General features: G+C 61.3%; 92 protein-coding genes, 1 pseudogene and 2 riboswitches (2 of these 95 cut by a window edge). Of the genes and pseudogenes, 47 read left to right on the top strand and 46 right to left on the bottom strand.

The window, feature by feature from the left end; genetic code table 11:
- From PspCFBP13528_RS16905 to PspCFBP13528_RS16885, 5 genes are all read right to left on the bottom strand, one after another.
- A protein-coding gene (locus tag PspCFBP13528_RS16905; RefSeq protein WP_101221194.1) for a DUF4381 domain-containing protein crosses the window boundary here: on the bottom strand, positions 1 to 373 show its 5' portion. Its footprint begins 122 nt before the window's first position; only the first 373 of its 495 coding nucleotides appear in the window; its start codon is at positions 371 to 373; its stop codon lies off the left edge, out of view.
- Entirely contained in the window at positions 370 to 1,302 is a 933-nt protein-coding gene (locus PspCFBP13528_RS16900) for a DUF58 domain-containing protein (protein WP_065952369.1), read from the bottom strand. The genes PspCFBP13528_RS16905 and PspCFBP13528_RS16900 overlap by 4 nt, the downstream gene beginning before the upstream one ends.
- 5 nt (positions 1,303 to 1,307) lie before the next feature.
- The gene (locus PspCFBP13528_RS16895; RefSeq protein ID WP_046068397.1) at positions 1,308 to 2,267 is read right to left on the bottom strand and encodes a MoxR family ATPase; all 960 of its coding nucleotides are present in this window, start codon (positions 2,265 to 2,267) and stop codon (positions 1,308 to 1,310) included.
- A 131-nt stretch (positions 2,268 to 2,398) separates the two neighbouring features.
- The gene (locus PspCFBP13528_RS16890) at positions 2,399 to 4,252 is read right to left on the bottom strand and encodes a S8 family serine peptidase (protein WP_161594766.1); all 1,854 of its coding nucleotides are present in this window, start codon (positions 4,250 to 4,252) and stop codon (positions 2,399 to 2,401) included.
- 128 nt (positions 4,253 to 4,380) lie between these two features.
- The gene (locus PspCFBP13528_RS16885; RefSeq protein WP_065952371.1) at positions 4,381 to 4,734 is read right to left on the bottom strand and encodes a hypothetical protein; all 354 of its coding nucleotides are present in this window, start codon (positions 4,732 to 4,734) and stop codon (positions 4,381 to 4,383) included.
- 495 nt (positions 4,735 to 5,229) lie between these two features.
- Between PspCFBP13528_RS16885 and PspCFBP13528_RS16880 the strand changes: the two genes are divergently transcribed.
- The gene (locus PspCFBP13528_RS16880; protein WP_065952372.1) at positions 5,230 to 10,098 is read left to right on the top strand and encodes an NAD-glutamate dehydrogenase; all 4,869 of its coding nucleotides are present in this window, start codon (positions 5,230 to 5,232) and stop codon (positions 10,096 to 10,098) included.
- A 70-nt stretch (positions 10,099 to 10,168) separates the two neighbouring features.
- On the opposite strand, the gene PspCFBP13528_RS16875 is transcribed toward PspCFBP13528_RS16880, so the two are convergent.
- The 4 genes from PspCFBP13528_RS16875 to PspCFBP13528_RS16860 form a co-directional block, all read right to left on the bottom strand.
- Positions 10,169 to 11,158 carry a sel1 repeat family protein gene (locus tag PspCFBP13528_RS16875; RefSeq protein ID WP_137200792.1) on the bottom strand — a complete coding sequence of 330 codons (990 nt, stop codon included), beginning with the start codon at positions 11,156 to 11,158 and terminating at the stop codon, positions 10,169 to 10,171.
- A 120-nt stretch (positions 11,159 to 11,278) separates the two neighbouring features.
- The gene (locus tag PspCFBP13528_RS16870) at positions 11,279 to 11,962 is read right to left on the bottom strand and encodes a GntR family transcriptional regulator (RefSeq protein ID WP_137200790.1); all 684 of its coding nucleotides are present in this window, start codon (positions 11,960 to 11,962) and stop codon (positions 11,279 to 11,281) included.
- Between the two features lie 17 nt (positions 11,963 to 11,979).
- Positions 11,980 to 12,681: a FadR/GntR family transcriptional regulator gene (locus tag PspCFBP13528_RS16865; protein WP_065952375.1), complete on the bottom strand. Its 702-nt coding sequence runs from the start codon at positions 12,679 to 12,681 to the stop codon at positions 11,980 to 11,982.
- A 100-nt stretch (positions 12,682 to 12,781) separates the two neighbouring features.
- Positions 12,782 to 14,092, bottom strand: a complete 1,311-nt coding sequence (locus tag PspCFBP13528_RS16860; RefSeq protein ID WP_065952376.1) for a C4-dicarboxylate transporter DctA — start codon at positions 14,090 to 14,092, stop codon at positions 12,782 to 12,784.
- A gap of 230 nt (positions 14,093 to 14,322) precedes the next feature.
- Here PspCFBP13528_RS16860 and PspCFBP13528_RS16855 point away from each other — a divergent pair, with 230 nt between their 5' ends.
- A complete protein-coding gene (locus tag PspCFBP13528_RS16855; protein ID WP_137200788.1) occupies positions 14,323 to 14,952 on the top strand; it encodes a DNA-3-methyladenine glycosylase I in 630 nt (209 codons plus the stop codon).
- A 16-nt stretch (positions 14,953 to 14,968) separates the two neighbouring features.
- On the opposite strand, the gene PspCFBP13528_RS16850 is transcribed toward PspCFBP13528_RS16855, so the two are convergent.
- Positions 14,969 to 16,123 carry a DUF1624 domain-containing protein gene (locus tag PspCFBP13528_RS16850; RefSeq protein ID WP_137200786.1) on the bottom strand — a complete coding sequence of 385 codons (1,155 nt, stop codon included), beginning with the start codon at positions 16,121 to 16,123 and terminating at the stop codon, positions 14,969 to 14,971.
- A 96-nt stretch (positions 16,124 to 16,219) separates the two neighbouring features.
- Between PspCFBP13528_RS16850 and PspCFBP13528_RS16845 the strand changes: the two genes are divergently transcribed.
- Positions 16,220 to 16,771 (top strand): DUF924 family protein, encoded by a 552-nt coding sequence (locus PspCFBP13528_RS16845; RefSeq protein ID WP_065952379.1) that lies wholly within the window; start codon positions 16,220 to 16,222, stop codon positions 16,769 to 16,771.
- Between the two features lie 115 nt (positions 16,772 to 16,886).
- Positions 16,887 to 17,519, top strand: coding sequence for a glutathione transferase (gene yfcF, locus PspCFBP13528_RS16840; RefSeq protein WP_137200784.1), 633 nt, complete (start codon positions 16,887 to 16,889; stop codon positions 17,517 to 17,519).
- Here yfcF and PspCFBP13528_RS16835 read toward each other — a convergent pair.
- A complete protein-coding gene (locus tag PspCFBP13528_RS16835) occupies positions 17,494 to 17,766 on the bottom strand; it encodes a hypothetical protein (RefSeq protein ID WP_065952381.1) in 273 nt (90 codons plus the stop codon). The genes yfcF and PspCFBP13528_RS16835 overlap by 26 nt on opposite strands.
- Positions 17,767 to 17,908: 142 nt before the next feature.
- On the opposite strand from PspCFBP13528_RS16835, the gene PspCFBP13528_RS16830 reads away from it, so the two are divergent.
- Both PspCFBP13528_RS16830 and PspCFBP13528_RS16825 read left to right on the top strand, forming a co-directional pair.
- Positions 17,909 to 18,553, top strand: coding sequence for an ATPase (locus tag PspCFBP13528_RS16830; RefSeq protein ID WP_101221202.1), 645 nt, complete (start codon positions 17,909 to 17,911; stop codon positions 18,551 to 18,553).
- Positions 18,554 to 18,599: 46 nt separating this feature from the next.
- Positions 18,600 to 18,941, top strand: a complete 342-nt coding sequence (locus PspCFBP13528_RS16825; protein ID WP_065952383.1) for a hypothetical protein — start codon at positions 18,600 to 18,602, stop codon at positions 18,939 to 18,941.
- A 114-nt stretch (positions 18,942 to 19,055) separates the two neighbouring features.
- Here PspCFBP13528_RS16825 and PspCFBP13528_RS16820 read toward each other — a convergent pair whose 3' ends face one another.
- Positions 19,056 to 19,802, bottom strand: a complete 747-nt coding sequence (locus PspCFBP13528_RS16820) for a creatininase family protein (protein ID WP_137200782.1) — start codon at positions 19,800 to 19,802, stop codon at positions 19,056 to 19,058.
- Between the two features lie 29 nt (positions 19,803 to 19,831).
- On the bottom strand, positions 19,832 to 20,560 hold the full coding sequence (locus tag PspCFBP13528_RS16815) for a murein L,D-transpeptidase catalytic domain family protein (RefSeq protein WP_101221204.1): 729 nt from the start codon (positions 20,558 to 20,560) through the stop codon (positions 19,832 to 19,834).
- Between the two features lie 39 nt (positions 20,561 to 20,599).
- On the opposite strand from PspCFBP13528_RS16815, the gene PspCFBP13528_RS16810 reads away from it, so the two are divergent.
- Positions 20,600 to 22,201, top strand: coding sequence for a L,D-transpeptidase family protein (locus PspCFBP13528_RS16810; RefSeq protein ID WP_137200780.1), 1,602 nt, complete (start codon positions 20,600 to 20,602; stop codon positions 22,199 to 22,201).
- 123 nt (positions 22,202 to 22,324) lie between these two features.
- Here the strand turns inward: PspCFBP13528_RS16810 and PspCFBP13528_RS16805 are convergent, their stop codons facing one another.
- Both PspCFBP13528_RS16805 and PspCFBP13528_RS16800 read right to left on the bottom strand, forming a co-directional pair.
- A complete protein-coding gene (locus tag PspCFBP13528_RS16805; protein ID WP_101221206.1) occupies positions 22,325 to 23,716 on the bottom strand; it encodes a HAMP domain-containing sensor histidine kinase in 1,392 nt (463 codons plus the stop codon).
- Positions 23,694 to 24,377: a response regulator transcription factor gene (locus PspCFBP13528_RS16800; protein ID WP_010564812.1), complete on the bottom strand. Its 684-nt coding sequence runs from the start codon at positions 24,375 to 24,377 to the stop codon at positions 23,694 to 23,696. Before PspCFBP13528_RS16800 ends, PspCFBP13528_RS16805 begins: the two co-directional genes overlap by 23 nt.
- 379 nt (positions 24,378 to 24,756) lie before the next feature.
- Between PspCFBP13528_RS16800 and PspCFBP13528_RS16795 the strand changes: the two genes are divergently transcribed.
- Positions 24,757 to 25,662, top strand: a complete 906-nt coding sequence (locus PspCFBP13528_RS16795; protein WP_065952388.1) for a hypothetical protein — start codon at positions 24,757 to 24,759, stop codon at positions 25,660 to 25,662.
- A 219-nt stretch (positions 25,663 to 25,881) separates the two neighbouring features.
- On the opposite strand, the gene PspCFBP13528_RS16790 is transcribed toward PspCFBP13528_RS16795, so the two are convergent.
- Both PspCFBP13528_RS16790 and PspCFBP13528_RS16785 read right to left on the bottom strand, forming a co-directional pair.
- Positions 25,882 to 26,790, bottom strand: coding sequence for a MurR/RpiR family transcriptional regulator (locus PspCFBP13528_RS16790; protein WP_065952389.1), 909 nt, complete (start codon positions 26,788 to 26,790; stop codon positions 25,882 to 25,884).
- An 82-nt stretch (positions 26,791 to 26,872) separates the two neighbouring features.
- Positions 26,873 to 27,076: a hypothetical protein gene (locus PspCFBP13528_RS16785; protein WP_137200778.1), complete on the bottom strand. Its 204-nt coding sequence runs from the start codon at positions 27,074 to 27,076 to the stop codon at positions 26,873 to 26,875.
- Here PspCFBP13528_RS16785 and iolC point away from each other — a divergent pair.
- From iolC to PspCFBP13528_RS16725, 13 genes and pseudogenes are all read left to right on the top strand, one after another.
- On the top strand, positions 27,075 to 29,012 hold the full coding sequence (iolC, locus tag PspCFBP13528_RS16780; protein ID WP_065952390.1) for a 5-dehydro-2-deoxygluconokinase: 1,938 nt from the start codon (positions 27,075 to 27,077) through the stop codon (positions 29,010 to 29,012). The two genes, PspCFBP13528_RS16785 and iolC, sit on opposite strands and share 2 nt — an antisense overlap.
- 153 nt (positions 29,013 to 29,165) lie before the next feature.
- Positions 29,166 to 30,053: a myo-inosose-2 dehydratase gene (gene iolE / locus PspCFBP13528_RS16775; RefSeq protein WP_137200776.1), complete on the top strand. Its 888-nt coding sequence runs from the start codon at positions 29,166 to 29,168 to the stop codon at positions 30,051 to 30,053.
- A gap of 2 nt (positions 30,054 to 30,055) precedes the next feature.
- Positions 30,056 to 30,844 (top strand): 5-deoxy-glucuronate isomerase, encoded by a 789-nt coding sequence (gene iolB, locus PspCFBP13528_RS16770; protein WP_137200774.1) that lies wholly within the window; start codon positions 30,056 to 30,058, stop codon positions 30,842 to 30,844.
- 26 nt (positions 30,845 to 30,870) lie between these two features.
- Positions 30,871 to 31,686, top strand: a complete 816-nt coding sequence (locus PspCFBP13528_RS16765) for a TIM barrel protein (protein ID WP_137200772.1) — start codon at positions 30,871 to 30,873, stop codon at positions 31,684 to 31,686.
- Positions 31,687 to 31,696: 10 nt separating this feature from the next.
- Positions 31,697 to 33,628, top strand: coding sequence for a 3D-(3,5/4)-trihydroxycyclohexane-1,2-dione acylhydrolase (decyclizing) (gene iolD / locus PspCFBP13528_RS16760; RefSeq protein WP_137200770.1), 1,932 nt, complete (start codon positions 31,697 to 31,699; stop codon positions 33,626 to 33,628).
- Positions 33,629 to 33,647: 19 nt separating this feature from the next.
- Complete coding sequence (locus PspCFBP13528_RS16755) at positions 33,648 to 34,658, top strand: Gfo/Idh/MocA family oxidoreductase (protein WP_137200768.1); 1,011 nt, start codon at positions 33,648 to 33,650, stop codon at positions 34,656 to 34,658.
- Between the two features lie 152 nt (positions 34,659 to 34,810).
- Positions 34,811 to 35,838: pseudogene (locus tag PspCFBP13528_RS16750) on the top strand (Gfo/Idh/MocA family oxidoreductase).
- Positions 35,839 to 35,966: 128 nt separating this feature from the next.
- Positions 35,967 to 36,143, top strand: coding sequence for a hypothetical protein (locus tag PspCFBP13528_RS27610; RefSeq protein WP_163001556.1), 177 nt, complete (start codon positions 35,967 to 35,969; stop codon positions 36,141 to 36,143).
- Between the two features lie 48 nt (positions 36,144 to 36,191).
- The gene (locus tag PspCFBP13528_RS16745; protein ID WP_137200766.1) at positions 36,192 to 37,127 is read left to right on the top strand and encodes a sugar ABC transporter substrate-binding protein; all 936 of its coding nucleotides are present in this window, start codon (positions 36,192 to 36,194) and stop codon (positions 37,125 to 37,127) included.
- A gap of 65 nt (positions 37,128 to 37,192) precedes the next feature.
- Positions 37,193 to 38,746 (top strand): sugar ABC transporter ATP-binding protein, encoded by a 1,554-nt coding sequence (locus tag PspCFBP13528_RS16740; protein WP_101221213.1) that lies wholly within the window; start codon positions 37,193 to 37,195, stop codon positions 38,744 to 38,746.
- A 25-nt stretch (positions 38,747 to 38,771) separates the two neighbouring features.
- Positions 38,772 to 39,794 (top strand): ABC transporter permease, encoded by a 1,023-nt coding sequence (locus tag PspCFBP13528_RS16735; protein ID WP_073525176.1) that lies wholly within the window; start codon positions 38,772 to 38,774, stop codon positions 39,792 to 39,794.
- Positions 39,795 to 40,217: 423 nt separating this feature from the next.
- Positions 40,218 to 40,622, top strand: a complete 405-nt coding sequence (locus PspCFBP13528_RS16730; RefSeq protein ID WP_003191666.1) for a TraR/DksA C4-type zinc finger protein — start codon at positions 40,218 to 40,220, stop codon at positions 40,620 to 40,622.
- Between the two features lie 181 nt (positions 40,623 to 40,803).
- Complete coding sequence (locus PspCFBP13528_RS16725; protein WP_137200764.1) at positions 40,804 to 42,396, top strand: methyl-accepting chemotaxis protein; 1,593 nt, start codon at positions 40,804 to 40,806, stop codon at positions 42,394 to 42,396.
- Between the two features lie 51 nt (positions 42,397 to 42,447).
- On the opposite strand, the gene PspCFBP13528_RS16720 is transcribed toward PspCFBP13528_RS16725, so the two are convergent.
- The 3 genes from PspCFBP13528_RS16720 to PspCFBP13528_RS16710 all read right to left on the bottom strand — a co-directional run bounded on the left by PspCFBP13528_RS16720 (position 42,448) and on the right by PspCFBP13528_RS16710 (position 43,389).
- On the bottom strand, positions 42,448 to 42,690 hold the full coding sequence (locus PspCFBP13528_RS16720; protein WP_065952400.1) for a DUF2789 domain-containing protein: 243 nt from the start codon (positions 42,688 to 42,690) through the stop codon (positions 42,448 to 42,450).
- Between the two features lie 71 nt (positions 42,691 to 42,761).
- On the bottom strand, positions 42,762 to 42,992 hold the full coding sequence (locus PspCFBP13528_RS16715) for a hypothetical protein (protein ID WP_101221214.1): 231 nt from the start codon (positions 42,990 to 42,992) through the stop codon (positions 42,762 to 42,764).
- Positions 42,993 to 43,113: 121 nt separating this feature from the next.
- Complete coding sequence (locus PspCFBP13528_RS16710) at positions 43,114 to 43,389, bottom strand: hypothetical protein (RefSeq protein ID WP_101221215.1); 276 nt, start codon at positions 43,387 to 43,389, stop codon at positions 43,114 to 43,116.
- A 398-nt stretch (positions 43,390 to 43,787) separates the two neighbouring features.
- On the opposite strand from PspCFBP13528_RS16710, the gene PspCFBP13528_RS16705 reads away from it, so the two are divergent.
- The gene (locus PspCFBP13528_RS16705) at positions 43,788 to 44,237 is read left to right on the top strand and encodes a hypothetical protein (protein ID WP_175413303.1); all 450 of its coding nucleotides are present in this window, start codon (positions 43,788 to 43,790) and stop codon (positions 44,235 to 44,237) included.
- Between the two features lie 132 nt (positions 44,238 to 44,369).
- Positions 44,370 to 45,386 carry an ABC transporter substrate-binding protein gene (locus tag PspCFBP13528_RS16700; RefSeq protein ID WP_101221216.1) on the top strand — a complete coding sequence of 339 codons (1,017 nt, stop codon included), beginning with the start codon at positions 44,370 to 44,372 and terminating at the stop codon, positions 45,384 to 45,386.
- 610 nt (positions 45,387 to 45,996) lie between these two features.
- Here PspCFBP13528_RS16700 and PspCFBP13528_RS16685 read toward each other — a convergent pair.
- Together PspCFBP13528_RS16685 and PspCFBP13528_RS16680 are read right to left on the bottom strand one after the other, a co-directional pair.
- Complete coding sequence (locus PspCFBP13528_RS16685) at positions 45,997 to 48,123, bottom strand: TonB-dependent receptor (RefSeq protein WP_137200759.1); 2,127 nt, start codon at positions 48,121 to 48,123, stop codon at positions 45,997 to 45,999.
- Between the two features lie 93 nt (positions 48,124 to 48,216).
- Positions 48,217 to 48,606, bottom strand: coding sequence for a DUF2946 domain-containing protein (locus tag PspCFBP13528_RS16680; protein ID WP_065952405.1), 390 nt, complete (start codon positions 48,604 to 48,606; stop codon positions 48,217 to 48,219).
- A gap of 93 nt (positions 48,607 to 48,699) precedes the next feature.
- On the opposite strand from PspCFBP13528_RS16680, the gene PspCFBP13528_RS16675 reads away from it, so the two are divergent.
- The 4 genes from PspCFBP13528_RS16675 to PspCFBP13528_RS16660 all read left to right on the top strand — a co-directional run bounded on the left by PspCFBP13528_RS16675 (position 48,700) and on the right by PspCFBP13528_RS16660 (position 50,357).
- A complete protein-coding gene (locus PspCFBP13528_RS16675) occupies positions 48,700 to 49,137 on the top strand; it encodes a DUF3995 domain-containing protein (RefSeq protein ID WP_065952406.1) in 438 nt (145 codons plus the stop codon).
- A gap of 82 nt (positions 49,138 to 49,219) precedes the next feature.
- Entirely contained in the window at positions 49,220 to 49,549 is a 330-nt protein-coding gene (locus tag PspCFBP13528_RS16670; protein WP_065952407.1) for a hypothetical protein, read from the top strand.
- A gap of 96 nt (positions 49,550 to 49,645) precedes the next feature.
- Positions 49,646 to 50,092 carry a GNAT family N-acetyltransferase gene (locus tag PspCFBP13528_RS16665; RefSeq protein WP_065952408.1) on the top strand — a complete coding sequence of 149 codons (447 nt, stop codon included), beginning with the start codon at positions 49,646 to 49,648 and terminating at the stop codon, positions 50,090 to 50,092.
- Positions 50,093 to 50,096: 4 nt separating this feature from the next.
- Positions 50,097 to 50,357: a hypothetical protein gene (locus PspCFBP13528_RS16660; protein WP_065952409.1), complete on the top strand. Its 261-nt coding sequence runs from the start codon at positions 50,097 to 50,099 to the stop codon at positions 50,355 to 50,357.
- Between the two features lie 312 nt (positions 50,358 to 50,669).
- On the opposite strand, the gene PspCFBP13528_RS16655 is transcribed toward PspCFBP13528_RS16660, so the two are convergent.
- Positions 50,670 to 51,032, bottom strand: a complete 363-nt coding sequence (locus PspCFBP13528_RS16655) for an NUDIX domain-containing protein (protein ID WP_065952410.1) — start codon at positions 51,030 to 51,032, stop codon at positions 50,670 to 50,672.
- A 125-nt stretch (positions 51,033 to 51,157) separates the two neighbouring features.
- On the opposite strand from PspCFBP13528_RS16655, the gene PspCFBP13528_RS16650 reads away from it, so the two are divergent.
- Together PspCFBP13528_RS16650 and PspCFBP13528_RS16645 are read left to right on the top strand one after the other, a co-directional pair.
- A complete protein-coding gene (locus PspCFBP13528_RS16650) occupies positions 51,158 to 52,135 on the top strand; it encodes a Gfo/Idh/MocA family oxidoreductase (protein WP_065952411.1) in 978 nt (325 codons plus the stop codon).
- Between the two features lie 57 nt (positions 52,136 to 52,192).
- Positions 52,193 to 52,810, top strand: a complete 618-nt coding sequence (locus tag PspCFBP13528_RS16645) for a ribonuclease T2 (RefSeq protein WP_137200758.1) — start codon at positions 52,193 to 52,195, stop codon at positions 52,808 to 52,810.
- Between the two features lie 36 nt (positions 52,811 to 52,846).
- Here PspCFBP13528_RS16645 and PspCFBP13528_RS16640 read toward each other — a convergent pair whose 3' ends face one another.
- Positions 52,847 to 53,284 (bottom strand): Rrf2 family transcriptional regulator, encoded by a 438-nt coding sequence (locus PspCFBP13528_RS16640; protein WP_101220746.1) that lies wholly within the window; start codon positions 53,282 to 53,284, stop codon positions 52,847 to 52,849.
- 144 nt (positions 53,285 to 53,428) lie between these two features.
- Between PspCFBP13528_RS16640 and PspCFBP13528_RS16635 the strand changes: the two genes are divergently transcribed.
- Positions 53,429 to 54,316 (top strand): NAD(P)/FAD-dependent oxidoreductase, encoded by an 888-nt coding sequence (locus PspCFBP13528_RS16635; RefSeq protein ID WP_101220745.1) that lies wholly within the window; start codon positions 53,429 to 53,431, stop codon positions 54,314 to 54,316.
- 104 nt (positions 54,317 to 54,420) lie between these two features.
- Positions 54,421 to 55,008 (top strand): LysE family translocator, encoded by a 588-nt coding sequence (locus tag PspCFBP13528_RS16630; protein ID WP_137200756.1) that lies wholly within the window; start codon positions 54,421 to 54,423, stop codon positions 55,006 to 55,008.
- Here the strand turns inward: PspCFBP13528_RS16630 and PspCFBP13528_RS16625 are convergent.
- The 8 genes from PspCFBP13528_RS16625 to gloB form a co-directional block, all read right to left on the bottom strand.
- Positions 54,950 to 55,843 carry an AraC family transcriptional regulator gene (locus PspCFBP13528_RS16625; protein ID WP_101220743.1) on the bottom strand — a complete coding sequence of 298 codons (894 nt, stop codon included), beginning with the start codon at positions 55,841 to 55,843 and terminating at the stop codon, positions 54,950 to 54,952. The genes PspCFBP13528_RS16630 and PspCFBP13528_RS16625 overlap by 59 nt on opposite strands.
- Positions 55,844 to 55,861: 18 nt before the next feature.
- Positions 55,862 to 57,463 (bottom strand): ABC transporter ATP-binding protein, encoded by a 1,602-nt coding sequence (locus tag PspCFBP13528_RS16620; RefSeq protein WP_101220742.1) that lies wholly within the window; start codon positions 57,461 to 57,463, stop codon positions 55,862 to 55,864.
- A 1-nt stretch (position 57,464) separates the two neighbouring features.
- Positions 57,465 to 58,484, bottom strand: a complete 1,020-nt coding sequence (locus tag PspCFBP13528_RS16615) for an ABC transporter permease (RefSeq protein ID WP_017738565.1) — start codon at positions 58,482 to 58,484, stop codon at positions 57,465 to 57,467.
- Between the two features lies 1 nt (position 58,485).
- Positions 58,486 to 59,562, bottom strand: a complete 1,077-nt coding sequence (locus tag PspCFBP13528_RS16610) for a microcin C ABC transporter permease YejB (protein ID WP_065952418.1) — start codon at positions 59,560 to 59,562, stop codon at positions 58,486 to 58,488.
- On the bottom strand, positions 59,563 to 61,401 hold the full coding sequence (locus PspCFBP13528_RS16605) for an extracellular solute-binding protein (RefSeq protein WP_137200754.1): 1,839 nt from the start codon (positions 61,399 to 61,401) through the stop codon (positions 59,563 to 59,565). It lies immediately after the preceding gene.
- Positions 61,398 to 63,227, bottom strand: coding sequence for an extracellular solute-binding protein (locus tag PspCFBP13528_RS16600; RefSeq protein WP_137200752.1), 1,830 nt, complete (start codon positions 63,225 to 63,227; stop codon positions 61,398 to 61,400). The genes PspCFBP13528_RS16605 and PspCFBP13528_RS16600 overlap by 4 nt, the downstream gene beginning before the upstream one ends.
- A 211-nt stretch (positions 63,228 to 63,438) precedes the next feature.
- Positions 63,439 to 64,839, bottom strand: coding sequence for a transglycosylase SLT domain-containing protein (locus PspCFBP13528_RS16595; RefSeq protein ID WP_065952421.1), 1,401 nt, complete (start codon positions 64,837 to 64,839; stop codon positions 63,439 to 63,441).
- 98 nt (positions 64,840 to 64,937) lie between these two features.
- The gene (gene gloB, locus PspCFBP13528_RS16590) at positions 64,938 to 65,705 is read right to left on the bottom strand and encodes a hydroxyacylglutathione hydrolase (RefSeq protein ID WP_137200750.1); all 768 of its coding nucleotides are present in this window, start codon (positions 65,703 to 65,705) and stop codon (positions 64,938 to 64,940) included.
- Between the two features lie 65 nt (positions 65,706 to 65,770).
- On the opposite strand from gloB, the gene PspCFBP13528_RS16585 reads away from it, so the two are divergent.
- From PspCFBP13528_RS16585 to PspCFBP13528_RS16565, 5 genes are all read left to right on the top strand, one after another.
- Entirely contained in the window at positions 65,771 to 66,529 is a 759-nt protein-coding gene (locus tag PspCFBP13528_RS16585) for a methyltransferase domain-containing protein (RefSeq protein WP_065952423.1), read from the top strand.
- Positions 66,530 to 66,559: 30 nt separating this feature from the next.
- Positions 66,560 to 67,012: a ribonuclease HI gene (gene rnhA / locus PspCFBP13528_RS16580; protein WP_057725161.1), complete on the top strand. Its 453-nt coding sequence runs from the start codon at positions 66,560 to 66,562 to the stop codon at positions 67,010 to 67,012.
- 67 nt (positions 67,013 to 67,079) lie between these two features.
- Positions 67,080 to 67,820: a DNA polymerase III subunit epsilon gene (gene dnaQ / locus PspCFBP13528_RS16575; protein WP_162515432.1), complete on the top strand. Its 741-nt coding sequence runs from the start codon at positions 67,080 to 67,082 to the stop codon at positions 67,818 to 67,820.
- Between the two features lie 244 nt (positions 67,821 to 68,064).
- Positions 68,065 to 70,320, top strand: a complete 2,256-nt coding sequence (locus tag PspCFBP13528_RS16570; RefSeq protein WP_065952425.1) for an arginine/lysine/ornithine decarboxylase — start codon at positions 68,065 to 68,067, stop codon at positions 70,318 to 70,320.
- 8 nt (positions 70,321 to 70,328) lie between these two features.
- On the top strand, positions 70,329 to 70,910 hold the full coding sequence (locus PspCFBP13528_RS16565) for a GNAT family N-acetyltransferase (RefSeq protein WP_065952426.1): 582 nt from the start codon (positions 70,329 to 70,331) through the stop codon (positions 70,908 to 70,910).
- Between the two features lie 8 nt (positions 70,911 to 70,918).
- Here PspCFBP13528_RS16565 and PspCFBP13528_RS16560 read toward each other — a convergent pair whose 3' ends face one another.
- On the bottom strand, positions 70,919 to 71,827 hold the full coding sequence (locus PspCFBP13528_RS16560; RefSeq protein WP_137200748.1) for a LysR substrate-binding domain-containing protein: 909 nt from the start codon (positions 71,825 to 71,827) through the stop codon (positions 70,919 to 70,921).
- A gap of 182 nt (positions 71,828 to 72,009) precedes the next feature.
- Here PspCFBP13528_RS16560 and PspCFBP13528_RS16555 point away from each other — a divergent pair, with 182 nt between their 5' ends.
- Positions 72,010 to 72,348, top strand: coding sequence for a hypothetical protein (locus PspCFBP13528_RS16555; RefSeq protein ID WP_065952436.1), 339 nt, complete (start codon positions 72,010 to 72,012; stop codon positions 72,346 to 72,348).
- 49 nt (positions 72,349 to 72,397) lie between these two features.
- Here the strand turns inward: PspCFBP13528_RS16555 and PspCFBP13528_RS16550 are convergent, their stop codons facing one another.
- Positions 72,398 to 72,634, bottom strand: a complete 237-nt coding sequence (locus PspCFBP13528_RS16550) for a hypothetical protein (RefSeq protein ID WP_065952428.1) — start codon at positions 72,632 to 72,634, stop codon at positions 72,398 to 72,400.
- Positions 72,635 to 72,860: 226 nt separating this feature from the next.
- On the opposite strand from PspCFBP13528_RS16550, the gene PspCFBP13528_RS16545 reads away from it, so the two are divergent.
- A complete protein-coding gene (locus PspCFBP13528_RS16545; protein WP_065952429.1) occupies positions 72,861 to 73,418 on the top strand; it encodes an NADPH-dependent FMN reductase in 558 nt (185 codons plus the stop codon).
- Between the two features lie 51 nt (positions 73,419 to 73,469).
- Here PspCFBP13528_RS16545 and poxB read toward each other — a convergent pair whose 3' ends face one another.
- From poxB to PspCFBP13528_RS16520, 5 genes are all read right to left on the bottom strand, one after another.
- A complete protein-coding gene (poxB, locus tag PspCFBP13528_RS16540) occupies positions 73,470 to 75,194 on the bottom strand; it encodes a ubiquinone-dependent pyruvate dehydrogenase (protein WP_137200746.1) in 1,725 nt (574 codons plus the stop codon).
- 253 nt (positions 75,195 to 75,447) lie between these two features.
- A complete protein-coding gene (locus PspCFBP13528_RS16535) occupies positions 75,448 to 75,942 on the bottom strand; it encodes a DUF934 domain-containing protein (protein ID WP_065952431.1) in 495 nt (164 codons plus the stop codon).
- Entirely contained in the window at positions 75,926 to 77,584 is a 1,659-nt protein-coding gene (locus PspCFBP13528_RS16530; protein WP_137200744.1) for a nitrite/sulfite reductase, read from the bottom strand. Before PspCFBP13528_RS16530 ends, PspCFBP13528_RS16535 begins: the two co-directional genes overlap by 17 nt.
- A 545-nt stretch (positions 77,585 to 78,129) precedes the next feature.
- Entirely contained in the window at positions 78,130 to 78,348 is a 219-nt protein-coding gene (locus PspCFBP13528_RS16525) for a DUF2970 domain-containing protein (RefSeq protein WP_065952433.1), read from the bottom strand.
- A gap of 112 nt (positions 78,349 to 78,460) precedes the next feature.
- Entirely contained in the window at positions 78,461 to 83,308 is a 4,848-nt protein-coding gene (locus PspCFBP13528_RS16520) for a DUF6543 domain-containing protein (RefSeq protein ID WP_137200742.1), read from the bottom strand.
- 210 nt (positions 83,309 to 83,518) lie between these two features.
- Between PspCFBP13528_RS16520 and PspCFBP13528_RS16515 the strand changes: the two genes are divergently transcribed.
- On the top strand, positions 83,519 to 90,739 hold the full coding sequence (locus PspCFBP13528_RS16515) for a DUF6543 domain-containing protein (RefSeq protein ID WP_137200736.1): 7,221 nt from the start codon (positions 83,519 to 83,521) through the stop codon (positions 90,737 to 90,739).
- A 117-nt stretch (positions 90,740 to 90,856) separates the two neighbouring features.
- Here the strand turns inward: PspCFBP13528_RS16515 and metH are convergent, their stop codons facing one another.
- The gene (metH, locus tag PspCFBP13528_RS16510; protein WP_137200734.1) at positions 90,857 to 94,567 is read right to left on the bottom strand and encodes a methionine synthase; all 3,711 of its coding nucleotides are present in this window, start codon (positions 94,565 to 94,567) and stop codon (positions 90,857 to 90,859) included.
- Between the two features lie 165 nt (positions 94,568 to 94,732).
- On the opposite strand from metH, the gene PspCFBP13528_RS16505 reads away from it, so the two are divergent.
- Complete coding sequence (locus PspCFBP13528_RS16505; RefSeq protein ID WP_137200732.1) at positions 94,733 to 97,039, top strand: fatty acid cis/trans isomerase; 2,307 nt, start codon at positions 94,733 to 94,735, stop codon at positions 97,037 to 97,039.
- A gap of 33 nt (positions 97,040 to 97,072) precedes the next feature.
- Here the strand turns inward: PspCFBP13528_RS16505 and PspCFBP13528_RS16500 are convergent, their stop codons facing one another.
- On the bottom strand, positions 97,073 to 101,524 hold the full coding sequence (locus tag PspCFBP13528_RS16500) for an SET domain-containing protein-lysine N-methyltransferase (protein ID WP_241669100.1): 4,452 nt from the start codon (positions 101,522 to 101,524) through the stop codon (positions 97,073 to 97,075).
- 178 nt (positions 101,525 to 101,702) lie between these two features.
- On the opposite strand from PspCFBP13528_RS16500, the gene nfuA reads away from it, so the two are divergent.
- Positions 101,703 to 102,287, top strand: coding sequence for a Fe-S biogenesis protein NfuA (gene nfuA, locus PspCFBP13528_RS16495; protein WP_003190728.1), 585 nt, complete (start codon positions 101,703 to 101,705; stop codon positions 102,285 to 102,287).
- 143 nt (positions 102,288 to 102,430) lie between these two features.
- Here the strand turns inward: nfuA and cobM are convergent, their stop codons facing one another.
- From cobM to PspCFBP13528_RS16475, 4 genes are read right to left on the bottom strand one after another with little or no spacing between them, the layout of a single operon-like run.
- On the bottom strand, positions 102,431 to 103,177 hold the full coding sequence (cobM, locus tag PspCFBP13528_RS16490) for a precorrin-4 C(11)-methyltransferase (RefSeq protein WP_065949641.1): 747 nt from the start codon (positions 103,175 to 103,177) through the stop codon (positions 102,431 to 102,433).
- A 40-nt stretch (positions 103,178 to 103,217) separates the two neighbouring features.
- Positions 103,218 to 103,640 (bottom strand): cobalamin biosynthesis protein, encoded by a 423-nt coding sequence (locus PspCFBP13528_RS16485; RefSeq protein ID WP_137200730.1) that lies wholly within the window; start codon positions 103,638 to 103,640, stop codon positions 103,218 to 103,220.
- A complete protein-coding gene (locus PspCFBP13528_RS16480) occupies positions 103,637 to 104,341 on the bottom strand; it encodes a CbtA family protein (RefSeq protein WP_137200728.1) in 705 nt (234 codons plus the stop codon). Before PspCFBP13528_RS16480 ends, PspCFBP13528_RS16485 begins: the two co-directional genes overlap by 4 nt.
- Before the next feature lie 11 nt (positions 104,342 to 104,352).
- The gene (locus PspCFBP13528_RS16475) at positions 104,353 to 104,541 is read right to left on the bottom strand and encodes a CbtB-domain containing protein (RefSeq protein WP_065949644.1); all 189 of its coding nucleotides are present in this window, start codon (positions 104,539 to 104,541) and stop codon (positions 104,353 to 104,355) included.
- 96 nt (positions 104,542 to 104,637) lie between these two features.
- Positions 104,638 to 104,866, bottom strand: a riboswitch (cobalamin riboswitch).
- A gap of 183 nt (positions 104,867 to 105,049) precedes the next feature.
- On the opposite strand from PspCFBP13528_RS16475, the gene PspCFBP13528_RS16470 reads away from it, so the two are divergent.
- The 5 genes from PspCFBP13528_RS16470 (at position 105,050) to PspCFBP13528_RS16450 (ending at position 113,317) form a co-directional block, all read left to right on the top strand.
- The gene (locus PspCFBP13528_RS16470) at positions 105,050 to 106,486 is read left to right on the top strand and encodes a M10 family metallopeptidase C-terminal domain-containing protein (protein WP_153227156.1); all 1,437 of its coding nucleotides are present in this window, start codon (positions 105,050 to 105,052) and stop codon (positions 106,484 to 106,486) included.
- 46 nt (positions 106,487 to 106,532) lie between these two features.
- Positions 106,533 to 106,733: riboswitch (cobalamin riboswitch) on the top strand.
- Positions 106,734 to 106,825: 92 nt separating this feature from the next.
- Positions 106,826 to 107,899, top strand: a complete 1,074-nt coding sequence (gene cobW, locus PspCFBP13528_RS16465; protein WP_137200726.1) for a cobalamin biosynthesis protein CobW — start codon at positions 106,826 to 106,828, stop codon at positions 107,897 to 107,899.
- A gap of 2 nt (positions 107,900 to 107,901) precedes the next feature.
- Entirely contained in the window at positions 107,902 to 111,663 is a 3,762-nt protein-coding gene (gene cobN / locus PspCFBP13528_RS16460; RefSeq protein WP_137200724.1) for a cobaltochelatase subunit CobN, read from the top strand.
- Positions 111,663 to 112,661, top strand: a complete 999-nt coding sequence (locus tag PspCFBP13528_RS16455; RefSeq protein WP_137200722.1) for an AAA family ATPase — start codon at positions 111,663 to 111,665, stop codon at positions 112,659 to 112,661. The genes cobN and PspCFBP13528_RS16455 overlap by 1 nt, the downstream gene beginning before the upstream one ends.
- 53 nt (positions 112,662 to 112,714) lie before the next feature.
- Positions 112,715 to 113,317 carry a VWA domain-containing protein gene (locus tag PspCFBP13528_RS16450; protein ID WP_101220752.1) on the top strand — a complete coding sequence of 201 codons (603 nt, stop codon included), beginning with the start codon at positions 112,715 to 112,717 and terminating at the stop codon, positions 113,315 to 113,317.
- 196 nt (positions 113,318 to 113,513) lie between these two features.
- On the opposite strand, the gene PspCFBP13528_RS16445 is transcribed toward PspCFBP13528_RS16450, so the two are convergent.
- A complete protein-coding gene (locus tag PspCFBP13528_RS16445) occupies positions 113,514 to 114,461 on the bottom strand; it encodes a DUF1853 family protein (protein ID WP_137200720.1) in 948 nt (315 codons plus the stop codon).
- Between the two features lie 156 nt (positions 114,462 to 114,617).
- Here PspCFBP13528_RS16445 and PspCFBP13528_RS16440 point away from each other — a divergent pair, with 156 nt between their 5' ends.
- A protein-coding gene (locus PspCFBP13528_RS16440) for an NAD(+) kinase (protein WP_057725186.1) crosses the window boundary here: on the top strand, positions 114,618 to 115,343 show its 5' portion. The gene runs 165 nt beyond the window's last position; only the first 726 of its 891 coding nucleotides appear in the window; the start codon lies at positions 114,618 to 114,620; its stop codon lies off the right edge, out of view.

Here is a 115,343-nt window from a genome sequence, read left to right as displayed (position 1 = left end):
CGGCGGGGCAACGGTTGTCCAGGAACGCCAGCCATTTGCGGCCGTTGAGGGTGTGGCTTTGGCTGTAGGGGTAGTCGTTGCGGCACAGGCGCTTGAGCAAGCCATTGAGTTGTTGCAGCCAGGCACCGGCGGGCGCGCCGTCATAGGGTTTGGGCATCAGCGCAAGCTCGGCCAGGGCCGCGATGCGCAGCGGGTCCAGTGGTTGTTCGGCGCGGGCCACGGGCTGGCGGGCGGGCAGCCAGCGCCGCAGCCGCCAGACGCCCCAACCGAGCAACGGGATCACCAGCAACAGCAGCCACCAGCCCGGCGCAGGCGGCCAGAAGCCGATGGTCGGCGGGGCGATCAGCGGTTGCAGTTGGTCGAGGCTGCTCATTGTTTTTTGACCGGGCGTTGCGGGTTGAGGTATTCGCGCAGTTGCTCGACCATTTCACTCTGGGTGCTCAATGGCATCAATAAAACCCGTAGCTTCTGCGCGAGCAATTCCCAGCGGGCGATGCGCGCTTCGGCCTGGGCCTTGTAGGCCTTGCGCAAATCGACATTCAGCGTATCCAGTTCCAGTTGCGCGCCTCGTTGCGCAAAGCGCAGCAACCCGGCGGCGGGCAGGGCATGGTCCAGCGGGTCGGAGATGGGCAACAGCAGCAGGTCGCAATGGCGCGACAGCAGGCTCAGCTGTTGCTCGGCGCCTTCGGTGAGCGCCCGTTCATCACAGATCACAATGCCCAGGCTGCCTGGGCGCAGCACTTCGCGGCCACGGCGCAGGGCCATGCCCAGCGCATCGGCTTCAGGAAGGCTTTCGGTAGTGAGGCTCTGGTTGACCCGCACCAGGCGGTTAAGCAGTTGCAGCAGGCTCTGCTTGCTGCGCCGGGGTTTGATTTCGTAGTGCTCGCTGTCGCCGAACACCAGGCCGCCCACGCGGTCGTTATGCCCCAGCGCCGCCCAGCCGATCAGGCTGGCGGCTTGTGCGGCGAGCACCGACTTGAACATCTGCCCCGAGCCGAAAAACAGCCGGCAGCTTTGCTCGACCATGATGAAGATCGGCCGTTCGCGCTCTTCGTGGAACAGTTTGGTGTGGGGCTCCTGGGTACGCGCCGTCACGCGCCAGTCAATGGTGCGCACGTCGTCCCCGGCCTGATACACGCGCACCTGGTCAAAATCCACACCGCGCCCGCGCAGCTTGGAGTGATGCAGGCCGATCAACGGGCTGCGCTGGCCGGGCGTGGAAAACAATTGCACTTCACGCACGCGATGGCGCATCTCGATCAGCTCACTGAGCGTGACGTGGATACCGGCGCTCGCGTTCATCGACTTCAAGCGACGGCAACGACGTCAAGGATGCGTTGCACCACGCGGTCCTGGTCCACGCCGGCGGCTTCGGCTTCGAACGACAGGATGATGCGGTGGCGCAACACGTCGAACAGCACCGCCTGGATATCTTCGGGGCTGACGAAGTCGCGACCGGCCAGCCAGGCATGGGCCCGCGCGCAGCGGTCCAGGGCGATGGAGCCGCGCGGGCTGGCGCCATAGGCAATCCACTCGGCCATCTCCGCGTCGAACTTGGCCGGGGTACGCGTGGCCATGACCAGTTGCACCAGGTATTCCTCCACCGCATCGGCCATGTACAGGCCGAGGATTTCCTTGCGCGCGGCGAAGATTGCCTGCTGGCTGACGCGGCGCTCGGGCTTGGTTTCGCCGTTGAGCGCTTCGCCACGCGCCTGTTGCAGGATGCGCCGTTCGACGGCGGCATCCGGGAAGCCGATCTTGACGTGCATCAGGAAACGGTCGAGCTGAGCCTCCGGCAGGGGGTAGGTGCCTTCCTGCTCGATGGGGTTTTGCGTGGCCATGACCAGAAACAGCGGCGACAGCTCGTAGGTGCTGCGGCCCACGCTGACCTGGCGCTCGGCCATGGCTTCGAGCAACGCCGACTGGACCTTGGCCGGCGCACGGTTGATTTCGTCCGCCAGCACCAGGTTGTGAAAGATCGGGCCTTGCTGGAACACGAAGCTGCCGGTTTCCGGACGATAGATTTCGGTGCCGGTGATGTCGGCAGGCAACAGGTCGGGGGTGAACTGGATACGATGGAACTGCGCTTCGATGCCTTCAGCCAGCTCTTTGATGGCCTTGGTCTTGGCCAGGCCGGGTGCGCCTTCGACCAGCATATGGCCGTCGGCGAGCAGGGCGATCAGCAGGCGATCGATGAGTTTTTCCTGGCCGAGAATCTGCGTAGAAAGAAAGGTTCGCAGCGCTAGCAGCGCTTCACGATGTTCCATCGATGACGGTTCCTGGAAAGGGAAGGCGGCGGCCAGGAATGCGCCGCCGCCGGGTGCGTTACTTTAATCTATTGGAGGGGGGCACGACTAACGGCGCGGGGTATTTTTTGGAAAATAGCTGAAACAGACACTCAGGCACCTCCTGGCGGTACTGAGGCGCATGCGACCCCCGTAAACCAGGGCTTGCCATGGTCTGCCGAGTTCAGATCCGGGCGCTGGTTGAAGCTATAGAAGTTCTGTTTGTACACCTTGTCCGCGTATACCACGCGTTCACCGTATGTGACGTAGGTCTTGTGGGGGTCCCAGGTCGCAATGTCGGTGCAGCCGCCACTGTCCGGCGGCGCCTGGATGGTGATGGTGTCAGTGAGTGTCAGGCGATGCAGGCCATCGTAGACTTCAACGGAAATGGGCATCGAGGTGTCCTTGTCCACTGTCGGGGCGCGCAGCAACAGCGTTGCCTCGGTGCCGGTCGCCGGGGTGAATCCGGTTGCGCTCCACTGGTAACTCAGAGGTTTTTCCGTGGGCGATTCGGCATAGACATGCACGCTGAAGGTCTCTGCGGACTTCGCTGTTTCGGGGGCCGCCAGGCGTGCGGTTGGAGGTCGATCGGCGTGGTCAGCGAGCATTTTCTTGATGGCGGCGCCCAGATCGGGTTGCACCCCGATGGTCGTGCGGTTGCCATCGGAGGGTGGGTGCCCGGTCGCCACAAGGATATGGCGCAGCTCCTTGGGCGAGATATTGCCCAGCTTCTGCGCCCGTGCCACACCTTGCAATGACGCGACAGCACCGGCAATGATTGGGTTGGCCGATGAGGTGCCGCTGTAGGCATGGGTATAGGCGCTCGTTGGATTGGCCCGGTTCCAGGTGGTGGTGGTGACACTGTCGCCCCAACTGAACAGGTCGACACGGCTGCCATATTGCGAAAAGTAGGATCTCAGGCCGGTATTTGAATTGACCGCCCCGGCAAAAATGCTGCCGGAGTCAAAGATATTGCGGTTGTAACGGCCTCGGAAGTAAGGGTGGTCCAGGTCGATATTGCCATTGGCGGCAGCCAGTACCACATGCACACCCTTTTCCTCGGTCAGATAGGCAATCGTGTCTCTTACCAAGTCATTTGCTTCAAGCGGCATATAACAGTTGCTTGTGCATACGTCGGGCGCAAAGGCGTCGTCCGCATACAGGTAGTGCACGCCCAGTTGCATGACATCGCCGTCTTGGAGTCTCGCTGCCATTTCTGCCAACCGTGCAACGCCCCATTGCAAGTAACCCAACTGCGCATGGGGGACCAGGCCGGTCGTGCCGAACGCGTTTTCCCTGGAAGCGATCACCCCCGCACTGGCGCTATCGTGGGCGCCTACCGGGGCTGGATTGATGGGGTCGTAGAGTTCTGTGTAGGGAGGCGGCAGGTCCACATGCTCGTAGGACCAGTGGTCAAGCTCCGTAGAGATAACCCGCATGCCTTGACCTTTGCCGCCCAGGGTTTGCCAGGCTTGCACGGCGTTGACCCCGCCAATCCTGTAGGGGGCGACCGGACGTTCCCCCTGCAGATAATATTGCCGTCCCGTGTAATCGGGTATGTCCTTATCGTTGTCGAGTGCGACGGGAGAGCCGTTATCGCCCTGCATGCCATCGACGATGGGCTCGAATTCTGCCATTTCAACATGAGGATCCTGTCTGATCCGTGACGCCAGCTGTTGCGCCTGCTCTGGGGTTCTGTCGCGGGTGTCGATGAGGTAATAGCGGTCCAGCCGATGCCGTTGAAGCGCCTGCAGACTTTCCTTCGTGCGCATCTGCGAGGGGGGGATGACGGGTCTCAGGCCGGGGGCCAGTTTCTTGAGGTCGCTTAATGGCCCCGCGCCCGTGGCCGTCTCATCCTGCACGTGAGGCGCGTCACTTTTCATCAAGACGATCAATTGCGTGTAGCCGCCAGTGGCTGCGTTCGTCAGCGCCGGCAACGCTGCAACCAGCAGCAACGCAGCGCTCATACAGTGAGTCTTTGGCTTCATGTAGGCACCAGTGAGTGAGTATCGAAGCTTGAGCTAAGACTCAAAACCGGCGACTGCCTACTGTTGGAACTGACAGTCTTGACCAGCGGTCGGGGGGGCGCTTGCCGTCAGAGCCGGGTGTAGGTGCCGGTGCCCCTGAGGATGTTCTGCAAGGTTTCTTCCACTTCGGCCATGTCCGCCGCCGTGGTGGCGTGCGTAATCTGCAACTGGTCCTTGCCCCCCAGCGCATCGGCATCGCCCGCGGCGAGTTCGACCAGCAGGGTCGTGGCGCTCAGGGTGACTTTCAGCCCGGCCAGCGTCGACGGCTCGTAATCCCAGGTCAACTCCACGTCGTCTTCATCCGGGTAACGGCTCAGCATGAACATCTCGCCGTTCTTGCCGTGGCAGCAGAGCATGGCCATGTTGTCTTCTTCGTCGTCGCACGGGGTGGCCATCAAGGCGTCGGTTTTCAGCTGCAGCATGGGGAATCCTGTGTGGGGGAGGGGCGTTGCACCGGGTGATTGTGCCATTGCGGCGAATTTTATGCTGCGCGATGTGTCAGAACGATGTGGCAGATCAGGGCATGACCTGGCGAGCGGTATCGGTCATTTCCGGTACTCGCGGGCCTCAAAGCAGCCGGTTTTTTATCCGGAAAAACCCGGTTGCCCAAGTTGCAACCCCGCACTTGCTTGCCGATGACCGAATATGTCGCAGCACCGCAAGCAGCGCGCTTCCCACAGTCGTTAAGCTGCGCAACGGATGTGCTCCGTGCCAGGCGCCTGACCTGCCCGTCGTACCGTCACCCGGCAAGGTGTGCATCCGGTGGAAGTTGTATGTGACCTGACTGTCTTGTCCAGCTTCACCCACCTGTCACTCTGAATCGTTTATCGTGACTGACGAACAGAGCTGACGGTCTCCCCGCAGGGGGATAACACGCGACGCTTCCATCAATAACAAGCCCAAGCGGAGTACCACAGATGGCGTTCTTCACCGCAGCCAGCAAGGCCGACTTCCAGCACCAACTGCAAGCGGCACTGGCGCAGCACATCAGTGAACAGGCACTGCCACAAGTGGCGCTGTTCGCTGAGCAATTTTTCGGCATCATTTCCCTGGACGAACTGACCCAGCGTCGCCTTTCCGACCTGGCCGGTTGCACCCTGTCTGCCTGGCGCCTGCTTGAGCGCTTCGATCACACCCAACCGCAAGTGCGGGTCTACAACCCCGATTACGAACGTCATGGCTGGCAGTCGACCCACACCGCGGTCGAAGTGCTGCACCATGACCTGCCATTCCTGGTCGACTCGGTGCGTACCGAGCTCAACCGCCGTGGCTACAGCATCCACACCCTGCAAACCACCGTGCTCAGCGTGCGCCGTGGCAGCAAGGGCGAACTGCTGGAAGTGCTGCCCAAGGGCACCCAGGGCGAAGGCATCCTGCAAGAATCGCTGATGTACCTGGAAATCGACCGCTGCGCCAACGCCGCCGAGCTGAACGTGCTGAGCAAAGAGCTTGAGCAGGTGCTGGGCGAAGTGCGCGTGGCCGTGGCCGATTTCGAGCCGATGAAAGCCAAGGTCCAGGACCTGCTGGCCGGTATCGACGCCAGCGCGTTCGTGATCGACGGCGAAGAAAAAGCCGAGATCAAGAATTTCCTCGAGTGGCTGGTGGGCAACCACTTCACGTTCCTGGGCTACGAAGAGTTCGTGGTACGTGACGAGGCGGACGGCGGTCATATCGAATATGACGCCAGCTCCTTCCTCGGTCTGACCAAGTTGCTGCGCGCCGGCCTCACCGCCGAAGACCTGCGCATCGAAGACTACGCCGTAGCCTATCTGCGCGAACCGACCGTGCTGTCGTTCGCCAAGGCTGCCCACCCGAGCCGCGTACACCGCCCGGCTTATCCGGACTATGTGTCGATCCGCGAAATCAGCGCCGACGGCAAGGTCATCAAGGAACACCGCTTCATGGGCCTGTACACCTCCTCGGTGTACGGCGAAAGCGTGCGGGTGATTCCTTACATCCGCCGCAAGGTCGCGGAAATCGAGCGCCGCTCGGGCTTCCAGGCCAAGGCGCACCTGGGCAAGGAGCTTGCCCAGGTGGTTGAAGTACTGCCCCGTGACGACCTGTTCCAGACCCCGGTCGATGAGCTGTTCAGCACGGTAATGTCGATCGTGCAGATCCAGGAACGCAACAAGATCCGCGTGTTCCTGCGCAAAGACCCCTATGGCCGTTTCTGCTATTGCCTGGCCTACGTGCCGCGCGACATCTATTCCACCGAAGTGCGCCAGAAAATCCAGCAAGTGCTGATGGATCGCCTGAAAGCCTCGGACTGCGAATTCTGGACCTTCTTCTCCGAGTCCGTGCTGGCCCGAGTGCAACTGATTCTGCGGGTCGACCCCAAGAACCGCCTGGACATCGACCCGCTGCAACTGGAAAAGGAAGTGGTGCAGGCCTGCCGCAGCTGGCAGGACGACTACGCCAGCCTGGTGGTGGAAAGCTTCGGCGAAGCCCACGGCACCAACGTGCTGGCGGATTTCCCGAAAGGCTTCCCGGCCGGCTACCGCGAGCGTTTCGCCGCGCATTCGGCCGTGGTCGACATGCAGCACCTCAACAGCCTCACCGAAGCCAACCCGCTGGTGATGAGCTTCTATCAGCCGCTGGGCCAGGTCTCCGGCCAGCGTGAGCTGCATTGCAAGCTCTACCACGCCGACACCCCGCTGGCGCTGTCCGACGTGCTGCCGATCCTGGAGAACTTGGGCCTGCGCGTGCTGGGTGAGTTCCCGTACCGCCTGCGCCATGCCAATGGCCGCGAGTTCTGGATCCATGATTTCGCGTTCATCGCCGCCGAAGGCGTGAACCTGGATATCTCGCAGCTCAACGACACCCTGCAGGACGCGTTCGTGCATATCGTCCACGGCGATGCCGAAAACGATGCGTTCAACCGCCTGGTACTCACCGCCGGCCTGCCTTGGCGTGACGTGGCGCTGCTGCGCGCTTATGCCCGCTACCTCAAGCAGATCCGCCTGGGCTTCGACCTGGGCTACATCGCCAGCACCCTGAACAACCACACCGACATCGCCCGCGAGCTGACCCGGTTGTTCAAGACCCGCTTCTACCTGGCGCGCAAGCTCACCGCCGACGACCTGGAAGACAAGCAGCAACGCCTGGAACAAGCGATCCTCACCGCCCTGGACGACGTCCAGGTGCTCAACGAAGACCGCATCCTGCGCCGCTACCTGGACCTGATCAAGGCGACCCTGCGTACCAACTTCTACCAGACCGACGCCAACGGCCAGAACAAGTCGTACTTCAGCTTCAAGTTCAACCCGCATGCGATCCCCGAGCTGCCCAAGCCGGTGCCGAAGTTCGAGATCTTCGTCTACTCGCCCCGCGTCGAAGGCGTGCACCTGCGCTTTGGCAACGTGGCCCGTGGCGGCCTGCGCTGGTCCGACCGTGAAGAAGACTTCCGTACCGAAGTATTGGGCCTGGTAAAAGCCCAGCAGGTGAAGAACTCGGTGATCGTGCCGGTGGGCGCCAAGGGCGGCTTCCTGCCGCGTCGCCTGCCATTGGGCGGCAGCCGTGACGAGATCGCGGCCGAGGGCATCGCCTGCTACCGCATCTTCATTTCCGGCCTGTTGGACATTACCGACAACCTGAAGGACGGCGCGCTGGTGCCGCCGGCCAACGTCGTGCGTCATGACAACGATGACCCGTACCTGGTGGTGGCAGCGGACAAGGGCACTGCGACCTTCTCCGACATCGCCAACGGCATCGCCATCGACTATGGCTTCTGGCTGGGCGATGCGTTCGCCTCCGGTGGTTCTGCCGGTTACGATCACAAGAAAATGGGCATCACCGCCAAGGGCGCGTGGGTCGGTGTGCAGCGTCACTTCCGTGAGCGCGGCATCAATGTGCAGGAAGACAGCATCACCGTGGTCGGCGTCGGCGATATGGCCGGTGACGTGTTCGGTAACGGCTTGCTCATGTCCGACAAGCTGCAACTGGTCGCGGCCTTCAACCATTTGCACATCTTCATCGACCCGAACCCGAACCCGGCCACCAGCTTCGTCGAGCGCCAGCGTCTGTTCGAGCTGCCGCGTTCGGCGTGGACCGACTACGACACCAGCATCATGTCCGAAGGCGGCGGGATCTTCTCGCGCAGTGCCAAGAGCATTGCCATCTCGGCGCAGATGAAAGAACGCTTCGACATCCAGGCCGACAAGCTGACCCCGACCGAACTGCTCAACGCCTTGCTCAAGGCGCCGGTGGACCTGTTGTGGAACGGCGGTATCGGTACCTACGTCAAGGCCAGCACCGAGAGCCATGCCGATGTGGGCGACAAGGCCAACGACGCACTGCGCGTCAACGGCAACGAGCTGCGCTGCAAAGTGGTGGGCGAGGGCGGTAACCTGGGCATGACCCAACTGGGTCGTGTGGAGTTCGGCCTCAATGGCGGCGGTTCCAACACCGACTTTATCGACAACGCCGGCGGCGTGGACTGTTCCGACCACGAAGTGAACATCAAGATCCTGCTCAACGAAGTGGTGCAGGCCGGTGACATGACCGACAAGCAACGCAACCAGTTGCTGGCGAGCATGACCGACGAAGTCGGCAACCTGGTGTTGGGCAACAACTACAAGCAGACCCAGGCCCTGTCCCTGGCCGCGCGCAAGGCTTACGAGCGCGCCGCCGAGTACAAGCGCCTGATGAGCGACCTGGAAGGCCGTGGCAAGCTGGACCGCGCCATCGAGTACCTGCCGACCGAGGAGCAACTGGTCGAGCGCGCCTCGACTGGCAAGGGCCTGACGCGTCCGGAGCTGTCGGTGTTGATCTCCTACAGCAAGATCGACCTCAAGGAAGCGCTGCTCAAGTCCCAGGTACCGGATGACGAGTACCTGACCCGCGACATGGAGACCGCGTTCCCGCCGAGCCTGGTGGCCAAGTTCTCCGAGGCCATGCGTCGTCACCGCCTCAAGCGCGAAATTGTCAGCACCCAGATCGCCAACGACCTGGTCAACCACATGGGCATCACCTTCGTGCAGCGGCTCAAGGAGTCGACCGGCATGAGCCCGGCGAACGTGGCCGGCGCCTACGTGATTGTGCGTGACATCTTCCATCTCCCGCACTGGTTCCGTCAGATCGAAGCCCTGGACCACCAGGTTTCGGCGGACGTGCAACTGGAGCTGATGGACGAGCTGATGCGCCTGGGCCGTCGCGCCACGCGCTGGTTCCTGCGCAGCCGTCGCAACGAGCAGGACGCCGGGCGTGACACCGCGCATTTCGGTCCGCACCTGGCGGCGCTGGGTCTCAAGCTCGACGAACTGCTGGAAGGTCCGACCCGTGAAGGCTGGCAGAACCGCTACCAGGCCTACACCCAGGCCGGCGTACCGGAGTTGTTGGCACGCATGGTTGCAGGCACGAACCACCTGTACACCCTGCTGCCGATCATCGAAGCTGCCGACGTGACCGGGCATGACGCCGCCGAAGTGGCCAAGGCCTACTTCGCCGTCGGCAGCGCCCTGGACCTGCCGTGGTACCTGCAGCAGATCAGTGACCTGCCGGTGGCCAACAATTGGCAGGCCCAGGCCCGCGAAGCCTTCCGCGATGACGTGGACTGGCAGCAACGGGCGATCACCATTTCGGTCCTGCAAATGGCTGATGCGCCACAAGACATGGAAGCCCGCGTGGCCCTGTGGCTTGAGCAGCACCAGGACATGGCGGATCGCTGGCGTGCGATGATGGTGGAAATCCGTGCTGCGGTCGGCACGGACTACGCCATGTACGCGGTGGCCAATCGTGAGTTGCTGGACCTGGCGTTGAGCGGCCAGTCGGTGTTGCAGTCGGCGTGATCAAGCGCTGAAACAAAAGCCCCCGTAGCGTGAGCTGCGGGGGCTTTTTCATTGGCGGGGTTGCCCGGTATCAATCCGGCAAACCTATAAGGATCATCGGTTCAAGCACGCTGAATATCGGCGGTGTGGACTCCTGTAGAGCCTCAAGGATCGCTGCATAGTCTTGGGTGTTTGGCATCTGATGCATCAACGCCCAGTAGTCCGCTTCGACCTGTGGCAGTGCCATCGCGTCGGCTGTTTCCCTGAGTACCAGTTTCAGCAATGCGCAGGCTTTGGGCAGGTTTCTTTCAAGCCCGTAGGTGCGATGGGTTTTGGCTTTGTCTTGAGACAGGCCTGCCAGTGCGTAGCCGTACTCAAGCAGCCCCTCCAATTGACCCATCCCAGCCAATTGAATGATCCGTTTTTGTTTTTCTTCGGTACTCACCGTTCCGTCTTGAGCAAAGGCGAGTTCATACACGGCTGGGGGATGCCCGGCGTCGGCAGAACGTTGGATGAGGTCCGCGATCCTTGCTTCGTGCTCTTGACGATCGGCGATCAATTGCGGCCTGTTCCGCAAAGCCAGGGCGAGTTTAAACAGCGCCTCTGGGGCGCCTGTGGCCGCCGCTCTGTTCAGCCACTCGATGTCCTTGGTCATCATGTACAGATAGCTCATGGCATCGGTGTCATGGGCGTTTGCGGCATTGGTTGCCAGTTCCCTGGCTTTTGCGAGTGATTCGACATCACCCAGCCTCATCAGAGCAGGTATGTGGTTCTGGGCGGCAGCCAGGGTAAGCCATCGCCTGGTTGCGGATGTCGCGCGGCGTGCTCCTCCGTCCAGCACCGATTGACACGTGGCCATTGCGTATTGCGCATCTGCATCGCCGGCGGCACCGACGATGGTCAGGTGAAACCTGGCCTTTTTGTATCTGCGTAATCTGAACAGCGCGAATCCGGTGTCTTTGGCGGCTTCTGTCAACTCGGTCAGGGCCGAGTTCAATTGGGCCGGTAGTGCCTTGGCTTCGTTATGCAGTTGTGTGATCAACGCGGACAGAGGGGGCAGCACTTGTGATTCGGTGGACATGACTCATTCCTGTAAGGCGCACTGGATTGTGCGCGGTACAGGTTATGGAGAGCGCCTGGGCTCAAGGCGCTAATTACTTAGCGCATCGCTCGCCCACATTGGGATCTGCGCGCTTTTGGATCAATGATGCATGAGCAATTTGCTCTCAAGATGGTCCAGATGCTGCGTCATCAGTGCCACCGCCGCGGTGCCGTCACGCTGCTCTACAGCCTCCACAATCACCTTGTGTTGCTGCCACGTGCAATAGGTGCAGGCTGTCGTTTCGTAGTGAGCAATGACCAACGAGGTCAATGGCACCAGACGGTTGAGGAACTGCACCAGGGGCCCGTTCCCGGCGATAGCGGCCAGTTGCAAATGGAATTCACCGGACAACCGAATCGCCGGCCCGCGCTGGTCGCGCTCGGTGCAGTCACGTTCGCGGGCGATCAATTCGCGCAGCTGGCGTACCTGTGCCGCTGTCGCCTGGGCGCAGGCCAATTGCACCACGGTCATTTCCGTCATGCGCCGGGCTTCGAGAATCTGCCGGGTCTGCTGGGCATCCGGCGCCGCTACCTGGGCACGCTGGTTGGGGCGCAGGATGATCACGTGCTGCTGTGACAACTTGGCCAGGACGCGACGGATCACGCTGCGGCTCACGCCAAAGAGCTCCCCCAGGCTTTCTTCGGTGAAGCGGCTGGCGGGGGCGATGCGTTGCTCGAGGATGGCGTCGAACAGCTGTGGGTAGATTTCATCTGCCGAGGGCCTCTTGCCCGGCACCCGGCGCAGGCAGGGCAAGGGGTCGCGTTGCAGGGCGTGGACGTTCATGGCCTGTCTCCAATTATTCAGCTGCCCAGATGGTCATCCGGGATGTTCAGGCGAATGCCCATGCGCAAGCCTTCCTGCAGAATGTGCCGACGCATTTCGGCACTGGCCAGGGCGCTGTTCTTGTTGCGGATGGCGCGCACCACGGCTTCGTTTTCCTGCAGGCGTTCGGCCAGGTGCTCCGGGGAATTGCGCAACACCTGGGCGCTTTGCTTGAGCGCCGTGCTGGTTTGCTGCACCACGTTCTGGAAGATCGGGTTGGAGGTCAGGGCAAACAGCTCTTCGTGAAAGTCGATGTAGGCATTCATGCCAGCCTCGGCGTCGCCCGCCTCCAGGGCTTCGCGCATGTCCATCAGGGTCAGGCGCAGTTGGCCGATTTCCTTGCTGCTGATGGATTGGGCGACCAGGCCGACGATGAAGGGTTCGAGGGTATAGCGCAGTTGCAGAATGTCTTCGAGGCTGGCATCGGCCACGGCGTCGCTCGACTGCGGCTCGCTGACGCTGCTTTCCAGCACCACCACGCCTTTGCCGGGCATGGAGCGCACCAGGCCGAGGGTTTCCAGCACGATCACCGCTTCGCGCAGGCTCGGGCGGCTGATGCCCATCTGCTCGGCCAGTTCACGCTGGCCGGGCAGCATTTCACCACGCCGCCATTGGCCGCGTGCCAGGGCGGCGCGCAGTTTTTCTACGACTGAATTGACGACGGTTGAGGTGCTGATCACGTCTCCTGCACTCCTTGAAATTGCGAACACGATAGTCAAGCTGTTGAAGATCACAGTGTGGGAGGGGGCTTGCCCACTCCCACATTTGTCTATGCCGCTTTCAAAATTCCTGATGCGCCGGCAATACCGGTTTCTTGGCCTGGAAGGCATAGCCTTGCTGGCCGTCGAGGACCTTGTTGGCGCGCTGGATATCAATGTCTTTTTCCCAGCGGGCGATGGCCACGGTGGCGACGCAGTTGCCGATCAGGTTGGTCAAGGCACGGCCAATGCCCATGAACCAGTCCACCGCGAGTACCAGCACCAGGCCGACCACCGGAATCGCCGGGATGGCCGTGAGCGTGGCCGCCAGGATCACCAAGGCCGAACCCGGAATGCCGTGGGCGCCTTTGGAGGTGATCAAGGATACCAGCAGGATAGTGAGCAGGTCGGTCATCGACAGCGGGGTTCCGGTCGCGTTGGCAATAAAGACGATGGCCAGGGTCAGGTAGATCGAGAAACCGTCGAGGTTGAACGAGTAGCCGGTAGGAATCACCAGGCCCACGGTGGAGCTGCCAATCCCCAGGTGCTCCAGCTTGCGCATGATCTGCGGCAGCACCGCGTCGGACGACGCCGTGCCCATCACAATCAGCAACTCTTCGCGCAGGTACTTGAGCAGCGGCAGCATGCGCAGGCCCGACAAGCGCATCACCAGGCCGAGGATCAGCGCGACGAAGGCCAGGCAGGTCAGGTAGAACAGGCCCACCAGGCTGCCCAGGTGTTGCAGGGAGTCCAGGCCGTAGGTGCTGGTGGTGAACGCGATCGCGCCGAATACGCCGATCGGCGCCAGGCGCACGATCATGCCCATGATGCGGAAGATCACATGGCTCAGCTCGTTGATCAGCCGCGAGATGCCCGAAGCCGCTTCACCCACCAGATTCAGCGCGCTGCCGAACAGCACGGAGAACAACAGCACCTGCAGCACGTTGTTGTCGGCAAAGGCGCCGATCACCGAGTTGGGGATCAGGTCCATCAGGAACTGGCTGGTGCCCTTGAGGTGCTGGCCCTTGTCGGCGAGTTCATTCAGGCCGGCGGAGGACAATTGCTCCAGATGGATGTTGGCGCCGCTGCCGATGCCGGTGCTGAAGGCCATGATCAGGCCAAGCACCAGGGCGACGGTGGTCAGCACTTCGAAATAGATCACTGACTTCAAGCCAATGCGCCCGACTTTCTTCAAGTCGCCGGCGCCGGAAATGCCGCTGACCACGACGCAGAAGACAATCAGACCGATCAGCATTTTGATCAGCTTGATAAAGCCGTCACCCAGGGGTTTGAGTTGCGAGGAGAATTCAGGAAGGGCCAGGCCGCAAATGATGCCTAGCATCAGGCCGATCACGACTTGCAGGAAAATCGAACGCGAGCACCATCTGAGCATGGGAAGGATCTCTATTCGGTGCCCTGGTGGTTCCAGGGCTTAATTGTTGTGGTCTTACCGGTAAGTCCAGTGCGCGGCCAGTCTACGCCCGGTTTTTTTCAAACTACAAGTAAATATTCGGTGGTCAACCGGACCCGGTCTGACCAGTGGGTCGACAAGCGCCACGCTTGAGCGGTTGACGCCAAGGAATTTTTTTTGCGTATCATCCGCGCTCGGACGCGAGGTGATGAATGGACCAGCCAGGACTGACAACGGATGAAGCCGGGCGCACCCATTGCGCCTGGCGCGACGCCGCGCCGCAATACCCGCATTACCACGACCATGAGTGGGGCATGCCGGTGGCGGATGACGTCCTGTTGTACGAAAAGATTTGCCTGGAAGGTTTTCAAGCGGGGATGGCGTGGATCACCATTCTGCGCAAGCGCGAGCAGTTTCGGCGGGCGTTCGATGGCTTTGATTTTCGCAAGGTGGCGCAGTATGACGAGGCGGATATCGAACGCTTGATGAGCGACCCGGGTATCGTGCGCAACCGGGCGAAAATCCTGTCCACGATCAACAATGCTCGCCGCGCCTGTGAATGGGTGAGTGAAAGCGGTTCGCTGGCGCGCTGGATATGGTCGTTCGAGCCCGGCCCGCAGGAGCGCCCCGCGGTGGTGGACATGGCGTACTGGAAAGCCAATCCGACCTCACCGGCGTCGGTGCGCTTGTCCCGAGCGCTGAAGAAACGCGGCTGGACCTTTGTCGGCCCGACCACCATGTATGCGCTGATGCAGGCGCTGGGGATGGTCAATGACCACCTGGAGGGCTGCATCTGCCGAGGGCGCATCGAAGCGCTGCGCCATCAGTTCGAACGACCCTGAGCGTTCGTCCATTCTCTCAGAGATATTTGAGCCAGGTGATATCCCTGCGCCGCGCCTTGAGTCCGGCAAACCATCGCACCGGCACATACAACGCCAGTGGCAGCGCCAACGCCGCCAGCCACACGGCGCCCATGCTGGCGAAGCCGAAGTAAGCGCCGTGATTGAGCCCGAACAACGCGACACATGCGACATAGAATATTTTGAGCACATACAGGTGTAACAGATAAAAGAACATCGGCGCCGCGCCAAACACCGCCAGCGTGCTGATCCAGCGCTTGTGCCCGGCACGTTCGAACGCCAGCAGCAACAGCAGGCCGATGCCCAGGGTCAGCGCCAGGAACAACAGCGAAGGTGGGTATTTGGTGATGTTGAAGAAGCTCATCACGGTCTGCACCCCGCTGTCATAGGCCTGCCAAGGCTTTTCGCCATACCCGTTGGCCGCCCGCAACAACACAAAACCCAGCAACGCGCCGACGCTCGCCAGCAGCAGATAGCGCTGGCGCACGGCCGGCAGTGCAGCGTTCGAAAACCATGGCCCGAGGCCGTAGCCCAGGGCAATCACGCCGATCCACGGCAGCACCGGGTAGGTCACGCGCAGGCGCAGGGTGTCCGACACCTCGATCCAACTGCGCTCATGCAGGATCGACCACGCCACCTGCGAGGCCGACCCTGCAGTGAAATGCACACCATCAAGCAGGTTGTGCCCGGCAATGATCGCCACCGCCAAGGTTATCAGCAGCGGGCGGGGCAACCATACCAGCGCCGCGAGGGCGATCATGCTCACCCCGATCGCCCAGATAACCTGCAGGTAAATCACGCCCGGCGGCAACTGGAAGGTCCAGGCGAAGTTGACCAGCGTGAACTCCAATACCACCAGAAACAGTCCACGCTTGAACAAAAAAGCCGACACTGCGCCCCGTCCCTGGTATTTCTGAGCATACAGCCAGGCCGACAAACCGGTGAGCAACACAAACACTGGCGCGCAAAGATGGGCGAGGGTGCGGCTGAAAAACAGCGCCGGCTCGGTCGCGTCGATGCTCATCGGGTCGCCCACCTGGCGGTGCAGCAGAAACGTTTCGCGCACGTGGTCGAGCAACATGAAGAGGATCACCAGGCCGCGCAAGGCGTCAATGGAAAGCAGGCGTGGGCGTAGCGCAACAGCATCAGTCATGGGGCGGTTCACAAGGCTGGGCAAAAAAGAAGCGTTATCCTATAACATTAATCAACACATTGCCGCGCCGCACAGGCGAGCTTATCGGAGGTACGGATGACACGCGTGAACCCACCCTCGGCCGAGGCCGTGATCGAATTCTGGAAACAGGCTGGCCCAACGCACTGGTTTGCCAAGAACGATCAGTTCGACGCGACCTTTCGCGAGGCCTTCTACGCCAGTCATCTGCAAGCGGCACGGCGCGAGCTGGACGATTGGCTGGCCTCGGCTTACGGCGCGCTGGCCTTGCTGATCCTGCTGGACCAATACCCACGCAACGCCTTTCGCGGCACCGCGCATATGTTCGCCACCGATCCGCTGGCACGTCTGTATGCGCAGCGGATGGTCGATGCAGGATTGGACGCATTGATCGAACCCGAACTGCGGGCGTTTTGTTATCTGCCGTTTGAACACTCCGAAGACCCTCGCGACCAGCAACGCTCCATCGCGCTCAATCAGCACCTGGACGCCAGCACCTACCACTGGGCCAAGGAACATGCCCGGATTATTCAGCGGTTTGGGCGCTTTCCCCATCGCAATGCGGTGCTGGGGAGGGAGACCACCGATGAAGAGCAGGACTTCCTCAACGCCGGTGGCTTCGCGGGTTAGCCCTATTGAGCCGCCATGTGCGCTATTCCCGCCAGGAATGCCCCCATAAAAACACCGCATTGTCTTTATCGTCCGGGATCTCGTAGCGTTGAGCCTCATTTCAAGGAGATGGTCCATGAGCCACGGTCCGCTGCGCCTCTACGTTGATTCGCTGTTTACCAGCCCCTATGCCATGTCGGTGTTCGTCGCCTTGCGGGAAAAGGGCCTGGCGTTCGAGACCGTGCCCCTGGACCTGGACGCCGGCCAGCACCAGGCCGTGGATTACGCGCGACTGTCACTGACCCAGCGGGTGCCGACACTGGAGGAGGGCGAGTTCTCCTTGTCGGAGTCTTCGGCGATTATTGAATACCTGGACGAGGCCTATCCCGAGACCCGCGTTTATCCGCTCGACCCGCAGCAGCGGGCGAGGGCGCGGCAAGTGCAGGCGTGGGTGCGCAGCGATTTGCTGCCGATTCGCCAGGAGCGCTCGACCCTGGTGGTGTTCTGCGGGCAGAAGATGCCGCCGCTGTCGCCGGCAGCCGACGCGGCAGCAGGCAGGTTGATCAATGTGGCGCATGCTTTGCTGGCGGATGACCGTGAGTACCTGTTCGGCACCTGGTCAATTGCCGACGTGGACCTGGCGGTGATGCTCAATCGCCTGATCCTCAACGGCGACGCCGTGCCCGCGCAGCTGGTGGCTTACGCCCGGCGTCAATGGCAAAGGCCATCCGTGCAGGCATGGATCAACCAGCCACGCCCTGGGATGTAGGGTTCTCGTTCATTTGCGCGACGCGCCGGTCCAGGTCTTCCCAATCGGCCATACCCAGCACGCGCGTGGTGTTCAAGCCGCGCAGGTAGCCACGCAGTTGCTGGGCGCTGGCCGCTTGCTCGGCGGCAACGCTCGTCTCGCTCAGCAGCACGTCTTCATACTCGGCCAGGTAATCGGCGACGCGCTCGCGGAACTCCGGCAATACCGCCTCGCGGATGCGGTCGAAGGTTTTCTGGTGACGCTTCATGGCATGGTCCTTATAGTTTTATGGGGCGGGGCTCCCTGACACTATCGGTTCAAATGATAGTCACCATCAAGGATCACACGTTCTGTTTTTACGGCAAAAGCGCAAAATCCGCTCATCGAAACGCGACTCAAGGAAATGCGCGATGAGGACTCTGATCCAGCTGGCTTTGATCACCCTGATGCTCGGCACCGCCGTGCTGACCAACCCGGCCGTTGCCGATGAGCTGCGTACGGGCCATTTGCTGCCACTCGCCGCTAGCGTAAACTCCCTGCAGCGCGCCCAGTCGGTGGGGGTGTTGTACAGCGAAAACACGCGCGACAACCTCAGCTACCTTGAGCGCTACCACGCCATGGCGTTGAACGGCGCCAAGGATGCCCTGGACGCGCGTATCCGCGAGGCGTTCGTCAACAGTTCCGATCCGGAACTGGCCATCGACTGGCTGATGAACTCGTTGCAAGGCACATTTGTCTCGGTGACGGTCTATGGCAGCCTGGATGCTCTGGTGCAGGCGCATCCGGACGTCGCCGTGGTGCTCGATACCCATAACCAATTGCTGACCCAGCGTAACGATGTGGTCGAGGCGCACTTTACTGCACGTTTCTATGATGCCGATCTGCACTACATTGCCAAGGCCGAAGGCTCGGTGGACAAGCAGGTGCCGTCGGTGTGGGTGCATGACAAGTCAGCACTCGAGATTGCCGCGCAGATCGAGCAGCAGCGAGATGTACAACAAGATGCCTTGAAGCAGTTTGACGCCTCCCTAAAAGCCCTGGTCCGCGCAGGTTGATACGCGGATCGACAGGCACCTATTTTGTTATTTTTCAGGAATGTTTATGCGCGCTTTTTTCGCCCCGGCCCTGGCCCTAGCTTCCCTGGCGCTGACCGGTTGTATCACGGCTCCGAATGCCCCATCGCTGACCCTGCACACCGCCAAAACCCCTGAAGGCTATGTGCAATGCGTATTGCCCAAGCTTGAAAAGCACGGCATCACCTCGACCGTGACGCAGAACTCGCGCCACGCCAAGGTGCTGTTGACCAGCAAGATCGCGGCCGATGATGTGCTGGAAGCCTACAAATCCCAGGATGGCACCAAGGTGTTCCTGTATGAGCGCAAACCGTTGGCTTCGGCGATCAAGGCGTCGCGGCTCGAGCAGGCGGCGCAGGATTGCCAGTAACCTTGAACTGGAATAAAGATTAAATGTGGGAGGGGGCTTGCCCCCGATCGCGGTGGGTCAGTCAGCTAATTTGTTACTGACCCACCGCTATCGGAGGCAAGCCCCCTCCCACATTCAGGGTTTTGCCTCGTTGCTGAAGGCATTGACCGTCTTGACCAGCCCCTGCGCCGCCAGCGCGACCAACTCACCGCCTTTGTCCACCGTTGCCAATGCAGGGTCCGAGCCCATGCGCCCGTCGGGGAAGCGTGCGCGGAAGTCCAGCGCTTCACGGATCGGGCCGGTGCTGGCGATTTGCGGCGAGTACTCGGCCGACTTGATCGAGTCAGGGTAGGCCCATTGCGTCACGGCGATTTCCGACGGCGTGGCGTGGCTGCCATGGCCCACCGGAAATTGGCGCTGCGCCAGGTCAGTGACGCCTTCCAGGTCCCACCAGTTGACCAGCTTCAATGCGAACCCCGCCGGGCGGCGGGCAAAGCTGGCTTCGGCGTAGAGTTCGGAAAACGCCGCTTCGATGGTGGCGATATTGCCGCCGTGGCCGTTGAGGAACAGGATCTTGTCGAATCCATGCCCGGCCAGCGAGCGCACCCAGTCGCCGATCGCGGCAATAAAGGTGGAAGGGCGCAGCGAGATGGTGCCGGGAAAGCCCAGGTGGTGCTGGGCCATGCCGATGTTGAACGTCGGGCCGACCAGGATATCAGCCTGCTTCTGCGCCTCGACGGCGATGATCTCCGGGCACATCCAGTCGGTGCCCAGCAGGCCGGTGGGGCCGTGTTGCTCGTTGGAGCCGATGGGAATTATCACCGTGCGGCTGCGCTGTAGAAACTGCCCGATCTCGATCCAGGTGGACTTGTGTAGAAGCATGCGACGCTCTCTTTTATCTGTGGGACAGGCTATCCGCCACGGATTGTACGACTACTCGCCACCTGTTGGGGTTTGCAATTGAGATAGGTCGAAGACTTCAACCAGCGCTGGTCGGGGTACCACGAGAACATGAATTGTCCGTCCTTGAGCTTGTCCACCACTTGGCGTGCGACTTGCGGGCGCACCGCCGGGCAGCCCTGGCTTCGGCCGATACGCCCTTCGCGCTTGCTCCATAGCGGGCTGACGTAGTCGGCGGCATGAATCACGATGGCGCGGTCGCGGGCCAGGTCATTGAAGCCAGGCTCCAGGCCGTCCATGCGCAGCGAGTAGCCGTGGGTGCCGAGGTAGCTTTCCTGGGTGCGGAACAGCCCCAGGCTGGACTGGTGGCTGCCTTCGAGATTGGAAAATTCGGTGGCGAAATTTTCGCCGGACTTGGCGCCGTGGGCCACCAGGTCACGCAGTACCAGGGTCTGTTTGCGCAGGTCGAAGATCCACAGCCGACGGGCGGTAGAAGGCTGGGAGTAGTCAATCACCGCCAGGCGATCGGAACGTTCCTCGCCGTTATTGACTGCGCACTGCACCGCGCCCAGGGCGCTTTTCAGCACGATGGGATTGAGTTCTGGAGCCGAGCGCGCCAGGCTGCTATACAAGGAAGGAGAAGGGCCATTGGCGGCGAGCGCAACATTGCTCAATAACGCCAGGCTCGCAGTGATCAGGCCCAGGGTGGTTAATCCGAGCCGGCGCATTAAAGTCAGCATCTACAGTCGAGTCCCCGCTGTGGAGTGGAGCTAAGTCAATTGTTCAAAAAACACGCATGTTACTTGAGCATTTGCCTGCTCGTTACACCACTGGTCGCCACGGCCGAAGCGCTGCCGCTGGAGCCGTTGCCGGTCACGACTCCGGCACCGATCGACCTGGCGCCGCTGCAACAGGCCCTGGCGCAGTTGCCCAGTGTCTGCCCGCAGCTCGCGCCGCGTATCGACGCCAGCGCGCAATTGCGCCTGCAAGCCTTTTACCAGCAGCAAGGCGACGCGCCGCTGTGGTCGGCCGACGAGCGTCGACAGGCCTTGCACAGCCAGTTGCTGATGCTGGCCGACGACGGTCTGGACCCCACCCACTATAGCCTGCCCGCTGCAGATGCCACGGCGAATGTGCTGTGCAGCGATATCGCGATCAGCCAGCAGTACCTCCAGGCCCTGCAGGATTTGCATTTCGGGCGCCTGCAGCAATCGCGCTTCGAACCGCTCTGGCACGCCCAACCGCCTGTCGATGAGCCAGACACCGCCGTGCTGGCCTTCGCTGCCACCGGCTTGCAGGACATGGCCCAGGCGTTCGACCAGGCGCGTCCCAGCGCGGATTTGTATCGCAGCCTGCGCAACGCCTATTCCAGTGCGCGCCAGCAGCCGCTGCCGCAGTGGGAGGCGGTGAGCAATGGGCCGCTGTTGCGCCCGGGCATGGAAGACCCACGGGTGCCGGAACTGGCGCGGCGCCTGTACCGCGGCGGGTACCTGACCCAGGAACCCAAGGGCAGCGCCAGGCAGTACCGCCCCGACCTGGTCGCTGCGGTCAAGGCCTTCCAGCTCAGCCATTCCCTGCAGTCCGACGGTGTGATCGGCGCCGGCACCGTGGCCGAACTCAATATCAGCCCTTTGACGCGCCGCGACCAGTTGCGCATCAACCTCGAGCGGTTCCGCTGGCTGGCCCGGGACCTGGAGCCCGAAGGCGTGGTGGTCAACATTGCGGCCGCGCAACTGAGCGTGTATCAGGGCGGCATTCCCGTGTGGCAGACCCGCCTGCAAGTGGGCCGCGCCGAGCGCCAGACACCGCTGCTCAAGTCGCGCATCACGCGACTGACCCTCAACCCTACGTGGACCATCCCGCCCACCATCATGCGCGAGGACAAGTTGCCGGCCATCCGCCTCAATCCGCACTATCTGCGCCAGCAGAACCTGCAAGTGCTTGACGCCGAAGGCCACCCGCTGACCCCGGATCAGGTCGACTGGGCGCGCCCCGGCAATATCCTGCTGCGCCAGGAGGCGGGGCCGCGCAACCCGTTGGGCAAGATCGTGATGCGTTTTCCCAACCCGTATTCGGTGTACCTGCATGACACGCCGAGCCAGCCGCTGTTTACCAAGGGGCCGCGGGCGTTCAGCTCAGGGTGCGTGCGGGTCGAACAACCGCTGCTATTGCGCGACCTGCTGGTGAGCCCGGCCGAACGTACGCGCAGCGATGAGCTGCTGGCCACCGGCGTCACCCATGAATTCAGGCTGGCCACGCCGGTACCGGTGCTGCTGGGGTATTGGACGGTGGAAGTGGATCGCCAGGGAAGCCTGGTGTACGCGCCGGATATCTACGCGCGCGACCCGGTATTGATCAAGGCCATGGGGAGTGTGCTGTAGAACTGAGTGGCCAGGTACCCATGTGGGAGGGGGCTTGCCCCCGATAGCGGTGTGTCAGCCAGCTTATCTGTCGCTGACACACCGTCATCGGGGGCAAGCCCCCTCCCACATTTGGACCTTTACCTACTCAGGCATCAATTGCTGGCGGCACTCCAGCACCAGCCGCGCGCCGCCCAGTTCGCTGGTGGCCACGTCCAGCTTGAAGCCGTGCAGGTTGATGATCGCCGCGACAATCGACAGGCCCAGGCCAAACCCGCCTTGTTGGTCACTCTCATCGACCCGATAGAAGCGTTGGAACACCGAGGCGCGTTCGGCCGCAGGAATCCCCGGCCCGGAGTCGAGCACTTCGATCCGGGTGCTGCCCACATCATTGAGCGCGCGCAGGATTACCGTGCCGCCCGGCGGGGTGAACTTGATCGAATTGCTCAGCAGGTTGGCCAGGGCCTCGAACAGCAGCGCGCGGTCGCCGGTAATCCAGGGCAGTGAATCCGGGGTCTGCAGCAGCAGTTGCAGCTCGCCTTCCTCGGCCAGGGGCAGGTAGAAGTCGTGCAGCTCGCGCAACAGCGGGAGTGGGTCCATCAGCAGAAAGCCCGAACGACGCTGGTGGTCTTCCAGTTCCGAAATCCGCAGCAAGCCGCGAAAACGCGCCATCAGCGTGTCGGTTTCGGCAATCGCGTCATCGAGCTTGACCGCATGGGCCGAATCTTCCTCCGCTTGTTGCTTGATGCGGTAAAGCTGCGCACGCAAGCGCGTCAGCGGGGTGCGCAGATCGTGGGCGATGTTGTCGCACACACCCTTGACCTCGTTCATCAGCTTTTCGATGCGGTCGAGCATGGCGTTGACGATGGCCGCGAGCATGTCCAGCTCATCGCGCCGGTTCGACAGCGGCAAGCGATGCGTCAGGTCGCCGGCGACGATGGCCTCCGCGCTCGCCTGAATGCCGCGAATGCGCCGCAGCGGACGGCGGCGCAGCAGGTGCCAGCCGGCGGCGCCTGGGATGATGGTCAGCGACAGGGCCCACAGCAGGGCATGCCAGATGATGCGGGTCACGCCGAACAGCGAGCCGTTGGCGCGCACCAGCACCAGCCAGCGGCCGTCTTCGGTGTGGGTAGCCACGGCGTCGCAGCTGTCCTTGGGCAGTTTCGGGTCATCGGAATCGACACAGTTGGCCAGGGCGTGGATCTTGCCATCGAGCGGCAAGTCCGGCGGCACGGCGCGGATCGGCCCGCTCAAAGGACGAAATTGTTCGTCGAACAGGCCATAGGCATCCACGCCTTTCATGTCGAACGTCATGCTGGTGGTCAGCGCCTCCACCAGTTCTTCACCGTCGAAGCGCTGGAACAGATGCTGGCGCTGCAGCAGCGAATGGCGTGACAGGTCGCTGAGGTAACCCGACACCTCGTAATACAGCACCCCCATGAGGATGCAGCTCCACGCGACGAACAGCGAACTGTACAGCGCCAGCAATCGACTGCTGGAAGAGCGCCAGCCCTTAGAGGGGTTCAGCAATGACATATCCCGAGCCTCGTACCGTGCGAATCAGCGGCGTGAGGCCCGGCGGGTCGATTTTCTTGCGCAGGCGACCGATGTGCACGTCGATCAGGTTGGTGCCGGGATCGAAGTGATAGCCCCAGACTTCCTCGAAGATCATCATCCGCGACAGGATCTGCCCGGTGTTGCGCATCAGAAATTCCAGCAGCTTGTACTCGGTGGGCAACAGGCTCAGCGGTTGATCGGCGCGGCTGGCTTCGCGGCTGATCAGGTTCAGTTCGAGGTCGGCCACGCGCAGGGCGGTTTCGAATTCCTTGACCGTGCTTTTACGTCGCAGCAGCACTTCGACGCGGGCGGCCATCTCATCGGACGCGAAGGGCTTGGTCAGGTAGTCGTCACCGCCGGCGCGCAGGCCGCGCACGCGTTCGTCCACGTCGGAGAGGGCGCTGATCATCAGAATCGGCGTCGACACCCCGATGGTGCGCAGGGTGGTGACGATGGCCAGGCCATCGAGTTCGGGCAGCATGCGGTCGAGGGTGATCAGATCGTAATCACCACTGACGGCACGGACCAGGCCTTCGCGGCCATTGTCCACCCAGTCTACGTCCAGTCCATGGCTACTCAGCTCGGCGACGATCTCGCGGGCCGTTACGGCGTCATCCTCGATGGTCAAAATGCGGGTCATAGGATTACCTGGTGAGCGTTCACACTAGAAGTGCGGGCATTTTGCCAAGAAGTTGCTGAATGTTTCCTAAATAAAACTTCATCTAGGCAAATCAGTGTGGGAAGGGGCTTGCCCCCGATAGCGGTAGGTCAGGCTATCAATTCTTTCCAGACACACCGCTATCGGGCGCAAGCTCCCTCCCACATCGGGTGTTCAACAGGAGAATGCATAACGCCCGTTCCCAAAACAGCATTCTTGCAACTTGCATGATTTTAAGAAGTTCAATTTAGTTAACTTGTTGAAATATAAGAAGTTTGTTTTTTGCCTTGGCTGGCACGCTGCCTGCACTGTCCTTTTTGAGACTTGTAACACTATTTTTCATGCCTGGAGCAAAACAACAATGATCACATCCTCATCCACGCTGCAAGAGTCAAGCGCGCTCTCCGGGGTTTCCTGGGGGGCGATTTTTGCTGGGGCGGCCGCGGCTGCCGCACTGTCCCTGATCCTGGTGCTGCTGGGCTTCGGCCTGGGTTTTTCGGCGGTGTCGCCGTGGGCCGACAGCGGCATGAGCGCCAAGGGGCTTGGCATTTCCACGATTGTCTGGCTGGCATTCACCCAAATCGTTGCGTCGGGCCTGGGCGGCTATATTGCCGGTCGGTTGCGCGTGAAGTGGGCCAATCTGCATGGCGATGAGGTGTACTTCCGTGACACCGCACACGGCTTCCTGGCCTGGGCGGTCGCGACACTGATCACGGCGATGCTGGTGGTCGGTTCGGTCAGCAGCGTGGTCAGCGGCGGCGTGAAAGCCGGTGCCAGCGTTGCGTCGGGCGCCGCCAGCGGTATGTCCCAAGCCGCCGGCAGCGTAGCCAAGGGCGCCCACAGTGGCGACTTCGGTTACTACGTCGACAGCCTGTTCCGCGACGACCGCCCTGCAGCGGTCAGCGATGACGCCGCCCATGCCGTGGTCGGTCGCATCTTTGCGCGTACGTTGAGCAATGACGGCCAACTGGCTCCGGAAGACCGTACCTACCTGGCCCAATTGATCAGCCAGCGCACCAACCTCAGCCAGGCCGATGCCGAGGCGCGGATCGACAAGGTTTACGGCGATGCCCGTAAAGCCATCGAAGACGCCAAGGTCAAAGCCAAGCAAGCTGCCGACACCGCTGCAAAAGTCGCGGCCTACACCTCGCTGTGGACCTTCGTCGCGCTGCTGATCGGTGCATTCTTCGCCAGCTTCGCCGCAACCTTCGGCGGTCGCCGCCGGGATGCCGTGGTGTACGTCGAAACCGAAAACTACATTCGTTAAATCAAGGAGAACAAGATGCGCTCATTACTGCTGTGGTTCCTCGGCGTGCCGATTCCGCTGATTATCCTGATTGCCATTTTCATGCACTAAATCTGAGCCTGGCTCAATGTGGGAGGGGGCTTGCTCCCGATAGTGGAGTGTCAGTCAGCCGATTCGGCGACTGACACCCTGCTATCGGGGGCAAGCCCCCTCCCACATTTGGTTGGCGGTGAACCAGCCTTAGTCGTCGAACCCCACCTGCTCGTGAATCTCGTCCACCTTCAACTCCAACCGATACGCCACTGCAATGAACAACGCCTGGCACAGGCACAGCGTGGCGCTCAGTGAACGGAAGGCAAACGAGGAGCCTTCATTGACCAACAGCACAGCGTTCGCCCGCTTGGCCAGGGGCGACAGGTTGCTGTCGGTGATAATCAGTGTCTTGGCCTGGTGATGCTGGGCGATGCGCAGGCAGTGCTGGGTCTCTTTGCCGTAGGGCGTAAAGCTGATCGCGATCACCAGGTCATTGGCGCGCACGCTGCGCATCTGTTCGCGGTAGCTGCCGCCCAGCCCCGAAACCAGGTGAATGCGCTTGTTGGTGTGCTGCAGGTTGTAGACCAGGTAGTCGGCCACCGCGAATGAGCGGCGTACACCGACCACGTAGATATTGTCGGCATTCACCACCAGGTCCACGGCCTTGTCGAAGGCTGCGTCATCAAGCTCAAGCCCCAGCCGTTCGATGCCGGATAACGTGGCGTTGACGCACTCACGCGCCAGGTCGCCGCCGCTGGCCTTCTGCGACTTGTTGGCGATCATGCTGCGGATGCGCTGCTGGTAGTTCTGTACCGGCGTGGTCTTGTGCGTATACGCCTCGCGAAACAGCGCCTGCATCTCACTGAACCCGCTGAAGCCGAAACGCTGGGAAAACCGCACGATGGCCGAGGGGTGCACTTCACATTCGCCGGCGATGTCGCTGATGCGATCGACCATGATCCGGTCGCTCTGCTGGCTCATGTAGCTGGCGATGCGCTTGAGTTGGCGCGGCAGGCTTTCGTATTCCTCGGTGATCAGCTGCAACAGGCGTTCGGCATTGATCGGAGGGCTGGCGATTGGATCTTCCAGATGGGTCTCGGGATCGGTGCGGGACATGGGCAATCCTTCTGGCGTGTTCGTCTGGTGCGCTGATGGGTGGCGCAAGTCTACAGGGTAGGCGTAAAAAAATACCTCGGCATCACGGCCTGCGCGGGCTGCTGAAACGATGCACGACGGCTGTCACTGCATTATGCCGGCTTATTGGAAAAAATATTCCACTAAAAATAATTATGGAATAAATATTGATTGCCGCCGCCGGACGTTCTAGTCTGCTCCCACCAAGAGCGTTTGCCGTCGCCACGGCGGCACAACGCAGGCTGATAAAAATAACAGGAGCCAGCATGGGCCAGACTCGTTTTGCCAGTGGGCGTCAATTGGATCTGATTTGCCTCGGGCGCCTGGGCGTCGACCTCTACGCACAGCAAGTGGGTGCGCGGCTTGAGGACGTGTCCAGCTTTGCCAAGTACCTCGGCGGTTCCTCCGCCAATATCGCCTTCGGCACGGCGCGGCTGGGGCTCAAGTCCGCCATGCTGAGCCGGGTAGGGGACGACCATATGGGCCGCTTCCTCGTGGAGTCCCTGGCCCGTGAAGGCTGCGACGTCAGCGGCATCAAGGTCGACCCGGAACGCCTGACTGCCCTGGTGTTGCTGGGCCTGAAGGACCGCGAAACCTTCCCACTGGTGTTCTATCGCGAAAACTGCGCCGATATGGCCCTGCGTGCCGAGGACATCAACGAAGCCTTCATTGCCTCCAGCAAAGCGCTGCTGATCACCGGTACGCATTTCTCCACCGACGGCGTATACAAGGCCAGCATCCAGGCCCTGGACTATGCGGCCAAACACAACGTCAAGCGCGTGCTGGATATCGACTATCGCCCGGTGTTGTGGGGCCTGGCGGGTAAGGCTGACGGCGAGACCCGTTTTGTCGCCGACCAGAATGTCAGCCAGCATGTGCAGAAAATCCTGCCGCGTTTCGACCTGATCGTTGGCACCGAAGAAGAATTCCTGATTGCCGGCGGCAGTGAAGATTTGCTCACTGCGCTGCGCACCGTGCGTGAACTGACCCCGGCCACCCTGGTGGTCAAGCTTGGCCCGCAAGGCTGCACGGTAATCCAGGGTGCGATCCCGGCGCGGCTGGAAGATGGCGCCATCTACCCGGGCGTGCGGGTTGAAGTGCTCAACGTGCTGGGCGCCGGCGATGCCTTTATGTCGGGCTTTCTCAGCGGCTGGATCAATGACGCCAGCGATGAGCGTTGCAGCCAGTTGGCCAATGCCTGCGGCGGTCTCGTCGTCTCGCGCCACGCCTGTGCGCCGGCCATGCCGACGCCTGCCGAGCTGGATTATCTGTTCAGCAGCCCGGTGCCGATCACCCGGCCTGACCAGGATGTGACGCTGCAGCGCCTGCACCGCGTCAGCGTGCCGCGCAAGGCCTGGAAGCAACTGTTCATCTTCGCCTTCGACCATCGCTGGCAACTGGTGGACCTGGCGCAACGCGGCGGCCAGGACCTGACCCGCATCAGCGAGATCAAGCAGCTGTTTATCCAGGCCATCGAACGCGTGGAAAAAAAGCTCGCCGAGCAGGGCGTCGAGGCCGATGTGGGCCTGTTGGCCGACCAGCGCTTCGGCCAGGACGCGCTCAACGCCGCCAGCGGTCGCGGCTGGTGGATCGCGCGCCCGGTTGAAGTACAGAATTCGCGCCCGCTGGCCTTCGAGCACGGCCGTTCGGTTGGCAGCAACCTGATCGCCTGGCCCCAGGAACAGATCATCAAGTGCCTGGTGCAATACCATCCCGATGACGAGCCGATGCTGCGCCTGGAACAGGAAGCGCAACTGAAGGCGGTGTACGACGCCTCCCTGGTCAGCGGTCATGAACTGCTGCTGGAAGTCATCCCGCCCAAGGATCACCCGTCCACTTATCCCGACGTGCTCTACCGCAGCCTCAAGCGCTTGTACAACCTGGGCATTTACCCGGCGTGGTGGAAGATCGAAGCGCAATCGGCCGAGGACTGGGAAAAGCTTGATGCACTGATCCACGAACGCGACCCGTACTGCCGGGGTGTGGTGCTGCTGGGGCTGAATGCGTCGGCGCAATTTCTCGCCGACGGCTTCAAGCAGGCCAGCCAGAGCACCACCTGCCGTGGTTTTGCAGTGGGCCGCACGATCTTCCAGGAGCCGAGCAAGGCGTGGATGGCGGGGGAGATCGATGATGAGACGTTGATCCAGCAGGTGCAGGCCACGTTCGAGCAACTCATCAGCGCCTGGCGCAGTGCGCGAAATTAAATAAGGTCAAATGTGGGAGGGGGCTTGCCCCCGATAGCGGAGTGTCAGGCAACACTTCAGTCACTGATCTACCGCTATCGGGGGCAAGCCCCCTCCCACATAAAGCAGAAAGCAGATTTTCAGTGTTAGTTGAAAACAATAAAAGGTGCAGCCATGCCCGCAATCCGAATTGGCATCAACCCGATCTCCTGGAGCAACGACGACCTGCCGGCCCTGGGCGGTGAAACGCCGCTAAGCACCGCCTTGAGCGAAGGCAAGGAGATCGGCTACGAAGGGTTTGAACTCAACGGCAAATTCCCCAAGGACGCCAAGGGCGTGGGCGATGTACTGCGCCCCTATGACCTGGCGTTGGTCTCCGGCTGGTATTCCAGCCGCCTGGCGCGGCGTTCGGTGGCCGAGGAAATCGAGGCCATCGCCGGCCACGTCGAGTTACTGAAACACAACGGCGCCAAAGTGCTGGTGTACGGCGAGGTGGCCGATTCGATCCAGGGCTCGCGCATCCGCCTGATCGAGCGCCCGCGTTTCCATAGCGAGCAGGCTTGGCAGGATTACGCCGACAAACTCACGGAGCTGGCGCGTTTCACCTTGTCCCAGGGCGTGCGCCTGGCTTATCACCACCATATGGGCGCCTACGTCGAATCCCCGGAAGACATCGACCAGTTGATGCGCCGCACCGGTCCGGAAGTCGGCCTGTTGTTCGATTCGGGCCACTGCTACATGGGCGGCGGCGAACCTTTAGCGGTGTTGCGCAAACATATCGAGCGCATCTGCCACGTGCATTTCAAGGACGTGCGCAAACCCGTGGTGCAACTGGCGCGCAACCAGATGTGGAGCTTTCCCGACTGCATCGTCAACGGCACCTTCACCGTGCCTGGCGATGGCGATATCGATTTTGCCGAATTGCTCGATGTGCTGCTGGCCGCCGGTTACACCGGCTGGCTGGTGGTCGAGGCCGAGCAGGACCCGGCGGTGGCGCCCAGCTATATCTACGCGAAAAAGGGCTATGACACGTTGCGAGCATTGCTCGACGAGAGGACTTAATCATGAGCTTGCTGGTCAAGAGCAACACACGTGGGCAGACCATGGTCGCCCTGGAAGCAGGGCGCCTGGAGTATGTCGGTTTCAGCGCTTATCGCCTGAGCCTGGGCGAAACCCTGCCGGTCAGCGCCGGTGATAAAGAACTGTGCCTGGTGCTGCTCAGCGGCCGGGTAAATATCCAGGGCGAGGGCTTCGACTGGCAGAATCTCGGTGATCGCCAGTCGGTATTCGAAGACAAATCGCCGTTCGCCGCCTACCTGCCGCCCGGCACTGCGGCCCAGGTCACCGCCTTGAGCGACGTGCAGATCGCGGTCTGCGCAGCGCCCGGTGCGCAGGGTTACGAACCGCGCCTGATCCGTCCCGAAGACTGCAAGCGCAGCGTGCGCGGTAAAGGTGCCAACACCCGTTATGTGTGCGACATCCTGCCCGACAGCGAGCCGGCGCATTCATTGCTGGTGGTGGAAGTTCGCACGCCGTCCGGGCATTCATCGAGCTACCCGCCGCACAAGCACGACATCGATGACCTGCCGCACCAGAGCTTTCTGGAAGAGACCTATTACCACCAGATCAATCCGCCCCAGGGCTTCGTATTCCAGCGCGTGTACACCGACGATCGCAGTATTGACCAGGCCATGGCCGTGGAAAACAGCGACCTGGTGGTGGTGCCCAAGGGTTATCACCCGGTCAGCGTGCCGTACGGTTACGAGTCGTATTACCTGAACGTCATGGCCGGCCCCAAGCGTGCCTGGCATTTCCACAACGACCCGCAGCACAGTTGGCTGCTGGACCTCTGAACGGTTTCGCACGGAGAACAACAACAATGAAGTCGCCGCTACGCTTTGCCCTTAACCGTATGGTCGCACCCAACCTGTCCCTGCCGGACTTCATCCAGTTGGCCGCGTCGCTCAAGTGCGATGCCATCGAGATCCGCAATGATCTCAAGGACCGCCAGATCGAATACGGCGCGCCGGCCAGCCGCGTGCGCCAGTTGTGCGCGGCGCAGGGCATCACAGTGTTGTCGATCAACGCGCTGTATCCCTTTGACGTGTGGAACGATGAGCGCCGGACCCAGGCGCTCGAACTTGCCGCCTATGCCCGTGAATGCGGCGCCCAGGGCCTGGTGATGTGCCCGTTCAACGAGCCGGGCGACACGCGCACCGATGCCCAGCGCGCCGCCGGTTTGCGCACGGCCTTGAGCGAACTGGCGCCGATCCTGCGCGAATACGGCATCCTCGGCTTTGTCGAGCCCCTGGGCTTCGAAGAATCCGCCCTGCGCCGCAAGCGCGTGGCGGTTGACGCGATCAAGGCCATCGGCGGCCTGGATGTGTTCCGTGTGGTGCACGACACCTTCCATCATCACCTTGCCAATGAGCATGAGTTCTTCCCGGAACTCACTGGCCTGGTCCACATCTCCGGCGTGGAGGATGCCGAGGCGCCGCTCAACTCGATCCGTGACGGCCACCGCGTACTGGTCGGCGAGGGCGACATCCTCGGCAATACGGCGCAGATCGACACCTTGCTCAGCACCGGCTACAGCGGCTACCTGTCGTTCGAGCCGTTTGCGGCAAGCGTGCATGAGCTGGCGGATATCCAGCAGGCCTTGGGGGCAAGCATTGCCCACCTGAAAAAAAGTTAAGGGGCGCGACATGACCACCACCCGACTGACCATGGCCCAGGCCCTGGTGAAGTTCCTGGATAACCAATACATCGAAGTCGATGGCGTGCAGAGCAAGTTTGTCGCCGGCGTGTTCACCATTTTCGGTCACGGTAATGTGCTGGGCCTCGGCCAGGCGCTGGAGCAGGACAGCGGTGACCTGGTGGTGCATCAGGGCCGCAACGAGCAGGGCATGGCCCACGCCGCCATCGGGTTTGCCAAGCAGCACCTGCGCCGCAAGATCTACGCCTGCACCGCCTCGGTGGGCCCCGGTGCGGCGAATATGCTCACCGCAGCGGCCACCGCCACGGCCAACCGCATTCCCTTGCTGCTGTTGCCCGGCGACGTCTACGCCAGCCGCCAGCCCGACCCGGTGCTGCAGCAGATCGAACAGTTTCACGACTTGAGCATCAGCACCAACGATGCGTTCCGTTCGGTGAGCAAGTACTGGGACCGCATCAACCGCCCGGAGCAATTGATGAGCGCGGCGATCCACGCCATGCGCGTGCTGACTGATCCTGCGCAAACCGGCGCCGTCACCCTGGCGCTGCCCCAGGATGTGCAGGCCGAGGCCTGGGACTATCCCGACTATTTCCTGCAAAAGCGCGTGCACCGCATTGAACGTCGCCCGCCCACCGCCGCGATGCTCGATGATGCGCTGGCGGCCTTTCGTGGCAAGCGCAAACCGCTGATCATCTGTGGCGGCGGGGTGAAATACTCCGGCGCGAATGCCGCGCTGCAAGCCTTTGCCGAGCGCTTTGATATCCCCTTCGCCGAAACCCAGGCGGGCAAGAGCGCGGTGGTGTCCAGTCACCCGCTGAACGTCGGCGGCATTGGCGAGACCGGTTGCCTGGCGGCCAACCTGCTGGCGCCGGAGGCGGATCTGATCATCGGTATCGGCACCCGTTATACCGACTTCACCACCTCGTCCAAATCGCTGTTCAAGCACGCGCAGGTGAAATTTCTCAACCTCAATATCAGCCCGTGCGATGCATTGAAGCTCGACGGCGTGCAAGTGTTGGGCGATGCCAGGGTCGCCCTTGAAGCCCTGGCCGATGCGCTGGGTGATTACCGCGCCGGGTGGGGCGACCAGGTGCGTGACGCCAGGGCGCAACTGGATGCCGAAGTGGACCGGGTGCATCAGGTCGAGTACCAGGGCGATGATTTCGTCCCCGAAGTCGATGACCACCTGGGCCGCGCGGTACTGCGCGAATTTATCGAACTGACCGGCTCCTGCCTGACCCAGAGTCGCGTACTCGGCGTGCTCAACCAGACCCTGGCCGACGACGCCATCATTGTCGCCGCCGCCGGCAGCCTGCCCGGCGATCTGCAGCGCGCCTGGCGCAGCAAGGGCGTGAACACCTACCACGTCGAATACGGCTATTCGTGCATGGGTTACGAGATCAACGCCGCCCTCGGCGTCAAGCTGGCCGAACCGAGCAAAGAAGTGTACGCACTGGTCGGCGATGGCTCCTACATGATGCTGCATTCGGAGTTGGCCACCTCGATCCAGGAGCGCCGCAAGATCAACGTGGTGCTGCTCGACAACATGGCTTTCGGTTGCATCAACAACCTGCAGATCGGCAACGGCATGGACAGCTTCGGCACCGAGTTCCGCTACCGCAACCCCGAGAGCGGCAAGCTCGACGGCGGCCTGGTGCCGGTGGATTTCGCCATGAGCGCGGCGGCGTATGGCTGCAAGACCTACAAGGTCAGCAGCGTGGAACAGCTTGAAGCGGCGCTGGCCGATGCGCGTACCCAAACCGTTTCGACCCTGATCGATATCAAGGTGCTGCCCAAGACCATGGTGCATGGCTACCTGTCGTGGTGGCGAGTGGGGGTGGCGCAGGTGTCCACCAGCGAGCGCACGAATGCCGCTGCAAAAAAACTCAATGAACAGCTGGCTAAAGCCCGGCAGTACTAATAACAAGAGGAGTGTTTGTATGTCGTTGAAGCTTGGAGTAATCGGTACCGGTGCCATCGGCCGTGACCATATTCGTCGTTGCAGCCAGACCTTGCTTAACAGCCAGGTGGTGGCCGTGACGGACATCAACCTTGAGCAAGCCGCCAGGGTCGTTGCAGAGTTGAAACTCACCGCCGAGGTATATCCGGACGGCCATGCGCTGATCAATTCGCCGCAGGTCGAAGCGATTTTGGTGACCTCCTGGGGCCCAAGCCACGAAGAATTTGTGCTCGCCGCCATTGCCGCCGGTAAGCCCGTGTTCTGCGAAAAGCCATTGGCCGTCACCGCCGAAGGCTGCCGCAAGATTGTCGATGCCGAGGTGGCGTACGGCAAGCGGCTGGTGCAGGTCGGTTTCATGCGCCCCTACGACGAAGGCTATCGTGCCTTGAAAGCGGTGATCGACAGCGGCCAGATCGGCGAACCGCTGATGCTGCACTGCGCCCATCGCAACCCGACGGTGGGCGACAACTACAAGACCGACATGGCGATTACCGACACCCTGATCCACGAACTGGATGTACTGCGTTGGCTGCTCAACGACGATTACGCCTCCGTGCAGGTGGTGTTCCCGCGCAAGACCAGCAAAGCCCTGGCCCACCTGCGCGACCCGCAGATCGTCTTGCTGGAGACCGTCAAGGGCACGCGCATCGACGTGGAGGTGTTCGTCAACTGCCAATACGGCTATGACATTCAGTGCGAAGTGGTAGGGGAGAGCGGTATCGCCAAATTGCCGGAGCCTTCGCAGGTGCAGATGCGCAGCGGGGCGAAGTTGTCGAAGGCGATTCTGATGGATTGGAAGGACCGGTTTATCGGCGCCTATGACGTGGAATTGCAGGCGTTCATCGACAGCGTGCGCGCCGGGCAAGTGGGCGGGCCGTCGGCCTGGGACGGCTATGCGGCGGCGGTGGCGGCGGATGCGTGTATTGAAGCGCAGGGCAGTGGGCAGATTGTGCCGGTGAGCCTGCCGGATCGCCCGCATTTCTATGGCTGAACCCAACCAGAATTGAAATGCGGTCAATGTGGGAGGGGGCCTGCCCCCGATAGCGGTGTGTCAGTCAACACTCTTGTCACTGATCCACCGCTATCGGGGGCAAGCCCCCTCCCACATTTGATTGGGTTTGCACTTCAAAGAAGGAATAAATCATGCGAATCGGACTAGTCGGCTACGGCCACGGAGGGCGCTTCTTTCATGCGCCGCTGATTGCGACGTTGCCCGGCGCGACCTTTGTCGGCGTCGTCACACGATCCCCCGAGCGCCGCCAGCAACTGGCAAACGACCACCCTGGCCTGCAGGCCTTCGACACCATCGGCCAGATCGTCGAAGCCGGCGTCGATGCCCTCGTCATCTCCACCACCCTCAAAGGCCGTCCGGCCCTGGTGCTTGAAGCCATCGAACATGGCGTGGCGGTGGTCAGCGACAAGCCGTTCGCCGCCAACGCCGAGCAGGCCCAGGCCTTGATTACCGCCGCTGAACGCCAAGGCACGTTGCTCAGCGTCTACCAGAACCGCCGCTGGGACTCGGATTACCTGACCCTGCGCAAACTCATCGAGGCCGGTGCGTTGGGTGAGATAACCCGTTTTGAATCCCGCGTCGAACGCTACAGCCCCCAGGCGGTGGGTAATGCCAGCGGCGGCGGCTGGTTGCGCGACCTCGGCAGCCATCTGGTGGACCAGGCCCTGCAACTGTTCGGCCCGGTGGACCGGGTATTTGCGCAACTGCACTTCACCCGCGAGCATCCCACCCTTGATCACGGTTTTTTCGTTGCGCTGACCCATGCCAATGGCGTGATGTCGCACCTGTGGGGCAGCGCCTTGAAAACAGCCAGGCACCGCGATTTCGTGTCAGTGGCACGCTGGGCTGTTATACCGTCGAAGGGCTGGACGGCCAGGAAGACGCGCTGATGGCCGGCAAGTCACCGAAAACCGAAGGCGAGCATTGGGGCGCGGAAGAACATCGACGCTGGGGCTGGTTCGAACAAGGGCCGGAGCGCGAACGGGTGCCCTCGGAAAAGGGTTGCTGGCCGCAGTTCTACCGGCAGTTGCAAGGTGCCGTACAGGGCCAGGGGCCGCTGCCGGTCAATGCCTATGATGCGCTGGAAACCACCCGTATATTGGACGCCGCACGCCTGAGCGCCGAGCGCCAGCAGGTGGTTTCGACAAAAATAGAATAAAATTCTAAAACAGGTTGATATGGAAATTATTTTCCAATAAAGTCTTTTCCAGGTTGCATAAAGTACGTCTTGGGCTCGACCCCGGCGACTCAACAAAAACAAGATCAAAAACAACCAGGTACCGTCAGATGAAAATCTTCAACGCTGTACTGCGAGTTTTACGCCCTGCCCACACGCCACGCGCATTGCCTCGCGCCCGGCCGTTCTACTTCTCCTTCCTCAATGTGCTGTGCGTCGAAAACCAGGGCGCGCTGGTCTGCTGCATTCCCGGCGCACCGGTGGTACGCGTGCCCGCCGAACGCTGATAAACGCAACGTCCATAAAACCAACAAGAAAGTGGAGACAGACCGTTCATGAAGACCCCGATCCGTTTTACCGCGCTGGCCCTGTCGATGCTACTCGCCAGCGGCGTTGCCGCGGCCGCTGACATCAAGGTGGGCGTGAGCATGTCCGCCTTCGATGACACCTTCCTGACCTACCTGCGCGAAGACATGGACAAGCAGGCCAAGTCCTATCCCAAGGGCGACGGCGTGCAACTGCAGTTCGAAGACGCCCGCGCCGATGTGGTCAAGCAACTGAGCCAGGTCGAGAACTTTATCAGCCAGAAAGTCGACGCCATCATCGTCAACCCGGTGGACACCGCCTCGACGAAGAACATTATCAATGCGGCTACCAAGGCAGGCATCCCGCTGGTGTTCGTCAACCGTCGTCCGGACCAGAAAGATCTGCCCAAGGACGTGGTGGCGGTGGTCTCCGATGACGTCGAGGCCGGCAAGCTGCAAATGCAGTACATCGCCGAAAAACTCGGCGGCAAGGGCAAGATCGTGATCCTGTTGGGCGACCTGGCGAACAACTCCACCACCAACCGCACCAAGGGCGTGAAGGAGGTGTTGGCCAAGTACCCGGACATCAAGATCGAGCAGGAACAGACTGGTATCTGGCTGCGCGACAGGGGCATGACCCTGGTCAATGACTGGCTGACCCAGGGCCGCGAGTTCAATGCCGTGCTGGCCAACAACGACGAAATGGCGATCGGGGCATCCATGGCGCTGAAGTCGGCAGGTACCAAGCCCGGCACGGTCTTGATCGCCGGGGTCGATGGCACGCCGGACGGTCTCAACGCAATCACCAAGGGCGACATGGCTGCCTCGGCGTTCCAGGACGCCAAGGGCCAGGCCGTGGGCTCGGTGGAAGCGGCGCGCAAGATGGCCAGGCACGAGCCGGTGGAGCAGAACGTGGTGATCCCGTTCAAGCTCATCACCCCGGACAACGTCAAAGACTTCAAGTAGCCCTGAACTCACAACCCTAAGCTCGCAGGGCGGTCACGGCCACCCTGCAGATGGAGTACCTCCCTATGCTCGCTCACGCCACTGCCTCGCCGCCGCCGGGTATCCAGCCGCTGGCGCAGGACGAACCCTACCTGCTGGAAATTCTCAACATCAGCAAAGGCTTTCCCGGCGTCGTGGCCCTGGACGATGTGCAACTGCGGGTGCGCCCCGGCACGGTGCTGGCGCTGATGGGCGAGAACGGTGCGGGCAAGTCGACGCTGATGAAAATCATCGCCGGCATCTATCAGCCCGACGCCGGCGAAATCCGCCTGCGGGGCAAGCCGATCACCTTCGAGACGCCGCTGGCGGCGCAGAAGGCCGGGATTGCGATGATCCACCAGGAACTCAACCTGATGCCGCACATGAGCATCGCCGAAAATATCTGGATCGGCCGTGAGCAGCTCAACAGCCTGCACATGGTCAATCACCGCGAAATGCACCGCTGCACCGCCGACCTGCTGGCGCGCCTGCGCATCAACCTCGACCCGCAAGAACAGGTCGGCAACCTGAGCATCGCCGAACGGCAGATGGTCGAGATCGCCAAGGCCGTGTCCTATGACTCCGATATCCTGATCATGGATGAACCGACGTCGGCGATTACCGAAAAGGAAGTCGCCCACCTGTTTTCGATCATTGCCGACCTCAAGTCCCAGGGCAAAGGCATCGTCTACATCACGCATAAAATGAACGAAGTGTTTGCCATCGCCGATGAAGTGGCGGTATTTCGCGACGGCCAGTACATCGGCCTGCAGCGCGCCGACAGCATGGACAGCGACAGCCTGATCTCGATGATGGTCGGCCGTGAGCTGAGCCAGTTGTTCCCGGTGCGTGAGACGCCGATTGGCGACTTGTTGCTGTCGGTGCGTGACCTGAGCCTGGACGGCGTGTTCAAGGACGTTTCATTCGACCTGCACGCCGGTGAAATCCTCGGCATCGCCGGGCTGATGGGCTCGGGCCGCACCAACGTCGCGGAAACCATTTTCGGCATCACCCCCAGCAGCAGCGGGCAGATCACCCTGGACGGCCAGCCGGTGCGCATCAGCGACCCGCACATGGCCATCGAGAAGGGCTTCGCGCTGCTGACCGAGGACCGCAAGCTCAGCGGCCTGTTCCCGTGCCTGTCGGTGCTGGAAAACATGGAGATGGCGGTGCTGCCGCACTATTCGGGCAACGGTTTCATCCAGCAGAAGGCCCTGCGCGCCTTGTGCGAGGACATGTGCAAGAAACTGCGGGTGAAAACCCCCTCGCTGGAACAGTGCATCGATACCCTGTCCGGCGGTAACCAGCAGAAGGCGCTGTTGGCGCGCTGGCTGATGACCAACCCGCGCCTGTTGATCCTCGATGAACCGACCCGGGGCATCGACGTGGGCGCCAAGGCCGAGATTTATCGCCTGATCGCCTTTCTCGCCAGCGAAGGCATGGCGGTGATCATGATTTCCTCGGAACTGCCCGAAGTGCTCGGCATGAGCGACCGGGTGATGGTGATGCACGAAGGCGAACTGATGGGCACCCTGGATCGCGCGGATGCCACCCAGGAAAAAGTCATGCAATTGGCCTCCGGTATGACCGCGGTCCACTGACTCCAGAATAAGAAGGTGATGGGTTATGAATGCAATAACAGATAACAAGCCGGCCACGGCACCGGTCAAGAACCGTCGACGCATGCCCACCGAATTGAGCATCTTCCTGGTGCTGATCGGCATCGGCCTGGTGTTTGAAGTGTTCGGCTGGATCGTGCGCGACCAGAGCTTTTTGATGAACTCCCAGCGGCTGGTGCTGATGATCCTGCAGGTGTCGATCATCGGCTTGCTGGCCATCGGCGTGACCCAGGTGATCATCACCACCGGGATCGACCTGTCGTCCGGCTCGGTGTTGGCGTTGTCTGCGATGATCGCCGCCAGTTTGGCGCAGACGTCCGATTTTTCCCGGGCGGTGTTTCCGTCCCTGACCGACTTGCCGGTATGGATCCCGGTGGCGATGGGCCTGGGTGTGGGCCTGCTGGCGGGGGCGATCAACGGCAGTATTATTGCAGTCACCGGGATTCCGCCGTTCATTGCGACCCTGGGCATGATGGTGTCGGCCCGTGGTTTGGCGCGTTACTACACCGAAGGCCAGCCGGTGAGCATGCTCTCGGACTCGTACACGGCCATCGGTCATGGCGCGATGCCGGTGATCATCTTTCTGGTGGTGGCGGTGATCTTCCACATCGCCCTGCGTTACACCAAGTACGGCAAGTACACCTATGCCATCGGCGGCAACATGCAGGCGGCGCGCACCTCAGGGATCAACGTCAAGCGTCACCTGATCATCGTCTACAGCATCGCCGGCCTGCTGGCGGGCCTGGCGGGCGTGGTGGCTTCGGCCCGCGCCGCGACCGGGCAGGCGGGCATGGGCATGTCCTATGAACTGGATGCGATCGCCGCGGCGGTCATCGGAGGCACCAGCCTGGCGGGCGGGGTAGGGCGCATCACCGGCACCGTGATCGGCGCGCTGATTCTCGGCGTCATGGCCAGCGGCTTTACCTTCGTCGGGGTGGATGCGTATATCCAGGACATCATCAAGGGGCTGATCATCGTGGTGGCGGTGGTGATCGACCAATACCGCAACAAACGCAAGCTCAAGCGCTGAGCCTGTCTCGAGGACAACGCCCATCAAATGTGGGAGGGGGCTTGCCCCCGATGGCGGTGTGTCATCTTGAACATCGGTGTCTGGCTGACCGCTATCGGGGGCAAGCCCCCTCCCACATTTTCAGTTCTATGCCGTCCTTATCAACCGTCTGTCTTCTATATAGCTCCATAAACTTGAATTTCTTGCTATAAACGCACTCCGATGACCGTTCGCCAAGCCCGTCCTGGTGCTTTTGGGGGTTGATCGGGAAAAAATGCCTGTCATTTCAGTTGCTGCGCCTTCAAGTCGGCCTTAGACTGCCGCCCCTCGTAAATTGAGTGCCGGGTGGCGCTTGGAATGGATGGCGCCTTTCCGAGACCTGCAGAGGTCGGCCGGAACGCTCCCTTATTCGCCTTAATGCACGTATTTTTTATAGAGAAATCAATGACAAAGGAAAAGTTGCTGGCCATGCCGGCGGATGACTACATGAATGCCGAACAGCACGCTTTTTTCGAGAAGTTGCTGCAAGACATGAAAGTGGAACACCACGAGCGCATTGAACAGAACCGTATCGCCATTGAAAGCCTGGATACCCCGGCCGATCCGGCCGACGCTGCTTCCGTGGAAGAAGAGCGCACCTGGCTGGTCAATGCCATCGACCGCGACCAGCGCATGTTGCCGCAGCTGGAACGTGCCCTGGAACGCATCAAGGAAGATTCCTTTGGCTGGTGTGATGACAGTGGCGAGCCTATCGGCCTCAAACGCCTGCTGATCAGCCCGACCACCAAATACTGTATCGAAGCGCAAGAGCGCCACGAGCAGATCGACAAGCACCAGCGTCAAGCCTGACGCTGGCGCACGGGGGCCGTATCATCGGCCCCCCGGAGAGTTTTCCGTTACACCCCCTTTATTGATCTGCTGCAAGCGCCTGTACTAAAGGCCCATGGATAATGGCCCGATAGTGGCGTTTAATGCAGACACAATAACGACAAGCAGTGGGGTAACGACAATGGCTGGAGACGGATCTCTGATGGGCGCAGCAGTACCACCGCAACCGGTGGTGCGGGTGTTGCCCGGCTGGCTGATACCGCTCGCGCAGAGTGCCGTCCTGGTGCTGCTACTGCTGGGTCTGGCCTTTGCCCGCTTGCCGATTTACCTGTGCCTGCCGCTGGCCTTGCTGGTGATCTGGCTGCCCCGCCTGAGACCTTCCAAGCCTTCTGTGATGCACGCTGCGGCCAGCGATGCAATTGGCGAGCTGACGCGCGACCTGTCCTACACCACCAGCCATAATGCACTCTCCGCTGCGGGCGTGGCCTATTCGGTCAAACAGCTGGCGGCGCGCCTGCAATCGCAGTTGAGCGCCTCCCAGCAAATCGTCAGCAGCGCGCAGGTGATGATCGGCACCGAACAGGTCACTTCACAGCTCAGCCGTCAGGCCCTGGGCGCGGCGAGCCAGGCCCATCAGCGCAGCAGCGAAGGCCGTGAAGTGCTGGTGCAGTCGATCACCCGCATGCACCAGCTCAGCCAGCGTGCCGATGCCAGCCGCACGCTGATCGAAGCCTTGAGCCAGCGCAGCGAGGAAATTCAGCGCGTGACGCTGGTGATCCAATCCATCGCCAGCCAGACCAACCTGCTGGCGCTGAACGCGGCGATTGAAGCGGCGCGGGCCGGCGAGCATGGGCGCGGGTTTGCGGTGGTCGCCGATGAAGTGCGCGGCCTCGCCGGACGTACGGCCACGGCCACGGATGAAGTCGGGGTGATGGTCGCCGATATCCAGCAGCGCACGGCCCAGGTGGTGGAGCAGATTCGCCAGCTGTCGGCGGACCTGCACACCGGTGTAGAACAAGTGGAAGATGCCGGCAAACACCTGGCGAGCATCGCCGGCCTGGCGGCGGATGTGGAACAGCAGGTCAGTGAAATAGCCCACGGCACCGACACCAACCGCACCCAACTCGACAGCCTGTTCCACGCCGTGGAACAAATGCGCAGTGACCTTGCAATCAGCGATGAGCAAACCCGCCAGCTCGCCGACGCCGCCGTGCAGATGGAAGGGCAGGCGGAAACCATCAGCGAGCGCCTGGCGCACGTCGGCCTGGATGACTATCACCAGCGCATCTACGACCTGGCTCGCGAAGGCGCCAGGCGCATCGGCGAACAGTTCGAGGCGGATGTGCTGCACAACCGGATCAGTCTGGAAGATCTGTTCGACCGAACCTACACGCCGATCCCAAATACCCACCCGAGTAAATATAAAACACGTTTTGACGCCTACACCGACCAGGTATTACCCGCCATCCAAGAGGCACTGTTGCCGCTTCATGAGGGTTTGGTGTTTGCTATTGCCTGTACGCCCCAGGGCTACGTGCCGACGCATAACAAAGCGTTTTCCCACGCATTGAGCGGTGATGCGCAGGTGGACGCGGTGCAGAACCGTACCAAGCGCAAATTTGATGACCGTACCGGCATACGCTGCGGTAGCCATCAACAAGCCATGTTGCTGCAGACCTACACGCGCGATACCGGCGAGCTGATGCACGACCTGTCAGTGCCGATCATCGTCCGCGGGCGGCATTGGGGTGGCTTGCGCCTGGGCTACAAGCCGCAAGGCGCCAGTTGCCGCTAGCAGCAAGCGCGCTCCTGCGCGAGGAGCGGGCGTGCTGTCAGTGCGTTTGAATCAAGCGACGGGAGACTCATGCAGCAGGGCATTGAGGTCATCGACCGCAGGTGCCCATTCGGCATCGACATGCAGTTGTTCCTTGAGGAAATTCGCCTGTTGCTCGCTCCAGAAGGGCGCGTCGATGAGTTTCACGTCATCCGGCAGACGGTGCTCGGCGGTGAAGCGTTCGATGCCTTCCTGAGTGGAATCCAGGCCTAACTGGTCGAAGAGGGTTTCAAGTGTCGGGGTCGTGGTGTCCATAATATTCTCCATGCGGGCTGATCATCGTTCTGCATGTGAGGGGTATGGTGCGCCAGAGTTCTATTGGATTGTCACGAATTGAGTGCACCTGAATCCACGGCGGCTTTCAGGGCCTTGGCGGCGTCTCTGGCTGCAATGGCGGCAGCGTCGACGGTTTTGAACCAGCGGTCTTTTTCGACCTGATGGGCTGTTACTGTGGTCAACGGCGGTTTGGCCCGCATGAAGATCACTGCTTGAAACTCACCGTCCACTTCCCTGGCATCGCCATGGATAAAAAATTCGCCAATATCAAATTCCGTCACGTATAGCCTTCCCTTCGAGGTAACTGCACTGATGAAACCTGACCCGCAGGGGGCAAACTTCAAGGACGGGTCAGTATGGCAGTTGTTGAAGGGCCGCTGTGCAGTAAAGTGTGCAGTCAAGTCAGCCAGCTGACGAAACGAGTGTGCCGTGCAAGCTGTACAGGTTGGCTTCCAGCGCTTTTGCCAGTGCACAGGCCTTGCTGTGATCGCTGCGAAAGCCTTTTATCCTGCCGCTGGTCACTTCCTGGATATGAAAAAAGTTTCTTCCAGCCGGCAGCACTCGATAAAGCACGCAATGGGAGTACCCATCGGGTGTAGGTAAGCAGTAGTATTGGTGTTCTTCTGGACATGATGAACGAGTGTGAAAAGACGCTGTGTCGTGTTGACGTCGTTGCATGCTCAGCTCCTGTCGATTGACCTGGTTGATATCAGCGCCACGGTTCGGCTGGTTTTGACCGGTGTTGCTGTTTTAGTATTGTCGTCGGCAACGCGCGCCTGGTTCCATGCCCGGGTATTTTCTTTTGTGATGCGTGTCGGAAAACTGTGTTTTTAACCGGGTTATTCTCTGAAGTTGTTCGACTCGTATTCTCGGGTCGTTGAACCTGTGATTTGCTGTGTCGCCGGATGACCTCGCACAAGGGCCACCGCGGCTGTCTGTACGGGTCTTATGGTTGTCTTCAGGTTTTTAACGAGTCTGTCTTTCGTGCCGTAAAGGCCGTTTTTTTGTGCTGCCCGCTCAAGCGGTCAGTGCTTTATCGATGTGGGGGCGTTTCCTTGGCAGTCAGTAATCTGGATATGCACGCGTTATTCGTGCTGGGTGATTTACGCGCAAAGTTGGTCAAGCAGTTTCAATCTCGTTTTGTCTACGTTACCGAACAGACCCCGGAAGGTATCTACATCGCCGAGATCGATACCGAAGCGGCGTTGGTCGTGGACGACAAGCCACGCCTGGAACTCAAGGTAGGCGATCATTTTCGCGCGGCGGTATTGCCCAGCCGTGAAGGTGGCAAGTTTGAACTGAAGTTTCGCGATATCAAGTTGACCGTGTATGGCTTGGGCGACTACGCCTTTGTGTCTTCGGCCGAAGGCGAAGGCATTGTGTTCAAGGAAGGCCACAGCGTCATGCTGGTATTTGCCGCCAAGGAACAACTGCAGGAAGGCCTGACCAAAACCCTCAAGGCCGTCACCGGCAAGGCCGCCAAGTGGCGCAAGGGCGAACTGGTAACGTTCAAGGCCAGTGAATAAGCGCAAATACGGCGAACTTCCTTTATCTCCCGGAACCTCTACTACAGTTGAGTTGACTTAACTACTAGAGAGGCTTCGCGCATAGCAGCAAAGCCGTCCGCTGATGGCTGCGATATTGCGAGGTGCGAAGGGATGAAAGGATTGAGAACGCTGTTGGCTGCATCGCTGACGAGCCTGGGCCTGTCCATGGCGTCAGTGCCGGCATCGGCCGCCCAGGCGCCGGTGCACTTTGCCGACCTGAACTGGGAAAGCGGCAGCCTGATCACCGAGGTACTGCGGTTCATTGTCGAGAAGGGCTACGGCTTGCCCACCGACACCTTGCCCGGTACCACGATCACCCTGGAAACCGCCCTGGCCAAGAACGACATTCAGGTGATCGGTGAAGAGTGGGCGGGCCGCAGTCCGGTCTGGGTCAAGGCCGAGGCTGAAGGCAAGGTGGTAGGCCTGGGCGATACGGTCAAGGGTGCCACCGAGGGCTGGTGGGTGCCGGAGTACGTGGTCAAGGGTGATCCGGCCAAGGGTATCAAGCCGCTGGCCCCTGACTTGAAAAGCGTGCAAGACCTGGCGCGCTACAAGGATGTGTTCAAAGACCCGGAATCACCGGACAAGGGGCGTTTTCTCAATAGCCCCATCGGCTGGACCTCGGAAGTGGTCAACAGGCAAAAGCTCAAGGCCTACGGCCTGGACGACAGCTACGTGAACTTTCGCAGCGGCTCGGGGGCCGCACTGGATGCCGAGATTGCCTCTTCAATACGCCGGGGCAAGCCGGTGCTGTTCTATTACTGGTCACCGACGCCATTAATGGGCCGCTATCAGCTGATTCAATTGCAAGAGCCGCCGTTCGACGCGCAGGCCTGGAAGACGCTGACGGATGCGGACAATCCTGATCCCAAGCCGACGCGGTCGCTGGCGTCGAAGTTGAGCATCGGGGTGTCCACGCCGTTCCAGAAAGAGCATCCGCAGATTACGCAGTTTTTCGAGAAGGTTGAGTTTCCTATCGAGCCGCTTAACCAGGCGCTGGCGAAAATGAGTGAGAACCATACGCCGCCTCGGGACGTGGCCCAGGCGTTTCTCAAGGCTCATCCCGAGGTGTGGAAGGCGTGGTTGACGGAGGATGTGGCACTCAAGGTTGAGTCGGCCCTGAAGTGATCGACAGTGTCGCTGCCTGATGGAACTCAAAATGTGGGAGGGGGCTTGTCCCGTGACGGCCGGACAGCCTGTAGCTATCTGACTGATGCTCCACAATCCAAATGTGGGAGGGGGCTTGCCCCCGATGGCGGCCTTCGGGCCGACCAGGATGCTGGATCAGACCGAGTACATATCCGTTTCTGCGGTCACGGCCACCATGGGTTCCGCTTTTACAGCGGGTCACTTTTGGAAAAGAGCCCCAAAAGTAACCAAAAAGGCTCTTGCCCCACCACTCGGCACCTCGCCTAGGCTCGGTGTGCCCGAACGCAGGCTTGAATCCGTGGGCCGCCGCAATGGGCCATCCCTGGCCCAGTGCGGCTAACCCGGCGTCCTGCCGGGTTACCCACGAATTCAAGCCTGCGTTCGGCCAGCGTGGTTTAACGGGGCGCTTGAGATCAAGATCAAAAGCCAGATCAAGAGCGACTCGCTTCGCATTGTGGTTACCGTTGGCTGCACGGTCTCAAAAGTTGTGTAGGTACCTATGCCCCGATAGCAGTCAGCCACATACCGATGTGCAAGCTGACACACTGCAATCGGGGTCAAGCCCCTCCCACATTTTTGCCTTTGAGCTTCAGAATGCGGTTTGTACGGCCACCTCGAACGTTCGCGGTGAGCCGAGGTAATACGCCGGTGATACGTGGGCGAATTCGGCATACACCTCATTGGTGAGGTTGCGCACCCGGCCGGTTATCGAGGTATGTGTGTCCACTTTATAGCGCAGAAAACTGCCAAACAGCGTGTAGGCCGGCACCGTCTGGGTGTTGGCATTGTCGGCATACACCTGGGCGACATAGCGCGCGTCCACACCGCCTTGCCAGTCCTCGGAAAAGTCATAGGTCAGCCATAGATTGCCCACGCGCCTGGGCACGTTGGTCGGCGTATTGCCTTTACGCGACACCACCGCGCCGCTGGCGGTTTTCTCGTTGAAATCATCGTATTGCGCGTCCACCCAGGCTAAGTTGCCTTCAGCCAGCAGGCTGGGCGTTATGCGCAGCGAACTGGCCAGCTCGATGCCCCTGGATGATTGCGCACCCACGGGAACGCTGCGGGTGGGGTCCAGTGGGTCGGTTACCGCAAAGTCTTTGCGCTCGATCCTGTAGGCGGCAAGCGTGGCGGCGCCGCGGCCCTCGAGGTAGTCGAACTTGCTGCCTATTTCCCATTGCTTGCCGGTGGAGACGTCGAACACCTGAGTCGTGGTGCTCGGCTGTTCGGCGGCGGTGCTGTATTGCACATAGATGTTGGCGGAGGGCATGAACTGATAGGTCAAACCCACGCGCCCGGTCACCGGTTCCCAACGGCGCTTCAGGTGCCTTGGGTTGGCGGCGGTGACCGTCCTATGGTTGGTCACGTCCAGGTCGATGGCGTCATAGCGCAGGCCAGTGAGCAGCGACAACGTGTCGGTCAAGCCCAGGCGGTTTTCCACGAACAGCGCTTTTGTGGTCACGGCACTGGTCTTGTCTTTGACGAAACCGGGCCGGGTGCCCGGTATGTCATAGAAATGGCCGGGCTGATAGCCGTGCGGGTCGACTGTGCTGTTGCCCGGCACGTTCAAGGGGCTGTTGGTGGTGCTGTTGACCTTGTATTCCAAGCCTGCGGACCACGTGGTGGCCAGGCCGAAGACAGCGTCCTCATGGCGCAGCTCGAACTGGTTGCCGTTCTGCTGACCCTGATGCCGTACCTGATAGGCGGTGGAGCGGTTCACCGCGCTGTTGTCGGCGTTGTACTGGTAGGTCTCCAGGTTGCGGTAATCGCGCTGGCTGTCGAGGTGGTAGAGGGTGTTTTTCAGGGTGGTGCTGTCGCTGATCCGGTAGTCAATGATCGAGCGTGCCCAGCGTGTGCGCTGCTCATAGCGACCGTCCGCGACGTTGTAGTTGTTGAAGCGGTTGTGCCTGTCGATCTTCAGTTCGCCGGCCTTGGGGTTGAGCACGGGAGTGCCCCAGTAGGGGCTGTCTTCGTGCTCGTCCTGATATTCCAGGGCCAGGGTATGAGACAGGTCCGGAGTCAGGTCGCTGAGCAGGGAAAACGCCACGCTCCAGGCCTCGCGCTGGTCGCGGTCGATATAGCTGTGCTGGGTGTTGCGGCTCAGATCCAGGCGTGCGTAATGCTGCACGTCGGCGCTCGGCTCGGTGAGCGCCTGGTTGAGGCCCAACGCCAGGCCGGCGGTGTCATGGCTGCCATACGTCAACTGCCCTTGGACGGCGTGTTCCTCACGGCTGGCCAGTTTAGTCACGTAGTTCAACGAACCGCCTACGGAGCCTGCGCCATTGATCAGGGAGGAGGGGCCGCCGACCAGTTCGACACGGTCGTAGATCCACGCATCCACCGGCCGCGCCAGGCCGGTGGCGACGTTGATACCGTTGAACATCTGGGTGATCTGGCTGCTGGTGAATCCGCGGTATGAGACGAATCCCCCAAAGCCCGGTGGCGCGCTGGCGTTGACGCCGGGCAAGGTATTGGCCGCATCGCGAAAAGTCTTGGCGCCATGGCGTTCGATGTCGTTGCGCGTGGCGACGGCCACCGACGCCGGGGTTTGGCGCACGCTCAACCCCAGCCGCGACGCCATGCCGCTGGATTGATCCAGTGTCAGGCCGGAGTCACGGGTTTGTTCGCCTTCGATGGTGGTCGGGGCCAGCTCAAGGGCTGGGGCGTAAACAGGCAGGCAGCCGCACAGGCCCGCCAGCAAGGGTAAATGTTTCATGGTTGAATCCTGAAAACTTGGCGTGAAAACAACGCACGACCGCGCGTATTTCCGGATGGAAACAGGGGTATGTGCAGAGGGACAGCGCAGGGATCAGGCAGCGGCGGGCGGCGCGCGCGGGTTGGCCGTGGGCCAGGTGAAGCGGGCAGGAATGTCAGCGGCGAGGACAATCGCCGCAGGCGGGGCGTGTGGCTGCGGCAACACCGCCACATTCAGGTGACTGCTGAGCGCGGGGCCCATGCCGCCGGTGGAACACAGTGGGCAACCGAACGCCTTGGCCAGTGTCGGCAGGTTGTCGCCGGTAGAGTCTGATTGCACGGGCGCCTGGGTGCGCGGGTCGACCGTACAGAACTGACCGCTGATGCCGTTGAGCTGCATCCCGACCATCTGCCCGTGCCCGATGCTGCAGGCGAACACATTGAACAGGACGCAGCAATACAGCATCCAGGCAATGAGCGAGCGGTCGGTACGAGCAAGTTTCATGGGGCGGCACTTTAACATCAGCTGCCGACGAAATACCTGCAAAAAATATCCGGGCGTCTATGCTCATTCCCACCATTTCTGGGAGCGCCCGCCATGAGCTTCGTCATTGCGCGCTGGATCGTCGGGATTTTCACCTGCATCAGCATGGTGCATTTGTACTGGGCCGCTGGCGGCAAACTCGGCAGCCTGGCCGCCATACCGCAATTGCCGGGCGAATTCGCCAGCGGCCCAAGGCCGGCTTTCAAGCCCTCGGCGCTGGGTACGTTCCTGGTGGCGATGGGACTGGTGGCGATTGCGCTGCTGGTCTGCCTGCGCGCCGGACTGTATTTTTCGCCAGTGTCCCATGGGGCGCTGCAATGGGGGATCAGCGCCGTTGCCGTGGTGATGTTTGCCAGGGCGATCGGCGATTCGGAGCTGGTGGGTTTTTTCAAGAAGGTGGTGGGCTCAAGGTTCGCCAGGTTGGATACCTACTTTTATTCGCCGCTGTGCCTGGCGTTGGGCGCCGGCTTACTGGTAGTGGCATGGGCATGAGATAAGGCAATCTGATGGCCCCTTTGTAACAAAATCCTCGCCAGAATCGCTTTTATTTTCAGGTGGTTAGGTGAGGAAGCCAATGCGCACTGTGGGAATCATGCTGGTTGCTTGTTCATTGGCCGGCGGCGCGGCAGCCGTGCAGGCCCGGGAGTTGCGCGAGGGCGACAAATATATGTGCAGCTGGGGCGCCGGCACGGCCGCCAGGGCCCAGGAACTCAAGCTTTCGGGGGTGTCGCTGTACGCCGCGCGGCAGAAGATCCAGACCCTCAAGTTCAACAAATCGTGGATGCGCATGATGGCCATGGGCATCACCGAGCAGACCTATGACAGCCACTCCCGGCTCAAGCCCGAGGCGATTCGCCAGAGTTTCTATCAGGATTGCCTGCGCTATAAAGTGGCGCGCAAATAAGCGCCTGTCGCAGGTTCCTGCGGGGCGGTTTACAAATCCACGACAAATGCCGTGTAAGTATTTGCATACAATCGCGTCCTTGATCGGGAGGCGTGTATGCACGTGCTTATTCGAGCGGCGACCGTCGACGACGTCGACACGCTCATTACAATCCGTACCTCTGTGGTGCAAAACCACCTGAGTGTCGAGCAGATGGCTGACCTGGGGATCACACCGCAGGTGCTCACCGACACCCTGCGCACAGCCCCGTGCGCATGGGTCGCGGAAGTGGACGGCCAGGCGGCGGCCTTTTCCATGGTCGATCTGGAAGCTGGCGAGGTGTTCGCGATGTTCGTGCTACCCACCCACGAGAACCTCGGACTGGGCCGGCAGTTGATGGCGGCAGCCGAGGCCGCATTGTTCGAACATCACGACCGCGTGTACCTGGTCACCGATGGCCGCGATGAGATCCGCGCCAACGGGTTCTATCAGCGCCTGGGCTGGCTGAAGGCTGGCGGCGCAGACGGTGACGACGTTCGCTACGAAAAGCACAGGGCGCGCTGATCCTATGCGCGCCCCGGACCCCGAGCCATCCAACAGCTTGCGCAACTTCGTGGTAGGCGTGCTGGGGGTTGCGGCGTTGCTGGGTTTCTATTTCGTACACCTCAACGCCGAGGCAGACCGCCAGCGTGAAGAAGCCGCCGGGCAGTTGGCATTGTGCCTTCATCTGAAGCGGGTCGCCGGTGCGGCCGCCTCAGGCCCTGTCGAACTTGGCGAGGCGTGCAGGCAATTGAACCTGGAGTTTTTGAAAAGTGTGAAAGTGGAATAATGAATAACCTTTATTTATAAGTGGATTAAGTTCGCTGCCGGATCTCAAACTTGCACCAAAAAGTGGCGTAAATAGCCCTCTTACCTTAAAAAACATGTGGTTATTGAACGACTTACGACTGTTTGATCCGACGAAAGGAATAAAATAATCTTGTGAGCCGATTTTGCAGTCGCTACTATAGCCGTGCGTTCACCTCCCACGGTTTATGCATTTTTAAATCCCAAGTTTCCATCAGCTACTTGGGATTTTTTTTGCCTTGAGTTTGATCCCGGTACCGCAGTGTCGGCGCAGCCCGCCCGGCAGACCGCCGCCTCAGAGGCGGCGCAGAAAGGACTTGACGATATGCCGTGTGGCGTCGGTGGTGTCCAATTCGTCGAGGGTTCCGTAGGCGTACCACTGGCATTCGACGATTTCGTTGCACGGCCGTGCCTCGTCGATATTCACGACCGAGGCTTCAAACACATGGTGCAGAGTGTCGCGGGCCTTCAGCTCCTGCAAGTACAGCAGGCCGTCCACGTTCAACCCCGTCTCTTCTTCCAGCTCGCGTTCCGCCGCGCCCACCGGGCGTTCGCCACGCTCTACCTTGCCGCCCGGCAATGCCCACTTCGATCTGGCCTTGCGCACGAAAAGGATGTGCCCTTCGTGTTCGCAGATGACCGTGGCCCGTATTTTCATCGTCTATACCTTTTACGGGATGTTTGTCATAAAAGTGTAATGCAATTGTCATGCTAACGGGTTATGGCGCGCGAGGCCGTGTATGTGGATACTGCCCGATTGACGTCAATGAACGAGGAGAGCAGATGAGCACCGTACGTTGGGGCATGATCGGCTGTGGCAGTGTGACCGAATTGAAGAGTGGACCCGCTTTCTATAAAGCGCCAGGTTCGGCACTGGTAGCCGTGATGGGACGCCGTGAGGAAGCCGTGCGCGATTATGCGACACGTCATGGCATTGCCCGCTTTTACACAGATGCCCAGGCCCTGATTGACGATCCCGAAGTGGACGCGGTGTACATCGCCACGCCACCCGACAGCCACCTCGAATACAGCTTGATGGTGGCTGCGGCAGGCAAGCATTGCTGCGTCGAAAAGCCCATGTCGTTGAACGCCGAACAGAGTGCGCTGATGCAGCGCACCTTCGAGCGCGCCGGGCTGCATCTGTTCGTCTCCTACTATCGACGCTCACTGCCGCGCTTCCAGCAAGTGCGCACCTGGTTGCAGGACGGTCGTATCGGCGAGTTGCGCCACCTGACCTGGACCCTGTGCAAGCCTGCGGCGCCGACAGACACCAACCCGGCCAACTGGCGCACGGATCCAGCGATTGCCGGCGGTGGTTATTTTGCCGACCTGGCCAGCCACGGCTTTGACCTGTTCCAGTACCTGGCGGGCGATATCGTCGAGGTCTGCGGCTTTACCGCGCGGCAGGCCGGGCGCTATGCGGCGGAGGACGCGGTGACGGCCTGCTGGACCTTCGCCAGTGGCGCGTTGGGCATGGGCTGCTGGAACTTTGTCGCAGACCGTCGCGAAGACCGGGTCGAGCTGATCGGCAGCCGTGGGCGCATCACCTTTGCGGTATTCGAAGACCAGCCGTTGCGCCTCGAAGGGGAGACCGACGCGGTGCTGGAGGTGCCTTGCCATGCGCACATCCAATGGCACCACGTCCTGGCGATGAATGCCCATATCCGCGGCGATGCCAAGCACCCTTCGCTGGCGATCGAGGCGTTGAAGACCGATCGAATCCTGGACAAGGTGCTACAACGTTATTCCCACCATCCTTGATCGTCGCGATAGCGTGGTGCTTCACTTTTATTGAAGGATATCGCGATGAAATACTAGATGGTGTTGTGGCTGCTGATCGTCACCGGCGCGACGGCGGCGCCGCGCAGCCAAGGGCAGGCAGGCGACTTTGATTTCTATGTGCTGTCGTTGTCATGGTCGCCGACGTTTTGCCTGACGCACCCGGACAATGAACAGTGTTCGGGCAAGGGCTACGGGTTTGTCCTGCATGGACTGTGGCCGCAGTATGCGCGCGGGGGGTGGCCTGCATCCTGCGCACCTCACTCGCAATTGACCGCTGAGGAAATGGACAAGGGGGCGACGCTGTTTCCCACCCGCGCCCTGCTCAAGCATGAATGGGCCAAGCACGGCACCTGCAGCGGGCTGGTGCCGCTTCAATACCTGGAGAAATCCGACACGGCACTGGCGGCGGTTGTGATTCCGCAACAAATGCAGCCGTTCAACACGCCGCCGTCATTATCAGCCAACGAGATCGAGGCGCTGTTTCGCGAAAGCAACCCACGCATGGGCAGCCACGGCATGGCCGTCATCTGCAAAGGCAAAGTGCTGTCTGAGGTGCGGGTATGCCTGACCAAGGACCTGGCCTTTGCCGGCTGCCCGCGCAGCGTGAAAAGCCAGTGCCGGGGTGGCGATATTCGCATCCCCACCCAGCGCTGAGCAGGTGTTAACCCAGATCAAGAATAACGGCGTTTTTCAAGGCTGCATCGCTACCCGATAGCGCTCATCGAAATCGTCTGCCAACTGTGCAAGGGTCACATCGCCCAGGCGCTTCAAAAGCAGGGCCTGGGCCTGTGCGAATGCGTCCGTCAATGCCGCGTTGACGGCCTGTTCGACCAGGCATTGCGGGTGGTCGGTGGACAGGCCGATGGCAAAGATCGACGGCGTACCCAGGGCGTTGTGAATCTCCAGCAAGGTGATTTCACTCAAGGGCTTGCCCAGGGTCCAGCCGCCCTGATGGCCCTTTTCCGAGCATACGTAACCCTTGTCCTTGAGCAGGCCGAGCGTGCGCCGCACCACCACAGGGTTAGTGCCAAGCATCTGGGCAATGGTCTGCGACGTGGCTCGTTGTTCATGGCGTCCCATGTGGATCAATACGTGCAGCATGCGCGAAAGCCGGGTGTCGTTTCTCATCCAGTCATCCCTAATCGATTCTGCGTGAAGTATCGTCCGTAACCTGAAAAGTTGCGAGATGCTTGACGCGCTAATTTCATGTAACTTATGGTGTGCCATGAAAGCGCGGAGACAACCTGCCGCGCGAAATGCGAGGGTAGCTTCATGGTGCATGACGTGATTATCGTGGGCGGCAGCTATGCTGGCCTGTCTGCGGGCCTGCAACTGGCGCGGGCGCGACGCACAGTGCTGGTGATCGATGCGGGGCAGCGGCGCAATCGGTTTGCGGCGACGTCCCATGGCTTTCTCGGCCAGGACGGGCAGGCGCCGGAGGCCATCGCCGCCGAGGGTCGCAGCCAGTTGATGGAATACCCGAGCGTGACCTGGGTGCAGGACTTTGTCAGGGTGGCCAATGCACAGCCCCACGGATTCAGTGTGCATACTGAATGCAGCGGTGAGTTCAAGGCCAAACGTTTGATCCTGGCCACCGGCGTGGTGGACGAGTTACCCGCCATTGAAGGCTTGGCAGAGCGCTGGGGCACGCGCGTGTTTCACTGCCCTTATTGCCATGGCTACGAGCTGGACCAAGGCCGAATAGGCGTATTGGCCACGTCTGCCCTGGCGATGCATCACGCGCTGATGTTGCCGGATTGGGGCGCTACCACCTTGTTCACCGACGGTGTGTTCACACCGGATGCCGAGCAACAGGCGCAGCTGCAGCGGCGTGGGGTGAGCGTGGAAAGTGGCCGCGTACGCCGCATCCAGGGTGAGCGCGCCGACCTGCAATTGCACGACGGCCGGGTATTCGCCCTCGACGGGATCTTCACGATGTCGCGCACCCGCATCAGCGCCTTGGCGCAGCAACTGGGATGTGAGCTGGCCGAGGGTCCCACCGGGCCTTACCTGCACACCAACGAAACCCGCCAGACCTCCGTGGCCGGTGTGTTCGCCTGTGGCGATACCTCCCTGGCCGCCGGCTCCGTGGCCCTGGCCGTCGCCGAGGGCGTGCGCGCCGGCGTGGGGGCGCATTTTTCGTTGATCAGTCAAGGTTGATTCGGCGCGGTGCTACGAGGCAAAAGGTGATTTTGTTCAATACGCTGCACGTCTGTCCCTCTATGGTGATCCCGACTTCGTTTGGCATCACATAAGGAACTGCAATGAGCTTGACTCTTTCCATGGCCGCCTTCGCCCTGGCCACGTCCATCACGCCGGGACCGGTCAATGTGGTCGCCTTGAGTGCCGGTGCGCGTTTCGGTTTTGCCGCCAGTCAGAGGCATGTGCTTGGCGCGGCTGTCGGCTTCACGCTGCTGCTGGTATTGATCGGCCTGGGGTTGCACGAAGTACTGCTGCGCTGGCCGATCCTGACCCAACTGATCCAGTGGGGCGGGGTCGTATTCTTGCTGTACATGGCCTGGAAGCTCGCGATCGATGACGGGCAGTTGCACGCCGATGGCACCGCCACGGCGCCGTCGATGTTGTACGGCGCGATCATGCAGTGGCTCAACCCCAAAGCATGGCTGGCCTGTGTGGCGGGGATGGGGCTGTTCGCGGCGGACGGCGAGGCAAGGCAGGTCTGGCTGTTCGCCAGCCTCTACCTGGTGATCTGCTACCTGTCGGTGGCGTGTTGGGCCTACGCCGGAACGTTTTTACGGCGCTACCTGCACCATCCCAAGGGTGTGAGAGTCTTCAACCGCTCCATGGCCGCGTTGCTGGTGGCCAGTGTGGGTTATTTGCTGATGGCTTGAGTGTTTCGCGGTATTGCCCCGGCGTGGCGGCAAAATGCTGTTTGAACGCACGCTGGAAATGCGCCTGGTCGGCAAACCCGGCGGCCAGGGCCACATCGGCGATCAGCTCGCCATTGCGCAGCTGAGTGCGGGCAAACTGAATGCGTCGGTTGACCAGAAACGCGTGGGGCGTCAGCCCGTAATACTGTTTGAAGGCGCGGATCAGGTAGGACGGCGACAGCTCGGCCGCGAGGCAAATGTCCTCCAGCTTCAAGGCCTCGGTACAGTGTTCGCGGATGTAGTCGGCGGCCCGCTCCAGCTTGTGATTGACCTCCCGCACGGGCGTGAGGGAAGGGTTCAGGCGCTGCTGCACTTCACTGAAGTAACCCACCAGCGCGCTCTGTTTGTGCAGCAGTTCGGCCCGCTCATCCACCAACAGTCGGTACAGCGCCAGCAAGCCGTTGTACAGCGACGTGTCGCGCGTATGGGGCGTGTTGAACGGACGGTAACCCTGGTCGGTGCTGAAACCCAGCTGATGCTGCAGGTCGGTCAGCCAGGGCGTGTCGAGATAGAGCATATGGTAGGACCAATGCTCGTTTTCGATGGGATTGCACGCATGCACGTCGCCGGGGTTCATCAACACCACGGTGCCGGTGCTGATCAGGAAGGTTTGTTCGCCATAGTGGTAATAGCTGCGCCCGCGGGTGATTGCGCCAATGGAAAAATGTTCATGGGCGTGGCGGGTGTAGGTGACCTTGCGTCCATCGGCAATGGTGCGCGCCTCGATGAACGGCAGCCGCTCGTCGCGCCAGAAACGCGGCGAGTGTGCAGGGTGAGCGGGGCTGTTCAACGACATGGCAATAGCTCCTGCCTGTTACGCGGGCACCAGAAAGGCCGCTTCCAGCAATTGCCGGGTATAGGGATGTTGCGGGTTGGCGAAAATCGTCCCGGCATCCCCTTGCTCCACGACCTGGCCCTGCTTGACCACCATCAACTGATGACTCAGCGCCTTGACCACCGCCAGGTCATGACTGATGAACAGGTAGGTCAGGTTGTACTTGGCCTGCAAACCGCGCAGCAGTTCCACCACCTGGCGTTGCACCGTACGGTCCAGCGCCGAGGTCGGTTCATCCAGCAGGATCAGGCGCGGTTTGAGCACCAGGGCGCGAGCGATGGCGATGCGCTGGCGCTGGCCACCGGAAAACTCATGGGGGTAGCGGTGCCGCGATTGCGGGTCCAGGCCGACCTCCTTGAGCGCGGCGATGATCGCGGCTTCCTGCTCGGCGGGCGTGCCCATCTTGTGAATGCGCAGCCCCTCGCCGACGATCTCGCTGACGCACATCCGCGGGCTCAGGCTGCCGAAAGGGTCTTGGAACACCACTTGCATTTCCCGGCGCAACGGGCGTACCTGTTGCTGGGTGAGGCGATCAAGCTGCTGGCCTTCGAAGCGAATCCCGCCCTGGCTGCCAATCAAGCGCAGGATCGCCAGGCCCAGGGTGGATTTGCCCGAGCCGCTTTCGCCGACGATGCCCAGGGTCTGACCCTGGGGCAGGCTGAAGTTGATGCCGTCCACGGCCTTGACGTAATCGACGGTGTTGCGCAAAAACCCTTTCTTGATCGGGAACCAGACTTTCAGGTCCTCCACTTCCAGCAGCGCTGGCCCGACGGCATTGCCGGCCGGCCCGCCGCTGGGTTCGGCTGCCAGCAATTCCTGGGTATAAGGGTGTTGCGGCGCCTGGAACAGTGTCTCGCAGTCGGCCTGTTCGACGATGCAGCCCTGTTGCATCACGCACACACGGTGAGCGATCCGGCGGACCAGGTTCAGGTCGTGGCTGATCAGCAACAACGCCATGCCCAGGCGCGCCTGCAGCTCCTTGAGCAGTTCCAGGATCTTCAATTGCACCGTCACGTCGAGGGCGGTGGTCGGCTCATCGGCAATCAGCAGTTCCGGCTCGTTGGCCAGGGCCATGGCGATCATCACGCGCTGACGCTGGCCTCCGGAGAGTTCGTGGGGCAGCGCCTTGAGGCGTTTGTGCGGCTCGGGGATGCCCACCAGTTCCAGCAGTTCCAGGGTGCGCTGGGTGGCGACCTTGCCGGTGAGGCCCTTGTGCAGGCCGAGCACTTCGTTGATCTGTTTTTCGATGCAGTGCAGCGGGTTCAGCGAGGTCATCGGTTCCTGGAAGATCATCGCGATGCGGTTGCCGCGAATATGCCGCAGGGGCTTTTCCTTGAGCGTCAGCAGGTCTTGCCCGGCGTAACTGATGGTGCCGGACGGGTGCCGCGCCAAAGGGTAGGGCAAGAGGCGCAGGATCGAATGCGCCGTCACCGATTTGCCGGAGCCGCTTTCGCCGACCAGGGCCAGGGTCTCGCCGCGCTTGATATCGAAGCTGACGTGATTGACCACGCGATGCTGATGCTCGCCCGTGACGAACTCGACACTGAGGTCGCGGATTTCGATCAGATTGTCCTGATTCATCTCATTTCCTCGGGTCGAAGGCGTCGCGAGCGGACTCGCCGATAAATACCAGCAGGCTCAACATGATCGCCAGCACGGCGAACGCGCTCATGCCCAGCCACGGCGCCTGCAGGTTGGATTTGCCCTGGGCCACCAGCTCGCCCAATGACGGCGAGCCGGCCGGCAGGCCGAAACCCAGGAAGTCCAGGGCGGTGAGGGTGCCGATGGCGCCGGTGAGGATGAACGGCATGAACGTCATGGTCGACACCATCGCATTGGGCAGGATATGGCGGAACATGATCGCGCCGTTCTGCATGCCCAGCGCACGGGCCGCGCGCACGTATTCGAGGTTGCGCCCGCGCAGGAACTCGGCACGCACCACGTCCACCAGGCTCATCCACGAGAACAGCAGCATGATGCCCAGCAGCCACCAGAAGTTGGGCTGCACGAAGCTGGCGAGAATGATCAGCAGGTACAGCACCGGCAACCCGGACCAGATTTCCAGGAACCGCTGCCCGGCCAGGTCCACCCAGCCGCCATAGAAACCCTGCAGGGCGCCGGCGATCACGCCGATGATCGAGCTGAGCACGGTCAGCGTCAGCGCGAACAGCACCGACACGCGAAACCCATAGATGACCCGCGCCAGCACATCGCGGCCCTGGTCATCGGTGCCCAGCAGGTTGACGCTCGACGGTGGCGCGGGGGCCGGTACTTTCAGGTCGTAGTTGATGCTCTGGTAGCTGAACGGGATCGGTGCCCACAGGGTCCAGGCATCCTTGGCCTTGAGCAGTTCCTGGATATACGGGCTCTTGTAGTTGGCTTCCAGGGGGAACTCGCCGCCGAAGGTGGTCTCCGGGTAGCGCTTGAGCGCCGGGAAATACCAGTCGCCGTCGAAGTGCACGGCCAGCGGCTTGTCGTTGGCAATCAATTCGGCGCCCAGGCTCAGCACAAACAGGATCAGGAACAGCCACAGCGACCACCAGCCACGCTTGTTCGCCTTGAACCGCTCGAACCGGCGGCGATTGAGGGGGGACAGGTTCATCTCAATGCTCCCGGCTGGCGAAGTCGATACGCGGATCGACCAGGGTGTAGGTGAGGTCACCGATCAGTTTCACGATCAGCCCCAGCAGGGTGAAGATAAACAGCGTACCGAACACCACCGGATAGTCGCGATTGATCGCCGCTTCAAAGCTCATCAGGCCGAGGCCGTCGAGTGAGAAGATCACTTCCACCAGCAGGGAACCGGTAAAGAAGATACCGATAAAGGCCGAGGGGAAACCGGCGATCACCAGCAGCATCGCGTTGCGAAACACATGGCCGTAGAGCACGCGGTGGTTGGTCAGGCCCTTGGCCCTGGCGGTGACCACGTACTGTTTGTTGATCTCGTCGAGAAAGCTGTTCTTGGTCAGCAGGGTCATGGTTGCGAAGTTGCCGATCACCAGGGCGGTCACGGGCAGGGCCAGGTGCCAGAAGTAATCGAGGACCTTGCCACCCCAGCTCAATTCGTCGAAGTTGTTCGACGTAAGCCCGCGCAAGGGGAACCAGTCCAGGTAACTGCCACCGGCAAACACCACGATCAGCAGGATGGCGAACAGGAACGCCGGAATCGCATAGCCGACGATGATTGCCGAGCTGGTCCACACATCGAAGTGGCTGCCGTGACGCGTGGCCTTGGCGATGCCCAGGGGAATCGACACCAGGTACATGATCAGGGTGCTCCACAACCCGAGGGAAATCGACACCGGCATCTTCTCCCTGATCAGGTCGATGACCTTGGCGTCACGGAAAAAGCTGTCGCCGAAATCCAGCCGGGCGTAGTTCTTGACCATGATCCACAAGCGTTCCGGCGCCGACTTGTCGAAGCCGTACATCTTCTCGATTTCCTTGATCAGCGCCGGGTCCAGGCCCTGGGCGCCACGGTAGCTGCTGGAGCCGGCCACCGAGACTTCGGCGCCGCCGCCGGCAATGCGGCTGGTGGCGCCGTCAAAGCCTTCGAGCTTGGCAATCATCTGTTCCACCGGGCCGCCCGGGGCGGCCTGGATGATGACGAAGTTGATCAGCAGGATCCCGAACAGCGTGGGAATGATCAGTAACAGGCGACGAACAATATAGGCCAGCATTCAATCGCCTCCGCTCGCCGCTTCGGCGCTTTGCGTGGTGTCCAGGGGAACCGCCGGTTTGACGTCGGGCTTGGCCCACCAGGTGGCGGTGCCGACATCATAGCGCGGCGAGACTTTCGGATGGCCGAGGTGGTCCCAGTACGCCACACGGAAGGTCTTGATGTGCCAGTTGGGAATCACGTAGTAGCCAAACTGCAGCACGCGGTCCAGTGCCCTGGCGTGGGCGATCAGGCTTTTGCGCGAGTCGGCGTCGATCAGTTGTTCGACCAACTGATCGACGGCGGGGTCCTTGAGCCCCATGTAGTTGCGGCTGCCCGGTTTGTCGGCGCTGGACGACTTCCAGAACTCACGCTGCTCATTACCCGGGGAAGTCGATTGCGGAAAGCTGCCCACCAGCATGTCGAAATCCCTTGAGCGCAGGCGGTTGACGAACTGCGACACGTCGACCCGGCGAATGACCAGGTCGATACCCAGGTCGGCCAGGTTGCGCTTGAACGGCAACAGGATGCGCTCGAACTCGGTCTGGGCCAGCAGGAATTCGATGGTCACCGGTTTACCGGTGGTGTCGACCATCTTGTCATCGACGATCTTCCAGCCGGCTTCCTGCAGCAACTGGTACGCCTGGCGCTGCTGCGCGCGGATCATGCCGCTGCCGTCGGTTCTGGACGGCTCGAAAGCCTGGGTGAAGACGTCGGCGGGGATCTTGTCGCGCAGCGGTTCAAGAATGGCCAGTTCATCCGGGCCGGGCAAGCCGGTGGCGGCCATTTCCGAGTTCTCGAAGTAACTGCGGGTGCGGGTGTAGGCGCCGTTGAACAACTGTTTGTTGCTCCATTCGAAATCCAGCAACAGGCTGATGGCCTTGCGCACCCGTACGTCCTGAAACATCGGTTTGCGTGTGTTGAACACGAAACCCTGCATGCCGGTGGGGTTGCCGTTGGGGATTTCTTCTTTGATCAAACGCCCCTGGGCCACCGCTGGAATGTTGTAGGCGTTGGCCCAGTTTTTTGCGCTGAACTCCAGCCAATAGTCGAACTGCCCGGCTTTCAAGGCTTCCAGGGACACCGTACTGTCGCGGTAATAATCGGTGATGCGGTTATCGAAGTTATAGAAACCCTTGGCCACCGGCAGGTCCCTGGCCCAGTAGTCCTTGACCCGCTCGTAGCGAATCATGCGCCCGGCCTTGACCTCGGCCACCTTGTACGGGCCACTGCCCAACGGTATTTCCAGATTGCCTTTGGAAAAGTCGCGGCTGGCCCACCAGTGCTTGGGCAGCACCGGCAATTGCCCGAGGATCAGTGGCAGCTCACGGTTGTTGGTGCGCTTGAATTTGAACAGCACCCGCAGCGGGTCTTCGGCGACCACTTCATCCACGTCGGCGTAGTAGGTGCGGTAGAGCGGAGTGCCATCCTTGATCAGGGTCTGGAAGGTGAACACCACGTCTTCGGCGCGGATCGGGTGGCCATCGTGGAAGCGTGCCTCGGGGCGCAGGTAGAAGCGCACCCAACTGTTGTCCGGGGCCTTCTCGATCTTGCCGGCCACCAGTCCGTATTCGGTAATGGGCTCGTCCAGGCTCTGCATCGCCAGCGTGTCGTAGATCAGCGGCAGATTGTCCGCGGGCACGCCTTTGCTGATATAGGGGTTGAGACTGTCGAAGCCGCCCATGGCCGATTCGCGGAAGGTACCGCCTTTGGGGGCGTCGGGGTTCACGTAGTCGAAATGCTTGAAGTCGGCGGGGTATTTGGGGGGCTCGTTATAGAGCGTCAACGCATGTTGCGGGGCGGCCTGGGCCGCGCTGCACAGCAACAGGCTGGCGAATACAGTACTGCGCAAACACATCATTGGGCTTTCTCCGAAGCTTTCAGCCACCACGCGCTCAAGCCCAGGCTGTAGGGCGGCGTGGTGACAAAGGCGAACCGGTTGCGGTACGCCAGGCGATGATAGTTGAGGTACCAGTTGGGAATGCTGTAGTGCTGCCAGAGCAACACCCGGTCCAGAGCGCGACCGGCAGCCAGCTGCTCTTCGCGGGTCTTTGCCGCGAGCAGTTGTTCGAGCAGGTGATCGACCACGGGATTGGCGATGCCCGCGTAATTCTTGCTGCCCTTGATGGTGGCCTGGCTGGAATGAAAGTACTGCCATTGTTCCAGCCCCGGGCTCAGGGTCTGGTTGAGGGTGACCAGGATCATGTCGAAGTCGAACTGATCCAGGCGCTGCTTGTACTGTGCGCGGTCAACGGTGCGCAGGCGCGCGTCGATGCCGATACTGATCAGGTTCTCGACATAGGGTTGCAGGATGCGCTCCAGGTTCGGGTTGACCAGCAGGATTTCCAGGCGCAGCGGCTGCCCGTCCTTGTTCAGCAAGCGCTGGCCGGACAGTTTCCAGCCGGCCTCGCCAAGCAGGGCCAGGGCATGGCGCAGGGTTTCACGCGGGATGCCGCGACCGTCGGTCTGCGCCAGGCTGAAGGCTTGGGTAAACAGAGTGGCCGGCAGTTGTTCGCGGTAGGGCGAGAGCATCAGCCACTCGTGACCGACCGGAACGCCCGTGGCGGAGAACTCGCTGTTGGGGTAGTAGCTCAAGGCGCGTTTGTAGGCACTGCTGAACAGGGTGCGGTTGGTCCATTCGAAGTCGAACATCAACCCCAGGGCTTCGCGCACCCTGGACTGGCTGAAAGCCGGTCGCCGGGTGTTGATGAACAGACCCTGGCTCTGGGTGGGAATCCGGTGGGCGATCTGCGCCTTGATGACCTCACCGCGGTTGACCGCCGGGAAGTTGTAGCCGGTGGCCCAGTTCTTGGCCTGGTGCTCGATATAAATATCGAATTCGCCCGCCTTGAAGGCTTCAAAGGCGACGTCGCTGTCGCGGTAGAACTCCACCTCGACCTTGTTGTAGTTATACAAACCCTGGTTGACCGGCAGGTCCTTGCCCCAGTAATCCTTGACCCGTTCGAACACCAGCTGGCGACCAGGGGTGACCTTGCTGAGGCGATACGGCCCGCTGCCCAGCGGCGGTTCGAAGGTGGTGGCCTTGAAGTCGCGATTTTTCCAGTAATGCTGGGGCAGCACGGGCAACTCGCCCAGGCGCAGGATCAGCAGCGGGTTGCCGGCGCGCTTGAACACAAAGCGTATGCGATGGCGATTGAGCACATCGACCCGCGCCACTTCCTGCAGGTTGGTACGGTATTGCGGGTGGCCTTCGGTCAACAGGGTGCGATAGGAAAATGCCACGTCATCGGCGGTAATCGGCGTGCCGTCGTGGAACCGCGCCTCGTGGCGCAGGTTGAATACCACCCAGCTGCGGTCCTCGCTGTACTCCACCGATCGGGCAATCAGGCCGTAGCTGGACGTAGGTTCATCGCCGGACGGGGCGTACTGGCCGGTGCCGACCATCAGCGGTTCGTTCAGCTCATTGACGCCGTACTGCAGGAAGTTTGCGGTGGAAACCGGGCTGGTGCCCTTGAAGGTATAGGGGTTGAGGGTGTCGAACGTGCCAAAGGCCATCACCCGCAGTGTTCCGCCTTTGGGCGCTGCAGGGTTTACCCAATCGTAATGGGTGAATTTGGCCGGGTACTTGAGCGTGCCGAACTGCGCGTAACCGTGGCTCTCGGTAATCGTCGCGTTCGCCGCAAAGCTCAAGGCCAGACTTATTAGTAGAAGGAGGGGACGCTTCAAGTCAGAGATCCGATCCGGGCGGCTTGGGCTTTATGATCGGTACAGTAACAGCTTGTTCCGGATGGAAAAAGGCTGCTGAAATCACTGAGTATCCAATGTGGGAGGGGGCTTGCGCCCGATAGCGGTGTATCAGTCAATATACGGGCTGACTGACCCACCGCAATCGGGGGCAAGCCCCCTCCCACATGAGTTCCCCAGTGTTTCTGAGGCCTCAGCGCGGCCCCGAAACCACCAGCATCTGGCCGGGCTTCAACGCCTGGCCGGTACGCGGGTTCCAGCGCTTGAGGTGTTGCATCTCGACATTGAAGCGCTTGGCGACCATGTACAGCGAGTCGCCTTTCTTGACCTTGTACTGCACCGGCTTTGTTGCAGCGGCTTTACGCGTGTCCTGCATCACCAGGGTCTGGCCGACCTTGAGCGCCTGGCCGTTGAGCTTGTTCCAGCGCTGCAGGTCATGCACATCGACCTTGTTGGCCTTGGCAATAAGCGTGAGATTGTCGCCGGTGCGCACCTTGTAGCTGCGGGTACGCCCGGCAACCGCCTTGGTCTCGACTTCGTCGAACACCGGCTTCTTCGGGCGCATGCTCAACAACTCTTCGGGCTTCATCGTCGACAGGGTGCTGGTGAGCAGTTGCGCCTTGGAGGTGGGCACCAGCAGATGCTGGGGCCCATCCAGGGTGGTGCGTTGTTTCAGGGCCGGGTTGAGCTGGAACAGCTCGTCTTCATCGATTTCCGCCAGCGCAGCGACCCGGGACAGGTCCATGCTTTGCTTGACTTCAACCACTTCGAAATACGGCGTGTTGGCGATCGGGTTCAGGTTGACGCCGTAGGCCTCAGGCGCCAGCACCACTTGGGACAGCGCCAGGAATTTGGGCACGTAGTCCTTGGTTTCCTGGGGCAGGGGCAGGTTCCAGTAGTCCGTCGGCAGGCCGAGCTTCTCGTTGCGCTCGATGGCCCGGCTGACCGTACCTTCACCCGCATTGTAGGCCGCCAGGGCCAGCAGCCAGTCGCCGTTGAACATGTCATGCAGGCGGGTCAGGTAATCCAGGGCGGCGGTAGTGGAGGCGGTGATATCGCGGCGGCCATCGTACGCGCGGGTCTGACGCAGGTTGAAGTAGCGCCCGGTGGAGGGAATGAATTGCCACAAACCGACCGCATCGCTGCGCGAATAGGCCATTGGGTTGTAGGCACTTTCAATCACCGGCAGCAGCGCCAGTTCCAGGGGCATGTTGCGCTCTTCAAGGCGCTCGACGATGTAATGAATGTAGAGGCTGCCGCGTTCCCCGGCGTTTTCCAGGAAGGACGGGTTGCTCGCAAACCACAGGCGCTGTTGTTCGATGCGTGGGTTGACGCCGACGCCATCCTGCAATTGAAAGCCCCGACGCATGCGTTCCCAGACATCCTGGGGCACTTCGGGGCTGGGCTTCTCTGAGAGCCAGATAGGTTTTTGCTTGATCTTGGCAGCAAGATTGGGTTTGGGTTGCACGGTGGATTGTGCAGCGTAATTGGTCGATTGGCAGCCCGCCAGAGTTGCGGAGACAGCCACCGCCACGGCTTGAGCCAGGCGGGTCAATGCGTCTGAAGAAATGGAATTACGAATAGATGACGACATTGGCTGGAAGTAAGTTCCGGGCAAAAATGTCGGGCGATTCTAGAAAGCGCTTTGGTTCCGGTCAACCATTCAGAAATTTCGTATCAGATCGCTTCCGCTTAGAACTTATCTTTCCAGGCCCTCAAGCTAGCAAACACCTCGGCCCCAGAGCGGTTGTTGCGTCCATTCCGTTCGTCCGCTTTTTGTTTAACGGATGTTTCAGAGGTGCGCAGAAAAGGATTAGTACGTTTTTCAAGCGCCAGGTTGGACGGCAGCGTCATTTCGCCGCGCGCGCGCAATTGGGCGACTTGCGCCACCCTTTGCGCGATGTCGGTGTTGTGCGGTTCCACGGCTTGGGCAAACTTGAGGTTACTTTGTGTGTATTCGTGGGTGCAGTACACCAGGGTGTCGGCGGGCAGGGCGGCCAGGCGCTCGAGTGAGGTATGCATCTGCTGCGGCGTGCCTTCGAACAGCCGACCGCAACCGGCAGCAAACAGCGTGTCGCCGCACAACAGCACGCCTTGATGGTAATACGCGATATGGCCGAGGGTGTGGCCGGGCACTGCGTACACGACGAAGTCCCAGCCAAGCACGGTGATGCGGTCGTTGTCCTGCAAGTCGACGTCCCGTGCCGGGATGTTTTCGTTCGCAGGGCCGTAGACGTTGGCGCCGGTCAGCTTTTTGAGTTGCTCGACACCACCGACATGATCATGGTGATGGTGAGTGACCAGGATGTCGCTGAGTACCCAGGCCGGGTTCTGCTCAAGCCACGCGATTACCGGCGCGGCGTCACCGGGATCGACCACGGCGCAACGTTGGCTTCGCTCATCCTGTAACAACCAGATGTAGTTATCGGTGAAGGCGGGCAGGGCACTGATCTGTATCATTCTTCGATTCGCCAAGCTGAACACATTGGTGCATCTTAGAACGTCTAGGCGAATTGGAGAATGCAATGACTGATAAAGCGTTCGCCCAGGCCGATCCTGAGTGGCTGGCTCTGATCGGTGCCGCCCGCGAATGGCTGTCCGGGCCGCTGGGGCAGTTTCTGCTGGATGAAGAACGGCGCATGCTCGACGACGAGCTGGGCCGATTCTTTGGTGGCTATCTGGTGCATTACGGCCCCTCGGCCGAGCCGCCGCCGTGCGCACCGCAGGTACAACGCAATGTACGCCTGGGGGCGCCGTTGCCGGGCGTGGAAATCGTCTGCGAGGAGCAGGCCTGGCCATTGAGCGAACACGCCGCCGATGTGGTGGTGTTGCAGCACGGCCTTGATTTCTGCCTGTCTCCCCACGGTTTGTTGCGCGAAGCCGCGAGCAGCGTGCGCCCGGGTGGCCATTTGCTGATTGTTGGCATCAACCCCTGGAGCAGCTGGGGCCTGCGCCACGTGTTCGCCCAGGACGGTCTGCGCCAGGCGCGTTGCATCGCGCCTTCACGGGTGGGCGACTGGTTGAACCTGCTGGGCTTCGCGCTGGAGAAACGCCGCTTCGGGTGCTATCGTCCGCCGCTTGCGTCCGCCAAGTGGCAGGGCCGCCTCGCCGGCTGGGAACGCCGTGCCGGGGCCTGGCAACTGTCGGGTGGCGGCTTCTATTTATTGGTGGCGCGCAAGATCGCGGTCGGGCTGCGGCCGGTGCAGCAAGTGCGCCGCGAACCGCTCGGCAAGCTGGTACCGATGCCGCTGGCCAAGGTCAACCGCGAACAACGCCAACCGTAAAACCTCTTTTTGATTCAGGCCGAATAACCGATGACCGATAGTGTAGAGCTCTTCACCGATGGCGCCTGCAAGGGCAACCCCGGCCCCGGCGGGTGGGGCGCGTTGCTGGTGTGCAAGGGTGTGGAGAAGGAGTTGTGGGGCGGCGAAGCCAATACCACCAACAACCGTATGGAACTGATGGGCGCCATTCGCGGCCTTGAAGAGCTCAAGCGGCGCTGCAACGTCCTGCTGGTGACCGACTCGCAATATGTGATGAAGGGCATCAACGAGTGGATGGTCAACTGGAAGAAGCGCGGTTGGAAGACGGCGTCCAAGGAGCCGGTCAAGAATGCCGACCTGTGGCAATTGCTCGATGAGCAGTGCAATCGCCATGACATCACCTGGAAATGGGTGCGCGGGCATATCGGCCATCCAGGCAACGAGCGCGCCGACCAACTGGCCAACCGTGGCGTGGATGAAGTGCGCGGCTACAAGCAGAGCTGATGCCGGCTGACGTGTTAACATCGCGCCCTTTGATCTACACACCGTTGAGAGCTGAACCCTGATGGCCATCCGATCCGTTGTACTCGATACCGAAACCACCGGCATGCCGGTGACCGATGGTCACCGGATCATCGAAATCGGTTGCGTCGAACTGATGGGGCGCCGCCTGACCGGTCGTCACTTCCACGTCTACCTGCAACCGGACCGCGACAGTGACGAAGGCGCGATCGGCGTCCACGGCATCACCGACGAATTCCTCAAGGGCAAGCCGCGCTTTGCCGAAGTGGCCGATGAGTTTTTCGAGTTCATCAACGGCGCCCAACTGATCATCCATAACGCGGCGTTCGACGTCGGCTTCATCAATAATGAATTTGCCTTGATGGGGCAGATGGACCGAGCGGATATTTCCCGGCACTGCTCGATCCTCGACACCTTGATGATGGCCCGCGAGCGTCACCCCGGCCAACGCAACAGCCTTGATGCCTTGTGCAAGCGTTATGGCGTCGACAACTCCGGGCGTGAACTGCACGGCGCCTTGCTCGACTCCGAGATCCTGGCTGACGTTTACCTGACCATGACCGGTGGCCAGACCAGCCTGTCGCTGGCCGGTAATGCAACCGATGGCAGCGGTTCGGCGGAAGGCTCGGGCAATCGTCCCTCGGAGATCCGTCGCCTGCCGGCTGACCGCAGGCCCACGCCTGTCATCCGTGCCAGCGAGCAGGATCTGGCCGAGCATGCCGCGCGGCTGGAAGCGATTGCCAAGGCGGCCGGCGCGCCGGCGCTGTGGACTCAGCTGACGCAACAGTAATCCTGGTTCATCGCGGTAAAACTGTGGGAGGGGCGGTGCGACGATTCGACTTGCCCGCGAAGGCGTCGGCCCAGCAGACATTGATGTTGGTTGACCCACCGCTATCGGGGGCAAGCCCCCTCCCACAGGGGATCTGCGCTCATACCCCTCCCACCGTTTACTTCCCTCGTTTTCGAAATCTTCATTCGCCACATTCGCTTCCAGCTTCTACCCTGAGTGCAAGCCCTCAGGAGTAGGAGCGCTCATGTACAAAGACCTGAAGTTTCCCGTCCTTATCGTGCACCGTGACATCAAGGCTGACACCGTTGCCGGTGACCGGGTTCGAGGCATTGCCAGGGAGTTGGAGCAGGAGGGCTTCAGTATCTTTTCTGCGGTGGATTACGCCGAAGGGCGATTGGTGGCGTCCACCCACCATGGCCTTGCGTGTATGCTGATTGCCGCAGAAGGCGCCGGGGAAAACACCCACTTGCTGCAAAACATGGTCGAGCTGATCCGCCTGGCGCGGGTGAGGGCGCCCAGCCTGCCGATCTTCGCCCTGGGCGAACAAGTCACCCTGGAAAACGCCCCGGCTGACGCCATGAGCGAACTCAACCAGCTGCGCGGCATTCTGTATCTGTTCGAAGACACCGTACCGTTTCTGGCGCGCCAGGTCGCCCGCGCTGCGCGAGCCTACCTCGATGGCCTGTTGCCGCCGTTCTTCAAGGCCCTGGTGCAACACACCGCCGACTCCAATTACTCCTGGCATACCCCGGGCCATGGCGGTGGTGTGGCGTATCGCAAAAGCCCGGTAGGGCAGGCGTTTCATCAGTTCTTCGGCGAGAACACCTTGCGTTCTGACCTGTCCGTTTCCGTCCCCGAACTGGGCTCGTTGCTCGATCACACCGGGCCGCTGGCCGAAGCCGAAGCCCGCGCCGCCCGCAACTTCGGCGCCGACCATACGTTCTTCGTGATCAACGGCACCTCCACCGCCAACAAAATTGTCTGGCACTCCATGGTGGGCCGCGACGATCTGGTATTGGTGGATCGCAATTGCCACAAGTCAGTGCTGCATTCGATCATCATGACCGGCGCGATCCCGTTGTACCTGTGCCCGGAACGCAACGAACTGGGCATCATCGGCCCCATTCCCTTGAGTGAATTCAGCCCCGAATCGATCCGCGCCAAGATCGCTGCCAGCCCGCTGACCCGTGGCCGCCCGGCGAAGGTCAAGCTGGCGGTGGTGACCAATTCCACCTACGACGGCCTGTGCTACAACGCCGAACTGATCAAGCAGCAGTTGGGCAACAGCGTAGAGGTGCTGCACTTCGATGAGGCCTGGTATGCCTACGCGGCGTTCCACGAGTTTTTCGCCGGACGCTATGGCATGGGCACGTTGCGGACACCGGACAGCCCGCTGGTGTTCACCACGCACTCCACCCACAAGTTGCTGGCGGCCTTCAGTCAGGCATCGATGATCCATGTGCAGGATGGCGGTGCGCGGCAGCTGGACCGCGACCGTTTCAACGAAGCGTTCATGATGCATATCTCCACGTCGCCGCAATACAGCATCATCGCCTCGCTGGACGTAGCGTCGGCGATGATGGAAGGCCCGGCGGGACGCTCGCTGTTGCAGGAAATGTTCGACGAGGCCCTGAGTTTCCGCCGTGCACTGGCCAATCTGCGTCAGCATATCGCCGCCGATGATTGGTGGTTTTCCATCTGGCAGCCACCCTCGGTGGCCGGTATCGATCGGGTCGCCACGGCCGACTGGCTGCTGCACCCCCAGGACGACTGGCATGGTTTTGGCGATGTGGCTGAAGATTATGTGCTGCTGGACCCGATCAAGGTCACGCTGGTGATGCCCGGCCTCAACGCCGGTGGCGCCTTGAGCGATTGCGGGATTCCGGCCGCCGTGGTCAGCAAGTTCCTCTGGGAGCGCGGCCTGGTGGTGGAGAAGACCGGGCTGTATTCTTTCCTGGTGTTGTTTTCGATGGGCATCACCAAAGGCAAATGGAGTACCTTGCTCACCGAGTTGCTGGAATTCAAGCGCAGCTATGATGCGAATGCCAGCCTGGCCAGTTGCCTGCCTTCGGTATATGCCCAGGGCCCGGTCCGTTATCAAGGCCTGGGGTTGCGCGATCTGTGCAACCAGTTGCACAGTTGTTATCGCAGCAATGCGACGGCCAGGCATCTCAAGCGCATGTACACGGTGTTGCCGCAGATCGCGATGAAGCCGGCCGACGCCTACGACCAGCTGGTCAGGGGCGAAGTGGAGGCGGTGTCCATCGATGCCTTGCCAGGACGCATCGCAGCCGTGATGCTGGTGCCCTATCCGCCGGGTATCCCGTTGATCATGCCGGGCGAGCGCTTTACCGAGTCAACGCGGTCGATCATCGATTACCTGGCGTTCGCCCGCACGTTCGACAGCAGTTTTCCCGGCTTTGTCGCTGATGTGCATGGGCTGCAACATGAAGATGACGGCAGTGGTCGTTGTTACACCGTCGATTGCATCAAAGGTTAAGGAACGTTATGCAAGCTGTCATGAACCCGAAGTATCCAGGGCTCAGTGTGCGAGTCGCCGATGAAGGCTTCGATGCTTATGTATGGGGCAATGACTTCAGTTTCGAGGTCAGTGCCTATGGCGTGCCGCAGATGGACAAACGAGTCGATCAGTGGCCGGTGGAACGCATCCTGCCGTACCGCAAGTGCTACGGCATCGACCCGGAAGAATTCGCCAGCTTTCGCAACGCGCCCGACAGTGCAATCTTCATGGCCTACCTGGATGATCGCGCCGTCGGACACGTCGTGGTCAGTACCAACTGGAACGGTTTTGCCCACGTTGACGAGTTGGCGGTGGCGCTGCCTGCGCGGCGTCACGGTGTTGCCAAGGCGCTGTTGGATGTGGCGCAATTCTGGGCACGCAAGAAAAACCTGCCGGGCATGATGCTCGAAACCCAGAACAACAACCTGGGTGCCTGCCGCCTGTATGAACGTAGCGGGTATGTAATGGGGGGAATCGATCAACTGCGCTATCGCGGGATTGACCCGCAAACCCGTGAAGTGGCGATTTTCTGGTATCGGCTGTTCAAGACCGAAGTCAGCTCGATCTGAGGCCGCATCTACTGCGGTTTCATCTCGGTGGTCAGCAGGTTGTCGGCCTTTTGCGTGACAATCTCCAGCAACGCGCTCAGGGCCGGTGACGCGGCCCCGTCGTGCAGGGTCAGCGCATACAGCTTGACACTGATCGGTGGTGAAATCGGGCACACATCCAGCCCCGCGTCCCGAGCGCCGAAGGCGGTGAACGGGTCGACAACCGCCAGGCCTTCGCCCGCTTCGACCATGCTGCGCATCATCTGGTACGTCTGCACCCGCGTCTGCACCACCGGCAGCGGGCGCAAGGCTTGCAGCTTGGCGTCCAGCAGGCGGCTCAATGGGTCCTGGCCCTCCAGACCAATCATCGACTGTCCCGCCAGGTCCTGCAGCGCGATGTACTTCTGCCTGGGTTTGAGCCAGCCATGGGGGGCGAGCAACTGGAGTTTGCCTTGGGCCAGTACGCTGCTTTGAATGTGCGGGTGCTCCGGATTGTGGAGGCTCAGGCCCACGTCGGTTTCATGCAGCAACAGGCTGCGGACGATTTCCCGGGTCGGCTGGCTCGACAGGTTGCACGGCGTGTCCTGGAACCGTCGGCGCAGCAGGGCGATGCTGTGTGGCAACAACTGGCTTGCCAGCGGCGGGGTGCACAGCACGCGCAAGGTCGGCGCGTGATGGTGTTTCAAGCGGCTGGCCAGACGCTGTATCGGCTCCAGCGCTTCGTACAGGGGCGCGATTTGCGTCTGCAACTCCAGGGTTTCACGGGTGGCTTGCAGGCGCCCGCGTACACTGGCAAACAGCATGAAGCCCAGCTGCAGCTCGGCATCCTTGAGGGTGGCGTCCACCTCGCCCACGGGAAGTTGCAACCACTCGGCGGCCGTGCCGAGGTGCCCGGTCTGCAAGATGGCCTGAATCACTTCGATATGACGTAAACGCATGGCCGGAGTCTATGTGCAGCGCGTTGGGGATTCAATGGCGCAGGGCTTTGTGCGCAAAAAAGACTGCGCGCGTCGCCCCGGCCTATGGCGTTGCGCCATGACCCTACTAGAATGCTGTGTCTGATCAGCAACGACCAATGCCGGTGACCCGGTACTTACAACAAAAACAGGTCTGGTCTCAAATGCCTCTACCCTCGACACTCTTCGGGGTAACGGCCAAGCAACTGCTGGTCCTGGTGACCGTGGGATGCATGGCGGCTTACTTCTTCAATAATCACGCCGAACACACACCGGAGGACCTCGCACTTGAAGCGTTTATTCGCTCCCAGGAACGGGTCGGCGAGCAGGTGGGCGCGGTGCTCGGTATCACGTTGATCAGGCAGGTGCAGGCCTATCCCGCTTATGACCGGGCGGGCTATACGCGCTCGATGTATGCGGTGGAGGGGGAAAGAGGGCAGGTGGTGGTGACGCTCAAGCAAGGCGAGCAGGGCATCGAAGTGACGCAAATCCGCAGCCCGTGAGCATCCCCAGCCCAGTCGCCTGGACTGGGCAGGTGGTGAAGGCTGAATCTTATGAGGCGAGGGTGTTCTTCGATTCGCGTACGAGGATCGTGCCCGATTGAATCAATCTGAACTCATCACCCTCCAGCTTCTCCACCCGGTCACCAATGGCCAGCTTGTAGGTGACGGCAGGCGCCGAGCCCGCCAGGTCGCCTTGCGCCGGTTCGGATTCCTGGAACTCATGCACCGAATATACGCGGCCTTCTGCGTCTCTGGCATGAAACTGTCCGACTAGTACTGCTGCCATCTGTTTAGAACCTCTGGAGATAAACACTCGATTTGCGGTTCTGTAGACCGTCAGGGAGCGGGGTAGTTTACCTATAAGAAAAAAATACTATTCGTTTAAAATTTCAGACGTTTCCCACGCATGTGATTGCGCGCCAACTTATGCGGCATTCTCAAAACCCGCTGGTGCGCGCGCTGTGAAATCTTTATAACTACAGGCTCCTTTAGTCAGACGTCGGGAAACCTCAATGAGCAAGGTCTACACGATTGCCGTCCTGGTTGGCAGCTTGAGAAAAGACTCGATCAACCGCAAGGTCGCCTTGGCCCTGGCCGAGCTGGCGCCTGCCAATCTGAAACTGAGTATTGTTGAAATTGGCGATTTGCCGCTCTACAACGAGGACATAGACGGACCAGGCGCGCCGCAAGCCTACAGCACTTTCCGTCAACAGGTGAGTTCATCCGACGCGGTGCTGTTCGTAACGCCCGAATACAACCGTTCCGTGCCGGCGCCGTTGAAGAATGCCATCGATGTCGGGTCGCGCCCATATGGGCAGAGTGCCTGGAGCGGCAAGCCCGGAGCGATCATCAGCGTATCGCCGGGCGCCATTGGTGGCTTTGGTGCCAACCATCACCTGCGCCAGTCCCTGGTGTTTCTTGATGTGTGGTGCATGCAACAGCCCGAAGCCTACCTGGGCGGAGCGGGCAGTGTGTTCGATGAGGCCGGCAAGCTGTCGGAAAAGACCAGGCCGTTCCTGCAGGCATTTATTGATGCCTTCGGCCAATGGGTCGAGAAACAACAGGGCTGAATTGAACAATGAGTCCGAATGCGGGAGGGGGCTGCCCCTCCCGCCGTTGGATCAGCGCAGCCAGTTGGTGCGCGCCAGTTCGATCACTTCATCGCCACGCCCGCTCATCACCGCTTTGAGCATGTACAGGCTGAACCCCTTGGCCTGTTCGAGTTTGATCGTCGGCGGCATCACCAACTCCTGGGTTGCCGTGACCACATCCACCAGCACCGGGCCGTTGTGGGCCAGCGCGCGGCGCAGGGCCGGCTCAAGGTCCTCGGATTGCTCCACGCGAATCCCCAGGATACCCATGGCATTGGACATGGCCGCGAAATCCGGGTTTTTCAACTCGGTGCTCGTGTCCAGGTAGCCTGCGGCCTTCATCTCCATTGCGACGAAACCCAGTGACGCGTTGTTGAACACGATCACTTTGACGGGGAGGTTCAATTGCGCCAGCGAAATGAAATCCCCCATCAACATGGTGAAACCGCCGTCGCCCGACATCGAGATCACCTGCCGACCCGGGAACGCCGCCTGCGCGCCGATGGCCTGGGGCATGGCGTTGGCCATGGAGCCATGGTTGAACGAGCCGATCAGGCGGCGCTTGCCGTTCATCTTCAGGTAGCGCGCGGCCCATACGGTCGGTGAACCGACATCGGCGGTGAAGATCGCATCATCATCGGCCAGTTCGCTAAGCAGGCGTGCCACGTATTGGGGATGGATCGGTCGATCCGCCTTGGACGGTTGCGCGAGGTCATCCAGGCCCTGGCGCGCTTTCTCATAATGCTTCAGGGAGGTTTCAAGGAAGCTGCGATCGGTCTTGCGCGTCAGGCGCGGCAGCAACGCGCAGAGGGTCTCACTGACATCGGCGGCGATGCCCAGGTCCAGCGTCGTACGTCGGCCCAGGGCCTGCGGGTCGCGGTCAACCTGAATAATCCTGGCATCGGTCGGGTAGAACTGACGGTAAGGGAAATCGGTGCCGAGCATGACCAGCGTGTCGCAGTCGAGCATCGCGTGGTAACCGGAGCTGAAACCGATCAGGCCGGTCATGCCCACATCGAACGGGTTATCCCACTCCACATGTTCCTTGCCGCGCAGCGCGTGCACCACCGGCGCGCCGAGGGCGTCGGCCAACGCCACCACCTGGTCATGGGCACCGGCGCAACCGCTGCCGCACAGCAGCGTGACTTTCTCGCTGCTCTGGAGCATATCGCTCAAGCGCTGCAGGTCGGCCTCGGCCGGCAATGTGCGCGGAGCATGCAGCGCCGGCCACGGCTTGAGCTTGTCTTCCACCTCCAGCAGCGACACGTCTCCCGGAATCACCACCACCGCCACGCCCCGATTGAGGATCGCCGAACGCATGGCCCGATGCAGCACGTGGGGCATCTGCTCGGGGTTGCTCACCAGCTCGATAAAGTGGCTGCATTCCTTGAACAGCTCCTGAGGGTGGGTTTCCTGAAAATAATTCAGGCCGATCTCCGAGGACGGAATCTGCGCAGCAATCGCCAGTACCGGCACATGGTTGCGATGGCAGTCGAACAGGCCATTGATCAGATGCAGGTTGCCCGGTCCGCAACTGCCGGCACATACCGTCAACTCACCGGTGGCGGCGGCCTCGGCGCCGGCGGCGAACGCGGCCACTTCTTCGTGGCGCACATGCATCCACTCGATGCTGTCCATGCTGCGCAGGGCGTCGGTGAGGCCATTGAGGCTGTCGCCGGTCAGGCCCCAGATGCGCTTGATACCCGCCTGTTCAAGGGTGGTCGCCAACTGCTGGGCCAGGTTGATTTTCGCCATGAAGAACTCCAATCGTCAGTGAGGTTGAAAAACTGCTGATCAGTAGGGGACAGTTCAATCACGGCGAATGCTCCGCGTTTTATGTGAAGATTGCGTCAGGGAGGGCTTCACCGCCGCTCCCCTGTGGTAGCCGTCGAGCTTGAGCAAGGCCGCGATAGCGGTGGATCAGGCGACGAGTAGATTCGCCGATGAACCTCATCACCGCGCCCATAAAAAAGCCCTGGCATGCCAGGGCTTTTTGGTGCGCCAAGACTCAGCGGCGGCGGAACAGCGGTAGCGGCTCATCCGTTGCAGCCTGGTACGTCACCGAAAAGTCCTTGAGACTCTCCAGCGCTTCGTACGGGTCTTTGTCGGCGCGCAGGGCGAAGGCGTCGAACCCGCAGCGGCGCAGGTAGAACAGCTGGTCGCGCAGCACATCGCCAATCGCGCGCAATTCGCCTCTGTAACCATAACGCTCACGCAGCAGGCGCGCATTTGAGTAGTTGCGCCCGTCGGTGAAGGCCGGGAAGTTCAGGGCGATGACCTGGAAGTGCTCGACGTCTTCACCGATCTCTTCGGCTTCTTCATCGGCGTCCAGCCACACACCCAGGCCGCCGTCGCGGGCCTTGAGGGCGTGGCCGTGTTCACGCCACAGTGCCAGCGGCACGATCAGGTCGTCGCAGTTGGAGATGCCGTCGAAGCTCGCGTCCTTGGGCAGCAGGTGCCAGGTTTCGTCGAGGACTTCGTTGTTCTTAATGATTCGCTGCATAGACGCGCTCCTTGAACAGGTCAATGCCGATGCGCTGGTAGGTGTCGATGAAACGCTCATCTTCGGTGCGCTGTTCGATGTACACGTCGATCAGCTTGCCGATCACCTCGGGCATGGCTTCCTGGGCGAAGGATGGGCCGAGGATCTTGCCCAGGCTCGCATCGCGGCTGGCGCTGCCACCCAGGGACACTTGGTAGAATTCTTCGCCTTTCTTGTCCACGCCCAGGATGCCGATATGGCCGACGTGGTGGTGGCCACAAGCGTTCATGCAACCGGAAATGTTCAGGTCCAGCTCGCCGATGTCGAACAGGTAGTCCAGGTCGTCGAAGCGGCGCTGGATGGACTCGGCAATCGGGATCGACTTGGCGTTGGCCAGGGAGCAGAAGTCGCCGCCCGGGCAGCAGATGATGTCGGTCAACAGGCCGATGTTCGGCGTAGCGAAACCGCCTTCGCGCAGTTCGCCCCACAGGGTGAACAGTTGGCTCTGCTCGACGTCCGCGAGAATGATGTTCTGCTCGTGGGAGGTGCGCAGTTGGCCGAAGCTGTAGCGCTCGGCCAGGTCGGCGACGGCGTCCAGTTGCTTGTCGGTGATATCGCCCGGCGCTACGCCGGTGGGTTTCAACGACAGGGTCACCGCCACGTAGCCTGGCTGTTTATGCGCCAGGGTGTTGCGGGTGCGCCAGCGGGCGAAACCCGGGTGTTGCTGATCGAGCGCGGACAGTTCGGCATCCTGGTTGGTCAGGACCTTGTACTCGGGATCGACGAAATGCTTGGCGACGCGATGCACTTCGGCTTCGGTCAGCGTGGTCTGGCCGCCGCGCAGGTGTTCCATCTCGGCGTCGACTTTCTGAGCGAACACCTCGGGCGTCAGCGCTTTTACCAGAATCTTGATCCGCGCCTTGTACTTGTTGTCACGACGACCGTAGCGGTTGTAGACCCGCAGAATGGCATCGAGGTAGCTCAACAGGTCCTGCCAGGGCAGGAACTCGTTGATGAACGCGCCGACCACCGGGGTACGCCCGAGGCCGCCACCCACCAGCACGCGAAAGCCCAGCTCGCCAGCAGCGTTGTGCACCGGCTCCAGGCCGATATCATGCACTTCGATCGCCGCACGGTCCGAGGTCGAGCCATTGATGGCGATCTTGAACTTGCGTGGCAGGTAGGCGAATTCCGGGTGGAAGGTGGTCCACTGACGCACGATCTCGCACCACGGCCGCGGGTCGATCAACTCGTCGGCAGCGACGCCGGCAAACTGGTCGGTGGTCACGTTACGCAGGCAGTTACCGCTGGTCTGAATGGCGTGCATCTGCACGGTGGCCAGTTCAGCCAGGATGTCCGGCACGTCTTCCAGGGCCGGCCAGTTGAACTGTACGTTCTGGCGGGTGCTGATGTGGGCATAGCCTTTGTCGAAGTCGCGGGCAATCCTGGCCATCATCCGCGTCTGGCGCGAAGTCAGTTGGCCATAGGGCACGGCCACCCGCAGCATCGGCGCAAAGCGCTGAACATAAAGGCCATTTTGCAGGCGCAGAGGGCGGAACTCTTCTTCGCTCAGTTCACCTGCTAAGTAGCGTCGGGTCTGATCACGGAACTGCTTGACGCGGTCCTCGATGATGCGCTGATCGTATTCGTCGTATACGTACATATAGGTCCTGTTCTCGGCAAATCTGCGCGCACGGCCGCGCACTCCCAACGGAGCCGGCGCACGATACCAGTTTGCGTATATGCGCAAAAGTGATGTTTGGGTATATGTAAATAACCAAACTGACTAATGAGAACCGTTATCGCCATACCCACATTTGTCATGCGGGCAATCATGATCTTTACTGAGGTCGAGTCTTAGTGCCGTCATCTATAAAACCGACAAGAGGCGATGCAATGAGCAATTCCACCAAAGCCCGTAAACCTGACAGTACCGTGGATGCCTGGGCCATTCTGTTCCTGATCATTCTGGTGGTGGGGACCGCCGTATTCTGGGTCAGTCACCAGTAAAAACGGCTGATTGAGCCTCGATTGAATGTCGCATTGCCATTGTCCTGCGGGTCAATGCCCAAGGCTCAAACCATCATGTTGAAGGTTGCGATGGCGCGTGCGTTATTCCCGGCGCGCCGCGCAGAACAGCTTGGCCCAGCCCGGCGACGTGCCGCAAGGCAATGAGCGCCCCGATTACCTGGTGCTGGTGAATGAGCGTTACACGCCTGCCAGGTGCAGCACCAGCTTGACGATGCCGAACAGCGTCAGCGCAAACACCGCCGTGAACAAAATGCCCAGTACCACGAAATGGCTGGGCTTGCCGTGGGTAAAGTCGCGTGCGCGATTTTTTCCGCTCTGCACGCCAAAGGCTGCCGCCATCACGCTGTGCAGCATCTGCCAGAAGGTCGGCGGTTTGTTGTCGAGTGGATCGTCCATAACACCCTCGTCAGGAAGACTGTCCTACAGAGCATAGACGCCCCGTGTCTATGCACCACCGGCCAGGTGTTGGCCAGTGGCTGAAAACCTCGGCGCTCTCGCGTTCTCGCGCTTACTCAGGGAGCGCCGCCTGCCTGTTCTCCGGTTCCACGGCCAGCTTGAGGAACAGGTCGTAATCCAGGGGCGGTCTGATCACGGCTTTTTCCAGGTAGATCAGCGCACGGTTGTCTGCCTGTGCCTGTTCGATCAATTCTCTACGCGTAAAGGGCTCCTCTTGCGTGGTCTTCAGGTGGCCGAAGCTGCTGTGCAATACGTCCGTATCGATGAGTGGGTAATGGAAGTGTGCGTGCCACAAGAGGGTGTCCTTGTAAGGTACTCCCGCTACTATTTTGCTTTTATCGCGCACGGTGTATTTGTCGATGAAGTCGCCGGTCTTCAGTGGCGCGCGACGTTCTGCCAGGTTGATATCGATAAACCCGTGCTTGAACAGATAGGCGACTTTGTAGGCTTGGGGGCGCTGCTGCAGGTAGCCCTCGGCGCACACCTGGTGGGCCAGTGTTCTCAGGTCGTTCGCCTCTTTCCTGTACGTATCTGCCAGCGCCCCGGCCTTTGGGTCCGTGCCGTGGTCGCGTTGGATTTCATCGGCCAAGGCGTCCACTCTGCTTGCCTGCTGGGTCAACATGTCGTCCCAGTCCAGCGGAGTGAGGGTTTCGCGTCGTGTGGGGTCCCGAAGTTTTCGCTGTTCGGTGCGTATCGTGTTCACAATCCCTGGCTTTTGCGCAATCACAGTGTCTGCACTGCGTTTTATCGTGTTCAGCGAACGTACCACCGCAGCTTTGGGCGGTATGACCGGCGCCGCCTGGACAACTTCCACCCAATCCCCTTCTTCGGCATGTTCGAGGTAAGTGGCGAGGGTCTGACCGGTGATCGGGTCCTTGATCTCCACAAAATTGCCGGGCATATCTGCCTGGGGCGGGCGCAAATCCCCCACCAGCGTGTGTTTGCTGCGCGTCTTGATGACTGTTCGGTTGGCGGGCTTCTTGCGGAGCGCAGAGGGCAGACGTGGTTCGTCAATGAATCCTTCCTCTATGAGAATCACGTCGGCCAGATGCGCTTCAAGGTCGGCACGATCGGCAACCAGTTGTTCCAGGAACGTCGTCCGATATTCCTCACGTATGAAGCCCGAGCCCATTTCGGTCAGCGAGTTGACGGCGTTCTCCAGCCGTTCATACCGTTCAAGAACACCCTTGAGTACGTCAATTTGCTCCGCTGTCGAGTAGCCGCGGGTCGTACTTAACTCTGTATGAGCTAGCACACAGGTGATGTTTTTCGGGTCGGTGAGGTCAGTGATGAAAGGATGCTCCGCCGCTTCCCGGGAAGGGTGAGTGCGGTTGAGTATCAGCTCGGTGAGCAAAATCAGCGACTGCAGTTTGAAGGTGGTTGAAGAAATGGTTTGATCGGAGGGTTTTTCCCGCAGCAGGAGTTGGCGCAGTACCGGGTCCGCGTTCTTGAGGTAGGTTTCAATGCGTTGGGCTGGCTCGACCATGTGTTTCAGCGCTTCGAGCTGCAGCTTTTTCAAGTGGATATACGCCTCATAGGCGTCTGTGATGTTGCGGGGTAACTCGCTATTGACTCGCTCATGGAGTTCGCTATCAGTTTCGCCGTGTTCGGCGTAATAGGTGTCTGAAAGCCTCTGCGACATGACCTCGAAGACCGCTGCCCAATAGTTATAGAGCATTTTGGTGGCGTTATTGCGCGTACTTGAGTGCGTTGGATCGGTCCTGTCGGCATGCATCAGTTCGCCGGCCTTGGCTTCGATCTGTTGCATCACTGCGTAGGCCGCCTCGGCGTTTTTCTGGTTGTTTTCTATGGCAATATTCCAGGCGATCCTGGCCTGTATCGAACTGAGGCGTCGTTGTTCATGACGGGTTGCAATTCTGCTGTGCAGTTGCGGAATCTGCGCCGAGGTGCCGAGCCTCAGCCAATCCTCGTGCAGGCCCCTTAGCTGCTCGACCCACTGGTTACGGGCAAAGCTCTGTGCTCTTTCGAACGACATCGAGGACATCGCAAAAGGCAGGAACGCGGCGTTGAGCCTGTCCAGATCATTCTTCAGCGCCTTTAATTGATCGCGATGTTCGCGCTGCCATTTATCCAGTTTTTCCCTGGGCATGCCTCCCGCAAGCCTGGCCTTGCGCTCCAGTCGCCAATGCCCTTGTGCATCGCCGGCCAGCTTGAACCCGGGGCGCAGCGGGTGCTTTGGGTCGACCAGATACACCTCGGCGAAACCTGGCACCACACTGACCTGGAACAGCAGCCCGCCGAGGCTGGCGTGCCAGGTGGCGCCGATGCGATACAACCCTTTGAGCGCACCACTGGCCTCCGGCGGCGGCAAGGTTTCAGGCCAGGGCACGTGCACATCGAGTAACGCTTTGAGCAGCCTCGCGCCGGCCTGCGGGGTGGCAATCGAGCGGCTGAAGTCCAGGGCCGTGTGGCCGGTCGCCGGCGGCTCGCCGGGCAGCGCCACCGGGCCATGGCGAACCAGCGGCACGCCAGCCTGAGGCGGCTGGCCCGCAGGGCGGCGCCAGGATGACAAGTGCAGAGCGTTGTCTGGCGGGGCGAGTTCTGCCAGGGCTTGTTGGGGACGGTGGGCTGGCGTAGCGGCGTGCAACAGCACCATCGCGGTATTGAGCAGCAGATCGATCAGCGCCAGCTCGCGCGTAGTTGGGTCCGTGCTTTGCAGACCCGCCAGATCCTGTTCCAGGCTGCTGACCAACACCAGCAGCCAACCGCTCAACATGGCCGGGCCGCGTGCCAGGGGCAACAACAAGGTGTTGAACAGCAACCAGGCGCCTTCCATCACAATGGCCCAGCGGCTTTCGCTGTTGGACACCGACGCGCGATCCGCCAGGTCCACCAGCGCCCGTGCGGTGCTGCCGAACAGGTGGTTAGGCAGTTGGCCGTTGATCTGCGACTGCAGCCACTCTTCGGCGCCTTCATCCACGGCCAGCGACGCGGGCAGGGGCTGTTCAGGCGGGGCGAATTCATCCCCGGGCAGGAAGCGAATGATGTGCGGCTCGGTGAAGCCGCCGTGGTCGTAGACCGGCCGTGCCCTGTCGCTCAGCCAGGTCAGTACACTGGTCTGCAACTCTCCGGGGGCGGCCAGTGCATTGAGCAAGGCCTGGCGTGTCGGGTATTGATACAGGGCATCGGTATACAACGGTCGATACAGCAGGTGCGGGCCAGTGCCTACGTCGCGGGGTTCGATGATGAAGAAATTGTTCACAGTGTCCGGCGCGGCACCGGTCTTGCGGCACAGGGCCAGAGGGCGCAGCACGATCTCCTGATCGTCAACGACTCTGTCTGCCGGGTTTTCGCTCATCAAGGCTTTTACATACCGATAGCCGGTGGTGGTAACGCCGTATTGCTGCCTGATCGCATACTCCAGCGCGAGCATCGGCAGGTGGACCTTGAGTTCTGTGGTAAACAGGTGTTCTCGTCGGCGCGCCTCTACCGTGTCGGACAGCAGCAACTCCTTGATCTTCTCTGGGTAGCTGGTGCCAATGTCGACGCGCTGGATCAAGCCGTGGCTGCCCAACAGGTAGTCTTCGCTCAGCCAGGCGGGAAGCGTCGCGGTGCTTTTGGAGGACAGCGTCAGTGTGCCTTTGGGCTTGCCGGCGAGATTCTTCAAGGCCAGTTCCGTCAGTGACAGACGCACATGGTCGATAATGCCGGTGGTGCCTGGATAACCGGCCGCTACGGCGAAGTCCAGCATCAGGTCATCGGGGTCGTAATCCCCATGGTCGGTGTGCATCTGCTTGCGCAATGCGTCGCGGCTGAAAGTGTGGATGTTTTCAATGCCCTCGTTGAATGAGCGGCCCTGGTTGTTTTTCAACACCTGCGCCATATCTTGCAGATGGCGGTGGTAGGCAAAACGGTCATCGGCCTTGGCTTGCTTGAGCCATCCGGGCAGTTGGTGATCGATCTCTTGCAACTGCGCCGCCGGTGCCTCGGGCAGTTGGGTAAAAAGCACAGCGGGGTCGGTGAGTTTATCCAGGGTACGCGTGAGCACTTCTTCGCCTTGACCTTGAAATGACACGCTCGCCAGGTCCTCCAGTTGCTGGTTGAGAATCAGCCCGGCCTGTTGTTCGAACACGTTGCCGTCGGGTTCATTGCGCCGCCAAGTGAGGCTGTCGAACTGGAACCGGGCCTGCATCCGCGTGCCCCAGGTTTCACCAAAGGCATCCAGGCAATCAAACGACTCGACAGCGCCGGACACGCTGCACAGCAGCACCTGCCTGTCGCGTACCAGCAGCAGGTCTGGGGTCAGCAGGCGTTGTTCGTTTCCGGCTCTGGACAGCGTGGTCTCAATGAAATAGGCATAGGTGGCGGGCGTGGAGCGGGGCAGGCGTTCCCGGCTTACGGGCCAGGTGGCGGCGGTTGCCAGCATGTCCCGTTGGGCGTCGCTCAAGGTGGAGGGGCGCGTGGCGGCTGCGCTCATTTGCCCTTGGAGAAACTCGCCAAGCCATTGCCAGCGGCTGCTGCCGTGGCTGTCGAGGGCGCTCCAGTAGTCCGCCAGGTCCTGTTGCCAATGCAGGTAAAGCGAGCCGGGTAACTCGTCGATGATGCGCGCAACCACCTGCATGTCGATGTCGGCCAGGCCGCTGCCGGGTGCGGGCGAGAGGTAGTACGGCATTTCGCCGCGGGGTTGCAGGTCCAGCAGCTGAGGGTTGAGCACATGCGCTATGGCGACGTTCACCAGCAGCGGGAACGCATAACTGCCGGTCACGGTGGGGCTGGCCAGCTTGAGCGTGAGCAGGTCCGGTTTCAGATCCGGGTAGCGTTCCAGAAGGCCCGTGCGCAGCGCCTTGAACAACACTGAAAATAGGCGCGGGCGAGTGGCGAAATGGGCATGGATGGCTTGGCTGGGCAACTGGCTCAGGGCCATGGGTTGAATGGGCATGACGAATTTCCTTTTTTTTGTAGATAACCCGGCATTGGTGGGTTGCCAGGTCTGCGGACCGATGGTCGGTGCGCAACAGCAAACTCCATTCAGTCGTGATGGCCGCGGTAACGGGATACGCGCAGCGCTAAAACACGCCGGCACATATGCACCACCGATTGCGGTAAGCGTCGTGATGCTCTGTCACTCCCCTTTACCCGGAGCGACACCATGACTGATTCACCGCCCCTTTGCGCCGCTGGAAAACCACCCGCTGCCACCCGAAGTATTCATCGCGAGTTTATTGAAAAGACCGTGCCCCAATGGCTGGTGGACGCGACACCTGCCCGCAGGTCAGCGCTTGAAAACACCCCGTCGGTGTTGCCGCAGGAATACAAAAAGTTTTCGCCGGCACACCGCAAGGCCGTCAATGCGAGCGTCAAGGCCAGTGCGGCCGCCCAGGTCCAATTGGACAGCACGATGTCGACGTTCCTGGACGTCGATGCATTCGCCAGGCCGTTGCTGGTCAAAGCCTTGAAAGACCAGCACCAGGTAGAAGTCGATGTCGACAAAACCTTCCTGTGCCTGCGGCGCGCGCTGGCAGTCAGTGTGCTGGAAGTGGAAGTGGCGTCTTTCGAACTCCTCAAGTTATCGATGCTGCAAGCCGCCTTGCATAACTTTGAAGCCTGGGAGTGCGAAGCGGGTGCTTACCACAACACCTCGGGTTATGTGCTGGAAACCGCCACCGCCGGCAACTATGAGCCGACGACGGTCAACCTGACGGTCAGCCAGTTCATGACGTTATGCCGCAGCCTCGATATCGGGGCGCAGTATCAGACTTACCTGAAGGCATTCTTTGCACCGGTCGACGCCAGCCCGATACCGCCCCTGCGCCAACACTTTATCGCCAGTCAGAAGGCAACCCTGCAGGCCGCCGCCGACTACGCCGTAGCGACCGGGGATATCGAGGTGGCGGATCACGCCATGATTGTCTCGGTGATCAATGGCAGCCTTTATCCCACGCTCGGCAACAAAAAGGTCTGGTTGCTCGACATGAGCCTGATGGGGAAAAGACTGACCGGCTGCGTCTATTTTGCAATCGGCGATCAGCACAGCGACGCGTTGATTCTCTATATCCCCCATGACCCGGCGCATCCGCTCAAACGCTACACCAAGCAACAAATGCGCAACGAGTTCAAACGCCTGTTCACCGCCCGCCCGGGCATGGCCGCCGACGACCCTGCACCAACGCCCTATCAGCAGTTTTTCAGCCAGTTCGTGGCTTATAACCAGCGGCCGCGCTACTTCAGCCAGTTCACGCAAAAGTCTGCCGACTCGCCCGTTGATCCGTTGAGCTCGCCTTGGCGATCGGCAGTGGAATTCCTGCTCGGGTTGTCAAAGATCTTGCGTATTAAAGAACTGCCGCCTGCAAAACCGGCAAAGATGGAGCCGGTAGCCGACCCTTACCTTGCACCCGGCAGCATGATGCCGTTTCGCAGCGGTGGTACCTATTCCGGCCTGCTCGACTTGTGGCCCTTTCTCTATGAAAAGCACCGCGACAAGGTGCTGGCCGACGCCCGCGCCCACGCGGTGCCGACTGCCGACGTCGACGTCAAGGCGCGGGAGGCCAAACTGGCACACTTGCTGGAAGTCGGCATGCTCGCGCTCAACCTGGTGTCTATGTTTGTGCCGGTGCTGGGCGAGGTCATGCTGGCGGTGATGGCCGAGCAATTGCTCTCCGAGACGGTGGCAGGCTCGATCGAGTGGGCCGAGGGCGACAAGCTCGCAGCCAAGGAACACCTGATCGATGTGGCTGAAAACCTGGCCCAGATTGCGCTGATGGCGGGTGTGGGGACGGCGGTGAGCCGGTTCAGGGCCGCCAACGCAGTGCCGGTGCTCGAAAACCTGAGCCCCGTCACCCTGCCCAATGGTGAAACCCGCCTGTGGAAGCCGGACCTGACGGGCTATCAAAGCCCTGACACGCTGGATGCCGGCAAGGCCCCCAACGCGCTGGGGCAATACACGCTCAATGGCAAGACCTATATGCGCCAGGGCGGTCAGCTCTACGAGCAGGTGTTTGATGAGTCGATCCAGCGCTGGCGGATCAAGCACCCGACCAATGCCGACGCCTACCAGCCGGTGCTGCACAGTAACAACCGTGGCGCCTGGCGCCATAGCCTGGAGCGGCCGCTGGAGTGGGACCGCCTGACGCTGTTGCGGCGCATGGGCCATACCACCGAGGGCTTTTCCGATACCGAGCTGATCAAGGTGGCGGATGTGAGCGGCGTCAGCGACAACGCCCTGCGCAAGATGCACATGGACCACGCGGCACCGCCTCCCGAACTGACGGATGCCATGCGCCTGTTCAAGGCCGACGCAGACAGCGGCCAGGTGATCGAACAACTGCGAGGCAGCCAGCCGATCGATGAGCGTTATCTGTTTGCGTTGCCGCTGGTGGCCCAAATGCCCCGCTGGCCAAAAGGGCGCGTGCTTGAGGTGTTCAAGGGGGCAGAGCTCTCCGGTGACTCGTTGAAGTACGGTTCCGAGCACGCGCCGCGTGGCGCGGTTGCCAAGACGCCGATCCAGATTACCCGCGCCGATGTCCTGGGCGGGCGATTGCCGGCGGTCATTCTGGCGGCATTGGAGGAGCCGCAAGTGAACTACCTGCTGGGCAGAGAGAGCGCGCGCGTGCGTGACTTGAGGCCGCAAGAGCTTGGCAAGCAACTCGCCGACTTTGCCCAGGCCCGCAAAGCCGCCATTTTCGACAGCCTCTACGCCGGCACCGAGCCGGTGGACAGCCAGGTTCGCCGGCTGCAGCGTGTCTGTCCGGGGCTCAGCGAGGCTGGCGCCCAAGACGTGCTGGCCGATGCCCGCCCCGATGACCTTGAGCAACTGCACGCCACCGGCCGGGTGCCGTTGACCCTGCTGGAGGAGGCCCGCTGGTACGCCCGGCAAGGCCGCCAGACCCGCGCGTATGCCGGGTTGCGCAGCGAAACCATGGCCTTGAGGGACAGTCGCCGGTTGGCGTTGCATACCCTGGAAAAGCTACCGGGTTGGCCGCAAACGTTGCGTCTGGAGATTCGCGAAGACAGTGGTAGCGGCCCCTTGCTGGACAGCATCGGCAGTGACTCGGCACGAGACAAGAGGTATCTGGTGAAAAAAGGCCCGCGCTTCCAGGCGTTCAATGAGCGAGGCGAGGAACTCAATAGTCTGCCCACACAGGGCGATAATTTTTATGCTTCGTTGATGCATGCCATGCCCGATGAGGCGCGGCAGGCGCTGGGTGTACCGCACGTAGGTCAGAGCGCGCAACTGCAAGAAAAAATCATCGAGGCTGCTGACCTTCATCGCAGTGAAACAGCGCAATTGCTGGAGCCGCAACGGCAGTGGTTCAAGCCGCCTGTGCGGATCAATGACAAGCAGGTGGGGTATTACGCCAGTGGGCGTAGTCCAGGCCTGAGAGCCAACCTTGCGGCGCGAGCGAGAGCGCTTTATCCGGAACTGAGCGATGAACAAGCCACGGGTTATATTCGGCACTTGCAACAGAGCAAGACCGACAGCGCCATACTCACCCTTCTGCAAAACCGCGGGCGCGAATACGCAGCGTTTGCCTCGGCACTCGACCAATGGGTAGGCCAGCCCCCGGTGGCGGCTGATCCATTCAGTGGCACACCCGACAGCTCGGCGTATCGGCACAAAACTCAAGTGGCGCAAATGTTCAAGGCGCTGTGGGGGCGCGCAGCGCTGGCTGGGGAAGTGAGCTTTTCCGATCGTCTGGCCATTATGATCAATGAGCCTTTGGCGCCCCTGACCACTGATTTTCCCCATATCCGTGAATTGTCGGTGGGTGGGCGCGGTATGAACGATGCCAATGCCGATAGTTTTCTTGCGCGCTTTCCTGACGTTGAAACCCTGTCCATTGGTGAAAACGGCCGCGTATGGAACTCAAGCCTGCTCGGCAGGCCGTCTCTGACAACGGTGCCCGTGGCCGTGAGCGCGATGGCGAAACTCAAAAGCCTGACGTTCAAGGCCGATGCGGGGACGTTGGCTGCGGACTTTTCCTCAAAACTCAATGCACTGACTGCGCTTGAGGAACTGCATATTCATTGCACCGGGTTTTCCCCTACCGCACTCAATAAACTCGATTTGTCCGCGTTGGTAAAGTTGAAAAAATTGCAGTTTGACGCGCCTCATACGCTGTCGCAGTGGCCTGCCTACGTTGAAGGTTTTACCCAGCTGGAGCGCCTGGACCTGACCAATACCAGCATTCGCGCACTGCCTGAGCGCCTGTATGACGGGCATGAAAAGCTGTGGGCCGGCCTGTCGCTGGACTGGTCAAAGTTCCCCCGCGAGGCGTTCAAGCCCGCGTATGAATACGTCAGAAACTATCGGGGAGGGAGCAGGCATTTGGCTGACTTGAACCAGATGGTCAGCGGCTACGCCTCGGGTGAGTTGCAAGCGCTGATGGGTTCCTCTCTGCAAACCACCGCGTTAAGCGAAAACATAATGGCGACCTGGGATACCCCTGAAACCAGGTTTGCCGCTATCGAGGCTCTGGGTGTCGAGCAAAGTGGGCTTTTCGGGGCGTTCTATGGCCCGGCGACCCCTGAGTTGCGTTTCAGGTCGCGTTTATCACCCTGGCAGTCGGGTCAAAATGCCGAGGTGATCAGCGCGCTTGAAACCAGCTGGCGCGGGGCAGTAGCCCAGCGTTATGGGGGGCAGGCGGATGTATCGGTGTTTGAATTGCCGGCGCAGGATGTGCAAGTGATCGCCCCACTTTACCCTGGGAAAGCCGTGACGCTGCCCGCTCTGCCGGCCGGGACGTTTTCCCATGTGCGCACGCTGCGCCTGGGTTGGTCGGGTGAGTCCACCGCGCAGACGCGCAGCTTCATCCGCGCCTTCAGTGGCACCCAAACCCTTGAACTCAACGGGCTTGGCTTGAGCGAGATACCCATTGGCGCAGATGATCTGCCCAATCTGACCCGCCTCGACCTGGCCAACAACGGCCTGGTGGCGACGCCCGCGGTCCAGGCGCAGCTCAATGGTCTTGGCAGCCTGGAGCTGTTGGACCTGGGCAATAACTCGCTCAATGGCCTGGATGTCAGCGCGTTGACGCAGCTCAAGGTGTTGAACCTGCGGGGCACGCGTTTGCAGGGCTGGCCAACCGGGGCCGAAACGTTGCCGCAATTGAACTGGCTCGACCTGCGGGACAACCAGATAGCGACATTGCCATCACCGGTACTGGCGAACGACGCGCTGTTGATGAAGGTCAACCTGGCGGGTAACCGGTTCAGCCCCACGGGTGAAGCCGCGCTGAAATCGGCGCGCCAGCGGGTTGAAAACGCCCAAGGCTTGCCCGAGGGTACGCTGCAGCGCTTTGAGCAGGAAGTGGTGCCGGCGGTCTTTGCACCGCAGGCGACCGATCAATCGATGGCCCGCTATTTGTTGCCATTGCCCGAGCCTGTCGCTGGCCCGCAAGGTGTCGCGGGGTATGCCAAACGTTTGCAGCAACTGCATCCGGCGCTGACCGACGAGCAGGCCTTGCAACGGCTTGCGCAACTGCGCAAAGACGGGATGAGCGATGCGCAAATCGATGTGCAGCTCAATAGCAGGTATGCGCAGTACGCGTCTCTGACCCGCCAGCTCAATGGCTGGCTGTATACCCGTGAGCTGCACGGCCCGGACGTGAGCGTGGTGGCCCAAGAGCGTCAGATGGTAGCGATCAAGATCCGCGAGTGCTGGCAAGGTGGCTTGGCGGCCGAGCCCGCTGCTGAACTGAGTCTGCACGGCCTGCAAGCCGACACTCTGCCGGCATTAGACCTGCCGTTTGCCCATGTACAGACCCTGGACCTGACCGGTGTGCGGGTCTCTGCGCACGGCGCCGATGGCTTCCTCAACAGCTTCCCGGCACTGCGCAGGTTAGTCCTGGGCGGCAACGACCTGACGGCGGTGCCGCAGGCGGTGGCGCGGATGGACCAGCTTGAACAATTGGAGCTGTCGGCCAACGCCATCAGCGACCCCGAGCCGCTGTATCGCCAATTGGGTGGTGCGCGTTTGCGCCGGCTCGACCTGAGCCACAACAGCCTGAGTGAGTTCAGCACCCGTGCCTTCAGTGGGCTCCAGACCCTGGACCTGAGCTACAACGGCATTACACACTGGCCCGACGGCGCACTGGAGGCAACGCACCTGACGAGCTTGAACCTCAGTGGCAATACTCTCACGATGTTTCCGGATCGCTTGCTGGACGGTAATCACGATCCGTTGGTGCTCGGTCTCGACCTTACCGACAACCATCGGCTCTCACTCAACAGCTTCGAGCAGCTCAGGCACTACAGCGATACCCACCAAGGCGGTGGTGTGGCGGGTTTTACGCGCCACGACATTGACTCGCGGATTGCCGCCCTTGAAAGTGACTCCGAAGCAGACTCGAGCTCTGGTTCCAGTGATGATTCGGACGGTGACTCCGACGGTGATGGCGGGGAGCCGTTGGAAGTCATCCCCGACCTGACGGATGAGACGGGTGATGCGGCAGCGCAATCCTGGCTGGTGAACACGCCGGCCGCGCTGGCAGCGTCCAGGCGGCAATGGTGGCGGCAACTGGCCCAGGAGTCGGGCCATGGGCCGTTCTTTCATTTGCTTTCCCAGCTACGGTATACCCACGAGTACCGATACACCCGCGCCGATCTTACCCGGCGTGTCTGGGACGTGATCGAGGTCGCTGCCGCCAGTGCGCAACAGCGCAGGTCGTTGTTCCAAGCGTCGAAAACCCACAGCACCTGTATCGACGGGCGCATCCTTTCCTTCAGCGAAGTGGAGGTGCTGGTGTTCGAGGCGAGGGTGCTGGAGGGAGTGCCGGCGCACAATTTGAGGCTCAAAGGCCAGCGGCTGCTGGACTTGTCCCGGCAATTGTTCCGGCTCGACCAGGTCGACCTGTTGGCCGAGGCCAATGCCCGTGGGCAGGATCCGGCCGAAGCGCGTTTGGAGTATCGGATCGGCATGACCAGGGGGTGGCCTGATAGGCTGGAACTGCCAGGGCAACCCTCGTACATGGCGTTTGGCACGCCGCTCAGCGGCGCCGCGGTGACTGCGGCGCGCGCTTCGGTACTCGCGGCCGAAGCGTCCGATGGGTTTTATGAAAGCCTGATCGCTCGGGAGTACTGGCTCAATTACCTGCGCGAGCGCTATCCCGACGCGTTCGAGGCCCTTGAGCAAAACGCGGCCACGCGCCAAGGGGCGCTGGAAGACGAGCACAGTGCCAGGGAGCTGGGCACCGAGAGTCAGGAACGCTACATCGTCGCGTTGAACCTGTTGGAGATCGAGCTGGGTAGCGCACGGGCACAGAAGCTGCTTGAACTGTCGCGCAGGGAAGTCGCGGATCTGTCGGCGGGCAGGGTGGCAACATCACCGCCGGGCTCTGGGTCGCCCAAACCCGGTCCTTCCTCGCGCCCGTAACTCATCAGGTGCCACTGCCCGCAGTGCGAGTCGTCGTGCGGGCAGTGGCGGGCATTCAGCTGGGCCAGCGTTCCAGGCCAAGGAACCCCTGATGGCCCAGGGACGCTTTGATCCTGCTTAGTTGTCATACCCCAGGTTCGGCGCCAGCCAGCGCTCGGTCACGGCCAGGTCCTGGCCTTTGCGGTTGGTGTAACTGGCCACCTGGTCCTTGTCGACCTTGCCCACGGCAAAGTACTGCGCCTGCGGATGGGCGAAGTACCAGCCGCTGACCGCCGCCGCCGGGAACATCGCGTAGTGCTCGGTGAGGAACACGCCACTGCGCCCGGCGTGCATTTCGCGAGCCTCGGGGTCGAGCAGTTGGAACAGCTGGGCTTTCTCGGTGTGGTCCGGGCACGCCGGGTAACCGGGGGCAGGGCGGATGCCGCTGTATTGCTCTTTGATCAGCGCATCATTGTCCAGCTGTTCGTCCTTGGCATAACCCCAATGCTCTTTACGCACTTGCTGGTGCAGCCATTCGGCGCAGGCTTCGGCCAAACGGTCGGCCAGGGCCTTGACCATGATCGAGTTGTAGTCGTCGCCGGCGTCCTGATAGGCCTTGGCGACCTCTTCGGCGCCGATACCGGCGGTGGTGATAAAGCCACCGATGTAGTCGGTCACGCCGCTGTCTTTAGGCGCGACGAAGTCGGCCAGGGAGAAATTCGGTTTGCCGTCGGTCTTGATGATCTGCTGGCGCAGGTGATGCAATTTGGCAATCGGCTGGCCGTCGTCACCGTAGACTTCCAGGTCATCGTCCTGCACCTGGTTGGTCGGCCAGAAACCGAACACCGCACGGGCGCTGATGAGCTTTTCATCGATCAGCTTCCTGAGCATTTCCCGGGCGTCGGCGTACAGCGCGGTAGCGGCTTCGCCCACCACTTCGTCGGTAAGGATGCGCGGGAATTTTCCGGCCAGGTCCCAGGAGATAAAGAACGGCGTCCAGTCGATGTAGTCGGCCAGGACATCCAGGTCGATATTGTCCAGCACCTTGGCGCCGGTAAAGCTCGGTTTGATCGGGGTGTAGCTGCTCCAGTCGAACTGCGGCTTCTTGGCAATCGCCGCCGGGTAGCTCAGGCGTTCAGTGCGGGCGCTGCGGTTGGAGGTGCGCTCACGCACGTCGATGTATTCCAGGCGGGTCTTCTCGACGAAGCCAGCCTTCAGTTCCTTGGACAGCAATTGCGTGGCCACGCCCACCGCACGGGAGGCATCGGTGACGTAGATCACCGCATCATTGCTGTACTTGGGCTCGATCTTCACCGCCGTGTGCGCCTTGGAAGTGGTGGCACCACCGATCATCAGCGGCAGATGGAAGTCCTGGCGCTGCATCTCGCGGGCCACGTGGACCATCTCATCCAATGACGGTGTGATCAGACCGGACAAGCCGATGATGTCGCACTTCTGCTCCTTGGCGACTTGGAGGATCTTCTCGGCGGGCACCATCACGCCCAGATCGACAATGTCATAGCCGTTGCAGCCGAGCACCACGCCAACGATGTTCTTGCCGATGTCGTGCACGTCGCCCTTGACCGTGGCCATCAGGATCTTGCCCTTGGCCTCAGGCTTGTCGCCTTTTTCCAGCTCGATGAACGGGATCAGGTGGGCCACGGCCTGTTTCATCACCCGGGCCGATTTCACCACTTGTGGCAGGAACATCTTGCCGGCGCCGAACAGGTCGCCAACGATGTTCATGCCGGACATCAGCGGGCCTTCGATCACCTCGATCGGCCGCGCGAACGACAGCCGCGACTCCTCGGTGTCTTCAACGATATGGGTGGTGATGCCCTTGACCAGTGCGTGTTCCAGGCGCTTGTTGACGTCCCAGCCGCGCCACTCTTCGGTCTCGGCTTCCTTGACGCTGCCGTCGCCCTTGTACTTGTCGGCGATGGCGAGGAGGGCGTCGGTGCCGTCCGGGGTGCGGTTGAGCACCACGTCTTCCACGGCATCGCGCAGTTCGGCCGGGATCTGGTCGTAGATCTCCAACTGGCCGGCGTTGACGATGCCCATGGTCAGGCCGTTGCGGATCGCATACAGCAGGAACACCGAGTGGATCGCCTCACGCACCGGGTTGTTGCCACGGAACGAGAACGACACGTTGGACACGCCGCCGGAGGTCAGCGCATACGGCAGCTCGTCACGGATATAGGCACAGGCGTTGATAAAGTCGACGGCGTAGTTGTTGTGCTCTTCGATGCCGGTGGCGACCGCGAAAATGTTCGGGTCGAAGATGATGTCTTCCGGCGGGAAGCCGACTTCATTGACCAGGATGTCGTAGGAGCGCTTGCAGATTTCTTTCTTGCGCGCTTCGGTGTCGGCCTGGCCGGCTTCATCAAACGCCATCACCACCACGGCGGCGCCATAGCGCTTGCACAGCTTGGCGTGGTGAATGAACTGCTCGACGCCTTCCTTCATGCTGATCGAGTTGACGATGCCCTTGCCCTGGATGCACTTGAGGCCGGCCTCGATCACTTCCCACTTGGAGGAGTCGATCATGATCGGCACGCGAGAGATGTCCGGTTCACCGGCAATCAGATTGAGGAAGGTCACCATGGCCTTCTTCGAATCGAGCATGCCCTCGTCCATGTTGATGTCGATCACCTGGGCGCCGGCTTCTACCTGCTGCAGGGCGACTTCCAGGGCTTCGGTATAGTTGTCTTCGCGGATCAGGCGGGCGAATTTGGCTGAACCGGTGATGTTGGTGCGTTCGCCGACGTTGACGAACAACGAGCTGCGATCAATCGTGAACGGCTCCAGGCCGGACAGGCGGCAAGCCTTGGGAATGTCCGGGATCGGGCGCGGCGCATAGCCGGCCACGGCCCTGGCGATGGCTTCGATATGGCCTGGCGTGGTGCCGCAGCAGCCGCCGACGATATTCAGGAAACCGCTCTGGGCGAACTCTTCGATGACCTTGGCGGTTTCCGACGGCAGCTCGTCGTACTCGCCGAATTCGTTGGGCAGGCCGGCGTTCGGGTGGGCGGAAACGTGGGTGTTGGCCTTGTTCGACAGCTCTTCCAGGTACGGGCGCAGTTCGCTGGCACCGAGGGCGCAGTTCAAACCGACCGAGATCGGCTTGGCGTGGGCCACGGAGTTCCAGAACGCTTCGGTGGTCTGGCCCGACAGGGTGCGGCCGGACGCATCGGTAATGGTGCCGGAAATCATGATCGGCAGTTCGACGCCCAGTTCCTCGAACACACCTTGCACGGCGAAGATCGCGGCCTTGGCGTTGAGCGTATCGAAGATGGTTTCGATCAGGATCAGGTCGGCGCCGCCTTCGATCAGGCCCTGGGTGGCTTCGGTGTAGTTTTCCACCAGTTCATCGAAGGTCACGTTGCGGTAGCCGGGGTTGTTCACGTCCGGCGACAGCGAGCAGGTACGGCTGGTGGGGCCGAGCACGCCCGCGACGAAACGCGGCTTGGCTGGATTTTCCGAGGTCTTGGCGTCGGCCACCTTGCGCGCCAGGCGTGCGCCCTCGACGTTCAGTTCATAGGCCAGTTCCTCCATGCCGTAGTCGGCCATGGAAATCCGCGTGGCGTTGAAGGTATTGGTCTCGAGAATGTCCGCACCCGCATCCAGGTAGGCCTTTTCGATCCCACCGATCACATCGGGGCGGGTGAGTACCAGCAGGTCGTTGTTACCCTTGACGTCGCTCGGCCAGTCGGCGAAGCGTTTGCCACGGTAGTCCTGTTCCTCGAGCTTATAGCTCTGGATCATCGTGCCCATGCCACCGTCCAGGATCAGGATACGTTCCTTGAGGGCGTGGTGAAGGGCTTGCAGACGAGCGCTACGATCGGACATGGGACTACTCTGGTCAGGCATTACGGAGGGCATGAATGATAACAAACCTGTGCAGGATTTGAGCATGTCGGGTTCTGCATGAATATCGCTCATGTTGCAGGCAGTCATGGCTCGGTAGAATCACCGCCACTTTCAGACTGCACGCCTTGAATCGGGACCGGATACATGTCACTTCGTTTAATTGTCAGCGCCGTTCTGGCTTTGATAGCCAGTACGGTGCAGGCAGATGCTGTGCCGGTAAACCGCTCCGCTTCGGCGATTTCCTACACCCGCGACATCCAACCGATCTTCACCGAGAAGTGCGTGGCGTGCCATGCCTGTTACGACTCCGCCTGCCAGCTCAACCTGGGCAGCGCCGAGGGCGCGACGCGGGGCGCCAGCAAGATGCCGGTGTATGACGGCGAGCGCAGCACCGCCGCGCCGACCACGCGGTTGTTTTATGACGCGTTCGGCAAACAGGCCTGGCAGCAGAAGGGCTTCTATTCAGTGCTGGATGCCCAGGGCAGCCAGGCCGCCTTGATGGCGCGCATGCTGGAACTGGGCCATAACGCGCCGCTGCAACCCAATGCCAGGCTTCCCGGTGAGATCGTGCTGGGCTTGAACCGCGCCAATATGTGCGCGACGCCGGGTGAGTTCAGTGCCTACGCCGGTAGTCACCCCAGGGAAGGCATGCCGCTGGCGGTCACCGGCCTGACCGACCAGCAATACCAGACGCTGCAACGCTGGCTGGCCTCCGGCGCGCCGCTCGACGAGCAAAGCCTGGCCCCCAGTACCAGGGAAGCCTTGCAGGTACAGCAGTGGGAAAACCTGTTCAACCAGCCGGGCGCTCGGGAAAGCCTGGTGGCCCGCTGGTTGTTCGAGCATTTGTTTCTCGCCCACCTCTATTTCGAGAACGGTGAGCCGGGGCATTATTTCCAATGGGTTCGCTCACGCACGCCGAGCGGCCAGCCCATCGATCTGATCGCCACGCGGCGCCCCAACGACGACCCCGGCACCCAGGTGTACTACCGACTGTGGCCGGTGCAGGGCGTGATCGTGCATAAAACTCATATCACTTACCCGTTGAGCGCCGCGAAAATGGCGCGCATCAAGGCGCTGTTCTACGCCGGTGACTGGCAAGTGACAGCCTTGCCGGGCTACGGCCCCGGCAGTCGAGCCAACCCGTTCGCCACCTTCGAAGCCATCCCGGCCAAGGCCCGTTACCAGTTCATGCTGGATAACGCCGAATACTTCGTGCGCACGTTCATACGCGGCCCGGTGTGCCGTGGGCAGATCGCTACCGACGTGATCCGCGATAACTTCTGGACGTTGTTCCAGGACCCGGACCACGACCTGTACATCACCGATGCACGCTATCGCGGCCAGGCCACGCCGCTGCTGGCCATGCCTGGGCAGAACGATGACGTGGGCAGCGTGCTGAGCCTGTGGCTGGCTTATCGCGACAAGCGCAATCAATACGAAGCCCTGCGCCGTGACAACTATGCGCACCTGCCGGCGCCAGGCTGGTCGACGCTGTGGGCGGGTAATGACAACGCCTTGCTAAGCATCTTCCGCCATTTCGACAGCGCCTCGGTGAACAAAGGCCTGATCGGCGAAGTCCCGCAGACGCTGTGGCTGTTCGACTACCCGCTGCTGGAGCGCACCTATTACCAGTTGGCGGTGAACTTCGACGTGTTCGGCAACGTGTCGCACCAGGCCCAGACGCGCTTGTACTTCGACCTGATCCGCAACGGCGCCGAGCAGAACTTCCTGCGCCTGATGCCGGCCGATACCCGCGAGGACTTCCTTGATGACTGGTACCAGAACAGCGGCAAACTCAAGTTGTGGCTGGACTATGAAGCCATCGATGACGACACGCCGAGCGGGCTTGACCTGAATGAAGAAGACCCTAAACGCGACTTCGCCAATCAACTGCTGAGCCGCTACGGTACCCTGAACGTCAGCCCCGATCCGATCAACCGCTGCACCGGGGCCTATTGCTCGCGCGCCGGTATCGACCCGGCCTTGCAGGACGCCGAACAGGCGCTGAGCCGCCTGACGTCGCGCCCTGCGGCAGGGCTCAAGGTGATCGACCAATTACCGGAAGCCACCCTGCTGCGCATCGAAACCGCCAGTGGTCAGCGGGTGATCTACAGCATGCTGCGCAATCGCGCCCACAGTAACGTGGCGTTCCTGTTGGGTGAGGCGTATCGCTATCAGCCGGGGTTGGACACCCTGACCATCTACCCGGGTGTGCTCAGCAGCTACCCGAACTTCATGTTCAACATCCCTGCCCAGCAAGTGCCGGAGTTTGTTGCGGCGATGGAAAAAGCCAAGGATGCCAAGCGCTTCGAGCAGATTGTCGACCGCTGGGGTATTCGTCGCAGTCACCCGCAGTTCTGGCAGTACTTCCATGACTTGTCGCACTACATCCACGACACCACGCCGGTAGAAGAGGGTGTATTGGACATGAACCGCTACGAGAACCTCTGAAGTGGCGACCGGGGGCGATCAGATCGGTCCCCCCTATGGGCGATGGCCTTGGGGTTTTATGTACTTCCAGTATTCTCGCCCGTAGTCCATCAGCAACTCCGTGCCGGCAGGAATATCCTTCCACGCGAGCAGGAACACCATGTACTTGCCTACATGTAAGGCTGCCACATTTTCGATACCGACGTCGGCGATGCGCGGTACGTTGACCGCGTTAATCAGGCTGAGGATATTGCTGTTGCCGTGACCGCTGATAGACGCCCCTTTGGTGTTCGTCTGGAATAGATAAGTACCGACGGCCACCCTGCCTTTTTCCATTACCTCGGCAGCAATCGAAGCCTTGTTCAAGTGCAACTTGCCGGTGTAGGGGCCGAGGACATCGAACCGTTTGATATCGCTCTTGGCGACCACCGATAAACCCCGTTCCGAGCCCTCATCGAGCTTCTTGACCTCAAGCAATCGATCAAGCGTGCGATGGTGATTACCTTCCCTGGCGATCCATTCGCGGATGCTTTTGGTTGCAGCCTTCTTGATCTCGATATGTTGGCGGCCGTTGAACTCATCAAAAAATTGATTGGCCTCGGTGATCTTGATTTTTTCAGGTGGGCCTTCGAGATCCTGGGTCAGGCTGCGCCGCACATCGTTCGGGTCCTGCAGGATCGGTGCATTATTGTTGATTCTGTGATCGTAAGAGCCGGTGATAGACGTGGATCGGTGCCGTGAGGGGGGCGTATCGTCTTCCAGTCGCGGCCGCTTCGAACTGCCCGGCTGGGGCGGGGCAGTTGGGCGTTTCCTGGCGATCGGCTCGTCTACGATGTCTCTTGAGCCGAAAACCCGCATTTCTCTTCCCACACGGGTCAGGCTGCCGTTGTCGTTGACATAGGTGCTCCAGATCACCGGGTTGAGATCGTTTGCTTCAACAAATGTGGCCATGGAAGAGCTTGAATTATTGGCGTTGTAGAGGGTGTACCACGCTTGCAGATGGGTGTGGCTCACCGGGGTGAACTGCGCGCCGCTGGCATGTTTGGCGAGTACCTTTCCGGCTGCCCGATAGCTGCCATCCAGGTTTACATACTCTGCAAAGGCTCTTGGGTCGAGGTTGTGGTCGGCGGCGAATCCCTCGAGGGTGAGCGTGTTGCGTTTTTTCTGGGAGGTCGTGCGCCAACTTTCCAAATGATCGAAGGTTACCTCCGTGCGGGCGGTGCCTGCTCGGTCCAGCATCGTGAGCCCACGACTCGCCAGGTTGTCGCCGGTATGCACAAACTGCCTGAATGCGTTGGGGTCCAGGTTGTAGGTCCGCACAAAATCATCCATGGTTTTTTTCAGGGCGTTTTCACTGGCTTGCGTCCAATTCAACAGGACCGAGGGCGTGACGAAGTCGGGCTTTTCCGGAGCGCCGCCGGTGACTTTGATCAGGCTTGAATACCAGTGCCCCGGCTCTACGGACGATAGAGTGATCGACAAGTCCCGGTTGCTCTTGGGGTTGACCAGCACCACGGAAAAACTGTTGTCGGCGCCGGCGGCGGTCTCCTGGATAAAACCATAGGAGTTGTCCCGCACCTGATATACCGAGATCGTACCTCTGTCATCGATATTGCAGATGAACCGTTGGTTGTACTCGGCACGGAAAAAGATCCCGCGGGAATCGGGCTTGAGCCCTGCAATCCAGTGAGGGTCCACGGCGTATTTGCGGATCAGCGGGTTGCTGTTGCTGATAACCGTGACCGGCTCGCGAAACCGTGGCCCGAAAACGCGGTTGGAGCCGGCGTCAATCAGCCGATAATCCGCAGCCTCCAGGGTGCCGACATTGCGCATGGGGATGTTGGGGCAACCGTCCACCGTGAACAAGCGGTCGCCGGCCTGGCGCGGTGACCAGATGCGCGGGTCGACGGATATCATGTGGCGGGCTGCGACACTCCCGTCGCGCAACTGCGCGATCCCCTTGCTTGCCTGGCGCAGGGCTGCCGTGCCGAGATTGATCAGGGCGAATCGCCCCAGGTTCAATACCGCGACCACCGCACCCAGTGGGTTGAGTTCCTGCAACGTGGCGGTGATCAGCTTTCTGGTCAGCGTGGACAAGTGCGGCAATGCAAGGCGGATACCGGCCTTGCCCGCCTGGACCACGACGCGCGTGCAGCCGGCAATGTATTTACCGATGGGCACACCGAACGACACGATATCGGTAAAAAGGCCGAGTCCACCTGACTCGATACGCTGGGGATCGCCTGAGGCCAGGTCGTCGATAGCGCCCCAGAACGGCACGAACATTTTTCCCCAGTACGAGATGTCTTCAAAAAAGTCACGGCCTATATCCATGGCCCGTGTGGCTTTACGGGTTTTCTCCAAGAGGATCTTTTCATCGCAAAAGAACAACTCACGCGCGATCATCTCTGCCAGTGCCTCGATCCGTGGCGATTGGCGGATATTGGCGGCCAATGACAGGGGCTGCCGAGGGGGCAGCGGCGGTGGGACCTGTGGCGCTTGCTGATCGTGGGGCGCGATGAGCGCTGGCATCACCTGCCCGACTTGCTCGACGATCAGGGTGGCTGTCTGGCCGGGCTCAGGCTTCACGGCGTCCTGATAAGCTTTCCAGTCGAATGGCAGTTCGGTGCCTTTTCTGAAGCGGCCTCGGCTTGAGCGGCTGGTCCCGCCAACACGTTCAACCTTTACCTCGCCGCCCACCCACAGGTTTTTGAGGTCTTCGCGCACGCGAACAATGCCGGCGTTCGGAAAAACCTCGATGTAGCGCAGGGTGTAGGGGTGGTCAGCGCACGCCAGACGCAAGATAAACCCCGAGCGCCCGCGAACGGCGTCAGTGTTGTGCTTGTCTTCATGTTCGACCTGGACGTCATGCAGGGGTTTGCGCAATGAATAAACGGTGATTTCGTCACGGTCGCTATTGCCCGGCCATAACGGCGCAAACTGCGCCAGCAAGCCTTTGATCAGGGTTTTGTAGGCCGCTCTTGGGATGTGCAGGTAGTCATTGAAAGCCTGGTCAAACTCAGCGTCCGAGTTGAAGCGAAAACGACTGGGTGGTTGCAGCGCGAGGTCTTGCGCCGCCTTAATCATCTCGCTTTCATGCTGTTCCAGGGCGGCCAATGCGTGTTCGATGTCTTGGGTGGAGTAGCCGTACCGGCTTACCGGCAGTAGGCCAGTTTCTACTGCCCAGGTGAGCGTCGGTTGGATTTTCGCGGCAACCACCCGTGTTTGTTGTGCTGGTTCGTCGGCATACACACGAAGGAACTCACCCGGCAGATTGAGCAGTCGCTCGAATGTCATATGCCGTGATGAGCCTGGGGCAACGGACTCGGCCAGGATAAACCCGCTTTTGAAGTTGACCCATGCGCTGGAGGTGCCGTAGGGCAACTCATCTGGAATGCCCTCGACCCATATTTCACTGGGAATATTGGCCTTGAGCACGCAGACGGCCAGGCGCGCCGTCGATGGATTGAGGTCCAATGAGCGCTCGTACTCCTTGATCAATGACTGACGAATGACCCCATAGTTGACTGCCGGCGGGATGAACGCTTTGAGTTCGTTGTCGTTGAGTGAATGGGCGTCGGGCGTGATCGTCAGCCAGAGTGCGCGCCAGAGCAGTTTCACTTTGACGGCTTGCGGACACTCTTGGCCATCGCCGGCACCATACCAGTCCAGTGCCGCGGCGATGGATTGGCCCACTGCCAGGTTTTCGCGGGTATTGAGCAGCTGTTCCAGGAGGACGGTGGGGGTGGTGTCTAGCGCTGCTTGTTGTGCCGGGGTCAACCGCTGGGGGACTACCTGTGCGAACAACGACCGGGCATTGTCGCGCTCGAGGTCGCGCACGACGTGCTTGATGATCTTGTCGTCCTCTGGCCCTAGCAAGTGTTCCAGGTCGCTGACATGGCCATCGTGACCCAGCCGGCAAAGCGTCCGATATTCCTGCAGGTGGTATTGCACGGCCTTCCACTGGGCCATGGTAGTCGGGGCGGCGGGTATGATTGCGTAGTAGGCCAATACCCGATCAAGCCGAACTGAACCGTCGCTTTTGACGCCGTTGCCGACTTTGCGGTGGATGTCCAGCAGGACGTCGATCTGGTTGGCGAAGTAGAGCGGCGCTTTACGCAGCACCACTGGATGGCCTGCAATGTCGAACACTTCGGCTGGGGTGGGGATAGGTGATTTCGGCGTACTGAGTAGCTCGGACAGGAAGTCGTAAGGGAAATCGCCGAGCGGGGAGTTGTTGGGCGAGGGTTTTTCACTGAGGAACGTCTTGAAGTCGTCATCCTCTTCAAGGATTTTAAGCACGCGAAAAGCGGCTTTGCATTCGCGGCCCAGTGCGGAGTCTGCTGGAGGGTAGTAGTAAGACGTCAGAGCGTTCGCAAGTGTCGGGCCCTGGATCAGGCCCGCCAGATGGTCGAGCAGGTGATCGAGGTCCGACAGACGTGTAGGTGGACTCTTGGACATGAGTCGGGAAAGTGTGGGCTTCATTAAAACCTCGCGCGTGAGCAATTAGGATCGCGACGTCATGCTAGGCAGACTCACTCTCTCGCACGTGCTACATAGATAGGCATTGCTACAGGACTCGGCAGGGGCGCAGCGCCGGGATGCTTTTCCGACAAAAACACTCGGACTTTGTACCTGCGTAATAATTTGGCGTAAACTGCCCGCAAGCCTGTGAGGAGTTTCCATGACTGCCATAACCATTACCGACGCCGCCCACGATTACCTGGCTGACCTGCTGTCCAAGCAGAACACCCCGGGTATCGGCATCCGCGTCTTTATCACCCAGCCCGGTACCCAGTACGCCGAGACGTGCATTGCCTACTGCAAGCCGGGGGAAGAGAAACCTGAAGACACCGCCCTGGGGCTGAAAAGCTTCACCGCGTACATTGATGCCTTCAGCGAAGCCTTCCTCGATGACGCCGTGGTCGATTACGCCACCGACCGCATGGGCGGCCAGTTGACCATCAAGGCCCCGAACGCCAAGGTGCCCAATGTCAACGCCGACAGCCCGGTCAACGAGCGCATCAACTACTACCTGCAAACCGAGATCAACCCGGGGCTGGCCAGCCACGGCGGCCAGGTGAGCCTGATCGACGTCGTGGATGACGGTATTGCCGTATTGAAATTCGGTGGTGGTTGCCAAGGCTGCGGCCAGGCGGACGTGACGTTGCGCGAAGGTATCGAGCGGACCTTGCTCGAACGCATTCCCGAGCTCAAGGGCGTACGTGACGTGACCGACCACACGCAGAAAGAAAACGCCTACTACTGAGTAAGGTGTTCACTGCGACGAAAAACGGCGCCCCGTGAGCGCCGTTTTTTCTGCTTGAAATTCAGTCGGTTGTGATACCTATCTAACAATAAGGATCAAGTGTGGGAGGGGGCTTGCCCCCGATAGCGGTGTGACGTAGAAACTCAAGGTCGGTATAGATGCACATGTCCCGCCCGATACAGTGAAGACTCACTGAATGTGTCACTGGCCAGCACCCGCCCCACCACAATCAGCGCCGTACGTCGAAAGCCTTTGGCCTCGACCTTCCGGGCAATATCACTCAGCGAACCCACCACCCAGTCCTGATCCGGCCACGTCGCGCGGTGCACCACGGCGATCGGGCAATCGGCGCCATAGTGCGGCAGCAGCTCGGCGACGATCTTCTCCAGGTGATTGACCCCCAGGTGAATCGCCATGGTCGTGCCGTGGCGGGCCAGGCTGTCGAAGTCTTCACCGGCGGGCATGCTGGTTTTATCGGCATAGCGGGTCAGGATTACGCTCTGGGCGATATCCGGCAGGGTCAGCTCGGTTTCCAGCAACGCCGCGCAGGCTGCCACCGCCGTGACGCCGGGTATGATCTGGAACGCAATGCCCAACTCACGCAAGTGACGGATCTGTTCGCCAATCGCTCCATACAGGCTTGGGTCGCCGGAATGCACACGCGCCACATCGTGGCCGTTGGCGTGGGCCGTTTTGATCAAGTCGATGATCTGTTCCAGGTGCAGTTCCGCGCTGTTGACCACCTGCTGCGCCTGATGGCCTTCCAGTACCGCTGCGGGCACCAGCGAGCCGGCGTAGATGATCACCGGGCAACTGCGGATCAGCCGCTGGCCTTTGACGGTGATCAGTTCCGGGTCGCCGGGACCTGCGCCGATGAAGTAAACGGTCATGCAAGATTCCTGTTGGAGTGCGCACGAGCATGAACAATGCTCAAGATCGGGTGGGGTGATTATCCGGGTTAGCGTCGACGCCGGCCAATGCAAAGGTGGCCTGCGCGCTTTTGCGGCGAGTGATCAGCAGCCGGACAGGGGCGCTGGCGAGCTGCTCGGCCAGGGCCAGCGCGGCGCTTTCGGCAACCCCATGACACTGGGTATGGGCAAAAGCGACGGCGGATTTGTGGCTCAGACGTTCCTCATAAGCGCTCAGGTGCGCGGCACTGAAACACAGCAGTGGCACGTTCAGGATCCGAGACAGTGCCAAAAGCCCTGGCTCATCCTGCTTGCGCTCAATGCTTGCCAATGCGCTCAGGTGCTGACGGTCGATTCCGGCCTCGGCGAGGGCACTGTCAACCAGCGCCAGCAGGGCCTGGGCACTACAGCCTCGCTGGCAGCCCAGGCCGACGACCAGGGTCATGCCGGGTATGAGCCGTCGCGGTGCCGGCGGAACAGCCAGGCGCTGATCAAGCCCAGGGCCAGCCAGAACGCAACGTTGGTCAACTGCGAAGCGATCTTGAACTGCGCTTCCAGGGCTTGCGGTGCCAGCATCGAATGCACCTCGGGTTGCGGTGCGCCGATCACGTGGGGCACCACAAGAATTGCCACACCCAGTACTTTCAGCCACCCGTTGCGCCCGAACACCAGCAACGCAATTGCTGCAGCCGTCGAGGCGGCGGTGCCGACCCACCAGATCTGGCGCTGTGCCAGGTCTGCGGCGGCGGTACCCGGCAACTCCGGTGGCAGGCCCAAGGTGGGGGCGAGCACAAAGGTCGCGTAACCGGCCAGCCCCCACAGCAAACCTTGGGCGGTGCGAGTGGGGGCACGCAACGTGTAGAGCCCGGCCAGCATCAGCGCAAACCCGACCGCTACCACCAGGTTGCCGCCGGTGGTGGACAGCACGCGTTGCCAGCCGTCCTGCGGCTCCCAGGCCTCGGCGTCATGGGTGTGTGCAGGCGCGCCTGCGGTGTGCTCATGGGTGACTTCGGTGGCCGATGGGGCCTTTTCGAAGGTTTCCGCCTGCAAAATCAGTGGAGCGACCCACAAGCTCTGCAGCAGCGTCAGCAACAGGGCAGCCAGAAGGCCGGTGAAGCCCGCAGTTTGCGCGATACGCTTGATCATCTCGGCAGGCCTCAGTGGCACGGGAACGCGGCGCTGTGCCGGGTATCATGGGCGGCGTTGTGCACCGCCTCGATATGCGAGAAACCGGCGAAGTACACCAGGCACGCGCCGAGGATCGACGCGCCGATGGCGGCGCTCAGGCGTTGGCTCAGGGTAGAGGTGCTGCTGGCGGTGTGCGAGGTACTGCTGGTGATCGACATGGCGCGTCCCTTCAGGTGTCTTGAGTGAAACGAGCGCATGAGAACCCCGCGAGCCGGGCACGCAGGGTTCTGAACAGCGCCCGCCCACCGCGGGTTTGTTATCTGAATTTTTCGGGCCGGTCTCCGGGCTTGCGAGGGGACGGCTCTGGAAAGAATCGGCCTGACAAGCGTCTCCTTCCCATGCACAGGCACAGTGGATTTGACGCTTCGCTCGCTTACCGTTGCGGGGGCAGCACCGGACTGTTCATGCCTCTGATCAATCAAGGCATGGGTCACCGGTTTCCCGTTTCACCCTGTGAAGGGCACCCGAAACAAGATGCATAGGAAAACACGGGCCAGACCTGGGCGTCAATTGAGGCACAGGTTGGCGCAGCGCTCAGTGCTGCTGAGCAACCAATAGGCAATATCCTTAATTGGTTAAGGGCGTGCTCATGCTTTATTTTTATTGTCGCGTGTTGGAAGGTGGCCCCTGGAAGTTGAAGTGTCATTAGGGATAGGAGGCTTATTTATGACGTATGTATCTCGACGTGTTTTCAATCCGGGTAATGTGTCCGAATATAGTCATCAGCCGCAACACGGCTGCGCACCCGACGACCAACAGCGTCCAGGCGCCAACGCCCCCGCGCTTTGGGACACATCCTTGCGTGTCGACGATCCCTACTATCGCGCAGGCTCCGGTAAACCCTCGTGGTCTACGGAGGCGATGGCGCGCAACATTGACAGGAGGGGGCGTCGGTTGACAGACAGCAATCGCGATGGCGTCGTGCGGGTCGGTTATACGTTTAATGAAGTTGCATCACAGGAAAGCAAGTTTAACGAAACACAAAAAGCACAGGCCAGACGTTCAATGCAATCCTGGGCGGATGTGGCGAATATCAAGTTTGAAGAAGATGCTGTTGACGCTGAAGCGCGGCTGCGGTTCGTCAACAGTGACAACCAGCAGCCACCGGTGGCGGACGGCTTGTTCTCGAGTTATCAAGGACGGGTACGGGTTAACCCCGACTATTCGGATAACCGCGCGCCGGCAGTCAACAGCTTCGCGCGCCAAACGCTCACTCACGAGATCGGACACACATTGGGCGCCGCGCATACGGGCAATTATGATGCGTCGTGGGGGCCTTCCAACTATGCAGACCACGCCGCCTACGCACAAGACAGTCGGGGCCACTCCGTCATGAGTTATTTTGCGCCGAGCAATACCGGTCAGGACTTCAAGGGCCAACATGCCTCGTCGCCGTTGATGGCTGACATTGCCTGGTCTCAGCGGGTCTATGGTGCCAATCACCAGACCCGTAACAGCGATACCACCTACGGGTTCAACTCCAATACCCAGCGAGACGACCTGTCCTTGAGTTCATCGCGCAACCGTGCTGTCTTTTGCGTCTGGGATGGGGGTGGCAACGATACGTTGGACTTCTCCGGATATCATCAGGACCAGGTGATCAACTTGCGTGCCGAATCCTTCTGCGACGTAGGGGGAATGAAGGGCAATGTGTCCATCGCCAAGGGCGTTGTCCTGGAAAACGCCATCGGTGGTTCGGGCAATGACGTGCTGATCGGAAATGACGCCGACAACCGCCTCAAAGGCGGCGCCGGCGCGGACCGCATGCGCGGCGGTGCGGGCAGCGATACGTTTGTATACGACAATGCCGGTGATTCGACGTTGTACGCCCCGGACCAGGTGACCGACTTTGTCAGTGGTCAGGACAAAATCGATATTGGCGCGCTGTTGCGCAAACATGACATCCGTTCGCTGACATTCGTCAGCCAGTTCACCGGGCGGGCAGGCGAGGTGGGCGTGGGCTACGATCCGCACACGAACGAGTCGTGGGTCGTACTCGACTTGACCGGCAATGGCGAGATTGACCTGTACCTCGAGAGCCAGGGGCAAATACTGCATACCGATATTGTTGGCGATGTACCTGTCAGCTATCACTACGCCTGAACCTTTCATCGCGGCTACGGGACATTGACCGCAGACCGCGCACTGCGTAGCCTTGCCTGCTCGAGGTTCTTCGGCTGCGGCCGAAGCTAAGAAGGGAACGCGGTACAAGCCGCGGCTGCCCCCGCAACTGTGAAGGGTTCACCTGACTGCAATGCCACTGCCGATACGGCGGGAAGGCGCAGCCGGCGCCGGTCGCAAGACCCGCAAGCCCCAAGCCAGGAGACCTGCCTCGCAATCGATTTTTCAATTCAACCGGGCGGGGTGATCCGGTGACGAAACCCGCTGCTGCGCGCCGCCGCAGGGCCTGTCGTCCCGTATGCCCGCCCCAAAGGGCATCCGATGAAAACACTGGCCAAACTCCCCGTCACCATCGTTACCGGCTTTCTCGGCTCGGGCAAGACTACGTTGCTGCGTCATATGCTCGACAACGCCCAGGGCCGTCGCATTGCCGTGATCGTCAACGAGTTTGGCGAGCTGGGCATTGACGGTGAAATCCTCAAGCAGTGTTCCATCGGTTGCACCGAGGAAGAAGCCAACGGCCGCGTGTACGAACTGGCCAACGGTTGCCTGTGCTGCACCGTTCAGGAAGAGTTCTTCCCGGTGATGCGCGAACTGGTGGCCCGACGCGGCGACCTTGACCACATTCTCATCGAAACCTCGGGCCTGGCCTTGCCCAAGCCATTGGTCCAGGCCTTCCAATGGCCGGAAATCCGCAATGCGTGCACCGTGGACGCGGTGATTACCGTGGTCGACAGCCCGGCCGTGGCTGCCGGCACCTTCGCCGCGTTCCCGGATCAAGTCGATGCCCAGCGCAAACTCGACCCGAACCTGGACCACGAGTCGCCTTTGCACGAATTGTTCGCCGACCAATTGGCCAGCGCCGACCTGGTGATCCTCAACAAATCCGACCTGATCAGCGCCGAAGACCTGGCCCGCGTGCGCCTGGAAGTCGCTGAAGAGCTGCCGCCGGCGGTGAAGATCATCGAAGCCAGCAGCGGTCGCCTGCCGTTGGACGTGCTGATTGGCCTGGGTGCGGGCTCGGAGGAGCACATTGATGCTCGCCACAGCCATCATGATCATCACCACGACGGTGAGGACCCCCTTAATCACGACCACGATCACGACGCCTTCGACTCGATCTCAATCGACCTGCCTCAAGCCGACGAAGCCCTGTTGCTCGACGCCCTGACCCAACTGGTGGTGCAGCACGGCATCCTGCGCGTCAAAGGTTTCGCTGCGATCCCGAACAAGCCGATGCGCCTGCTGATCCAGGGCGTGGGCACGCGCTTCGACAAGCACTTTGACCGGGCCTGGGGCTTGGAAGAAGCACGCACCACGCGCCTGGTGCTGATCGGCCAGGAACTGGATGCCGTGGGCCTTGAAGCGCAACTGCGCGCTGCCCTCAGCGTTTAACCATGCACCTGCTCAGGACCCAGCCCGGTGGTTTCGTCGCGGACGACACTATCGCCGACCTTGGCCAAACCCCTGCCGAACTGGTGATCCTGTGCAGCGGCGACTCCAGCCTGGCGCTGCTCGCCGAAGCGGCGCAGCAATTGCCCGAGGATTACCCCAGCCTGCGCCTGGCCAACCCGATGCAGGTGCAGAACCACGCCTCGGTCGACCTGTACGTCGATGAGGTGCTGCGCCACGCCAAGGTCATCCTGATTTCCTTGCATGGCGGCATCGGTTATTGGCGCTACGGCATCGAGCGCCTGGTGGAACTGGCCGAGCGCGGCGTCACGCTGATCCTGATGCCGGGGGATGATCGTCCGGACCCGGAACTCAGCGGCCTGAGCACCGTCGCCGCCGAACAGCGCGAGCGTCTGTGGCACTTTTTGCGCCAGGGGGGCCTGGGCAATGCGCTGGACTTTTATCACTGTCTGGCCAGTGCCCATCTGGGCCGCGACTATGCCTGGGCCGAGCCGCAAACCTTGCCGCGTACGGCGATCTATCACCCCCACAGAGCCAATGCCCGCCTCAATGACTGGCAGGCGGATTGGCGCGCCGACGTCCCCGTGGCTGCGGTGCTGTTCTACCGCTCCCACTTGCAGGCGGCCAATACCGGGTTTATCGATGTGTTCTGCCAGCGCTTGCAGGCAGCGGGCCTGAACCCGTTGCCCATCGCAGTGGCCAGTTTGAAAGAGCCCGGTTGCCTCACGGTGGTCGAGGACCTGTTGGACGAGGTGCAAGCCGCGGTGATACTCAACACCACAGGCTTTGCCCAATCCAGCCCGGAAGCACCGCACCTGCGCCCGTTTCGGCGCAATATCCCGGTAATTCAGGCGATCTGCGCCCAGGATAACCAACCCGGCTGGGAAGCCAGCGCACAAGGGCTCGGCCCCCGCGACCTGGCGATGCATATCGCCTTGCCAGAGCTGGACGGGCGCATCATCAGCCGGCCGATCAGCTTCAAGGACCTGGCCTGGCACAGTGAGCGCAGCCAGTCGGACGTGGTCTGCTACCGCGCCGCGCCCGAGCGCATGGATTTTGTCGCCGAACTGGCGCGCCGCTGGGTCGAGCTGGCTCGGCTGCCGAATGCGCACAAGCGTGTCGCATTGATCCTGGCCAATTATCCAACCCGCGACGGCCGTATCGGCAACGGCGTGGGCCTGGATACGCCGGCGGCAGCGCTGAACATCCTGCGCGCGTTGCAAGCCGAAGGGTACCCGGTGCCGTCCACCTTGCCGGACAGCGGCACCGCCTTGATCCACGCATTGCTGGGCGGCGTCACCAACGACCTGGACAGCCTCGACCTGCGCCCGTGCCATCAAAGCCTGGGCCTGGACGACTATGAAGCGATGTTCCAGCGCCTGCCTGAAGCCAATCGCCAGGCCGTGCTCGCGCGTTGGGGCGCACCGCATCAGGACCCGATGTGCCGCGACGGCCGGCTGATGATCGCCGGCCTGCGCCTGGACCAGACCTTCGTCGGTATTCAACCGGCGCGGGGTTATCAGGTTGATCAGAGCGCGGTGTATCACGACCCTGACCTGGTGCCGCCCCACGGCTATCTGGCGTTCTACTTCTGGCTGCGCCGAACCTACGGCGCGCATGCGCTGATTCATGTGGGCAAGCACGGCAATCTCGAATGGCTGCCCGGCAAGGGCGTGGGCCTGTCGGAAAACTGCTGGCCGGACGTGCTGCTCGGGCCGCTGCCGAATATCTACCCCTTTATCGTCAATGACCCGGGCGAGGGCGCCCAGGCCAAGCGGCGTACCCAGGCGGTGATCATCGACCACCTGATGCCGCCCCTGACCCGCGCCGAAACCTACGGCCCGCTACGCGACCTGGAATTGCTGGCCGACGAATATTACGAAGCGCAGTTGCTCGACCCGCGACGCGCGCTGGAATTGCAGAAAGACATCCTCAAGCTGGTGCGCGAAACCCGTATCGATCAGGAACTGGAGCTGGACGGCGAGGCCGATGCCGACATCTGGTTACCGCGCCTGGACACCTACCTGTGTGACTTGAAGGAATCACAGATCCGCGACGGCCTGCATATCTTTGGCGAGTCGCCGGCGGGGCGCTTGCGTATCGATACCTTGCTGGCCTTGCTGCGCATTCCCCGTGGCGATGGCCGTGGCGCGCAATCGAGCCTGTTGCGGGTGTTGGCCAAGGCGTTCGAGCTGGGTTTCGATCCGCTGGACTGCGCGCTGTCAGAGCCGTGGACCGGGCGTCAGCCGGAAGTGTTGCGCACGCTCGACGCACAGCTGTGGCGCACCGCCGGTGACACCCGCGAGCGCCTGGAGCTCTACGCGATGCGCTTGATCGAGCAGGCGCTGGAGGGGCCGCTGGAGCAGTTGGAGGAAGCCGGCTGGGAAGAGGTGAAGGCGGTGGTCGAAAGCTTGCGCATTGTCGTGGCGCCGCGCCTGGATGCCTGCGGCCCGGCAGAAATGCGCGGCCTGCTGGACGCCCTGGGTGGTCGCTTTGTGCCGGCCGGTGCCAGTGGCGCGCCGAGTCGCGGGCGCCTGGATGTATTGCCCACGGGGCGCAATTTCTTCACCGTGGATGTGCGCAACCTGCCGACCACCACGGCCTGGCGCATCGGGTTCCAGTCGGCCAATCTGCTGCTTGAACGGCACCTGCAGGACCACGGCGATCATTTGCGCCAACTGGGCCTGTCGGTGTGGGGCACTGCCACCATGCGCACCGGTGGCGACGATATCGCCCAGGCCATGGCGCTGATGGGCGTGCGCCCGGTATGGGCCACCGGCAGCCAGCGCGTGGATGACTTCGAAATTCTGCCGATCAGCCTGTTGGACCGTCCGCGTGTCGACGTGACGCTGCGCGTCTCCGGCTTCTTTCGTGACGCGTTCGCCAACCTGATCCGCCTGTTCGATGCGGCGGTGCAAGCGGTGGCGGCCCTGGACGAGCCGGATGACATGAACCCGCTGGCCGCCAAGGTGCGCAGTGAGCGCCAAGCGCTGCTTGAGTCGGGCCTGGACGCAGCGTCCGCGGCGAAACAGGCCGGTTGGCGCATTTTCGGCGCCAAGCCAGGCGCCTATGGCGCGGGCGTGCAGGGCGCGATTGACGGTCGCCTGTGGCAAAGCCGCGAGGACTTGGCCGAGGTGTACCTCAATTGGGGTGGCTACGCCTACGGCGGCGCCGACGAAGGCACCGCTGCCCGTGGGCAATTCGCCCAGCGCTTGAGCCAGGTGCAGGCGGTGCTGCAGAACCAGGACAACCGCGAGCACGACGTGCTCGACTCCAATGATTACTATCAATTCCAGGGCGGCATGCTCGCCGCCGTGGAAACCCTGAGCGGCGACAAGGCCGCCAGCTATCATGGCGATCACAGCCAGCCGGACCTGCCGAAAATCCGCACCTTGAAGGAAGAGCTGAATCGGGTAGTGCGTTCCCGTGCGGCCAACCCGAAGTGGATCGAAGGCGTGAAGCGTCACGGCTATAAAGGCGCGTTTGAAATGGCTGCGACCGTGGACAACCTGTTTGCCTTCGACGCCACCACCGCGTTGATCGATGATCACCAATACGCGCTGCTCGCCGACGCCTACCTGCTCGACCCTGACACCCGCGCGTTTGTGCAACAGCACAACCCCGACGCCCTGCGCGACATGACCGAGCGCATGCTCGAAGCCCAGCAGCGCGGCATGTGGCAAGCGCCCGGCGCTTACCGCGAAGCGTTGGAAAACCTGTTGCTGGATATGGAAGAAGACAGTTGATGACCGATATTGCGCATTTCCCTCTGGCCGCCGTGGTCGCTGCCGATGAGCTGAAACTGGCGCTGTGCCTGAACGCGATCGATCCCAGGATCGGCGGTGTGCTGATCGAAGGCCCGCGCGGCATGGCCAAGTCCACCCTGGCCCGTGGCCTGGCGGACCTGCTCGCCAGCGGGCAGTTTGTCACCTTGCCCCTGGGCGCGACCGAGGAGCGCCTGGTCGGCACCCTGGACCTGGACGCCGCGCTCGGCGAGGGCCGTGCACAATTTTCCCCCGGCGTGCTGGCCAAAGCCGATGGTGGCGTGTTGTACGTTGATGAAGTCAACTTGCTGCCTGATCATTTGGTCGATCTGTTGCTTGATGTGGCTGCCAGTGGCACTAACCTGATCGAACGTGATGGCATCTCCCATCGGCATGCGGCGCGTTTTGTGCTGATCGGCACGATGAATCCGGAAGAGGGAGAGCTGCGCCCGCAGCTGCTCGACCGCTTTGGCTTCAACGTGGCCTTGAGCGGGCAGACGTTGCCGGCCGAGCGTGGGCAGATCATCCGTCGTCGCCTGGATTTCGACAGTGACCCCGTCGCGTTCTGTGAACAGTGGGCGCTGCCGCAAGCCGCTTTGCGCGAACGCTGCACCCAGGCGCGCGCACGCCTTGACAGTATCGAGCTGGATGACCGTGCCCTGGAGCAGATTACCCAGCGCTGCTTTGCCGCAGGCGTGGACGGGATGCGCGCCGACCTCGTGTGGCTGCGCGGCGCCAGGGCGCATGCCGCCTGGCGCGGGGCCGGCGCTATCGCCGAGGAAGATATAGACGCGGTCGCGGAATTTGCCTTGCGTCATCGACGCCAGGAGCAGGCACCGGCGGCCAGTCCGCCCAACCAGGCCCAAGCCCCCCAACCCTCGGCCCCCTCGCCGGGCCAGGGCCAATGGGGCGATATGCCCGCGCCGGCCCTGCCCACCGGGCCCCGCCGCGATGTTCCCGCCTGGCCAAAAAAGCCCTAGGCATTCGCCCTCGACCTGACGCGGGGGCGGATGCCCGACCCAAGGCAGGGCGGCTGGATAATGGCAGGCAAGGCAAGGCGCGCAGTGCGCGCCAGGGCCAAATCAACTGGCCGGTCACCTTGCTCGGCGGCAGGCCGCAACGCCGTGAAGATTTACGCTGGCAGGTGCGCAGCCGCTCTGCCCAGGAGCTGTGGCTGGTGATTGTCGACGCCTCGGCCTCCACCCGGCGGCATCGCGCGTTGAGCGATGCCAAGGGCCTGCTGGCGCAGGTGTTTGATGACGCCTACCGACAACGTGCGCGCCTGGCCTTGTTGACGGCCAGCGGGCAAGCGCCGAAGTGGCAGGTGCAAGGCTTGAAAGCGGCAAAAAGCCTGGCAGACTGGCTTGAGCCGCTCGGCGCCGGTGGCGGTACGCCGCTGCTGGCAGCCTTGACCGAGGCCGGGCATTGGTTGGTGGCACGGCGCAAGCGTTATCCGGCAGAGCTGCAGCGCTTGCTGGTGATTACCGATGGGCGGCTCAAGGTGATCGATGGGGTGCCGCTGCTGGCGTGCCCGGGATTGCTGGTGGATATCGAGCGCGGGCCGATCCGGTTGGGACGGGCGCGAGAGCTGGCTATTGGGTTGCAGCTGGATTATCGGCATATCGATGATGAGTAGTGCCTGGCCAGCCGCCATCGGGGGCAAGCCCCCTCCCACAAGGGAAACGCATTCCAAATGTGGGAGGGGGCTTGCCCCCGATGGCGGCCTCCAATACACCACAGATTTATCAGACTGCCCCACGCACATCTGGAATGCGTTCCCCTGTGGGAGGGGGCTTGCCCCCCGATGGCGATCTTGAATACACCGCAGATTATCAGCCCGCCCCCGGTACATTCGGCCAAAGGTCGGCGACTAAAAACAGCCGCTCCGCTTCCTCCCACTCTTCACCGCTCTGCACCAGCCGCACCAGCAATTGCGCTGGCGCCATCGGGTCCAGGTGTGCCAGCCAGCCGCCCATCTGCTCCTCACTCCACACCTCAGCCGCGGGGTAATGCGCCGGTGCCAGCCACGCATGCCGGGGCAGGGGTTGCCAGCGGCCGACGGGGCAGGTGCTCACAAATTCCGGCCAATCGCGCTGATGCAACCAGCGCCCACGCAGATGCTGTGGGTGGGCGCCCACGGGCGAGCCGGCCTGGCCCGGCCACGGGTAAAGCAGATACCCGCCCAGCCACAGGTGCGCATCGAACTGCTGGATATCCAGCGCTGCCAAGGCTTCGCGACTTTCGGCCCGTGCCGAGATCGGCAATTGATGCTGGGCCAGGTGGGCCAGCTTGCGGTCGAGCCGGTCATGGCAGCCGGGGCCGAGCCATTGCGCGGTGTCCTGGCCGTTGCCGTCCTGTGGGCCAAGATAGAGCTTGATCGCCAATTCCAGGTGATGCACGCCGTCGCGGTCGCGCAGCAGCATATCCAGCTCGCCCAGGGTGTGCCCGGCACGGCGGATCGGCAGGTTGGCCGCCAGCAGCTCGACGCCGGGTGCATGCTGCACGGCGAACTGCCACAGGCGCTCATAGTAGAGCCCCAGGCGCCGGGTGCGCGCCAGGCTCAGCCAGTGCTGCAGCGCGCGGCTGTCCTGATCGAGCGCACGTAACCAGGCGTCGAGCATTTGCGGCGACTGTACCCAGTCACTGCCCGCCAGCGGGTGGCGTTGCGGCCACGGCGTCTGTGCGAGCATCGGTGGGGCGAGCATCACCCACGCCAGGTCGCGCACCTCGGGGTGGCGCAGTTGGCGGGGCAGGGCGTGCAGATCAGGGAACAGAGTCATGGTGCGAGCATAGCCTCTTGAGTCGCGTGCAGGTGCCTGGGAGCCGCCTGAGAACCATTGTCATTGCAGCCCGGCGGCGACAAAGGATTTTGCCTGACGCGGCCTTTCGCCCATAATCCTTTCTTTTTGCCACACCCCTATGCCCGCAGGAGCCCCATGGAGCAATTTCGCAATATCGGCATTATCGGTCGCCTGGGCAGTACCCAGGTGCTGGACACCGTCCGCCGGCTGAAAAAATTCCTGCTGGAACGCCACCTGCATGTGATCCTCGAAGACACCATCGGTGAAATCCTGCCGGGCCACGGCCTGCAGACCTCGTCGCGCAAAATGCTCGGCGAAGTGTGCGACATGGTCATTGTGGTCGGCGGTGACGGCAGCCTGCTCGGCGCGGCCCGTGCCCTGGCGCGGCATAACGTGCCGGTGCTGGGGATCAACCGTGGCAGCCTGGGGTTTCTCACCGATATTCGCCCCGACGAGCTGGAAGTCGAAGTGGCCAAGGTACTTGATGGCCACTACCTGGTGGAAAACCGCTTCCTGCTGCAGGCCGAAGTGCGCCGCCACGGCGAAGCCATCGGTCAGGGCGATGCCCTCAATGACGTGGTGCTGCATCCCGGCAAGTCCACGCGAATGATCGAGTTCGAGCTGTATATCGACGGCCAGTTCGTGTGCAGCCAGAAGGCCGACGGCCTGATCGTCGCCACGCCGACCGGCTCCACCGCGTATGCGCTGTCGGCGGGTGGCCCGATCATGCATCCCAAGCTCGATGCCATTGTGATCGTGCCGATGTATCCCCATATGTTGTCGAGTCGGCCGATTGTGGTCGACGGCAACAGTGAGCTGAAGATCGTGGTGTCCAAAGACATGCAAATCTATCCGCAAGTC

Origin of the sequence: Pseudomonas sp. CFBP13528 (assembly GCF_005233615.1) — a bacterium.
Lineage (GTDB): Bacteria > Pseudomonadota > Gammaproteobacteria > Pseudomonadales > Pseudomonadaceae > Aquipseudomonas > Aquipseudomonas fluorescens_AM.
Note: the sequence above shows the minus strand (reverse complement) of the source record. Positions and strands in the feature narration are given on the sequence as shown.

Coding starts and splice junctions, on each gene's coding strand:
- PspCFBP13528_RS16900 (WP_065952369.1), bottom strand. CDS start 1,302: ATGAACGCGAGCGCCGGTATCCACGTCACGCTCAGTGAGCTGATCGAG.
- PspCFBP13528_RS16895 (WP_046068397.1), bottom strand. CDS start 2,267: ATGGAACATCGTGAAGCGCTGCTAGCGCTGCGAACCTTTCTTTCTACG.
- PspCFBP13528_RS16890 (WP_161594766.1), bottom strand. CDS start 4,252: ATGAGCGCTGCGTTGCTGCTGGTTGCAGCGTTGCCGGCGCTGACGAAC.
- PspCFBP13528_RS16885 (WP_065952371.1), bottom strand. CDS start 4,734: ATGCTGCAGCTGAAAACCGACGCCTTGATGGCCACCCCGTGCGACGAC.
- PspCFBP13528_RS16880 (WP_065952372.1), top strand. CDS start 5,230: ATGGCGTTCTTCACCGCAGCCAGCAAGGCCGACTTCCAGCACCAACTG.
- PspCFBP13528_RS16875 (WP_137200792.1), bottom strand. CDS start 11,158: ATGTCCACCGAATCACAAGTGCTGCCCCCTCTGTCCGCGTTGATCACA.
- PspCFBP13528_RS16870 (WP_137200790.1), bottom strand. CDS start 11,962: ATGAACGTCCACGCCCTGCAACGCGACCCCTTGCCCTGCCTGCGCCGG.
- PspCFBP13528_RS16860 (WP_065952376.1), bottom strand. CDS start 14,092: ATGCTCAGATGGTGCTCGCGTTCGATTTTCCTGCAAGTCGTGATCGGC.
- PspCFBP13528_RS16855 (WP_137200788.1), top strand. CDS start 14,323: ATGGACCAGCCAGGACTGACAACGGATGAAGCCGGGCGCACCCATTGC.
- PspCFBP13528_RS16850 (WP_137200786.1), bottom strand. CDS start 16,123: ATGACTGATGCTGTTGCGCTACGCCCACGCCTGCTTTCCATTGACGCC.
- PspCFBP13528_RS16845 (WP_065952379.1), top strand. CDS start 16,220: ATGACACGCGTGAACCCACCCTCGGCCGAGGCCGTGATCGAATTCTGG.
- yfcF (WP_137200784.1), top strand. CDS start 16,887: ATGAGCCACGGTCCGCTGCGCCTCTACGTTGATTCGCTGTTTACCAGC.
- PspCFBP13528_RS16835 (WP_065952381.1), bottom strand. CDS start 17,766: ATGAAGCGTCACCAGAAAACCTTCGACCGCATCCGCGAGGCGGTATTG.
- PspCFBP13528_RS16830 (WP_101221202.1), top strand. CDS start 17,909: ATGAGGACTCTGATCCAGCTGGCTTTGATCACCCTGATGCTCGGCACC.
- PspCFBP13528_RS16825 (WP_065952383.1), top strand. CDS start 18,600: ATGCGCGCTTTTTTCGCCCCGGCCCTGGCCCTAGCTTCCCTGGCGCTG.
- PspCFBP13528_RS16820 (WP_137200782.1), bottom strand. CDS start 19,802: ATGCTTCTACACAAGTCCACCTGGATCGAGATCGGGCAGTTTCTACAG.
- PspCFBP13528_RS16815 (WP_101221204.1), bottom strand. CDS start 20,560: ATGCTGACTTTAATGCGCCGGCTCGGATTAACCACCCTGGGCCTGATC.
- PspCFBP13528_RS16805 (WP_101221206.1), bottom strand. CDS start 23,716: ATGTCATTGCTGAACCCCTCTAAGGGCTGGCGCTCTTCCAGCAGTCGA.
- PspCFBP13528_RS16800 (WP_010564812.1), bottom strand. CDS start 24,377: ATGACCCGCATTTTGACCATCGAGGATGACGCCGTAACGGCCCGCGAG.
- PspCFBP13528_RS16795 (WP_065952388.1), top strand. CDS start 24,757: ATGATCACATCCTCATCCACGCTGCAAGAGTCAAGCGCGCTCTCCGGG.
- PspCFBP13528_RS16790 (WP_065952389.1), bottom strand. CDS start 26,790: ATGTCCCGCACCGATCCCGAGACCCATCTGGAAGATCCAATCGCCAGC.
- iolC (WP_065952390.1), top strand. CDS start 27,075: ATGGGCCAGACTCGTTTTGCCAGTGGGCGTCAATTGGATCTGATTTGC.
- PspCFBP13528_RS16785 (WP_137200778.1), bottom strand. CDS start 27,076: ATGCTGGCTCCTGTTATTTTTATCAGCCTGCGTTGTGCCGCCGTGGCG.
- iolE (WP_137200776.1), top strand. CDS start 29,166: ATGCCCGCAATCCGAATTGGCATCAACCCGATCTCCTGGAGCAACGAC.
- iolB (WP_137200774.1), top strand. CDS start 30,056: ATGAGCTTGCTGGTCAAGAGCAACACACGTGGGCAGACCATGGTCGCC.
- PspCFBP13528_RS16765 (WP_137200772.1), top strand. CDS start 30,871: ATGAAGTCGCCGCTACGCTTTGCCCTTAACCGTATGGTCGCACCCAAC.
- iolD (WP_137200770.1), top strand. CDS start 31,697: ATGACCACCACCCGACTGACCATGGCCCAGGCCCTGGTGAAGTTCCTG.
- PspCFBP13528_RS16755 (WP_137200768.1), top strand. CDS start 33,648: ATGTCGTTGAAGCTTGGAGTAATCGGTACCGGTGCCATCGGCCGTGAC.
- PspCFBP13528_RS27610 (WP_163001556.1), top strand. CDS start 35,967: ATGAAAATCTTCAACGCTGTACTGCGAGTTTTACGCCCTGCCCACACG.
- PspCFBP13528_RS16745 (WP_137200766.1), top strand. CDS start 36,192: ATGAAGACCCCGATCCGTTTTACCGCGCTGGCCCTGTCGATGCTACTC.
- PspCFBP13528_RS16740 (WP_101221213.1), top strand. CDS start 37,193: ATGCTCGCTCACGCCACTGCCTCGCCGCCGCCGGGTATCCAGCCGCTG.
- PspCFBP13528_RS16735 (WP_073525176.1), top strand. CDS start 38,772: ATGAATGCAATAACAGATAACAAGCCGGCCACGGCACCGGTCAAGAAC.
- PspCFBP13528_RS16730 (WP_003191666.1), top strand. CDS start 40,218: ATGACAAAGGAAAAGTTGCTGGCCATGCCGGCGGATGACTACATGAAT.
- PspCFBP13528_RS16725 (WP_137200764.1), top strand. CDS start 40,804: ATGGGCGCAGCAGTACCACCGCAACCGGTGGTGCGGGTGTTGCCCGGC.
- PspCFBP13528_RS16720 (WP_065952400.1), bottom strand. CDS start 42,690: ATGGACACCACGACCCCGACACTTGAAACCCTCTTCGACCAGTTAGGC.
- PspCFBP13528_RS16710 (WP_101221215.1), bottom strand. CDS start 43,389: ATGCAACGACGTCAACACGACACAGCGTCTTTTCACACTCGTTCATCA.
- PspCFBP13528_RS16705 (WP_175413303.1), top strand. CDS start 43,788: ATGCACGCGTTATTCGTGCTGGGTGATTTACGCGCAAAGTTGGTCAAG.
- PspCFBP13528_RS16700 (WP_101221216.1), top strand. CDS start 44,370: ATGAAAGGATTGAGAACGCTGTTGGCTGCATCGCTGACGAGCCTGGGC.
- PspCFBP13528_RS16685 (WP_137200759.1), bottom strand. CDS start 48,123: ATGAAACATTTACCCTTGCTGGCGGGCCTGTGCGGCTGCCTGCCTGTT.
- PspCFBP13528_RS16680 (WP_065952405.1), bottom strand. CDS start 48,606: ATGAAACTTGCTCGTACCGACCGCTCGCTCATTGCCTGGATGCTGTAT.
- PspCFBP13528_RS16675 (WP_065952406.1), top strand. CDS start 48,700: ATGAGCTTCGTCATTGCGCGCTGGATCGTCGGGATTTTCACCTGCATC.
- PspCFBP13528_RS16670 (WP_065952407.1), top strand. CDS start 49,220: ATGCGCACTGTGGGAATCATGCTGGTTGCTTGTTCATTGGCCGGCGGC.
- PspCFBP13528_RS16665 (WP_065952408.1), top strand. CDS start 49,646: ATGCACGTGCTTATTCGAGCGGCGACCGTCGACGACGTCGACACGCTC.
- PspCFBP13528_RS16660 (WP_065952409.1), top strand. CDS start 50,097: ATGCGCGCCCCGGACCCCGAGCCATCCAACAGCTTGCGCAACTTCGTG.
- PspCFBP13528_RS16655 (WP_065952410.1), bottom strand. CDS start 51,032: ATGAAAATACGGGCCACGGTCATCTGCGAACACGAAGGGCACATCCTT.
- PspCFBP13528_RS16650 (WP_065952411.1), top strand. CDS start 51,158: ATGAGCACCGTACGTTGGGGCATGATCGGCTGTGGCAGTGTGACCGAA.
- PspCFBP13528_RS16645 (WP_137200758.1), top strand. CDS start 52,193: ATGGTGTTGTGGCTGCTGATCGTCACCGGCGCGACGGCGGCGCCGCGC.
- PspCFBP13528_RS16640 (WP_101220746.1), bottom strand. CDS start 53,284: ATGAGAAACGACACCCGGCTTTCGCGCATGCTGCACGTATTGATCCAC.
- PspCFBP13528_RS16635 (WP_101220745.1), top strand. CDS start 53,429: ATGGTGCATGACGTGATTATCGTGGGCGGCAGCTATGCTGGCCTGTCT.
- PspCFBP13528_RS16630 (WP_137200756.1), top strand. CDS start 54,421: ATGAGCTTGACTCTTTCCATGGCCGCCTTCGCCCTGGCCACGTCCATC.
- PspCFBP13528_RS16625 (WP_101220743.1), bottom strand. CDS start 55,843: ATGTCGTTGAACAGCCCCGCTCACCCTGCACACTCGCCGCGTTTCTGG.
- PspCFBP13528_RS16620 (WP_101220742.1), bottom strand. CDS start 57,463: ATGAATCAGGACAATCTGATCGAAATCCGCGACCTCAGTGTCGAGTTC.
- PspCFBP13528_RS16615 (WP_017738565.1), bottom strand. CDS start 58,484: ATGAACCTGTCCCCCCTCAATCGCCGCCGGTTCGAGCGGTTCAAGGCG.
- PspCFBP13528_RS16610 (WP_065952418.1), bottom strand. CDS start 59,562: ATGCTGGCCTATATTGTTCGTCGCCTGTTACTGATCATTCCCACGCTG.
- PspCFBP13528_RS16605 (WP_137200754.1), bottom strand. CDS start 61,401: ATGATGTGTTTGCGCAGTACTGTATTCGCCAGCCTGTTGCTGTGCAGC.
- PspCFBP13528_RS16595 (WP_065952421.1), bottom strand. CDS start 64,839: ATGTCGTCATCTATTCGTAATTCCATTTCTTCAGACGCATTGACCCGC.
- gloB (WP_137200750.1), bottom strand. CDS start 65,705: ATGATACAGATCAGTGCCCTGCCCGCCTTCACCGATAACTACATCTGG.
- PspCFBP13528_RS16585 (WP_065952423.1), top strand. CDS start 65,771: ATGACTGATAAAGCGTTCGCCCAGGCCGATCCTGAGTGGCTGGCTCTG.
- rnhA (WP_057725161.1), top strand. CDS start 66,560: ATGACCGATAGTGTAGAGCTCTTCACCGATGGCGCCTGCAAGGGCAAC.
- PspCFBP13528_RS16570 (WP_065952425.1), top strand. CDS start 68,065: ATGTACAAAGACCTGAAGTTTCCCGTCCTTATCGTGCACCGTGACATC.
- PspCFBP13528_RS16565 (WP_065952426.1), top strand. CDS start 70,329: ATGCAAGCTGTCATGAACCCGAAGTATCCAGGGCTCAGTGTGCGAGTC.
- PspCFBP13528_RS16560 (WP_137200748.1), bottom strand. CDS start 71,827: ATGCGTTTACGTCATATCGAAGTGATTCAGGCCATCTTGCAGACCGGG.
- PspCFBP13528_RS16555 (WP_065952436.1), top strand. CDS start 72,010: ATGCCTCTACCCTCGACACTCTTCGGGGTAACGGCCAAGCAACTGCTG.
- PspCFBP13528_RS16550 (WP_065952428.1), bottom strand. CDS start 72,634: ATGGCAGCAGTACTAGTCGGACAGTTTCATGCCAGAGACGCAGAAGGC.
- PspCFBP13528_RS16545 (WP_065952429.1), top strand. CDS start 72,861: ATGAGCAAGGTCTACACGATTGCCGTCCTGGTTGGCAGCTTGAGAAAA.
- poxB (WP_137200746.1), bottom strand. CDS start 75,194: ATGGCGAAAATCAACCTGGCCCAGCAGTTGGCGACCACCCTTGAACAG.
- PspCFBP13528_RS16535 (WP_065952431.1), bottom strand. CDS start 75,942: ATGCAGCGAATCATTAAGAACAACGAAGTCCTCGACGAAACCTGGCAC.
- PspCFBP13528_RS16530 (WP_137200744.1), bottom strand. CDS start 77,584: ATGTACGTATACGACGAATACGATCAGCGCATCATCGAGGACCGCGTC.
- PspCFBP13528_RS16525 (WP_065952433.1), bottom strand. CDS start 78,348: ATGGACGATCCACTCGACAACAAACCGCCGACCTTCTGGCAGATGCTG.
- PspCFBP13528_RS16520 (WP_137200742.1), bottom strand. CDS start 83,308: ATGCCCATTCAACCCATGGCCCTGAGCCAGTTGCCCAGCCAAGCCATC.
- PspCFBP13528_RS16515 (WP_137200736.1), top strand. CDS start 83,519: ATGACTGATTCACCGCCCCTTTGCGCCGCTGGAAAACCACCCGCTGCC.
- metH (WP_137200734.1), bottom strand. CDS start 94,567: ATGTCCGATCGTAGCGCTCGTCTGCAAGCCCTTCACCACGCCCTCAAG.
- PspCFBP13528_RS16505 (WP_137200732.1), top strand. CDS start 94,733: ATGTCACTTCGTTTAATTGTCAGCGCCGTTCTGGCTTTGATAGCCAGT.
- nfuA (WP_003190728.1), top strand. CDS start 101,703: ATGACTGCCATAACCATTACCGACGCCGCCCACGATTACCTGGCTGAC.
- cobM (WP_065949641.1), bottom strand. CDS start 103,177: ATGACCGTTTACTTCATCGGCGCAGGTCCCGGCGACCCGGAACTGATC.
- PspCFBP13528_RS16485 (WP_137200730.1), bottom strand. CDS start 103,640: ATGACCCTGGTCGTCGGCCTGGGCTGCCAGCGAGGCTGTAGTGCCCAG.
- PspCFBP13528_RS16480 (WP_137200728.1), bottom strand. CDS start 104,341: ATGATCAAGCGTATCGCGCAAACTGCGGGCTTCACCGGCCTTCTGGCT.
- PspCFBP13528_RS16475 (WP_065949644.1), bottom strand. CDS start 104,541: ATGTCGATCACCAGCAGTACCTCGCACACCGCCAGCAGCACCTCTACC.
- PspCFBP13528_RS16470 (WP_153227156.1), top strand. CDS start 105,050: ATGACGTATGTATCTCGACGTGTTTTCAATCCGGGTAATGTGTCCGAA.
- cobW (WP_137200726.1), top strand. CDS start 106,826: ATGAAAACACTGGCCAAACTCCCCGTCACCATCGTTACCGGCTTTCTC.
- cobN (WP_137200724.1), top strand. CDS start 107,902: ATGCACCTGCTCAGGACCCAGCCCGGTGGTTTCGTCGCGGACGACACT.
- PspCFBP13528_RS16455 (WP_137200722.1), top strand. CDS start 111,663: ATGACCGATATTGCGCATTTCCCTCTGGCCGCCGTGGTCGCTGCCGAT.
- PspCFBP13528_RS16445 (WP_137200720.1), bottom strand. CDS start 114,461: ATGACTCTGTTCCCTGATCTGCACGCCCTGCCCCGCCAACTGCGCCAC.